General features: G+C 71.6%; 89 protein-coding genes, 1 pseudogene and 2 riboswitches (1 of these 92 only partly in view). Of the genes and pseudogenes, 45 read left to right on the top strand and 45 right to left on the bottom strand.

Features of this window, described 5'->3' with window-relative positions:
* The 3 genes from pdhA to FB476_RS14700 all read right to left on the bottom strand — a co-directional run.
* Positions 1 to 522, bottom strand: partial view of a pyruvate dehydrogenase (acetyl-transferring) E1 component subunit alpha gene (pdhA, locus tag FB476_RS14690; protein WP_420359369.1) — the start only. The gene continues 708 nt to the left of window position 1, outside the view; 522 of the gene's 1,230 nt are visible here — the first part of the coding sequence; its start codon is at positions 520 to 522; its stop codon lies off the left edge, out of view.
* A 129-nt stretch (positions 523 to 651) separates the two neighbouring features.
* Positions 652 to 1,395 (bottom strand): dienelactone hydrolase family protein, encoded by a 744-nt coding sequence (locus FB476_RS14695; protein WP_141820710.1) that lies wholly within the window; start codon positions 1,393 to 1,395, stop codon positions 652 to 654.
* A gap of 1 nt (position 1,396) precedes the next feature.
* Positions 1,397 to 1,777 carry a phage holin family protein gene (locus tag FB476_RS14700; protein WP_141820712.1) on the bottom strand — a complete coding sequence of 127 codons (381 nt, stop codon included), beginning with the start codon at positions 1,775 to 1,777 and terminating at the stop codon, positions 1,397 to 1,399.
* Between the two features lie 44 nt (positions 1,778 to 1,821).
* Between FB476_RS14700 and hisC the strand changes: the two genes are divergently transcribed.
* Entirely contained in the window at positions 1,822 to 2,919 is a 1,098-nt protein-coding gene (gene hisC, locus FB476_RS14705; protein ID WP_141820714.1) for a histidinol-phosphate transaminase, read from the top strand.
* A 31-nt stretch (positions 2,920 to 2,950) separates the two neighbouring features.
* Here the strand turns inward: hisC and FB476_RS14710 are convergent, their stop codons facing one another.
* The 7 genes from FB476_RS14710 to FB476_RS16545 form a co-directional block, all read right to left on the bottom strand.
* Complete coding sequence (locus tag FB476_RS14710) at positions 2,951 to 3,358, bottom strand: hypothetical protein (protein ID WP_141820716.1); 408 nt, start codon at positions 3,356 to 3,358, stop codon at positions 2,951 to 2,953.
* 2 nt (positions 3,359 to 3,360) lie between these two features.
* Positions 3,361 to 4,170, bottom strand: a complete 810-nt coding sequence (locus FB476_RS14715; protein WP_141820718.1) for a hydroxymethylpyrimidine/phosphomethylpyrimidine kinase — start codon at positions 4,168 to 4,170, stop codon at positions 3,361 to 3,363.
* Between the two features lie 31 nt (positions 4,171 to 4,201).
* The gene (locus FB476_RS14720) at positions 4,202 to 4,429 is read right to left on the bottom strand and encodes an RNA-binding S4 domain-containing protein (protein ID WP_141820720.1); all 228 of its coding nucleotides are present in this window, start codon (positions 4,427 to 4,429) and stop codon (positions 4,202 to 4,204) included.
* A 17-nt stretch (positions 4,430 to 4,446) separates the two neighbouring features.
* The gene (locus FB476_RS14725) at positions 4,447 to 4,758 is read right to left on the bottom strand and encodes a GNAT family N-acetyltransferase (protein WP_141820722.1); all 312 of its coding nucleotides are present in this window, start codon (positions 4,756 to 4,758) and stop codon (positions 4,447 to 4,449) included.
* A gap of 42 nt (positions 4,759 to 4,800) precedes the next feature.
* Positions 4,801 to 5,610, bottom strand: coding sequence for a CPBP family intramembrane glutamic endopeptidase (locus FB476_RS14730; RefSeq protein WP_420359370.1), 810 nt, complete (start codon positions 5,608 to 5,610; stop codon positions 4,801 to 4,803).
* Between the two features lie 59 nt (positions 5,611 to 5,669).
* A complete protein-coding gene (locus FB476_RS14735) occupies positions 5,670 to 6,209 on the bottom strand; it encodes a hypothetical protein (RefSeq protein ID WP_141820724.1) in 540 nt (179 codons plus the stop codon).
* 84 nt (positions 6,210 to 6,293) lie between these two features.
* Entirely contained in the window at positions 6,294 to 6,890 is a 597-nt protein-coding gene (locus tag FB476_RS16545; protein WP_170233672.1) for a DUF2231 domain-containing protein, read from the bottom strand.
* A 96-nt stretch (positions 6,891 to 6,986) separates the two neighbouring features.
* Here FB476_RS16545 and FB476_RS14745 point away from each other — a divergent pair, with 96 nt between their 5' ends.
* Positions 6,987 to 7,790 (top strand): SDR family oxidoreductase, encoded by an 804-nt coding sequence (locus FB476_RS14745; RefSeq protein ID WP_141820726.1) that lies wholly within the window; start codon positions 6,987 to 6,989, stop codon positions 7,788 to 7,790.
* Here FB476_RS14745 and FB476_RS14750 read toward each other — a convergent pair.
* Together FB476_RS14750 and FB476_RS14755 are read right to left on the bottom strand one after the other, a co-directional pair.
* A complete protein-coding gene (locus FB476_RS14750; RefSeq protein ID WP_141820728.1) occupies positions 7,787 to 8,224 on the bottom strand; it encodes an SRPBCC family protein in 438 nt (145 codons plus the stop codon). The two genes, FB476_RS14745 and FB476_RS14750, sit on opposite strands and share 4 nt — an antisense overlap.
* A 23-nt stretch (positions 8,225 to 8,247) precedes the next feature.
* Entirely contained in the window at positions 8,248 to 9,711 is a 1,464-nt protein-coding gene (locus tag FB476_RS14755) for a phytoene desaturase family protein (protein ID WP_141820730.1), read from the bottom strand.
* A 102-nt stretch (positions 9,712 to 9,813) separates the two neighbouring features.
* Between FB476_RS14755 and FB476_RS14760 the strand changes: the two genes are divergently transcribed.
* Positions 9,814 to 10,737: a hypothetical protein gene (locus tag FB476_RS14760; RefSeq protein WP_141820732.1), complete on the top strand. Its 924-nt coding sequence runs from the start codon at positions 9,814 to 9,816 to the stop codon at positions 10,735 to 10,737.
* Between the two features lie 259 nt (positions 10,738 to 10,996).
* Positions 10,997 to 11,356 carry a TraR/DksA family transcriptional regulator gene (locus FB476_RS14765; RefSeq protein WP_141820734.1) on the top strand — a complete coding sequence of 120 codons (360 nt, stop codon included), beginning with the start codon at positions 10,997 to 10,999 and terminating at the stop codon, positions 11,354 to 11,356.
* A gap of 42 nt (positions 11,357 to 11,398) precedes the next feature.
* Here the strand turns inward: FB476_RS14765 and FB476_RS14770 are convergent, their stop codons facing one another.
* The 6 genes from FB476_RS14770 to FB476_RS14795 form a co-directional block, all read right to left on the bottom strand.
* A complete protein-coding gene (locus FB476_RS14770) occupies positions 11,399 to 12,508 on the bottom strand; it encodes an aminoglycoside phosphotransferase family protein (protein ID WP_170233673.1) in 1,110 nt (369 codons plus the stop codon).
* 17 nt (positions 12,509 to 12,525) lie between these two features.
* Positions 12,526 to 13,737, bottom strand: coding sequence for a phosphotransferase (locus tag FB476_RS14775; RefSeq protein ID WP_141820738.1), 1,212 nt, complete (start codon positions 13,735 to 13,737; stop codon positions 12,526 to 12,528).
* A complete protein-coding gene (locus FB476_RS14780) occupies positions 13,734 to 15,581 on the bottom strand; it encodes an ABC transporter ATP-binding protein (RefSeq protein WP_141820740.1) in 1,848 nt (615 codons plus the stop codon). The genes FB476_RS14775 and FB476_RS14780 overlap by 4 nt, the downstream gene beginning before the upstream one ends.
* Positions 15,582 to 15,695: 114 nt before the next feature.
* Positions 15,696 to 16,895 carry a glycosyltransferase family 4 protein gene (locus FB476_RS14785; RefSeq protein ID WP_141820742.1) on the bottom strand — a complete coding sequence of 400 codons (1,200 nt, stop codon included), beginning with the start codon at positions 16,893 to 16,895 and terminating at the stop codon, positions 15,696 to 15,698.
* Positions 16,892 to 18,193: a glycosyltransferase gene (locus tag FB476_RS14790; RefSeq protein ID WP_141820744.1), complete on the bottom strand. Its 1,302-nt coding sequence runs from the start codon at positions 18,191 to 18,193 to the stop codon at positions 16,892 to 16,894. Before FB476_RS14790 ends, FB476_RS14785 begins: the two co-directional genes overlap by 4 nt.
* On the bottom strand, positions 18,177 to 19,379 hold the full coding sequence (locus tag FB476_RS14795) for a glycosyltransferase family protein (RefSeq protein ID WP_141820746.1): 1,203 nt from the start codon (positions 19,377 to 19,379) through the stop codon (positions 18,177 to 18,179). Before FB476_RS14795 ends, FB476_RS14790 begins: the two co-directional genes overlap by 17 nt.
* A gap of 147 nt (positions 19,380 to 19,526) precedes the next feature.
* Between FB476_RS14795 and FB476_RS14800 the strand changes: the two genes are divergently transcribed.
* The gene (locus FB476_RS14800; protein WP_141820748.1) at positions 19,527 to 19,832 is read left to right on the top strand and encodes a UBP-type zinc finger domain-containing protein; all 306 of its coding nucleotides are present in this window, start codon (positions 19,527 to 19,529) and stop codon (positions 19,830 to 19,832) included.
* On the opposite strand, the gene FB476_RS14805 is transcribed toward FB476_RS14800, so the two are convergent.
* Both FB476_RS14805 and nhaA read right to left on the bottom strand, forming a co-directional pair.
* A complete protein-coding gene (locus FB476_RS14805; RefSeq protein WP_141820750.1) occupies positions 19,814 to 20,479 on the bottom strand; it encodes a response regulator transcription factor in 666 nt (221 codons plus the stop codon). The genes FB476_RS14800 and FB476_RS14805 overlap by 19 nt on opposite strands.
* Before the next feature lie 31 nt (positions 20,480 to 20,510).
* The gene (nhaA, locus tag FB476_RS14810; RefSeq protein ID WP_141820752.1) at positions 20,511 to 21,854 is read right to left on the bottom strand and encodes a Na+/H+ antiporter NhaA; all 1,344 of its coding nucleotides are present in this window, start codon (positions 21,852 to 21,854) and stop codon (positions 20,511 to 20,513) included.
* Positions 21,855 to 22,114: 260 nt separating this feature from the next.
* On the opposite strand from nhaA, the gene FB476_RS14815 reads away from it, so the two are divergent.
* Genes FB476_RS14815 through FB476_RS14835 form a run of 5 tightly spaced genes read left to right on the top strand, consistent with a single transcriptional unit; the run spans position 22,115 to position 27,228 of the window.
* A complete protein-coding gene (locus FB476_RS14815) occupies positions 22,115 to 23,227 on the top strand; it encodes an iron-siderophore ABC transporter substrate-binding protein (protein WP_141820754.1) in 1,113 nt (370 codons plus the stop codon).
* 44 nt (positions 23,228 to 23,271) lie between these two features.
* Entirely contained in the window at positions 23,272 to 24,351 is a 1,080-nt protein-coding gene (locus tag FB476_RS14820; protein WP_238329817.1) for a FecCD family ABC transporter permease, read from the top strand.
* Positions 24,348 to 25,475 (top strand): FecCD family ABC transporter permease, encoded by a 1,128-nt coding sequence (locus FB476_RS14825; RefSeq protein ID WP_141820757.1) that lies wholly within the window; start codon positions 24,348 to 24,350, stop codon positions 25,473 to 25,475. Before FB476_RS14820 ends, FB476_RS14825 begins: the two co-directional genes overlap by 4 nt.
* Positions 25,472 to 26,344 (top strand): ABC transporter ATP-binding protein, encoded by an 873-nt coding sequence (locus FB476_RS14830; protein ID WP_420359371.1) that lies wholly within the window; start codon positions 25,472 to 25,474, stop codon positions 26,342 to 26,344. The genes FB476_RS14825 and FB476_RS14830 overlap by 4 nt, the downstream gene beginning before the upstream one ends.
* Complete coding sequence (locus tag FB476_RS14835) at positions 26,341 to 27,228, top strand: siderophore-interacting protein (protein ID WP_141820761.1); 888 nt, start codon at positions 26,341 to 26,343, stop codon at positions 27,226 to 27,228. Before FB476_RS14830 ends, FB476_RS14835 begins: the two co-directional genes overlap by 4 nt.
* Positions 27,229 to 27,231: 3 nt before the next feature.
* Here FB476_RS14835 and FB476_RS14840 read toward each other — a convergent pair whose 3' ends face one another.
* From FB476_RS14840 to FB476_RS14855, 4 genes are read right to left on the bottom strand one after another with little or no spacing between them, the layout of a single operon-like run.
* Positions 27,232 to 28,392, bottom strand: coding sequence for an amidohydrolase (locus FB476_RS14840; RefSeq protein ID WP_141820763.1), 1,161 nt, complete (start codon positions 28,390 to 28,392; stop codon positions 27,232 to 27,234).
* Complete coding sequence (locus tag FB476_RS14845) at positions 28,389 to 29,444, bottom strand: pyridoxal-phosphate dependent enzyme (protein ID WP_141820765.1); 1,056 nt, start codon at positions 29,442 to 29,444, stop codon at positions 28,389 to 28,391. The genes FB476_RS14840 and FB476_RS14845 overlap by 4 nt, the downstream gene beginning before the upstream one ends.
* A 45-nt stretch (positions 29,445 to 29,489) precedes the next feature.
* The gene (locus FB476_RS14850; protein ID WP_141820767.1) at positions 29,490 to 31,046 is read right to left on the bottom strand and encodes a sensor histidine kinase; all 1,557 of its coding nucleotides are present in this window, start codon (positions 31,044 to 31,046) and stop codon (positions 29,490 to 29,492) included.
* Positions 31,030 to 32,079 carry a DUF2891 family protein gene (locus FB476_RS14855; protein ID WP_141820769.1) on the bottom strand — a complete coding sequence of 350 codons (1,050 nt, stop codon included), beginning with the start codon at positions 32,077 to 32,079 and terminating at the stop codon, positions 31,030 to 31,032. The genes FB476_RS14850 and FB476_RS14855 overlap by 17 nt, the downstream gene beginning before the upstream one ends.
* A gap of 304 nt (positions 32,080 to 32,383) precedes the next feature.
* Between FB476_RS14855 and FB476_RS14860 the strand changes: the two genes are divergently transcribed.
* The 7 genes from FB476_RS14860 (at position 32,384) to FB476_RS14890 (ending at position 40,003) form a co-directional block, all read left to right on the top strand.
* Positions 32,384 to 33,169, top strand: coding sequence for a thioesterase family protein (locus FB476_RS14860; RefSeq protein ID WP_141820771.1), 786 nt, complete (start codon positions 32,384 to 32,386; stop codon positions 33,167 to 33,169).
* Between the two features lie 477 nt (positions 33,170 to 33,646).
* Positions 33,647 to 34,165: a hypothetical protein gene (locus tag FB476_RS14865; RefSeq protein ID WP_141820773.1), complete on the top strand. Its 519-nt coding sequence runs from the start codon at positions 33,647 to 33,649 to the stop codon at positions 34,163 to 34,165.
* Positions 34,166 to 34,475: 310 nt separating this feature from the next.
* Entirely contained in the window at positions 34,476 to 35,798 is a 1,323-nt protein-coding gene (locus FB476_RS14870; protein ID WP_141820775.1) for a hypothetical protein, read from the top strand.
* Positions 35,799 to 35,876: 78 nt separating this feature from the next.
* Positions 35,877 to 37,904: a hypothetical protein gene (locus FB476_RS17015; RefSeq protein WP_238329818.1), complete on the top strand. Its 2,028-nt coding sequence runs from the start codon at positions 35,877 to 35,879 to the stop codon at positions 37,902 to 37,904.
* A gap of 65 nt (positions 37,905 to 37,969) precedes the next feature.
* Positions 37,970 to 38,683, top strand: coding sequence for a class E sortase (locus FB476_RS14880; RefSeq protein ID WP_141820777.1), 714 nt, complete (start codon positions 37,970 to 37,972; stop codon positions 38,681 to 38,683).
* A gap of 378 nt (positions 38,684 to 39,061) precedes the next feature.
* Positions 39,062 to 39,316: a hypothetical protein gene (locus tag FB476_RS14885; protein WP_141820779.1), complete on the top strand. Its 255-nt coding sequence runs from the start codon at positions 39,062 to 39,064 to the stop codon at positions 39,314 to 39,316.
* Positions 39,317 to 39,325: 9 nt separating this feature from the next.
* Complete coding sequence (locus tag FB476_RS14890; protein ID WP_141820781.1) at positions 39,326 to 40,003, top strand: RDD family protein; 678 nt, start codon at positions 39,326 to 39,328, stop codon at positions 40,001 to 40,003.
* A 10-nt stretch (positions 40,004 to 40,013) separates the two neighbouring features.
* Here the strand turns inward: FB476_RS14890 and FB476_RS14895 are convergent, their stop codons facing one another.
* From FB476_RS14895 to FB476_RS14920, 6 genes are all read right to left on the bottom strand, one after another.
* Positions 40,014 to 40,883, bottom strand: coding sequence for an RNA polymerase sigma-70 factor (locus tag FB476_RS14895; protein ID WP_238329819.1), 870 nt, complete (start codon positions 40,881 to 40,883; stop codon positions 40,014 to 40,016).
* The gene (locus FB476_RS14900) at positions 40,876 to 41,454 is read right to left on the bottom strand and encodes a carboxymuconolactone decarboxylase family protein (protein WP_141820783.1); all 579 of its coding nucleotides are present in this window, start codon (positions 41,452 to 41,454) and stop codon (positions 40,876 to 40,878) included. Before FB476_RS14900 ends, FB476_RS14895 begins: the two co-directional genes overlap by 8 nt.
* A 136-nt stretch (positions 41,455 to 41,590) precedes the next feature.
* Positions 41,591 to 42,220 (bottom strand): RDD family protein, encoded by a 630-nt coding sequence (locus FB476_RS14905; protein WP_170233674.1) that lies wholly within the window; start codon positions 42,218 to 42,220, stop codon positions 41,591 to 41,593.
* A 145-nt stretch (positions 42,221 to 42,365) separates the two neighbouring features.
* The gene (locus FB476_RS14910) at positions 42,366 to 43,358 is read right to left on the bottom strand and encodes an ABC transporter ATP-binding protein (RefSeq protein ID WP_141820787.1); all 993 of its coding nucleotides are present in this window, start codon (positions 43,356 to 43,358) and stop codon (positions 42,366 to 42,368) included.
* Between the two features lie 10 nt (positions 43,359 to 43,368).
* The gene (locus FB476_RS14915; protein WP_141820789.1) at positions 43,369 to 45,078 is read right to left on the bottom strand and encodes an ABC transporter permease; all 1,710 of its coding nucleotides are present in this window, start codon (positions 45,076 to 45,078) and stop codon (positions 43,369 to 43,371) included.
* Positions 45,069 to 45,173: riboswitch (TPP riboswitch) on the bottom strand. (Overlaps the previous gene by 10 nt.)
* A 262-nt stretch (positions 45,174 to 45,435) precedes the next feature.
* Positions 45,436 to 46,596 (bottom strand): thiamine ABC transporter substrate-binding protein, encoded by a 1,161-nt coding sequence (locus FB476_RS14920; RefSeq protein WP_141820791.1) that lies wholly within the window; start codon positions 46,594 to 46,596, stop codon positions 45,436 to 45,438.
* Positions 46,597 to 46,703, bottom strand: a riboswitch (TPP riboswitch).
* A 37-nt stretch (positions 46,704 to 46,740) separates the two neighbouring features.
* Here FB476_RS14920 and FB476_RS14925 point away from each other — a divergent pair.
* From FB476_RS14925 to FB476_RS14990, 15 genes and pseudogenes are all read left to right on the top strand, one after another.
* Positions 46,741 to 47,025: a DUF4235 domain-containing protein gene (locus FB476_RS14925; RefSeq protein WP_141820793.1), complete on the top strand. Its 285-nt coding sequence runs from the start codon at positions 46,741 to 46,743 to the stop codon at positions 47,023 to 47,025.
* 77 nt (positions 47,026 to 47,102) lie between these two features.
* Positions 47,103 to 48,950, top strand: coding sequence for a polysaccharide biosynthesis protein (locus tag FB476_RS14930; RefSeq protein WP_238329820.1), 1,848 nt, complete (start codon positions 47,103 to 47,105; stop codon positions 48,948 to 48,950).
* On the top strand, positions 48,947 to 49,921 hold the full coding sequence (locus tag FB476_RS17245) for an MraY family glycosyltransferase (protein WP_141820795.1): 975 nt from the start codon (positions 48,947 to 48,949) through the stop codon (positions 49,919 to 49,921). The genes FB476_RS14930 and FB476_RS17245 overlap by 4 nt, the downstream gene beginning before the upstream one ends.
* Before the next feature lie 5 nt (positions 49,922 to 49,926).
* The gene (locus FB476_RS17250) at positions 49,927 to 50,892 is read left to right on the top strand and encodes an NAD-dependent epimerase/dehydratase family protein (RefSeq protein ID WP_141820798.1); all 966 of its coding nucleotides are present in this window, start codon (positions 49,927 to 49,929) and stop codon (positions 50,890 to 50,892) included.
* Positions 50,889 to 51,863 carry an NAD-dependent epimerase/dehydratase family protein gene (locus FB476_RS14945; protein ID WP_141820800.1) on the top strand — a complete coding sequence of 325 codons (975 nt, stop codon included), beginning with the start codon at positions 50,889 to 50,891 and terminating at the stop codon, positions 51,861 to 51,863. Before FB476_RS17250 ends, FB476_RS14945 begins: the two co-directional genes overlap by 4 nt.
* Positions 51,860 to 53,035 (top strand): glycosyltransferase family 4 protein, encoded by a 1,176-nt coding sequence (locus tag FB476_RS14950; protein ID WP_170233676.1) that lies wholly within the window; start codon positions 51,860 to 51,862, stop codon positions 53,033 to 53,035. Before FB476_RS14945 ends, FB476_RS14950 begins: the two co-directional genes overlap by 4 nt.
* A 435-nt stretch (positions 53,036 to 53,470) precedes the next feature.
* Positions 53,471 to 54,361, top strand: a complete 891-nt coding sequence (locus FB476_RS14955) for a lipopolysaccharide biosynthesis protein (protein WP_141820804.1) — start codon at positions 53,471 to 53,473, stop codon at positions 54,359 to 54,361.
* Positions 54,361 to 55,722 carry a phenylacetate--CoA ligase family protein gene (locus tag FB476_RS14960; RefSeq protein ID WP_170233677.1) on the top strand — a complete coding sequence of 454 codons (1,362 nt, stop codon included), beginning with the start codon at positions 54,361 to 54,363 and terminating at the stop codon, positions 55,720 to 55,722. The genes FB476_RS14955 and FB476_RS14960 overlap by 1 nt, the downstream gene beginning before the upstream one ends.
* A 431-nt stretch (positions 55,723 to 56,153) precedes the next feature.
* The gene (locus tag FB476_RS14965; RefSeq protein WP_141820808.1) at positions 56,154 to 56,882 is read left to right on the top strand and encodes an O-antigen ligase family protein; all 729 of its coding nucleotides are present in this window, start codon (positions 56,154 to 56,156) and stop codon (positions 56,880 to 56,882) included.
* Positions 56,883 to 56,935: 53 nt separating this feature from the next.
* On the top strand, positions 56,936 to 58,102 hold the full coding sequence (locus tag FB476_RS14970) for a nucleotide sugar dehydrogenase (RefSeq protein WP_141820811.1): 1,167 nt from the start codon (positions 56,936 to 56,938) through the stop codon (positions 58,100 to 58,102).
* A gap of 54 nt (positions 58,103 to 58,156) precedes the next feature.
* A pseudogene (locus tag FB476_RS17255) lies at positions 58,157 to 58,408 on the top strand (Wzz/FepE/Etk N-terminal domain-containing protein); the annotation flags it as partial.
* A 291-nt stretch (positions 58,409 to 58,699) separates the two neighbouring features.
* Positions 58,700 to 59,569: a CpsD/CapB family tyrosine-protein kinase gene (locus FB476_RS17020; RefSeq protein WP_238329821.1), complete on the top strand. Its 870-nt coding sequence runs from the start codon at positions 58,700 to 58,702 to the stop codon at positions 59,567 to 59,569.
* A 4-nt stretch (positions 59,570 to 59,573) separates the two neighbouring features.
* The gene (locus FB476_RS14980; protein ID WP_141820815.1) at positions 59,574 to 60,416 is read left to right on the top strand and encodes a hypothetical protein; all 843 of its coding nucleotides are present in this window, start codon (positions 59,574 to 59,576) and stop codon (positions 60,414 to 60,416) included.
* A gap of 207 nt (positions 60,417 to 60,623) precedes the next feature.
* Complete coding sequence (locus FB476_RS14985; RefSeq protein WP_170233678.1) at positions 60,624 to 61,310, top strand: polysaccharide biosynthesis protein; 687 nt, start codon at positions 60,624 to 60,626, stop codon at positions 61,308 to 61,310.
* Positions 61,311 to 61,537: 227 nt separating this feature from the next.
* The gene (locus FB476_RS14990) at positions 61,538 to 62,443 is read left to right on the top strand and encodes an NAD-dependent epimerase/dehydratase family protein (protein WP_141820819.1); all 906 of its coding nucleotides are present in this window, start codon (positions 61,538 to 61,540) and stop codon (positions 62,441 to 62,443) included.
* Here FB476_RS14990 and FB476_RS14995 read toward each other — a convergent pair.
* From FB476_RS14995 to FB476_RS15060, 14 genes are all read right to left on the bottom strand, one after another.
* On the bottom strand, positions 62,440 to 63,702 hold the full coding sequence (locus FB476_RS14995) for an ATP-grasp domain-containing protein (RefSeq protein ID WP_141820822.1): 1,263 nt from the start codon (positions 63,700 to 63,702) through the stop codon (positions 62,440 to 62,442). The genes FB476_RS14990 and FB476_RS14995 overlap by 4 nt on opposite strands.
* Positions 63,703 to 63,978: 276 nt before the next feature.
* Entirely contained in the window at positions 63,979 to 65,382 is a 1,404-nt protein-coding gene (locus FB476_RS15000) for a S8/S53 family peptidase (protein ID WP_141820824.1), read from the bottom strand.
* A gap of 4 nt (positions 65,383 to 65,386) precedes the next feature.
* Positions 65,387 to 66,415, bottom strand: a complete 1,029-nt coding sequence (locus FB476_RS15005) for a hypothetical protein (protein WP_141820826.1) — start codon at positions 66,413 to 66,415, stop codon at positions 65,387 to 65,389.
* 94 nt (positions 66,416 to 66,509) lie between these two features.
* Positions 66,510 to 68,396 carry a penicillin-binding transpeptidase domain-containing protein gene (locus FB476_RS15010; RefSeq protein WP_141820828.1) on the bottom strand — a complete coding sequence of 629 codons (1,887 nt, stop codon included), beginning with the start codon at positions 68,394 to 68,396 and terminating at the stop codon, positions 66,510 to 66,512.
* A gap of 242 nt (positions 68,397 to 68,638) precedes the next feature.
* Positions 68,639 to 70,651, bottom strand: coding sequence for a choline BCCT transporter BetT (gene betT, locus FB476_RS15015; protein WP_141820830.1), 2,013 nt, complete (start codon positions 70,649 to 70,651; stop codon positions 68,639 to 68,641).
* 1 nt (position 70,652) lies between these two features.
* Positions 70,653 to 72,407: a choline dehydrogenase gene (gene betA / locus FB476_RS15020; protein ID WP_202877046.1), complete on the bottom strand. Its 1,755-nt coding sequence runs from the start codon at positions 72,405 to 72,407 to the stop codon at positions 70,653 to 70,655.
* A 17-nt stretch (positions 72,408 to 72,424) separates the two neighbouring features.
* The gene (locus FB476_RS15025; RefSeq protein WP_141820834.1) at positions 72,425 to 73,918 is read right to left on the bottom strand and encodes an aldehyde dehydrogenase family protein; all 1,494 of its coding nucleotides are present in this window, start codon (positions 73,916 to 73,918) and stop codon (positions 72,425 to 72,427) included.
* 453 nt (positions 73,919 to 74,371) lie between these two features.
* Complete coding sequence (locus tag FB476_RS15030; RefSeq protein WP_141820836.1) at positions 74,372 to 75,589, bottom strand: phenylacetate--CoA ligase family protein; 1,218 nt, start codon at positions 75,587 to 75,589, stop codon at positions 74,372 to 74,374.
* Between the two features lie 42 nt (positions 75,590 to 75,631).
* On the bottom strand, positions 75,632 to 76,483 hold the full coding sequence (locus FB476_RS15035) for an ABC transporter ATP-binding protein (RefSeq protein ID WP_141820838.1): 852 nt from the start codon (positions 76,481 to 76,483) through the stop codon (positions 75,632 to 75,634).
* A complete protein-coding gene (locus tag FB476_RS15040) occupies positions 76,480 to 77,688 on the bottom strand; it encodes an ABC transporter substrate-binding protein (protein WP_141820840.1) in 1,209 nt (402 codons plus the stop codon). Before FB476_RS15040 ends, FB476_RS15035 begins: the two co-directional genes overlap by 4 nt.
* A 48-nt stretch (positions 77,689 to 77,736) precedes the next feature.
* Complete coding sequence (locus tag FB476_RS15045) at positions 77,737 to 78,807, bottom strand: branched-chain amino acid ABC transporter permease (protein WP_141820842.1); 1,071 nt, start codon at positions 78,805 to 78,807, stop codon at positions 77,737 to 77,739.
* 7 nt (positions 78,808 to 78,814) lie between these two features.
* Positions 78,815 to 79,687, bottom strand: coding sequence for a branched-chain amino acid ABC transporter permease (locus tag FB476_RS15050; RefSeq protein ID WP_141820844.1), 873 nt, complete (start codon positions 79,685 to 79,687; stop codon positions 78,815 to 78,817).
* Positions 79,684 to 81,708 carry an AMP-binding protein gene (locus FB476_RS15055; protein WP_141820846.1) on the bottom strand — a complete coding sequence of 675 codons (2,025 nt, stop codon included), beginning with the start codon at positions 81,706 to 81,708 and terminating at the stop codon, positions 79,684 to 79,686. Before FB476_RS15055 ends, FB476_RS15050 begins: the two co-directional genes overlap by 4 nt.
* The gene (locus FB476_RS15060) at positions 81,701 to 82,633 is read right to left on the bottom strand and encodes an ABC transporter ATP-binding protein (RefSeq protein ID WP_141820848.1); all 933 of its coding nucleotides are present in this window, start codon (positions 82,631 to 82,633) and stop codon (positions 81,701 to 81,703) included. The genes FB476_RS15055 and FB476_RS15060 overlap by 8 nt, the downstream gene beginning before the upstream one ends.
* 141 nt (positions 82,634 to 82,774) lie before the next feature.
* Between FB476_RS15060 and FB476_RS15065 the strand changes: the two genes are divergently transcribed.
* The 4 genes from FB476_RS15065 to FB476_RS15080 all read left to right on the top strand — a co-directional run bounded on the left by FB476_RS15065 (position 82,775) and on the right by FB476_RS15080 (position 86,800).
* A complete protein-coding gene (locus FB476_RS15065; RefSeq protein ID WP_170233679.1) occupies positions 82,775 to 83,548 on the top strand; it encodes an IclR family transcriptional regulator in 774 nt (257 codons plus the stop codon).
* On the top strand, positions 83,541 to 85,406 hold the full coding sequence (locus FB476_RS15070) for an acetate--CoA ligase (protein ID WP_141820852.1): 1,866 nt from the start codon (positions 83,541 to 83,543) through the stop codon (positions 85,404 to 85,406). Before FB476_RS15065 ends, FB476_RS15070 begins: the two co-directional genes overlap by 8 nt.
* A 381-nt stretch (positions 85,407 to 85,787) precedes the next feature.
* On the top strand, positions 85,788 to 86,168 hold the full coding sequence (locus FB476_RS15075; protein WP_141820854.1) for an ArsR/SmtB family transcription factor: 381 nt from the start codon (positions 85,788 to 85,790) through the stop codon (positions 86,166 to 86,168).
* On the top strand, positions 86,165 to 86,800 hold the full coding sequence (locus FB476_RS15080) for an SRPBCC family protein (RefSeq protein WP_141820856.1): 636 nt from the start codon (positions 86,165 to 86,167) through the stop codon (positions 86,798 to 86,800). The genes FB476_RS15075 and FB476_RS15080 overlap by 4 nt, the downstream gene beginning before the upstream one ends.
* On the opposite strand, the gene FB476_RS15085 is transcribed toward FB476_RS15080, so the two are convergent.
* On the bottom strand, positions 86,797 to 87,540 hold the full coding sequence (locus FB476_RS15085; protein ID WP_141820858.1) for an esterase family protein: 744 nt from the start codon (positions 87,538 to 87,540) through the stop codon (positions 86,797 to 86,799). The two genes, FB476_RS15080 and FB476_RS15085, sit on opposite strands and share 4 nt — an antisense overlap.
* Positions 87,541 to 87,966: 426 nt before the next feature.
* Here FB476_RS15085 and FB476_RS15090 point away from each other — a divergent pair, with 426 nt between their 5' ends.
* The 9 genes from FB476_RS15090 to ligD form a co-directional block, all read left to right on the top strand.
* Positions 87,967 to 89,451 (top strand): sensor histidine kinase, encoded by a 1,485-nt coding sequence (locus FB476_RS15090; RefSeq protein ID WP_170233680.1) that lies wholly within the window; start codon positions 87,967 to 87,969, stop codon positions 89,449 to 89,451.
* Positions 89,448 to 90,113, top strand: a complete 666-nt coding sequence (locus tag FB476_RS15095; RefSeq protein ID WP_141820863.1) for a response regulator transcription factor — start codon at positions 89,448 to 89,450, stop codon at positions 90,111 to 90,113. Before FB476_RS15090 ends, FB476_RS15095 begins: the two co-directional genes overlap by 4 nt.
* Positions 90,114 to 90,375: 262 nt before the next feature.
* Positions 90,376 to 91,155, top strand: a complete 780-nt coding sequence (locus tag FB476_RS15100) for a 4-hydroxy-tetrahydrodipicolinate reductase (RefSeq protein WP_170233681.1) — start codon at positions 90,376 to 90,378, stop codon at positions 91,153 to 91,155.
* Positions 91,156 to 91,232: 77 nt separating this feature from the next.
* Positions 91,233 to 92,222 carry a 4-hydroxy-tetrahydrodipicolinate synthase gene (gene dapA / locus FB476_RS15105; protein ID WP_141820867.1) on the top strand — a complete coding sequence of 330 codons (990 nt, stop codon included), beginning with the start codon at positions 91,233 to 91,235 and terminating at the stop codon, positions 92,220 to 92,222.
* A complete protein-coding gene (locus FB476_RS15110; RefSeq protein WP_238329822.1) occupies positions 92,219 to 93,037 on the top strand; it encodes a 2,3,4,5-tetrahydropyridine-2,6-dicarboxylate N-succinyltransferase in 819 nt (272 codons plus the stop codon). Before dapA ends, FB476_RS15110 begins: the two co-directional genes overlap by 4 nt.
* A gap of 101 nt (positions 93,038 to 93,138) precedes the next feature.
* Positions 93,139 to 94,338 carry a pyridoxal phosphate-dependent aminotransferase gene (locus tag FB476_RS15115; RefSeq protein WP_141820869.1) on the top strand — a complete coding sequence of 400 codons (1,200 nt, stop codon included), beginning with the start codon at positions 93,139 to 93,141 and terminating at the stop codon, positions 94,336 to 94,338.
* Positions 94,335 to 95,594: an alanine racemase gene (locus FB476_RS15120; RefSeq protein WP_141820871.1), complete on the top strand. Its 1,260-nt coding sequence runs from the start codon at positions 94,335 to 94,337 to the stop codon at positions 95,592 to 95,594. Before FB476_RS15115 ends, FB476_RS15120 begins: the two co-directional genes overlap by 4 nt.
* A 166-nt stretch (positions 95,595 to 95,760) precedes the next feature.
* A complete protein-coding gene (locus tag FB476_RS15125; RefSeq protein WP_141820873.1) occupies positions 95,761 to 96,426 on the top strand; it encodes a class I SAM-dependent methyltransferase in 666 nt (221 codons plus the stop codon).
* Positions 96,427 to 96,467: 41 nt separating this feature from the next.
* A partial coding sequence (gene ligD / locus FB476_RS15130) for a non-homologous end-joining DNA ligase LigD (protein WP_141820937.1) occupies positions 96,468 to 97,795 on the top strand: 1,328 nt, incomplete at its 3' end.

Genomic DNA, 97,795 nt, shown 5'->3' on the forward strand with positions numbered 1-97,795 from the left:
GATCGTGTAGAGGTGGAAGTTGTTCTCGTTGGAGTCCCAGCCGCCGTGGTTGACACCGCGGAACATGCCGAGGAGGTTCTCCGGCGGGACGCCCTTGCACCAGGCGACGCCGTGCTCGCGGTAGCCCGGGAAGGCGTAGTCCTGGGTGCGCATCGCGCGGCCGGGGCCGACCTGGGCGGCCTCCTGGCCGAGCAGGCTGGGCCACAGGCCGAGCTCGCCCTGGCGCTGCAGCGCGAAGCCCTCGGAGTCGACGCGGCGGACCAGGATCAGGTCGCGCAGCATGCCGCGCAGGTCGTCGGGGCCGAGCTCGTCGAGGAAGGAGGCGTAGGGGCTGTTGACGTCGGTCAGCGGCACCCGCCGGCCCTCGGAGTCGAGGAACTGGACCATGTCCGGGCCGCCGTCGGTGATGTCACGCTCCGGAGGCTCGTGCAGACCGCGCGCCGGAGCCGCCGCGGAACCGCCGGGCAGGTCCCCGGCCGGGGTGGTGGGCGCGGCGGACCGCGCGACTTCCTCGTCGCTCAACGCAGGGCTCCTTCATCTCACGGCGTGGTGCCGTCGGGGGACGGGAACGGCTTCAGGCGTCAGGTTAACGCACTCGGAAAGCGGCCCCGCACCGCCCGCGGTGACCTGCGACGGAGGGGTCGGAACCCCTCACCGGACCGGCAGCACGCTCCCGAGGAAGTCGACCGTCTGCGCCCAGGCGTCGCGGCTGGCGCGCGCGTGGTGGAACATCGGGTTGGGGTTGTCGAAGGCGTGACCGCCGCCCTCGTGCAGCTCGACGCGCACGTCCTCGCGGGTGCCGCCGGCGGTCACGGCCTCGCGGATCTGCTCGACGACCGGCATCGGGAGGTAGGCGTCCTCGGTGCCGAAGACGTGCAGGCTCGGGCACCGCACGTCGTCGGCGCGGTCGAGCAGGTTCGGCAGCGCCGAGCCGTAGTAGCTGACCAGCGCCGCGGGCGGCGTCCCCGCCCGCGAGGCCGCGGCCGCGACGTCGAAGGCCAGCCCGCCGCCGAAGCAGAAGCCGAGCAGCCCGACCGCCGACCCGTCGACCTCCGGCAGCTCGGCCAGCGCGTCGCGGACGCCGACGACGTCGGCCACCGCACCGCCCCAGTCGAGCGCGCCGAGCAGCCCCATGGCCGTCGGGAGCAGGTCCTCGGTGTCGTCCTCGAGCGCCTCCACCGGCGGGTCGAGGCGGGCGTAGACCTGGGGCGCGACGACGGCATACCCCAGGGCCGCGAGGTCGGCGCACCGCCCCCGGATGTATGCCGTGAGCCCGAAGATCTCCTGCAGCACCACCAGGGCGGGGGCCGGGCTCTCGGCGGACGCGCCCTCGGGCAGCCAGAGCAGCCCGGGGAGCGGGCCGACGGTCGTGCGCACCGCGGCGCCGGCGCTCATGTCAGGCCCGCTGCGGGTCGGGGAGGAGCATGTCCACGACGACCGAGACCGCGGAGATGATGATCGCGCCGATGATGGCGTCCCAGAAGAAGCTCTGCACCACGAAGTCGAGCCCGAAGAGGCCGGCCAGCCACGAGGTGAGCGTCAGCATGAGCGCGTTGAGGACGAGGAGGAAGAGCCCCAGCGTCAGCACGATGAGCGGGAGCGACAGCAGCTTCAGCACCGGCTTCACCAGCGCGTTGACCACGCCGAAGAGCACCGCGACGCCGAGCAGCGTCAACCAGAAGTTCGCACCGTCGCCGCCGATCTCGATGCCGTCGAGCAGAAAGGCCGCGACCCAGATCGCGACGGCGTTGGCGATGATCGTCATCAGCATCTTCATGAGCCCATCGTGGCACGTTTGGCGCCTTCACTACGCTGATCCGCATGACCGCGACCCCGCCTCCCTCCTCCGTCCGTCTGCGCTCGGTGCTCGGCTCGGTGCCCGCCTACACCCCGGGCAAGCCCCCGGAGCCGGTCGAGGGCCTGACGGCATACAAGATCTCGTCCAACGAGAACCCCTTCCCGCCGCTGCCCTCGGTGCTCGAGGCGATCGCCGACGCGGCCGCCTCGGTGAACCGCTACCCCGACATGGGCGTCACCGCGCTGACCGCCGCGCTGTCCGAGCGTCTCGGCGTCCCGACGACCCACCTGGCCACCGGCACCGGCAGCGTCGCCGTCCTCGGCCACCTCATCGACATCACCTGCGACCCGGGCGACGAGGTCGTCTACGCCTGGCGCTCGTTCGAGGCCTACCCGATCGTCGTCGCCCTCTCCGGCGCCACCTCCGTCCAGGTCCCGCTCGACGCCGAGGCCCGTCACGACCTCGACGCGATGGCCGCGGCGATCACCGACCGCACCCGCCTGGTCCTCGTCTGCACGCCCAACAACCCGACCGGCCCGGCGGTGCGCGAGGACGAGCTGCGCGCGTTCCTCGACAAGGTGCCCTCGGACGTTCTGGTCGTCATCGACGAGGCCTACCTGGAGTTCACCACCGACGAGACCGTCCCGGACGCCCTCGCGCTCTACCGCGACTACCCCAACGTCGCGGTGCTCCGCACGTTCTCCAAGGCCTACGGCCTCGCCGGTCTCCGCGTCGGGTATGCCGTGGCCCAGGAGGAGGTCGCCACCGCGCTGCGCAAGGCGGCCACGCCGTTCGGCGTCACCGACCTGGCCCAGAAGGCCGCGGTCGCCAGCCTGGCCGCCTACGACGAGCTCGAGGTGCGGGTCAAGGAGATCGTGGCCGAGCGCGAGCGGGTCGTCGCCGCGCTGCGCGAGCAGGGCTGGGACGTCCCGGAGACCCAGGGCAACTTCTTCTGGCTGCCGCTCGGCGACGACGCGCTGCCGTTCGCGCAGGCCTGCCAGGCGCGGGCGATCACCGTCCGCCCGTTCGCCGGTGACGGCGTGCGCGTCTCGGTCGGTGAGACCGAGGCCAACGACCGGTTCGTCGAGATCGCTGGGGAGTGGCTGCGCAGCCGCGGCTGACGGCACGGCGTCCGCCGCCCTCAGCCGCTCGTCACAACCCGTGCCGGTCGGCGTAGCGGACCAGCGCCCGGGTCGCCCACGACGCGGCCGCGGTGACCACCCAGCTGGTGACGAGGATGACCAGCGAGGTGACCCAGATGCCCCGGCCCCCGAACTCCACCGCCAGGTCGAAGAACCACGGCAGCGTCATGCCCAGCATCCCGGCGACGCCGAGGAGGGCAGGTCGGCTCGTCCGGCCGGCGACCATCGTGGCCGGCACCGCGATGGCCACCAGCGTGCCGTAGGCCATGAGCAGCGAGAAGGCCTCGCCGAAGCCCCGGCCGGTGCTCCACGACTGGCCGGAGATCCAGGCGAGCACCCCGCCGACCAGCATGATCGTCCACCCCTTGCCGGGGCTGCCGTGGACGACCGCGCTGGCGCCGCGCGGGGAGAGCGACACGGTCAGGCGCCCTGCCAGACGACGTCGAACGGCGCGCCGCTCGACAAGCGGTGCTCGATGCCGCGGGTGACGAAGTCCTTGGCGGCCTGCGCGGCCTCCCACGGGCTGTCGCCGAGGGCCAGGCGGGCTGCGACGGCGGCCGCGAGCGTGCAGCCGGCCCCGGCGACCTGGGCGCCGTCGCCGAGCTTGGGGGCGCGCAGCACCTCGGTGCGCTCGCCGTCGACGTAGACGTCGATCGCCTCGTCGCCGGGCAGGTGGACGCCGCCCTTGGCGAGCACGGCCGCGCCGGAGCGCTCGTGGATGATCCGGGCGGCCTCGGTGAGCTGCTCGACGGTCTCGATCGCGCCGAGCCCGGACAGCGACATCGTCTCGAAGTGGTTGGGGGTGACGAAGGTGGCCAGCGGCAGCACCTTGGCCTTGAGGGCCTCGTCGGTGTCGAGCGCGGCGCCGGGCTCCTGGCCCTTGCAGATGAGGACCGGGTCGAGCACGACGTGGCCGAAGGAGCGCGCCTCGAGCGCCTCGGCCACGGTCTGGATCGTGATCGGCGTGCCGAGCATGCCGATCTTGACGACGTCGAGCTGCTCCGCCGGGTAGGCGGTGGTGATCACCTCGAGCTGGTCGGCGATGACCTGCGGGTCGACCGGGACGAAGCGGTGGTTCCAGTCGTTCTTCGGGTCGAAGGAGACGATGCACGTCAGGGCGACGCAGCCGAAGACGCCGTGCTGCTGGAAGGTCTTGAGGTCAACCTGGGCGCCGGCGCCGCCGGTCGCCTCGGAGCCCGCGATCGTGAGGGCGACGGGAGTAGAGGTCATCCCCCAAGCGTGCCACGCCGCCGCGGACGACTCAGTCGGAGGTGACCAGGAGCCGCTGCCCGGCGTACTCGACGACCTGGCCGGGGCGGATCTGCACGCCGCGGCGCATGACGGTCTCGCCGTCGACGGTCACCTCGCCGTTCTCGACGACCATGCGGGCCATGGCGCCGTCCTGGACGACGCCGGCGAGCTTGAGCAGCTGGCCGAGACGGATCGACTCGTCACGGATGGGGACGGGCTGGGGATCGGGCTGGGTCACGGCATACCTCGCGAGGCTCAGGCCCCGCGGTCCTCCTCGGTCAGCGAGGGCTCGAGGAGCGCCTGGTGCTCGGGGTGCTGCTCGATGTAGTCCGCGACGTAGGGGCAGCTGGGACGCACGTGCAGCTTCTGCACCCCGACCTCGCGCAGCGCCTCGCCGACCAGCTCGCCGGCGACGCCGTGGCCGCGCATCTCGGGCTCGACCCAGGTGTGGTGCATGTCGACGGTGCTCCCGTGGAGCGTGTAGTCGAGGTGGCCCACGACATCCTCCCCGCTCATCGCCTCGAAGCGGGACTCGGCGGGACGGTGCACGATCGCGACGTTCGTCATGACCGGCAGCCTAGCGGCGCCCTCGTGATCCCGCGCTGCGGTTCAGAGCCAGTCGACGCGGCCCGCGAGCACCGTGTAGCCGACGAACGCGACGACGTCGAGCAGGGTGTGGGCGATCACGAGCGGCAGCACCCGGCGGGTCCGGGTGTAGACCCAGCCCAGCAGCAGCCCCATCGCGACGTTGCCGACGAAGCCACCGAAGCCCTGGTAGAGGTGGTAGCCGCCGCGGATCAGCGCCGAGGTGACGATGATCGTCCAGGTGCCCCACCCGGCCTGCGTCCACCGCCGGAAGAGGTAGCCGATCATGAGCACCTCCTCGAGCACGGCGTTCTGCGCCGCCGCGAGGACGAGCACCGGCACCGCCCACCAGACGTCGGTGAGGTTGGCCGCCGAGACCGTGGTGTTGAGCCCCGCCGCCCGGGCGCCGAGGTAGAGCACCAGACCGGGGATCCCGATGACCGCGGCGAGGACGACGCCGCCGAGCAGGTCACGGCCGGGACGCCGCAGGTCAAGCCCCATGAGGCGGGCCGGCCCGAGCGGGCCCCCGTCGCGGGCGAGCAGGTGCAGCGCCAGCAGCACGGGCACGAGGGCCAGGCCGATGCCGACGAGCTGGTGGGCCAGGTCCAGCCACGGCCGGTCCGGGGTGACGCTGGTGTTCATCGAGGTCGTCTGCGAGGCCAGCGGCGCCTCGGCGGTGATCTTGCGCAGGATCGACAGCACCGACCAGAGCACGGACGCGCCCAGGCTGACCCCGAGCACGAGGACCGTCTCGGTGACGAGCGCGCGGGGCGCGAGCGGGGTATGCGGTGCCGCCCGGGTCAGGGGCGCGTCACCGGCTGCGGGAGCGGGCACGGGACCACGGTAGCCAGCGCGGGCAGCACGCGGCGGGACGTGCTCAGGCGGTCGTCGACCTAGTCGTCGTCATCGTCATCGTCATCGTCATCGTCGTCGTCGTCGCAGTCCCACTCGTAGTCGTCGTCGTCCCACTCGCAGGTGCCGGACGGCACGATCGGCGCCGGCTGGACGGGGACGGGCTGCGTGGCGCGCCGCTCGGCGTCCTTGCGGGCCTGCTCGGCGGCCTTCTCGGCCTCCTGGGCAGCCTTCGCGGCGGCCTCCTTGGCCTCCTTCTCGGCCTTGGCCTTGGCCGCCTGCTCCTTGCGGATCTCGTCGGCGCGGGCCACGAGCCGGTCGGACGATGCGCCCAGCACGGCCACGACCGAGTCGAGGGCCTCCTGGCGGGTCGCCTGTGCCTGCTCGCCCGGCGAGGTCGAGGTGCCGCCGGCGCTCCCGGTCGGGTCGGTGAGGAGGGCGGTCGCGGTCGCGGGGTCGACCGGTCCGGTGATGACGACGCCCTCGGCGTCCTGCCGGCCGTTGGCGGTCGCGTCCATCCACAGCCATCCGCCGGTCAGGCCCATGAGGACCAGAGCGACGACCGAGGCGAACATCTTCATGGGACCAAGGATGGCCCAGGGCGAGGAGAACGGCATGAGACCGGCATGAGAGTTCTCTCATGCCGGTCGCCCGGGCGCTCCCGGTCAGCTCGGGACGACGACCGCCTCGGCGCGGTGGGCCTCCGGGATCCGGTGGTCGCGGGTGCCGGCCTTCATGCCGATCGCCAGGTGGCCACCGAGGTAGGCCCCCAGGCCGCCGATGGTCATCGCGCCGAGCGTCAGCACGCGACCGAGGTCGTGCCGCCCGGACCGGCGCGCGGCCCAGGAGGCGGTGTTGAGGACGAGCGAGACGTTGTTGGCGACGGCGTGCACGGTGGCGACCCGCTGCGTCTTCTGGTCGAGCCCGGCGAACTCCGCCAGCCCGGTCACCGCGGTCGGGAGGTAGGCGAGGTTGCCGATCCCCAGCAGCCGCTGGCTGGCCGGGCGCATGTCGGCGCCGCCCACCCAGTCGAGGACGGTGGCGCTCACCCAGGCGCCGAGCGGCACGTCGGTGAGGACGGGGTGCAGCGCGTGGCCGAGCGGGGCGGCGCGCAGGGCCGCCGACCGGCCGTCGTCGGCGACGAGGCGGTCGGCCACCGAGCGGATGATGCCGACGACACCGTCGAGGGCCGAGGCCGACTCGATCGCAGCGGTGACGCCGGTGAGGGGCGAGGTACCGGAAGGGCTGGGGCGCGACGTCATACCCCCGAGGCTAGGTCGGCCTCCCCGGCCCCGCGCCCCGGAACGCCCCTGCCGCTCCGGCCCGACGGGACGCCCGTGACGGCCTACCGTCGAGGGATGGCGGGCGACGTGGTGCTGGTGAGCGGAGGCGCGCGGGGCATCGGCGCCGCGCTGGTGCGGGCGCACCGCGAGCGCGGCGACACCGTGGTGGTCGCCGATGCCGATCCGACGGAGCCGGGGCAGCGGCTGCTGGACGTGCGCGACCGCGAGGGCTACCGCCGCCTGGCCGAGGACGTCGTCGCCGAGCACGGTCGGATCGACGTCTTCCACAACAACGCCGGCATCGCGGTCGCCGGGACGCAGCCGGAGATGACGGCCCGGCACTGGGACGACCTCATCGACGTCGACCTGCGCGGGGTGGTGCACGGGATCGACGCCGTCTACCCGATCCTGCGACGGCAGCGTTCGGGGCACGTCGTCGTCATGGGGTCGTTGGCCGGGCTGCTGCCGGTGCCGGCGATGGTGCCCTACTCCTCGGTCAAGGCCGCGGTCGTGACGCTGGCACGGGCGCTGCGCGTGGAGGCGAGGCAGCACGGCGTGCGGGTGACCGTCGTGTGCCCGGCGTTCGTGGACACCCCGCTCCTGGACTCCTTCAACCCGGGGATGCGGCCCACCCTCGCCAACCGGGTCGGCGAGCGCCTGGTGCGCCAGCTGCAGGGCCCACCGATGGACCCCGACGTGCTGGCCGCACGGGTGCTGCGGCTGCTGCCGCGCAACCCCGAGACGATCCTCGCGCCCGCACCGCTGGCACAGGTGGCCGCGCTCGGCGAGCGTCTGGCGCCGTGGGCGGTCCGACGGGTGAGCGCGCTGGCGCTGCGCCGCTACCTGGCGATGCCGGTGGAGGAGGACGCCACGGGCTAGCTGGCGTGGCCCTCCGAGAGGTAGCGCAGCCGCTTCAGCGTCTCGACGTTGCGCACCTTGACGGAGGGGTCGACGAGCGGGCGCGGCGCCAGCGCGAAGGGGCCGCTCGTCGGGATCTCGACCATCGTCACGCGGCTGCCGCCGTCCGTCGGCTCGACGTCGAGCTCCACCCGGGCCTCGCCGATCGGCCAGAGCCGCGCACGCATGACGGCCCGCCGGGGCGGGTCCCACTCGAGCAGCTCGGTGTAGTCGTTGATCAGCGCCGGCCAGGCGCCGACCGAGTGGTGGATGCGGGCCCCCACCGCCGGCCAGGACGCGTCGACGTCGCGCATCCGGGAGGCGCCCACCACCCACACGGGGAACAGCCAGCCGTTGGCCAGGACACGGAAGACGTCCTCGGGGGACGCCGCGATCTCGGTGCGGTTGACTGCCATGGGCTCTCCTCGGGTGGTGCAGGTCAGGGGCGGGCGGTGCCGCGCGGGGACAGGTCGGGCTCCTCGTCGATCCCGAACTCGTGGCGCAGGGCCGACAGCGCTGCGCGCCATCCGGGTATGCCGTGCACGCCGGGCCCGGGGGGCGTCGCCGAGGAGCACAGGTAGATGCCGCGCCCCGGTGTCCGCCAGGGATCGGTCGAGAGCACGGGGCGCCCGGCGAGCTGCCGGATGCCGACGTCGCCGACGGCGATGTCGCCGCCGACGTAGTTGGGGTTGTAGGCCGCCAGGTCGCTGGCCGAGCGGGCGGTCGAGTGCAGCACGAGGTCGCGGAGGCCGGGGGCGAACTGCTCGAGGCGCTGCAGGATCGCCTCGGTCGGGTCGAGCGTCGAGTAGGCCGGGACGTGCGTGTAGGCCCACAGGACGTGGGAGCCCGCCGGCGCCCGGGTCGGATCGAAGACCGAGGGCTGCGAGACCAGCACGTAGGGGGTGCTCGGGTGCTCGCCACGGGCGATGGCAGCCTCGGCCTCCGCCATCTGCGCACGCGTCCCCCCGAGGTGGACGGTGCCGGCCTCCCGGAGCCGCGGGTCGGTCCACGGGACGGGGCCCGAGAGCGCGAGGTCGACCTTGGCCGCGGCGCCGCCGTAGCGGTAGCGCCGCAGCGCCCGCACGTAGCGGTCGGGCAGCCGGTCGCCGGCGATGTCGGCCAGCGCCCGGGGGCTGACGTCGAGGATCACCGCGGCGTCGCCGAGGTCGTCCAGGCCGGTCACCTCGGTGCCGGTGACGAACTCGGCGCCGTGGGCCCGCGCGTCGTCGACCATCGCGTCGGCCATCGCCTGGCTGCCACCGACCGGGATCGGCCAGCCGCCGATGTGCGCCGAGGCGGCGAGCATCATGCCCGCGGCGGCCCAGCCGAGCCCGGGCATGGGCTGGATGGGGTGGGCCATGGCGCCGGTGAGCAGCGCCGGGGCCTCCTCGGTGCGCCAGCGTCGGTCCCACAGCGGCGAGCCCTGCTCGAGGACGGACAGGCCGATGCGCAGCAGCCCGAGGGGTGCGATCGGCGGCTTCAACGGGGTGTCGGCGACGAGGCGCGCGACGAGCTCGGGCTGGTCGACGAAGGGCCGCAGCAGGGACCGGAAGGCGTCGGCGTCGGAGCCCAGGCCCGCGGCGGTGCGGTCGAGGTCGCGGTGGGCGACCGCGACGCGCCCCGGGGCCACGCCGTGGGCGTAGGGGATCTCGGGGTCGACGAAGTCCACGCGCTCCCGCAGCCCGAAGCGGGTGAAGAAGGTCGACAGGTAGGCCATCGGGTGCACGGCCGAGCACAGGTCGTGCCGGAAGCCGGGCAGCGTGACCTCGGCGGTCCGCGCCCCTCCCCCGAGGCCGTCCATGCGCTCCAGGACCGTGACCTTCACACCGGCCCGGGCCAGCGTGACGGCCGCCGCCAGACCGTTGGGCCCGGCGCCGACGACGACTGCACCGCGTTCGGTCACGCAACCGAGTATGGCAACCGCCGCCCCTGGCGTCCCGGTGAAGAGCGGAGGCGAGGGCAGGTGTGCAGCGGGGCCGGCCCGCGCGGTGGCACGCTGGTCGGCGTGAGGTCTGCCCGGTCCGGACGCGTGGCGCTGGCGGCGCTCCTGCTCGCCGCGTGCTCGACGACGGGCGACGCGGCACCGGACGGCTCGACCGCGACCGACGTGGCCACCTCCCCCGGCGCCCTCGCCCTCACGGCCCGGGTCTACCAGTCCCGCATGGACGTCGACGACCGCCAGGTCCAGGTCCGGCTGGTCAACGACGGCCCCGATGACGTCACCGTCGAGCGGCTGGCGCTGACCTCGACGGGCTTCGCCGGGGAGATGGTCTACCGCAAGAGCGGGAGCGTGGTGGGCGCCGGCCGGACCGTCGACATGCCGGTGGTGCTCGGCGAGCCGGTGTGCGACGACGGCTCCGCCGCGATCACCCACACCGCGCTCGTCGACTACCGCCTGCCCGACGGCACGACCGGGCGGGCCGAATTGCCGGCGACGGACGAGCACGGCCAGATCGCCCACCTCCACGAGGGCGAGTGCTTCGCGCAGGACGTGGCGGCTGTGGCGACGCTCGAGGTCGACGACGCCCCGAGGGCGGTGCAGGTGGGCGAGCTCGTGGCGATCGAGCTCGACCTCGTGGTGGCGGGGACCGGGGGCGCCGACCACGACCTGCGGCTGCGGCACGTGGCCGGCACGACCCTGCTCACCCACGCCGACCCGGGCGACCTCGAGCCGATCCCACCGGGACGGGAGCTCGACGTCGAGGTCCCGCGGACCGGGTCGACGACCGTGACGCTGACCCTCCTGCCCTCCCGCTGCGACGCGCACGCGATCGCCGACGACAAGCAGGGCACCCGCTTCCGGGTGTCCGCGGAGCTCGACGGGCGACAGGGCGTGGTCGCCGTCGCCTCTCCCCCGGCCGTGCAGACCGCGCTCTACGACCTCGTACGGGCCTCCTGCGCCACGCTGCCCAACGACTTCCGCCCCTGAACCTGCAGGTCAGCCGCACGACCCGACGCCCCGACGAAAAAAGTTGGTTCGAGGTCTTTTGTGCAGCCAAACTGCACGCTAGAGTGCCTCCTGCGACCCGGTGCCGTGGACCGAACCGCCGTGTCGTGCGCGGCAGCGAGAGCTCGAATTCCCTGTGCCGAGCTCTCGCTGGGAGACGCCCCCTTCCGGTCGGGGAGGGGGCGTCTCCTTCTCTCCGGCCCTCTTCCCTTTGTCAGGGACCCGGGCTAGGTTCCGGACCATGCCGGACGACCCGCTCGCCCACGTCGTCGCCGCGCTCGAGGCCGAGCGCGACGCCCTGCACGCCCGGCTCGCGGGCCTCGCGGAGGACATGGCGGGCTTCTTCGAGGCCTCGCGCGACTCCAACGCCGACGACGAGCACGACCCGGAGGGGCAGACGATCGCCTTCGAGCGTGCGCAGCTGTCGGCCGTCACCGAGCAGACCCGCCGGCACCTGGCCGAGGTCGAGGAGGCGCTGGCGCGGGTCGCGGACGGCAGCTATGGGCGGTGCGAGGTGTGCGGGCGGCCGATCCCGCCGGCCCGTCTGGAGGTGCGGCCGATGGCGCGGACCTGCGTCGAGCACGCGCCGGGGCGGCGCTGAGGCACGAGTGCGTGCACCGGTGCACGCACGACTGCGCCCCCCTCAGGCCGTCGCGTGCCCGCCGCCGAGCGCGACCCAGCGGTCGGACGCCCAGTCGAGCACGAGCTCGCGCCAGGTCGGGCGGAAGGCGTAGACGCACGCCAGCCGGGCCACGGTCGCGAGGCGGGCGGCCTGCCAGCGCTCCCCGTCGACGCCCGCCACCCGGGCGACGAGCTGCGCGGTGACCTCGACGGTGCGGGCGGCGGCGTGCGACCACTCCCCCTGCGCCCGGCGCAGGTCGGCGTGGACGGCGAGGTTGGCCGGGTCGACGACGGGGTCGGCGAGGCACGCGGTGTCGAGGTCGAGCACCCCGAGGCGCTCGCCGTCCCAGAGCAGCTGCTTGTCATGAAGGTCGCGATGCGTGGGGACAAGCCGCTCGGCCTCGCCCGCGGCCGCGAGCCGTGCCTGCGCGTGCTCGGCACGCCGCACCCAGACGTCCGGCAGCACGCCCGCGGCGGAGGCGCGCCCGGCCCAGCGGCCCACGACCTCCGCCTCGTCGGCACTGGTGTGCGGTGCCAGCCCGGGCGCGTGGCGCGCCGGGTCGAGCTCCTGCAGCCGGGTCCACGCGGTGGCCCAGGTGGCCCAGATGCGCTGCCAGTCGGCCCCGGCCGAGAGGTCGGAGACGGGCCGGCCGGGCAGCACGGTCATCGTCACCGCGGCGTCCTCGGGCTGGTGCCGGACCACGTCCGGCGCGTCCAGCCCGGCGGCGAGCGCCAGCCGGCGACCCGCGCGCGCGGCCTCGGCCACGCCCTCGGAGCGGCCCGGGCGGACGATCTTGGTGTAGCCGCCGGTGTGCCGGAGCACGGCGCGACGACCCGCGCGGTGCACGACGAGCTCGGCCTCGGGGGCGAGGCGCGCGAGCGCGGGCAGCCTGGGGTCGGCGCCGGTCGGCAGCAGGTCGACGGAGCCGTCGGGCCCGACCGTGCCGGCGCGCAGCCGGCCGTGCGGGTCGCGGCCCTCGACCGTCACCCGGACCGCGCCGTGCTTGTCCGAGCCGGGCCAGGCGCGCGAGATGGTCACGAGGTCGTCGCCGCTGCCGATGCGGTGCGGGACCGCCCAGGCCGTGCTGCTCGCGACCGACGCCCCGGCAGCTCCGGCCGCCCACGTCCTCACGTCTCCTCCGACCCCGCTCACGGCGTGACCGCCAGCTCGCGGATCGGCCGCGCCCACACGTCCTCGACCTCCAGGGCGTTGCCGGCGAGCAGCGCCCGGCGCACGGTCTCGCCCGCCCAGCCGGTGGTCTGGGCGCGCCAGGGCTCGACGACCCGGGCGAGCAGCACGGCGGCGACCCACGGTCCTGGGGCCGTCGGGCGGGCGCCGGTGACCGTCGCGTAGCCCTCCCCCGCGGGGCCGAGCGAGTCGCGGCTCTCGATGAGGTCGACGGCGGCGAAGGTCGCGTGGTCGATCACCGCCGGGGCGGCGACCGCACGGTCGAAGTCGGTCAGGAGCGGGCCGACGTGCGGGTGCAGCAGCACCTGGTCGAGCGACATGTCGCCGTGGCAGACCACCGTCCACGGCATGCCGGCCGGGGCCGAGGGCACGGGGGCGTGCTCGGGCAGCAGGTTGAGCACCCGCCGGGCGCCCGCCGCGGTCCCCGGCGAGACGGCCTCGAGCAGCTCCACCGACGACGTCGCGGCGGCGCGCAGCTCCTTCCAGCCCCGGGTCGGCAGGTGCGCGACGGTGGTGCCGTCCACGGAGTGCAGCCGACCCACGGTGCGACCGATGGCGTGCAGGGCCACGTCGGCACCGGGGCGGTCGGGGTCCACCGTGGCACCGTCGGAGCCCTCGACCCAGGGCCACCAGGTCACGCCCCGGCCCTGCGGCAGGTCGGCCGCCAGCGGCCCGGCGGGCAGCACGACGGCCACCCCCCGGTCGGCCAGGTCGGTGACGACGGAGGTCAGCCAGTCGCGGTGGTGGTGCGCGGTGACGCGGACGACGAGGTCGCGCCCGGGCAGCCGGCCGACCAGGCGGCGCAGCGGGTTGTGGCGCAGCACCTGCACCTGCGACAGGTCGAGCCGGGACAGCGCCTTGACCAGGCGGGGGTCGCTGGCCAGCGTGCCCCACTGCACGAGCGTCTCGCCGCCGCCGAGCGTGGCCTCGCCGAACTCCTCGGCCAGCCCCAGCTCCTCGGCCCGCTGACGGGCCTTGCCCGCCTTCGCGACGGTCTCGCCGGTGAGCGTGCGGACCCAGCCCCACGGCATACCGTCCTCGTCCACGAGGGAGGCGACGGTGGAGACGCCGAGCTTGGGACGGATCCGGGTGGCCGTGGCCTCGCGGCCCACGAGCTCGCTCAGGCGGCGCGGGTCGAGGACGAGCGAGAGCCCGCGGTCGGCGAGGCTCACGACGCGCTCCGCAGCGGCTCGGTGGCGTCCTGACGAGCGTCACGGCCGGCGTCCTGGCGCACGTCCCCGGCCGGCTGCCCGTCCTCGTCGAGCACCCGCTCGAGCGGGGCCTCGGCGGCGGGACCCTGCCAGGTGACGCAGCCGTGCTCGACGACGATCACCCGCTCGGCCTGTCGCGCGGTCTCGACGTCGTGGGTGATCACGACGGTGGTACGGCCGCGGGCGAGGTCGCGGATGGCGTCGGTGACCAGCAGGACGTTGTCGGGGTCGAGACCGGTCGTGGGCTCGTCGAGGACGAGGACCGGGGCGGCGCGCAGGAAGGCCCTGGCCAGCGAGACCCGCTGGCGCTGCCCGCCGGAGAGGCTGCCGCCGCGCTCGCTGACCACCGTCCGCAGGCCGTCGGGCAGCAGGTCGGTGAACTGCGTGACGCGGGCGAGCCGGGCGGCCTCCTCGACCTCCTCGTCGCACGCGTCGGGGCGGCCGTGACGGATGTTCTCCTCGATCGTGCCGGTGAAGAGCACGGCCTCCTGCTGCACCAGCGCGACCTGCGAGCGCAGCCAGCCGAGGTCGACGCGACGCACGTCGACGCCGTCGACCGCGACCACGCCCTCGTCGGGGTCGAGCAGGCGCAGCAGCAGCGCCCCGACGGTGGACTTGCCCGAGCCGGAGGGCCCGACGACGGCGACGTGCTCGCCGGGGCGGATCGTCAGGTCGAGGCCGCGCAGCACCGGCACGCCGGGCTCGTAGGCGAGCCGGACGCCGGAGAGCGAGACGTGGCCGTGGACGGGCCACTTCGCGACCGGGTCGGCCGGGGAGACGATCTCGGGCTCGATGTCGAGCAGGTCGGCGACGCGCTCGCCGGAGGCGGTGGCGCGGGCGATGCGGCCGGTGTACTTGGCGAGGTCGCGCAGCGGCTTCATCGCGGTCTTGAGGTAGGTCAGCACGATGACGAGGTCGCCGGGGGTCATCGCCCCGTCGAGCACCCGCCAGCCGCCGAGGAAGAGGACGGCCGCGGTGGAGACGCCGACGAGCACGTCGGTGCGACGCTCGAGGCCGGCGGCGAGGCGGCGGGCCTTGACCCCGTCCTTGAGCGACTTGAGGTTGGAGCCGCCGAACTGGCGCGAGCGCTCGCGCTCCATGCCGTAGGCCTGCACGAGCGTCATCCCCGCCAGGGTCTCCTGGGCGATGCTCGCCAGGTCGCCCTCGCTGCGGCGGGTCTTGCGCGAGGCCGCCGTGATCTTGCCCGTCGAGGTGCGCGAGAAGAGCAGGAAGACGACCACCGCGATCGCGGCCACGACCGCCATGACCGGGTCGATCCAGGCCAGCACGCCGATCATCGCCAGCAGCGTGACGACGTTGACGAGCAACGGCATACCGGCGGTGATCGCCACCTCCTGGAGGCGGCCGATGTCGGAGACGAGCCGCTGCACGACGTCGCCCGAGCGGGAGGCGCCGTGCTGGGTGCGGGAGAGGGTCTGGACGTGGGCGAAGAGCCGGGCGCGCAGCTGGGTCGCGACGCGCGAGCCGCCGTTGGCGAAGAGCACCGTGGCGCCGAAGTTGCAGATGGCCCGGAAGCCGATGATCGTGATCGTCGCCAGCGCGCACGCCAGCAGCAGCTGCAGCGAGGCGGGCGGCCCCGAGTCCTGCAGGTCGGCGCCCAGGCTGCGGCTCACGGCGTCGACGACCAGCTTGGTCGGCCACGGCTCCAGCACGCGCCAGACCACCTCGAGCAGGAGCAGCCCGGCCCCGCCGGCGAGCAGCAGCCGCTGCCCGCGCAGGTGGGGGCGCACGAGTCCCAGGGTGCGCCGCAGGGCGGAGGCGCGGAGACGGTCGGAGGATGCCAAGGCCGACTCCTTTCGGGGGGTATGTCGTGCTGGTCGAGGAAGGGGGGTGGCCGGCCTGCCGGGGGTGCAGGGGGACTTGGGGTGACGACAGGCCGGCCTGCCTGTGGGCGTGCGCTACGGCACGGCGGTGAGCTCGGGACGACCCGCGAGCCCTGCGGGGTCGGGCCGGTCGAGGACACCGATCGGCGCGAGGGTGGCCGCGAGGACGTGCGACCAGGAGTGGCGCTCGGTCATCCGCTCCCGGGCCGCGGCACCCATCCGCCGGGCGGCGGCGGGGTCGGCGGCGAGCCGGTCGATGGCGGCGGCGAGCGCGGCGGGGTCGGACGGGGGCACCAGCAGGCCGGTGACGCCGTCCGCGACGACCTCGGGGATCTCGCCGATGCGGGAGGCGACGACCGGCAGCGCGGCGGCGCCGTACTCGTAGACCTTCAGCGGCGAGAAGTAGTGGTCGGCCGAGGCGGGGTAGGGGGCGACGGCGACGAGGGCGCCCTCGAGCGCGGCCGGGACCTGCTCCGGTGGCACCGCGCCGACCATCTCGAGCTCGACGCCGTGCTCGGCGGCGAGCTCCTCGAGGCGGGCGCGCACCGGACCGTCGCCGACCAGGCGCAGCCGCCACGGGACCTGCGCCAGGGCGGCGGCGCGGACGAGGTCCGCGACACCGTGCCAGGGCTTGAGGGTGCCGACGAAGACGACGACCGGGTCGCCGGAGAGGTCGGGGGTGACCGCGCGGATGCGGTCGGTGTTGACGCCGTTGGGGGTGACGAGGACCGTCGGGGCGGCGTCGGGCGCGAGCACGGCGGCCCGGTCGCGCACCCAGGCGGCGACCGGCTCGGAGACGCAGGCCACGACGTCGGCGGCCGTCAGCTGCGCGGCCAGGGCCTTCTCCGCGCCCCCCTCGTCGACGAGCACACGGTGGGTGCGCTGCTCGTCGACGAGGGGGGCGTTGACCTCCAGCACGGTGGTGCAGGGGTGCGTGCGACGCACCTGCCGGAGGATGGGGGAGAAGAGCGAGTAGCGCTCGTGGACGACGTCGGGGGCGGCGGCAGTCACCATCGCGGCCAGCTGCGCGGCGGCCTCCTGCTGGGCGACCTCGCGGGCGGCGGGGTCGGAGCCCTTGGCGACCGGCACCACGTGCACGGGCAGGTCGGCCAGGTCGGCGGGGACGTCGTCGCCGCGGCGCACGGCATACACCTCGACCTCGGCGCCGCGGGCGCGCCAGGCGCGGACGAGCTCCTGGATGTGGACGCTGGCGCCCTTGGTGCCGAAGACGGGGATGCCGGGGTCGGCGCAGACGTAGGCGACGCGGGTGGTCATCGGGTCACCTCCGCGAGGACGTCGACGGTCCCGGTCACGTCGGCGGCGCCCTCGAGCTCGGCGAGCAGGCGGCTCTGGCGCACGGTGTCGAAGTCGCGCTCGACCGCGGCGCGGGCGGCGCGGGCGACCTCGGCCCGCGGCCAGGTGGGGTCGGCGACCTCGCGCAGGGCGGCGGCGAGGCGGTCGGTGAGCCACTCCTCCTCGGCGCGGAGCAAGATGCCGGTCTGCTCGACGGGCTCGCCCGTCTCGGTCACGCCGGCGGGGTGCACGGCCTCGGGGATGCCGGTGACGTCGGTGGCGACCACGGGCAGGCCGCTGGCCATCGCCTCGAGGATCACGGTGGGCAGGCCGTCGGCGTTGCCGTCGGCGCCCACGACGCAGGGGGCGGCGAGGACGTCGGCCCAGGCCAGCTCCTCCACCAGCTCGGCCTGGCTGCGCGGGCCCACGAGGGAGACCGTGCCGGCGAGGCCGCGGTCCGCGATCTGGGCCGCGAGCCGGTCGCCGAGCTCGCCGTCGCCGACGATGCGGACGGCCACGGGGGTGCCCGTCGCGACCAGCTCGGCGGCGGCGTCGACGAGGTGGGTGAAGCCCTTCTTCTCGACGAGGCGACCGACGCCCAGCACCCGCAGCGGCGTGCGCGGGGCACCCGGCTCGCGGAACGGGAAGCGGGTCAGGTCCAGGCCGTTGCGCACCAGACGCACGGTCGGCTCCAGCGCCGGGTCGATGCCGAGCAGGAAGCGGCGGTTGTAGTCGCTGATCGCGATGACGTTGGCCGCGCGGCCGAGCACCGCGCGCAGCAGCACCTGGTCGACGTCCTCGTGGAAGAGGTCCTTGGCGTGGGTGGTCACCGTGTAGGGGATGCCGGTCAGCGCGGAGGCGACCATCGCGGTGCGGGCCGCGAGCGAGGCGAAGTGCGCGTGGACGTGCGTGATGCCGTCGCGGCGCAGGCGGACGGCCAGGTCGACGGCCTGGGCGACGTCGGAGGGGTCCATCCGCACCAGCAGCGGCATGAGCTCGCCCAGGGCGGGCCCGAAGCCGGGCAGCTCGGCCTGGGCGCGGCCGAAGACCTCCCACTCGCCGACGAGCCGGTGCGCGCGGGGCAGGTGGGTGACGGGCGCCTGGACGGCCGCGATCTGGGGGTGGAAGCGGGCGTCGGTGGTGGGCCGCAGGGCGTAGATCGCCAGGTCCTCCCCCGCCGCCTCGCGGGCGAGGATCTCGGTGACGACGAAGGTCTCGGAGAAGCGCGGGTAGACCTTGACGACGTAGGCCACCCGGGAGCGGTCAGACGGCGAGGGCATGGTGCGGCTCCTTGGTGGCGGGGTAGGCGGTCAGCGCGGCGGCCGCGCGCGCGACCGAGCTCAGGCCGGCGAGGTCGAGGTGGGAGCGGTCGACACGGCGGCCGACGGCGGCGGCCATCCAGGAGCCGATCGCGTCCGGGGTCGCGACGCCCACGCGCAGCACCTCGGCGGCGCCGACGCGGGCCAGGCCCTCCGCGCGGATGAGCTGCTCGCGGCGCGGCCACTCCCGCGGGACGAGCAGGGCGGGCACGTCGGTGGCCATCGTCTCGGTGACGGTGTTGTAGCCGGCCATCGAGATCGTGGCGGCGGACCGGCGGATGAGGCCGGCGGCGTCCGGCACCGAACGCACGACCTGGGTGCGCCGGGTGGCGGCCCGCTCGACCGAGCGGTGGTCGGCCTCGCTCATCTGCGGGCCGGTGACGACGACGTGGCGGTGACCGGCGGGGACCGGCGCGGCGGCCGCGGCCAGGCACAGCGGGGTGCCGTCGGAGCCGCCACCGGCGCTGGTGAGCACGTAGGGCTGCTCGGGGTCGAGGCCGTCGGGGTCCTCGGCGCGGCCGTGACCCAGGTAGCCCTGGTAGCGGACGAGGTCGTGCAGGGCCCGGGGCAGCTCGCCGGTGAGGCGCAGGTCGTGGACGGCGGAGTCGCCGTAGACCCAGATCTCGTCGAAGAGGGCGCGGACGACGTCGGCAGGGGTGCGCTGCCACTCGGCCTGCACGGCCTCGGGCTCGTCGAGCACCTCGCGCAGGCCCAGCACGACCTTGGTGCCGGGGGCGGAGGAGCGCAGGTCGGCGAGTGCCGGGGCCAGCTCGCCGTGGACGCCGAGGGCGTGGCGGTCGACGACGACGAGGTCGGGCACGAAGGTCGCCAGGGTGGCGCGGACGATCTCGCCGCGCAGCGAGGTGACGGCGTTCATGCCGATGTCGAGGCGGCGGGGGCCGTAGGTGCGCCCGCGCTTGCCGACCGAGGGGAGGGTGACGACGTCGAATCCCTGCGGGACCGAGGCGGTCGGGATGCCGGCGACGCCGTTGACGAGGAGGCCGGTCACGGGGCGGCCGGTGAGCCGCGGCAGACGCTGCGCGAGGGAGTGGGCCAGCGCGCGGTTGCGCCGGAAGTGGCCCAGGCCCTGGGAGTCGTGCGAGTAGAACACCACCCGCAGCGCCTCCTGCACCGTCTGCTCCGTCATGGCTCCCTTTCTCCCCTCGGCTCCCCCCACCGGGACCGGTGGCGTGGGAACCAGTGAAGCGGTCGGTCATGAGCCCCGGATGACATGTCGATGAGAGTTGTCTCATCTGGGGGCTACGCTCGGCCGGAGAGCGCGAAGGAGCCCGTCATGAGCCAGCCCTGCGGTCATGTGGCCGACGTCGGCGAGGTCAGCCCGTCCGCCCAGGGGTGCGAGGAGTGCCTGCGGACCGGCGGCACCTGGGTCCACCTGCGGGTCTGCCAGACCTGCGGGCACGTCGGCTGCTGCGACAGCTCGCCGTCGAGGCACGCCACGGCCCACCACCGCGAGCACCCCGACCACCCGCTGGTCCGCTCCTACGAGCCGGGCGAGGACTGGTGGTGGTGCTTCGTCGACGCGGTCGCCTTCACCGTGCCCGGCGCGCCGCCGGCGCCGTCCTACGACTCGAAGCGGTAGCCGACGCCGCGCACGGTCGTGATCCGCGACGACCCGAGCTTGGTGCGCAGGTAGCGGACGTAGACGTCGACGACGTTGGAGGCCCCGGTGACCTCGAAGCCCCACACCCGGTCGAGCAGCTGGTCGCGGCTCAGCGCCTGGCCGGCGTGCTCCATGAGGGTGCGGGCCAGCGCGAACTCGCGGGCCGACAGCTCCACCGGCCGGCCCTCGACGGCGGCGGTGTGGGCCACGAGGTCGAGGGTGACGCCGCCGGCCGAGATCTGCTGGGCCTCGGTGGTCGCGCTGGCGGGCTTGCGCAGCCGGGCGCGCACCCGGGCGAGCAGCTCCTCGACCCGGAACGGCTTGGCGAGGTAGTCGTCCGCGCCGCTCTCGAGCCCGGAGACGGTGTCCTCGACGGAGTCGCGGGCGGTGCACATGATCACCGGCACGGGGTCCTCCATCGTGCGCAGCATCCGCAGCACGGTGAAGCCGTCCATGCGGGGCAGGCCGACGTCGAGCACGACGAGGTCGACGTCGGCCTCGGCGACCGCCTCGAGCGCGGCCAGCCCGTCCCCGACGACGGTGGTGCGGTAGCCCGCGGCCTTCAGGCCGCGGTCGATGACCCGCGCGATCCCCGCCTCGTCCTCCACGACCAGGATGTGGTGCACCGCCCCAGGCTAACCCGCGGGGCCGCTCCGCTCAGGGGTGGTGGGAGCCGTCGGCCTGGTAGACGTCGGGGATGCCGTCCTCGTCGGCGTCGACCGTCTCCTCCTCCGCGATCGCCCGGTAGTGCCGGTTGCGGGCGGTGAGGATCGCGGCCCCCAGCAGGGCGGCGAGCAGCGAGGCGACGAAGATGCCGACCTTGGCCTCGTCGCCCAGCTCGGTGCCGACGCCGAAGCTCAGCTCGGCCACCAGCAGCGAGACCGTGAAGCCGATGCCGGCGAGCACCGAGACGCCCGCCACGTCGATCCAGCGCAGCGAGGGGTCGAGGTTGGCTCCGCGCAGCCGCGTGACGAGCCACGTCGTGCCCGTGATGCCGATGATCTTGCCGACGACCAGGCCGAGGACGATGCCGATGGTGACCGGGGCCATCAGCGCGGAGGTGAGCCCGTCGAGCCCGCCGACCGCGACGCCGGCGGAGAAGAACGCGAAGACGGGCACCGCCACGCCGGCCGAGAGCGGGCGCAGCCGGTGCTCGAAGACCTCGGCGAGGCCGTGCGCGCCCTCGTGGGTGGGCTCGCCGCGCTCGGCCTTGAGCCGCACCGGCACCGTGAAGCCGAGGATGACGCCGGCGATCGTGGCGTGGATGCCCGAGGCGTGCACCAGGGCCCAGAAGACGATGCCGATCGGCAGCAGGATGAGCCAGGCGGGCAGCATCGAGCCGCGGAAGAGTGGGCGCCTCCGGCGGGCGATGAGCGCGTAGAGCGCGAGGGGGATCAGCGACCACGCGAGCATGGGCAGCTCAAGGTCGGAGGTGTAGACGATGGCGATGACGAGGATGGCGATGAGGTCGTCGACGACGGCCAGCGTGAGCAGGAAGATCCGCAGGGCCGGCGGCAGATGCGACCCGATGATCGCCAGCACGGCGACGGCGAAGGCGATGTCCGTCGCGGTCGGCACCGCCCAGCCGGTGAGCACGTCGCTGTCGCCCCAGTTGACGGCCACGTAGATGAGCGCCGGGACGACCACGCCGCCGACGGCCGCGGCGACCGGCACGACCGCCCGGTCCCACCGGCGCAGGTCGCCGATGACGATCTCCTTCTTCAGCTCCAGGCCGACCATGAAGAAGAAGATCGCGAGGAGCCCGTCGGCGGCCCAGGAGCCGATGCTCAGGCGCAGGTGCCAGGGCTCGTAGCCGAGCTCGGTGTCGCGGATCGAGAAGTAGGTCTCCGCCCAGGGAGAGTTGGCCCAGACGATCGCGAGCAGGGCCGCGGCGACGAGCAGCATGCCGCCCACCGTCTCCTTGCGGAGCACGTCGCCGACGCGGACGACCTCCTCGTAGCTGCCGCGGCCGAGGGTCGTGCGGTGCTGCTGATCTGACATCGGTGTCCTTCGGGCAGGGGTCGCTGACAATGTCGCCGACCAGACTTCCCGGCACACCAGGGGTTCACGTTAGTCGCAGCGCCCCGGACCCGCGACCGCCGGGCGCACGCGGGCCGGTCGGAACCGCATACCGCGAGGCTTGGCAGACCTGTGACCAATTTGGCAATCGGGCGATGTTGATATTCGAGGTTAGGTGGACCTAAGGTTCTCTCGTCGTGCCGGGATCCCCCCGGCCCCGTCGCACCAGGAGACCCCCGACCGTGACCGCTCTCCCCCGCCGCACCGCGCGCCTCGGCGCGCTCGTGCTCACCGCCTCCCTGGCCCTCACGGCCTGCTCGACCGGCCCCTCGGGCTCGGCCAGCTCCGACGACACCGCGGACGGTGGCACGACGGAGGACTCGGGTGCGACCAGCGACGACACGGCCGCGGCCGACGGTGACACCGGCACCTTCCCGACGACCGTCGAGCACGCCTTCGGCGAGACCACCATCGAGTCCGACCCGCAGCGCGTGGTGACGGTCGGCTGGACCGACCACGAGATCATGGCCGCCCTCGGCGAGGTGCCGATCGCCGCCGTGAAGATCAACTGGGGCGGCAACGACGCCGGCTCGACCGACTGGTTCGACGAGGCCGTCACCGAGCTGGGCGCCGACCCGGCCGACATCACCCGCTACGACGACTCCGACGGCATCCCCGTCGACGAGATCGCGGCGCTCGAGCCCGACCTCATCATCGGCAGCAACTCCGGCATGAGCCAGGAGGACTACGACCGGCTCTCCAAGATCGCGCCGACCGTGGCCTACCCCGAGCAGCCGTGGAGCACCCCGTGGCGCGAGTCGGTCGAGCTCGTCGGCCAGGCCATCGGCCGCCCCGACCAGGCCGAGCAGGCCATCGCCGACACCGAGGCGGCCTTCGAGGCGACCCAGGAGAAGTACCCCCAGCTCGAGGGCACGTCCTTCGCGTGGGGCTGGTTCACCCCGACCGACACCTCCACGATCGGTCTCTACACCGTCACCGACCTGCGCCCGCAGTTCCTCACCGAGCTCGGCATGGTCAACTCCCCGGTCGTCGAGGAGCTGAGCACCGCCGGCACCTTCAGCGCCAACCTCTCCGCCGAGCAGGCCGACACCCTCGACGCCGACGTCTTCGTCTTCTACGTCGACGGCGAGTTCGGCGCCGAGCAGGTGCTCGCCGACCCGCTGCTGTCGCAGATCCCGGCGATGGCCAACGGCGCCTACGTCGCCTCCGCCGACCAGCAGGCCGCGCTCGGCATGAGCTCGCCGACCCCGCTGTCGATCCCGGTCGCGCTCGAGACCTTCATCCCCGACGTCGCCGAGGCCGCCGCGAAGGCCGCCGAGGCCAGCCCGCGCTGAGTCGAGGCCCGCTCATCGCGCCCGACCTGACCACCGCCGCCGACGTGTCTCCCGACGCGCCGGCGGCGGGGCCTGCCCCGGCCCGGACCACCGGTCCGGGGCGGTCGGGCCGGCGCAGCGCGATCGTCAGCCGCCGCCGCACCTGGGGGCCGCTGACCCTCGGGGTCGGCGCCGTGCTGCTCGCCGCCGCGGTGTCGATCGCGGTCGGCTCGCGCACCCTCTCCCCCGCCGACGTGCTGGCCGGGCTGCAGGCGGTGCTCGGCGACGGGGACCACCCGGCCGCGGCCGTGGTCGCCGCCCGCATCGACCGCACGATCATCGGCGCGGTGGTCGGGATGGCGGTCGCGCTCTCGGGTGCGGCCATGCAGGGCCTGACCCGCAACCCCCTCGCCGACCCCGGCATCATCGGCGTCAACGCCGGCGCCGCCCTCGCGGTGGTCCTCGGCATCCAGCTGCTGGGCATCGGCTCGGCCGGCACCTTCGTCTGGCTCGCGCTGCTGGGCGGCATCGCCGCCGCCGTGATCGTGTATGCCGTGGCCGCCGCCGCGCCGGGCGGCGCCGCCCCGCTGACCATGGCGCTCGCGGGAGCCGCGCTGACGGCAGGAGCCGTGAGCGTCACGGCCGGAGTGCTCGTCAGTGACCGGGGCGCGCTCGACACCTTCCGCTTCTGGCAGGTCGGCAGCGTCGCCGGGCGCTCCGCCTCGCTCGTGCTCGACGTGGCGCCGCTGCTGGTCGTCTCGCTGGTGATCGTGGCGTTCGCCGGCCCGATCCTCAACGCCACCGCCCTCGGCGACGACCTCGAGCGGGCGCTCGGCCAGCGCGTCCACCTGGCGCGCGGCGTCGTCGCCCTCGGGGCCGTCGGGCTAGCCGCCTCCGCCGTCGCCCTGGCGGGCCCGGTCGGCTTCGTCGGCCTGGTCGTGCCGCACCTGGTGCGTCTGGTCACCGGTCCGGACTACCGCCGCATCCTGCTCGGCAGCGCCCTCGTCGGGCCCGTGCTGGTCATGCTCACCGACACCCTGGGGCGCGTCGTCATGCCGCCCTCGGAGGTGCAGGTCGGCATCATGACCGCCGTGCTGGGCGCCCCCGGCCTCATCTGGCTCGTGCGCAGGACGGCCGTGCGATGAGCGTCGACACCCGCGTGAGCGGTCCGGGCGCCGGTGGCCCGGGCTCGGGCTCCGGCGCACCCGACCCCGCCCTCGAGGGCGTCGCCGCGCCCGACCTGGCCGACCGCGCGGACACGGTCCGGCGCGCCCGCCACCACGCGCGGCGCCGCACCCACCTCGTGGTGGCCGGGCTGATCGTCGCCTGGCTGCTCGCGATGGTCGTCCGCACCCTCCTGGGCGACTACACGATCACCGTCCCCGACTTCTTCCGGATCGTCCTGGGCACCGGCGACGTCTCCGGTGGCGCGGAGTTCATCCTGATGGACTCCAAGCTCCCCCGCGCGGTCGTCGGCACCCTGGCCGGGCTGGCCCTGGGCAGCAGCGGCGCGACCTTCCAGCTCATGGCCCGCAACCCGCTGGCCAGCCCCGACGTGCTCGGGCTGACGATGGGCGCCAGCGCCGCCGCGGTCTTCACGCTCGTGGCGCTCGACGGCTCCGGCCCCGCGGTCACCCTGGCGGCCCTCGTCGGCGCCGGCCTCGTCGCGGTCGCGCTGCTCACGCTGTCGGGCTCGAACCCCGGCGCCGGCCCGACCCGGATGATCCTCGTCGGCATCGCGCTCTCGGCGATGCTCACCTCCGTCGTGCACTGGATCCTGCTGCGGGCCGACGTCTACCGGGCGCACGAGGCGATGGTCTGGCTGACGGGCAGCCTCGCCTCGGTCACCTGGCGCCAGATCAGCCTGCTGCTCGTCGTCGTCGCGCTGGCGCTGCCGCTGCTGCTGGGCGCGGCGCGCGAGCTGCACCTCGTCGAGCTCGGCGACGACCTGGCCGCCGGCGTCGGGGCCCCGCCCCGCGCGGTCCGTGCCCGCGCCCTGCTCCTCGTCGTGCTGCTCGTGGCGGCGACCACCTCGGTCTGCGGGCCGATCTCGTTCGTCGCCTTCCTCTCCGGGCCGATCGCCCGGCGGCTGCTCGGCGGCCGCGCCTCGATCGGCACCGCCGCGCTCGTCGGCGCGGTCATCGTGGTGCTCGCCGACTTCGCCGGTGCCTACGCCCTCCCCGACGTGAACCTGCCGGTCGGGGTCGTCACCGGCCTCATCGGCGCCCCCTTCCTCCTCTGGCTCCTCACCCGCGAAAGGTCTGCCTGATGAGCTCCCCCGTGCTCCGCGCCGAACGCCTCACCCTCGGCTACGGCGAGCGGACCATCGTCTCCGACCTCGACCTCGAGATCCCCTCGGGCAAGGTGACCGCGATCGTCGGTCCCAACGGCTGCGGCAAGTCGACGCTGCTGCGCGGGCTCTCGCGGCTGCTGAGGCCCAAGGACGGCCGGGTCCTGCTCGGCGACCAGGACGTGCACCGGATGCCGACCAAGCAGGTCGCCCGGGCGATGGCGCTGCTGCCGCAGAGCCCCGTCGTGCCCGAGGGCATCACCGTCGGCGAGCTGGTCGCCCGCGGCCGCCACCCCCACCACGGCCTGCTGCGCCAGTGGACGCGGGAGGACGACGAGGTCGTCGCCGAGGCGCTGGACCTGACCGGCACCACCCACCTCGTCAGCCGCGAGGTCGCCGAGCTCTCCGGCGGCCAGCGCCAGCGGGTGTGGATCGCGATGGTCCTGGCCCAGCGCACCGACCTGCTGCTCCTCGACGAGCCGACGAGCTTCCTCGACATCGCCCACCAGGTGGAGGTCCTCGACCTGGCGCGCGACCTGTCCGTCGACCGCGGCACCACCGTCGTCATGGTGCTGCACGACCTGGCGATGGCCGCCCGCTACGCCGACCACCTCGTCGCGATGCGCGGCGGCCGGGTCATCGCCCAGGGCGCGCCCCGCGAGGTCGTCACCGCCGAGACCGTCTGCGACGTCTTCGGCATCACCTGCCGGGTCCTGTGGCAGGAGGCCACCGGCGACCTGTCCGTCATCCCGCTCGGCCGGCACCGTCCGGTCGGGCACGTCCTGGGCACCGCGGGCACGCCGCGGATCGCCCCCGAGATCGCTCCCGAGCTGGAGGTCCTGCGATGAACGCACCCCTGACCGACACCCTGACCCGCGGTGCCCGCCAGGTGGCCGAGCGCGTGGCCTCCGAGGTCTACGCCCGCACGATGGCGATGCCCCTGGAGCGCTCCGAGCACGCCTGCGTGCCCGCCACCGTGCTGCGCGTCGAGTGGGTCGCGCCGCAGCTGCGCCGCCTCACCGTGCACGCCCCCGGGCTGGCCGGCTGGTATGCCCCGCTCGGCCCGGACGAGTACGTCGGTCTCGTCATGCCCCGCCCGGGCACGACGCTGCCGGACCTCTCGGGCATCAGCGGGCCCAACCCCCGCCCGGTCATCGGCGAGATGCCGGAGGAGACCCGCCCCGACGTGCGGTGGTACACCGTCCGCGCCTGGCGCCCCGAGCTCGCCGAGCTGGACGTCGAGGTCGTGCTGCACCCCGAGGGCGAGGTCGAGGAGGGCCCCGGCGGGCGCTGGGTGCGCGACGCGGCCCCCGGCGACGAGCTGGCCGTGCAGACCGGCACCACCTGCTACCACCCGCCGGCCGACGCCCGGGTGCAGGTGATCGCCGGCGACGAGACGGCATACCCCTCGATCGTGCAGATCGTCGAGGGCGCCCGCGGCACCGGCACCGAGCTGCACGTGCTGCTCGAGACCGCGCCCGGCGCGGTGCCCGACCTGCCCGAGCCCGAGCTCGGCACGCTGACCGTGGTGCACCGCGGCGAGCGCCGTCCGGGCGAGGCCCTGGTCGAGGCGGTCCGCGCGGCCGACCTGCCGCAGCCTGACTACGGCTGGGTCTCGGGCGAGCAGGAGCTGGCCGCGCAGGTGCGCCGCCACCTCGTGCGCGACCGTGGCGTGGCCAAGACGTCGGTCTACTTCTGCGCCTACTGGATCCTGGGCCGCCCGCGCGGCTGAGGTCTAGCCCGCAGGCAGCTCCGCCCGCACCGCCGCGACGTAGAAGGCCACCCCGGCGGGGAGGATCTCGTCGTTGAGGTCGTAGTCGGCGCTGTGCAGCGGCGTGCCGCCGCGGCCGGGCTCGGTGCCGTTGCCGAGGAGGGCGAAGCACGCGGGCACGTGCCGGGCGAACACACCGAAGTCCTCGCTCGGCAGGATCGGGTCGCAGTCGCCCACGACGCGGTCGGCGCCCAGCGCGGCGGTCGCGGCCGCGACGGCCCGCGCCGTCACCTCGGGGTCGTTGACCGTGGGCGCGAACTCGTGCGTGTAGGTCACCTCCGCCGTCGCCCCGTGCGCCGCCGCGACCCCGGTCGCGATCTCGCGGATCCGGCGCTCGAGCAGCTCCTGCACCTGCGGGTCGAAGCTGCGGGTGTCGCCGGTGATCCGCACCGTGGAGGGTATGGCGTTGCGCGCCCCGTCGGTCTCGAAGCCGGTGCACGAGACGACGGCCGGGCGGACCGGGTCGACGTTGCGGGCGACGACGGTCTGGAGCGCCAGGACGATCTCGGCCCCGGCGACGAGCGGGTCGACGACCGCCTCGGGCCGGGCGGCGTGCCCGCCGCGGCCGTGCACGACGATCGTGAAGTTGTCCTCGCTGGCCATGATCCCGCCGGGCCGCACGTGCAGGTGCCCGGCGGGCAGGCCGGGCAGGTTGTGCAGGCCGTAGAGGACGTCGAGCGGGAAGCGCTCGAGCAGCCCGTCGTCGAGCATCGCCTGCGCGCCGCGACCGGGCTCCTCGGCCGGCTGGCCGACGATCCGGACGGTGCCGTCGAAGCCGCCCTCCTCGGCGAGCACGGCGGCGGCCCCGAGGGCCATCGCCATGTGCCCGTCGTGGCCGCAGGCGTGCATGGCGCCGCGGTTGACCGAGCCGTGCTCGCGTCCGGGCACCTCGGTGATCGGCAGCCCGTCCAGGTCGGTGCGCAGCCCGACGGCGCGGTCGCCGGTCCCGCGGGTGAGGGAGGCGACGAGACCGGTGCCGCCGAGGCCCCGGGCGACGTCGAAGCCGAGCGCCTCCAGCTCGCCGGCCAGGTAGTCGGCCGTGGCGTGCTCGGCGAAGGCGGTCTCGGGGTGGCGGTGCAGGTGGTGGCGCCATGCGCGCAGCCGGGCGGACAGGTCGGCGGTCATGCGGAGTCGAGCCCTTCGGTGGAGAGGAGGACGAGGACGGCGTCGGCCGGCAGCGCGAGGTCGGCGCACCGGGCGGGGTCGGACAGGGCGGCGCGGACGCCGGCGAGGGTCGCGGCGCCGCACGGGCCGGAGGAGACGCCGAGCCCCTCGAGGTCGCGGGAGGCGGCGAGCGCCTCGTCGTCGGTCACGGCGACGGCGGCGTCGCAGCCGGCGGAGAGCACCGGCCAGGCGAGCGAGGAGACCGTGCCGCAGTTGAGCCCCGCCATCACGGTGGCACCGGTCGGGACCGCGACCGGGGAGCCGGCCGCGAGGCTCGCCAGCAGGCAGGCGGCCGTGTCCGGCTCGACGGAGAGGACCCGGGTCGGGTGGTCGGCCTCGTTGTGGTCGGTGGAGTCGTCGCTCCCCCGGCGGTAGTGCGCGACGACCGCCTGCGCCAGCGACCCGACGCCGACGGGGACGGCCACCAGGTCGGGCTGTCGCCCGAGCTCCTCGTCGACCTCGGCCAGCAGGGTGGCGTAGCCGTCGACGATGTCCTGCGGCACCTGCTCGTAGCCCTCCCAGGCGGTGTCCTGCACCAGCGCGCGTCCCGGGTCGGCCTCTGCGTGCGCCGCCGCGGCCCGCACCGCGTCGTCGTAGTCGCCGTCGACCCGCACGACCTCCGCACCCTCGGAGGCGATGAGGCCGGCCGTGCTCTCCGGCATGACGCGGGGCACGAAGACCGTGGCCGTCGTGCCGAGCTGCTTCGCCACCCGCGCGACCGCCCGGCCGTGGTTGCCGTCGGTGGCCGTGACGAGGACCGCGCCCGGCTGCCGGTCGAGCACGCGCCGGCACGCCCACGAGGCGCCGAGGATCTTGAAGGCCGGCAGCCCGAGCCGTGACGACTCGTCCTTGACGAGCACCCGACCGACGCCGAGCTCCTCGGCGAGCGCGGGCAGGTCGACCAGGGGCGTGGGGGCGTAGCCGGGCAGCGTGCGGTGGAAGTCGCGCACGGCGGGGGCCTCCCCCACCACGGACCACCGCCGGGCCGCGGGGTTGGCGAACCAGGACGTCATACCCGGAGTGTGGCGGATGCCTCCGGTCGACGGGCGGAGGGTCCCTCAGGCGTCCTCGGCCACCGGGATCCACAGCGCGAAGGTCGACCCCTCGCCCTCCTCGGAGTCGAGCAGCACGGCGCCGGCGTGCGAGTCGGCGATCGCCTTGACGATGGGCAGCCCCAGGCCGGACCCCTCGGCGGTGCCGATGTTGTCGGCCCGCCCGAAGCGGTCGAAGATCCGCCCCCGCTGGCCCTCGGGTATGCCGATCCCCTTGTCGGCGAGCGCCAGCACGAGGTAGCGCGGGGCCGGGTCGGCCCCCGCCTCGACGGCGCGCGCCGCCTCCGGGGCGTCCCCGGCGACCCACGTCGTCGACAGCTCCACCGCCGAGCCCCGGTCGCTGAACTTCACCGCGTTGGCCGCCAGCTGGACGATCGCCTGGAGGATCCGCTGCCGGTCCAGCTCGGCGGTGCCCTCGGCCCCGGCGTGCAGCCGCCAGGCACGGTGACCCAGCGAGGTGATGCGCTCCATCGCCTCCAGGGCCAGCTCGGTGACGTCGGTGCGGGCGGGCTGGTAGAAGTCGGGCCGCTGCGAGCGCGCGAGCATGAGCAGGTCGTCGACCAGCCGCTGCATCCGGTCGACCTCGTCGAGGATGAGCGCCCGCGACGACTCGACGTCGGCCGGGTCGTCGGCGCGGAGCAGCTCGGCGTTGCCGCGCACGATCGTCAGGGGCGTGCGCAGCTCGTGGGCGGCGTCGTCGAGGAACTGCCGCTGCTCGCGCACGCCCGCCTCGATGCGGTCGAGCATCGAGTTGAAGTGCACCGCGAGCTCGCCCACCTCGTTGTCGGGCGCGTCCACCTCGACCCGCCGGGACAGGTCGTCGGTCGAGGTGAGCGCCGTCGCCTCGCGCAGCTCGGTCAGCGGGCGCAGCAGCCGACCGAGCAGGAGGTGGGAGAAGGCCGCGACCGCGGCGAGCACGAGCACCGAGAGGCCGACGTAGGTCAGCGCCCGGTTGCGCACCTCGACGACCTGGCTGCCGAGGTCGAGGGCGACGACGAACTTGGTGTCCCGGTCGTCGCCCGGCAGCTGCACGTCGGTGACCATGAGCCGGAGCACCGTGCCCTGCGTGCGCAGCTCGGTGGCCACCGCCCGGCCGTCTGGCACCGGCAGCTCGGCGACCGCCCGCTGGACGTCGGGATGGTCGATCTCGAAGCTGCGGTCACCACCGGTCAGGTAGCCCATCGTGCCGTCGACGATCCCGGCCATCGCCTCGTCCTGGCTGGCGACGGTCGAGGTGAGGAAGGCGAAGAAGAGCTCCTCGGCGTCGGTGTAGGGCTGTCCGTCCTGCAGCGGCCCGGCCTGCGCCAGCTTGCGCAGCTCGCTGACCTCCTGGGTCAGCTCGTCGTCGACCCGTTCGTGCACCGCCCGGTAGGCGAGGCCGTAGCTGATGACACCCGTCAGGGTCAGCCCCACCGTCATCACCGCGACGATCATCGCGAGCAGCCGCTGGCGGACCGACAGCGTCCGCGGCGGCCGCGAGCGCCGTCCGTCCTCGCTCGCCTCCGGGCGGGGCTCGTCCCGGTGCCGGCCGCCGGTCTCCTCGTCGTCAGCGGTCAGGACCATCGCCGACCTCCAGCACGCCGTGCGCGAGCAGCGCGAACGACACCAGCCAGTGGGTCGCCATGAAGTTGCCCTCGGTGATCTGGCGCAGCACGGCCGCCTCCTGCTCGTCGGCGGCCGCACGGAGCCGGTCGGCCACGTGCGGCAGGGACCGAGCCAGCTCGCGCAGCTGCCAGGCCCGGCTCAGCGCCAGGCCGAGCAGGTGGGCGTACTGCCCGTCGGTCGGGTCGACGACGTCCGGGACGGCGAGCAGGTGCTCGTGCCGCCCCTCGCCCAGGCCGGGGAGGAAGCGGTCCAGCCACACGGCATACGCCCCGGGGCCGAGGACGCGCGAGAGGAGCACGGCCTCGGTGAGGGCGGGCGAGAGGAAGTCGGTGCCGCCGGGCTCCCAGCCGGTGGGCGCCTCGCCGTCGGTGCCGAACCAGTCGATCGCGCGGGTGCGGCAGGCCGCGGCCACGTCGTCGCGCCCGAGCCGCTCGGCGGCGTCGAGCAGGAGGGTGAGGGCGAAGGCGTCGTTCTGGTGCTTGCCGTGGCGCACGGGATAGGTCTGCCGGGGCAGCCAGCCGAGCACCAGGTCGAGGACGGTCTCGCCCAGCGGCGCGACCGCCTCGGCCCACGCCCGGACCGGGTTATGCGGTGCCGCACCGTCCGCGGCCCCGGCCAGGGCGGCGGCGAGCTGGGCGGCCCAGGCCCAGCCGTAGGGGCGTTCGAAGGAGGGCCGCTCGCGCAGGTAGGCGACCTCGACCGCCACGTGCTCCGGCCGGAGCCGCTCGGAGAGCAGCTCGACGACCGCGGCCCGCTCGTCCTCGGGCAGCGCGTCGCCGTGGCGGGTGAGCAGGACGACGAGGGACCACTGCATGTGCACGCAGGAGTGCCAGTCGAGGCTGCCCCAGAAGGCCGGGTGCAGCTCCTCGGGCACGAGCGAGCCGTCGTCGGGGCCGAGCACGGTGTGGCCCGGCGACCACGGGTAGGGCGTGCGGACGACCGTGCGGGCGACGCGGGACCAGGCGGCGGCGTCGGCGGGAGCGGCGGTCATGGCTCCATTGAACACGCGCGGGGCCGACACGCGCCGAGACACCACAGATCCGGCCTCCTCGAGGAAGCAGCGGCGTGCCCCCGCACGACCGTCGTCGACGGGCCCTTGTCAGTGAAGTCCCCCGACTGCCACGCTGCTCAGCTCGGGCGCCGTCGTCGTGTTCGCGCGAGGGCGCGCCGTTGCCCATCTGCGCCCTCCATCGTGACAGGACGACGCAGGGTGGCGGCACACCCGAAGGGATGAGTTCGCGCGGCGGAGAGCACGCCCCCAGGGATGAGATCTGCCCCCACCTAGACTCGCGACCATGCCCACCGACGAGGACCACTACTACGTCGCGCTCGGCGACGGCCGCTACCAGCCGACCCGCCACACCCAGGGCGCGTGGAGCGAGCACGAGCAGCACATGGCGGCGATCACCGGCCTCCTCGTGCACGCCCTCGAGCGCCACGACCCGCGCCCGGACCTGCAGTGGGCCCGCCTGACCTTCGACATCCTCGGCGTCATCCACCTGTCCGAGACGACGATCCGCACGACGACCATCCGGCCGGGGCGGACCATCGAGCTCGTAGAGGCGGTGGCGAGCGCCGGCGGCCGCGACGTCGTGCGGCTCAGCGCCTGGCGACTGACGCGCACCGACACCAGCTCGGTCGCCGTGGCCGAGGCCCCGCTCCTGCCCGACCCCGAGTCGGTGCCGGTGTGGGACGGCATGGACCACTGGGGCGGCAACTTCCTGCAGACCCTGGAGTTCCGCGCCGAGCCCGGGCACCTGCGTCCGGGCCGCGGCCAGGTGTGGGTACGCTCGGGACGGCCGCTCGTCGCGGGCGAGGAGAGCACCGACCTGGCCCGCTGGTGCGGCCTGCTCGACGTGGCCAACGGCATCGTCGGCCGGCAGTCGCCGAGCGAGTGGCTCTTCCCCAACGTGGACCTCACCCTGCACCTGCACCGCGCCCCGACCGGGCCGTGGGCGGGCTTCGACACCCAGGTCTCCTGGGGGCCGACCGGCATCGGCCAGTCGTCCTCGGCGGTGCACGACGTCGAGGGCCCCGTGGGCACGGTCGAGCAGTCGCTCACGGTCCGCCCTCGTCCATAACGATTCGTTCAAGACCCTTTTCCCAGGGTGGTCACAGGTTGCAGGATGAGGGCGGCTCCCTGGCCTGGGCAACGGCGCCCGCAGGGGGTCACCTTCCCCGGATCCGCACCGTCCTTGGCCCCTCTTCCGACGCCTGTCTCGGCAACCCTGAGCAGCGCCTTCCCAGATGTGACACAGATCACAGATGAGACAGGCAACAAAAAGCCGAGCTGCGACGTCTACGTATATGTCAGGACGGGACACCTGACGCTGCTGGGAAGGGACACCCGGCAGATCCGCCCTTGAGACTGAACTTCACTCGGGCGGATGTATGGGGCGCAGTGGGTGGGGCGCGCAGGTTCAGGGGACCTGACGCCCCGCCCCCTGCCGAAGGATCTCGGCAGGGCGGCGGCCCCGTTCCTACCACGAGATCATTCGGAACTCGATCCGTCCTGCCTCCGTCGGACCTACACTTGCAGGCCCATCCGAGGAGGATCCATGCTGACCCAGCGACAGCGCCTGGTGGCGCTCGCCGCAGCAGTCACGTTCGCGCTCGGCGCGTGCGGGCAGGCGACCGACGACACGACTCCCGGGGGGACTCCGAGCGCGAGCCCCTCCGACGACGCGACGACCAGCTCCCCCTCCGAGGAGGACACGATGAAGCCCAGCCCCATCGAGCCCGACAACCCCGACGCCGGCGCGCTGCCGACCGGTCCGGTCCCCGAGTCCGTCACCTCCCGCCCGGAGGTCGTCGCGGCGGTCGAGGACTACGCCAAGCGCCGGGACGTCGCGGTCGAGGACGTCACGATCGCCGGCTTCGCCGAGGTCACCTGGTCCGACGGCAGCATCGGCTGCCCCGAGCCCGGGATGATGTACACCCAGGCCCTCGTCCCCGGCCTCCAGCTGGTGCTGGAGGTCGACGGCGAGCTCGCGAGCTATCACGCCGCGGACGGCCAGCCGTTCTTCTACTGCGCCAGCCCGATCGCCCCGGCCGAGGGCGGCAACCCGGCCAACTAGGGCTGGTCGAGGAGCGGCGGGTCGGGTCGCTCCGGCCCGGCCCCGCCCCCTGGTCCCTCTTGGTGCCGACGACACGCCCGACCTGACCGGCTCCAGCGCGCACGTGCGCGCTCAGGCCGCTCCCGTCGGGCGTGTCCACGGGACGGATCTGCGCCGTCCTGCTCCACCCGCACCCTCGGGTATGCGGTGGGGCCGGCCTTCCCCTCAGCCCCCTGACCTGCGTAAAGACTTGGCAAAGTCTCTGCGCGACCGGCCGAAGCCTGTCTATGGTGGGGACAACGACGGTTCCGCCGGCGCGAGGGGAGGGCAGATGACCTGGCTACGACCAGCATCGCTCTCCCGAGCCTGCCGTCGGGTCGTGGCGGCCGCGGGGCTCGGCCTCGCCGGCGTCGCGCTGACCGCCGGAGCCGCCTCCGCCGACGACGGATCGACCACTTCTCCGCTCGGCTCCCTCACCTCGACGCTCGGCTCGACCGTGGGCTCCGTCACCGACGGGCTCGCTCCCGTCACGGACGGGCTCGGCTCGATCACCGACGGCCTGAGCGACCTCACCGACCCCCTCCTCGCCCCGGTGGGCGAGCTGACGGGGTCGCTGTCGCCGGTCCTCGACCCGGTCACGGGCGTGGTCGGCGGCGTCACCGGCTCGCTGTCACCGGTCCTCGACCCGGTCACCGGCGTCGTGGGCGAGGTGGGTGGTGCGGTCGTCGAGCCGGTCGCCGGCATCGCCCAGCCGGCGGTCGGGGCCCTCGAGCCCGTGACCGGGGCGCTCGACCCGGTGCTCGCTCCGGTCACCACCCCCGTGCTGGGCACCGTCGGCGACGTCGTCGACGTGACCCGGCCGGTCACCGACCCGATCCTGGAGCCGCTGACCCCGATCACCGCGCCGGTCCTCGAGACCCTCGAGCCCGTCGTGGACCTCACCGACGACCTCGGTCCGGTCGACGACGTGGTTGACGTGGTCGAGGACGTCGTGGTCCCCGGTGGTGGCTCCGGCTCGGGCCCCGGCATCCAACCGCCCTCGCAGACCATCCCCGACCCGCGGCCCGGCGGAGAGCACCCGGCCCCGCCGGTCGAGGACGAGCCGGTCGACGGCTCCGACCCGGCGCAGTCGCCGGGGTCGCCGACCGAGCCGGTCGCCGCACCGGGCACCTCCGAGAGCCCTGCCGCTCCCGAGCCGCAGTCAGGCTCGATCGAGGCCGGCACCGAGGGCACGACCCTCGACCTGGCTGCCGCTCGCGCGGTCCACGAGACGGTCGACATCCCGACCAGCAGCGAGCCCGCCGGGTTCGGTGTCTGGGCGACCCCGTCCGCCCTCACCGCGGCCGCGGCCGGGCTCGCCGACCTGAGCGTCGCCGACCTCGGCACCGCCGGCTCACCCACGGACTCCGACCCCGACGCCGACCGTCGCGTCGTCCCCGCCGACCGCGGCCAGGGCCAGGCGCCCATCGAGCTGCCGGCCACCTCGACCGCGTCGTCCTCGGCCAGCGGCGGCAGCTCCGCCCGTCCGGCCCTCGACGGCGACGCGGCAGACCTCTTCGCGATGACGCCTTCCACGGCGGGCATCGCGGTGCACCACGGCGACACGTCGCCCCCGCGCGATCCCTATCGCGACATCCCCACCTCTCCTGCCTGACGGAGGACGGCCGGCCCTGACGCCGGCACGTCCCTCGGCGCACTCGTGCGCCCCCATCCGTCAAGCAAGGAGAAAGCCATGCAACACCCATTCCGGCGTGCGCTCACACTGGCGCTCGCGACCGGTGGCCTCGCGCTGATCGGCAGCACCGCCGCGCAGGCCACGGAGGACACGATGCAGACCCAGGGTCTGGTCGGCGACCTCGTCAACGACATCGTGGTCGACGTCCCCGCCCAGCTGGGGGTCGACCTGTCGTGCAACAACATCTCGATCCTCGGGACAGGGACGGGCACGTCCTGCACCGGGGACGGCACCAGCGGGACCAGCACCGGAGACACCACGACGGGGTCGTCGGACGGCAGCGGCGGCACGATCGTCGGCGTCGTCGTCGAGGACGTCGTGGCCACGGTGCCGGTCGACCTGTCCATCGACCTGTCGTGCAACAACCTCAGCATCATCGGGCGCGGCCACGCCGTAACCTGCGGCGGGGACGACACGTCGACGGCGACCACCGGCGAGGTCGCGACCCAGGCGCCCCCGCCGGCACCCGAGGCCCCCGCTGAGGCACCCGCCGCCGAGGCACCGACCGCGGCCCCTGTGGACGTGGTCGAGGCCCCGTCCGAGGCCGCCGAAGCCACGCTCGAGGCGGTCGAGCCCGCCGCCCGACCCGGCGGTTACCCGACCGGCAACCTGGTCGGCGACGGTCTGGTCGGCGGCATCGTCGACGGCGTCGTCGGGGACGACGGCCTGGTCGGCGGCATCGTCGGCGACGTGGTGGGTGACGGCCTCGTCGGCGACATCGTCGGTGACGTGGTCGCCAACGTGCCGGTCAACGTCCCGGTCGACCTGTCCTGCAACAACGTCAACGTCCTCGGACAGGGCGCGGGCGTCAGCTGCACGGGCGACGACACCAGCTCCGCCGGCACCGGCGGCACCACGACCGGCGGCATCGTCGACGACGTGGTGGGTGACGGGCTGGTCGGTGACATCGTCGGTGACGTGGTCGCCAACGTGCCGGTCAACGTCCCCGTCGACCTGTCCTGCAACAACGTCAACGTCCTCGGACAGGGCGCGGGCGTGAGCTGCTCCGGCGACGACACCAGCACCGCCGGCACCGGCGGCACCACCACCGGCGGCGACAACGGCACCGAGGGCGGCAACGGCCTCGTCGGTGACATCGTCGGCGACGTGGTCGCCACCGTGCCGGTCAACGTCCCCGTCGACCTGTCGTGCAACAACGTCAACGTCCTCGGACAGGGCTCGAGCGTGAGCTGCTCCGGCGACGACACCAACACCGCCGGCACCGGTGACACCACCACCGGCGGCGACAACGGCACCGAGGGCGGCAACGGCCTCGTCGGTGACATCGTCGGCGACGTCGTGGCCACCGTGCCGGTCAACGTCCCGGTGGACGTGACCTGCAACAACCTCACCCTCATCGGTCAGGGCTCGAGCACGGAGTGCTCCGGTGACGACTCGAGCTCGGCCGTCCCGGGTGACGTCAGCGCCGGCGGCGGCAACGGCGGCGGCCTGATCGGCGACATCATCGGCGACGTGGTCGTCACGCTGCCGGTCACCGTCCCGGTCGACGTCTCGTGCAACAACCTCGTGATCATCGGCCGCGGCTCCGACACGGAGTGCACCGTCGCCGTCCCCGGAGACCCGGGCGACCCCGGCGACCCGGGCGACCCGGGTGACCCGGGCGACCCCGGCGACCCGGGCGACCCGGGTGACCCGGGCGACCCCGGCGACCCTGGTGACCCGGGCGACCCCGGCGACCCCGGCGACCCCGGCGAGCCCGGTGACCCGGGCACTCCTGGTGAGCCCGGTGAGCCCGGTGACCCCGGCACTCCTGGTGAGCCCGGCACCCCCGGCACCCCCGGCACGCCCGGCACCCCCGGTGACAACGGCACCCCCGGCACCGACAACGGCGCCGGCAACGGCAACGGCACCGACACCGGCGACCGCGACGCCCGCTACGCCGGCCCGCCCGTCGAGCGGCTCGCCATGACCGGCTCGGAGCAGATGCCGCTGGCGCTGCTGGCGTTCGGCCTGGTGGCGCTGGGTGGTCTGCTGCTGCGGACCGCACGCCGCACCCAGGTCTGATCGGCACCATCCGCCCCGGCGCCGGCACCTCGCCGGCGCCGGGGCAAAGCCCCGAGGAGGCTCCGATGCGCACGCTCCTGCTCCGCGCCCTGGGCGGGCTCGCCCTGGCCGCAGGCCTGGTCGGCGCCGGCGTCCTGACCTACCAGCTGTGGTGGGCCGACGTCCGCGCCGCCGAGCACGGCGAGCAGCTCGTCTCGGCCGCGCGCGCCGAGTTCGAGGCGACGCCGGCCAGCGCCCAGGTGCTCACCGCACCGGGTGACGCGCCCACCGCGGCGGGCGACGGCATACCCGCTCCCGAGCAGGCGGCGGCGCCAGATCCTGGGCCGGCGATCGTCCACCTGCCCACGATCGGTGAGGAGTTGCCCGTCCTCGAGGGCGTGGGTGCCGACGTGCTCGACCAGGGCGTGCTGGGCCGCTATCCCGGCTCGGGCGCCCCGGGCGAGGTCGGCAACTACGCCGTGGCGGGCCACCGCACCACCTACGGCCGGCCGCTGTGGGCGCTCGGCGACCTCGAGCCCGGCGAGCCTGTCGTCGTCGAGACGGCGCAAGGCTGGCACGTCTACCGGTTCGAGGGGACGCGCGTCACCGTGCCCGAGGACGTCACCCCTCTGGCACCCACCCCCGACTCCCCCGGCGTCGAGCCGGAAGAGGCGCGGATGGTGCTCACCACATGTCACCCGCGGTTCAGCGCACGGCAGCGCCTCATCGGGTATGCCGTGCTCGACCGCACCGTCCCGCGCGAGTCCGGTCCACCCCCAGAGCTCGCTCCGACCCGCTGAAGGAGGTCGACCCGCACAACTGCATACCGCTCGCTCGGCTGCCGCCGACCGGGCGCGCCGACGTGATCTCCGCCACAGCGACGCCACGCTCGAAAGGGTGAAGCGCTGCTTGCCTCCACCTGGCAGTACCAGACAGGTCGTGTCACGTTCAACCACACACCCAAGCAACAGTGCGGAAAGCCGACCTCCGCTATGGCCCGGCGACCCCGTCCAACCCCGTCGCTGCAGTCAGACCAACGCTGACATACCCCGGACGCGTGTAAAGAGAACGTAAAGATGCCCTAAAAGAATGGCCATGCCCGTGTCATACTTCAGCCCTCGACGCGACCATGGGGTGGCCGCGTCCTCGGGTGAAGGAATGCCATGAAAAATCTCGTGGTGCAGCAGGATTTCGCGGGCGGCTGGAACGTCCACGAGGTGGGGGCTGAGCTGGCGCTGCTCTTCCGCAGCGACCGGCTGCGTGCCGAGGGATACGCGCGGCGACTGTGCTCGCCCGAGGGGGGCACGGTCAAGGTGGTGTCCAACGACGGCACCGTCCTGAGCACCTACTCGGCGAAGGGCGCCGGACGCTCCCTCATCGCGGGAGACCGCCGCGGCGGGCGCGCCAACCGGCGCCTCGCCGGTCCCCGCTAGCCTGTCGTCATGACCTGGCCCCCGCCGCAGGACCCGTACTCCGGCGCGCCCTCGGGCCGCCCTGCGCAGCCGCCGCCGATGACGGGTCCGACCGAGCCGCCGCCGTGGCAGGCCGCGTCGCCGATCCCGTCCTACGTGCCGCCGCCTCCGGGCGCCGCGCAGCCGGGTCCGCAGGACGGCGTCATGCCGCACTATGCCGTGCAGCAACCGGTGCAGGAGCAGCCCGCTCCCGCGCCGGCACCGGCGTCGAACCTGAGCCCGCAGATCCGCTACGCCGACTGGGGCGAGCGCGTGGCCGCGACCTTCGTCGACTGGCTGATCGCGTTCATCCCGGCGATGGTCGTCATGGGGATCGACGACGACCTGGGTGGCCTGGTCTTCCTGGCCGCCACGGCCTGGATCGCCTGGCTCAACGGCAGCAAGGGCCAGTCGCCGGGCAAGGCGCTCATGGGCCTGCGGGTGGTGCGCGACAGCGACGGCTCGACCCTCGGCGGCCCGGTGGGCCTGCTCCGGGCGTTCGTGCTCTTCATGATGTTCGGCATCACCGGTGGCGTGCTCGGCATCGTCGCGGTGCTGTGCCCGTTCTGGACCCAGAAGAAGCAGGCGCTGCACGACAAGATCGTCAGCTCGAGCGTGGTCGCCGGCTACCCGAAGGCCAAGTTCGGCAAGGACCTCTTCAAGCCCTGAGGCCCAGCCCTCACCGCCGCAGCCGCACCGGCTCGCCCACCCTCTCCAGCTTGGCGGGGTTGCGCACGAGGTAGAGCTCGGTGACGACGCCGTCCTCGATCCGTGCGCTGACGGTGAGCGTCACCTCGCCGGACTGCCGGACGAGCAGGCCCGGCAGCCCGTTGACGAGCACCAGGTCGCCGGCCATCGTCGGGTCGTCGGGGGTCACGGCCTGGAGGAAGCGCAGCACCTTCTCGATGCCGCGGATCGGCTGGAGCGCAGCCTTGACCGCGCCGCCGCCGTCGGTGAGGAGCACGACGTCGGGCGAGATGACGTCGAGCAGGTCCTGCAGCTCGGCCCGCCCGCTGGTCACGGCCTGGAAGCGCCGCATCACGTCGGCGGTCTCGGCAGCGCGAGCCGCCGGCGGCGGACGCTCCTCCTGCAGCCGCCGCCGGGCCCGGATCAGCACCTGACGCACCGCCTCCGGGGAGCGGTCCACGGCGGCCGCGATCTCGGCATACTCCAGACCGAAGACCTCCCGCAGCACGAAGACCGCGCGCTCGACCGGGGCGAGCCGGTCGAGGACGAAGAGCATCGCGAGCGAGACCGCGTCGGCGAGCTCGGCGTCCTCGGCGACGTCGGGGGTGGTGACGAGCGGCTCGGGCAGCCACGGCCCGACATAGCTCTCCCTGCGCCGCGCGAGGGTGCGCAGCTGGTTGAGCGCGAGGCGGGTGGTGATGCGCACGAGGTAGGCCCGCGGGTCGCGCACCTCGGCACGGTCCACCTCCCGCCAGCGCACCCACGTCTCCTGCACGACGTCCTCGGCGTCGGCGGCGGAGCCGAGCATCTCGTAGGCCACCGTGAAGAGCAGGTCGCGGTGCTCGACCCAGGGGTCAGTCACCGGGCAGCTCGCAGCGGTCGGAGAAGCCCTGGCTGGTCAGGCCCAGGGCGTGGTTGAAGCGGGAGCGCTCGTTCTCCACGGCCACCATCTTGGCAAGTTCGACGACGCCAGACACGCCCACGGCGTCGGTGAGCCGTGCGACGAGCTCGTCGGTGACGTTCGGCGGGGTGGCCGTCGCGGCGTCGGTGAACTCCAGCACCAGCCGCTCGGTCTCGTCGAAGACGTCCGACTCCTCCCAGCGGACCACCTCGCGCAGGTGCTCCAGGTCGAGGCCGCGGCCGTGCGCGAGCCAGGAGCCGAAGTCGACGCACCACGAGCAGCCGATGAGCGTCGCCGCCCGCAGCTCGGCCAGCGTGCGCAGCCCCGGCGGCAGCGCGTCGAAACGCTCGATCTGCTTCTCGTGCAGCAGCGTCGCGACCAGCGCGCGCTTGTGGTGCCACAGGACCAGGCCGTTGTCGAGGACGTCGCCGTAGGTGCGGCGGGAGTACCACCGCATCAACCGGCCCAGGACGCCCCGCGGCTCCTCGACCGGCACGCGGATCGCGGCACGGCGCTCGGTGGTGGTCGTCATCGTCGGTTCTCCTTCTCGCCGGGCGGGGCCGGACGACCCCGCTGACATGGAGACACCGGCGGAGCCGGATCTGTGACACACGGACGGCCCGGGCCGCGCGGGCCCGGGCCGTCACCCTCTGTCACGGGACGTGCGGTCAGCCGACCTTGACGACCTGCGTGCCGGCGAGATTGTCGTGCCAGCCCTTGCGGCCGGCGGTGTCGGAGTTGATGCCGAGGGCGATCGTGACGACCGCGGCGATCTGGGCCAGCGAGGCGATCACCGGGCCGATGAACGGCACGACCGAGATGAGGCTGGCGGCGAGGTAGACGTTGCGCTTCACGGCCTGCTCCATCGAGGGCCGACCGCCGGCGGCGTCGCGGGTCTCCAGCTTCATGATCATCTTGCCGATGGTCTGCCCGCGGGTGGACTCGAGATAGGCGAAGTAGCCCAGCGAGATCGCGACGGAGAGCACCGCGCTGATCAGGCTCTGGAAGAACGTCAGCCCGTTGCCGAAGAGGCCGCCGCCCCCGCCCAGGACCGACCCGATGATGATCGTCGTCACCAGCACCATGTTGACGGCGCCGATGATCACGTGATCGATGAGTCGGGCCAGGAAGCGGTCCATCAGCTCGGCGGGGCGGCCGACGCCCGGCGCCGGGGAGAACTGCGAGCCGGTCGGCGGTGCGGGTGCCGGCTGCCAGCCGCTGGGAGGCGGCGGCGTCGGTGCGCCGTAGCCCGGCGTCGGATCGCCGGGAGTCGACTGCGGCGTGGTCGGTTCGGTCATCGGACATACCCCTTGTGCTCGGTGCGTCGGCCCGCCGCGGCGTCCACGGTGACGCCCCCGGCCCCGGCGCCCCCATCGACGCAGGTCAGGCCACCGGCACCCTAGCGAGGTTCGGCCGGGCTGGGAAGGGCCCGGGCGGCCGCCCTCACACCGGCAGGTATGCCGTGCCGCGCGCATCCGCGCTCAGCCGCACCCGCTCCCCCGCCTCGTGGGACGGGTCGTCGCCGAGAGCACCGACCGGCCCGACCCCGTCGACATCGACCGTCAGCAGCACCGAGTCGGAGGTCGTCACGGCCCGCGACACCGTCCCCGAGAGGGCACCGGAGGGGTCGACCCGCAGGGCGCTGCGCCGCAGCGCCACCGTCCCGTCGCGAGGCCCGGCCCCACCCGCCGCCGACATCACCCGGTCGGCCGACGCCCCCTCGAGGAACGTGCCATAGCCGATGAAAGAGGCGACCTCGCGGGAGACCGGCGCACGCCATACCTGCGCGGTGTCGCCCTCCTGGGCGATGCGGCCGTCGAGCATGACCGCCATCCGGTCGGCGACGGTGAAGGCCTCGTCGTGGTCGTGGGTGACCATGACCGCGGTGGTGCCGGTCTCGACGAGGATCTCGCGCAGGTCGCCGGCGAGCCGGTCGCGCAGCGAGCGGTCGAGCGCCGAGAGCGGCTCGTCGAGCAGGAGCAGGGCGGGGTCGGCCGCGAGCGAACGGGCGAGCGCGACGCGCTGCTGCTCGCCGCCGGAGAGGGTGGGGGTGCGGCGCGGGCCGTAGCCGGGCAGTCCGACGAGCTCGAGCAGCTCGGCGACCCGGCGCTCCCGCTCGGCCCGGCCGACGCGGCGCAGGCGCAGCGGGTAGGCGATGTTGTCGGCGACCGTCGCGTGGGCGAAGAGCTGGCCGTCCTGGAACATCAGCGCGAAGCCGCGCTCGTGGGTGGGCACGCCGGCGAGGTCGCGCCCGCCCCAGGTGAGGGTGCCGGCGGCGAGCGGCTCGAGGCCGGCGATCGCGCGCAGCAGGGTCGACTTGCCGCACCCGGAGGGCCCGAGCACCGCGAGCACCGAGCCCTCCTCCAGGGTCAGCGAGACGCGGTCGACCGCGGTCTTGGCGCCGAAGCGCACCGTCACGTCCGTCAGTTGCAGCATCTGGTCCTCCTCAGAACGTCCCGACCGAGCCCACGCGCAGGCGTTCGACGACGCCCATGACCGTGACGGTCACGAGCGCGAGGATGACGCTGGCGGCGAGGGCCATGCCCAGGTGCTCGGCACCGGGGCGGGAGATGAGCTGGTAGATCACGACCGGCACGGTGGGCCGGTCGGGGCGGGCCAGGAAGGCGGTCGCCCCGAACTCGCCCAGCGCCACCGCGAAGGCGAAGCCGGTGGCGGCCAGCAGCGGCCGCGCCAGCACCGGCGCCTCGGCGGTCCACGCCGCCCGCCACGGGCCGGCGCCGAGGGCGGAGGCGGCCTCGCGCTGGCGGGGGTCGACCGAGCGCAGCACCGGGGCGAGGGTGCGCACCACGAGCGGTAGCGCGACCATCGCCTGCGCGATCGGCACCAGGATCGGCGAGGAGCGCAGGTCCAGCGGCGGCCGGTCGAGGGTGATGAGGAAGCCGAAGCCGACGGTCACCGCCGAGATGCCCAGCGGCAGCATGAACGCCCCGTCCAGCGTCGAGACCACTCCCGACCACCAGCGGGAGCGCGGCCGGCGGGAGACGACGAGGGCGACGATCACCCCGAGCACCATCGCGAGCACGGTGGCGTCGACGGCGGCGCGCAGCGAGTTGGCGACCGCCTCGGTCACGCTGACCCGCAGCACCGGGGTCGAGTCGGGGTCGGCGAGGGCGCGGTAGTTGGCCAGCGTCCAGGCCCCGCCCCGCCGCAGCGAGCGGACGACGAGGGTGCCGACCGGCAGCAGCACGAAGACGACCGCGACACCCGTCATGACCAGGGCGGGTATGTCGTGCCGCCGGGGGCGGCGGGCGGCCGCGCGGGCGCCGACCCGTTTGAGGCTCTGCTCGCGGGAGCGGCGGGTGCGGGCCGCCAGCGTCAGCAGCACGACGACCGCGACGAGCTGGAGCACCGAGAGCACCGCGGCACCCTGCAGGTCGAGGAACTGCGTGGTCAGCAGGTAGATCTCGGTCTCGACGGTGCCGTAGCGCAGGCCGCCGAGGGTGAGCACCACCCCGAACGCCGTGGAGCAGAAGAGGAAGACGAGGGTGGCCGCCGACACCACGGCCGGCGCGAGGGCCGGGAGGGTGACGGTGCGCCATACCTGCCAGGGCGAGGCGCCCAGGGCGGCGGCGGACTCCTCGGCCCGCCGGTCCAGCCCCTCCCACAGCCCGCCGACGGTGCGCACGACGACGGCGAGGTTGAAGAAGACGAAGGCGAGCAGGATCGGCACCCAGGTGCCGTCCCAGCCGAGGGCGCCGAGCGGGCCGCCCTTGGACAGCAGCGAGCGGAACATCACGCCGACGACGACGGTCGGCAGCACGAACGGCATGACGACGACCGCACGCAGCAGCCCGCGGCCGGGGAAGCGCAGCCGGTAGAGCGCGAAGGCGACCGGCAGCCCCAGCACGAGGGTGAGGACGGTGCCGGCGGCGGCGCTCCACAGCGTGAACCACAGCACCCGCAGCGTGCGGGCGCGGCCGAGCACGTCGGGGACGCCGGAGAGGTCGAGGCTGCCGTCGGGCAGGAACCCGCGGGCGAGCATGCCGCCGACGGGCAGCACGAAGAAGACCGCCAGGAAGGCCAGCGGCACCAGGGCCGCCGCGCCCAGCGCGAGGCCGGGCCCGGTCAGGTATGCCGTCCGCCGGGGGCGGGTGGTGGGTGCAGGCGTCGGGTGCGACGCCGCGGGCAGTGTCATGCGCGACTTCCTTCGCCGGTGCTAGCCGGAGCAGGTTCGGAGGGTCTGCGGTCGAGCCGCACTCTCAGCGCCGGAGCGCTCCCCTGTCGTTGGTCACGACCACCCTACGTCGCGCGGGCGCCTCAGCCGAACTCGGCGTCGACCTCCACCGCATGGGTCGGGCACAGCAAGCTGCCGCCGTACTGCACGACGGCATCGCCGTCGCAGCCGTGAACGATGCACCGTTGCATTGGTCGCCTCTCCTGGTCCTCCCCCGAGCACCTCGACCGTAGGATCGAAGTTAGAGGGCGCCTAGGGCCTTTGGACCTAGGACAGGGCCCAAATCGGCGAAGTTGGGACCGGAGTGGCTGGAGGGGCTCAGCCGGTGGCGATGTCCGCCCATTCGCGCAGCCAGTTCTCCCGCTCGGCCTCGATCTGGCGGGGCGGCACGCTGATCGGCTGCTCGGCCAGCGGCGCCCACTGGGCCCACAGCTCGGGGAGGACAACCTGGTCGTCCACGGGATACATGAACATGTTGTCCGGTATGGCGGCCTGGACCTCGGGGCTGACCAGCCAGTCGACGACGGCTTCGGCGCCTGCCGGGTTGGCGGCACCCTCGAGGACCCCGGCGTATTCGACCTGGCGGAAGCAGGTGTCGAGCAGGGCACTCGTCGTCGGCTGCCAGTAACCCTCGGGGATCGTGAAGGGCGGGCTGGAGGCGTAGGAAAGGACGATCGGCCGGTCACCGTCGCCGCCACCGGCGGTGAAGTCGACGGTGTAGGCGTCGGTCCATCCGCTGGTCACCTTGGCCCCGTTGGCCATGAGGTCCTCCCAGTAGCCCTGCCACTCACCTGGACCGAACTCACCGATGGTGGCGAGGAGGAAGGCCATGCCGGGGCTGGAGGTGGTTGCCCCCGGGGTGACGAAGAGGTCCTTGTATTCCGGCTTCGTGAGGTCGAAGAGCGAGGTGGGCGGGGCGATGCCGTTGTTGGCGAACCAGACGTTGTCGACGTTGACGCAGACGTCGCCGTAGTCCACCGGGGTCAGCCGGTCCCACGCACCCTCGACTAGATGCTCCTCCGCGGACTCAGGCAGGCCGTCCGAGGTGTAGGAGGCGAGGACGCCCTCACTGACGGCACGGCTGGCGAATGTGGTGTCGATGCCGAAGACGGCGTCAGCGACCGGGTTGCCCGCCGTCAGCACGAGCTGGTTGGTGAGCTCGCCGGCGTCACCGGACTGCTGGATCTGCAGGTCGTAGCCGGACTCGGCCTCGAACTGAGCGACCAGCTCGTCCGGCAGGTTGAAGGAGTCGTGCGTGACGAGCACGACGGTGCCGGGGTCGCTCGGCGGCTCGGCCGGCTCGCTGGTCTCCTCGGTGTCGTCCGGCACCGAGCTCGGCTCCGCGCTGTCCTCGCCCTGAGTGGCCGTGACGCTGGGCGAGGGGGTCTCGTCATCGCCTCCACCGGTGAGGGAGCAGGCACTCAGCGGCAGCGCGAGAACGGCTACCGCGGCAAGGGCACGGGTGGTGGATCGGGGCATGTCGTCTCCTCGTTGACTTCCTTCGCCGGTGCTAACCGGAGCAGGTTCAAGGGTCTGCGGCACCGCCGCACTCTCAGCGCCCTTGCGGCGCTCCCCTGTCGTTTCCGCTCTCGACGCTAGCACTGCTGTGGCAGGATCGAAGCCATGGGTACTCTCGCCGCCAAGCTCCTGACCGCCGGCGCCGCCGTGCTGGCGGGCATCGTCGCCAAGAAGACCACGGACACCACGTGGAAGTTCGTGACCGGGAGCGCCTCCCCCGAGAACCCTGACGACCCGGACATCGACATCAAGGAGGCCGTCGCCTTCGCCGTGCTGTCTGGTGTCATCGTCGGACTGGCCCGCATGGTGGCCAACCGGCAGGCCACCAGGCTGGTCGCCAAGGGGAGCGGCAGGTCGCCGCAGCGTGTGGCAAACGCCACAAACGACTAGGAGCACTTTGTTCTGCTACAGCCCATAAGGCATCATGGGGACGTCCCATAAGTCGTGCCACTCGAGGGGATTTTGGCATGCCGCAAAATGGTCTGGACCCGTCCACACCCGTTTCCGAATCCAAGTTTGGCCGACGCAGCCCTGCCCGTGAGGCAGTTGTCCGAGGTCTGTGGATTGCCACCGACAGCGCCTGCTGGGCGGTTGCAGTACTCGTCAGCCTCTTCACCCGCCTGGCCGTCAACCCAGATCTCTTCGCCCAGGCGAATGCCTGGCTTTCTGCCCTGATCGCGGCAGCCCTGCATGCCGCCGTTGGCATCCTGACGGGGCCGTACATGGTCCGACACATGCGCGGCAGCTTCGACGAGGTCACCTCCGTCGTGAAGACAGCCGTGATCGCAGGCGCCCTGTTTGTAGCGGTCGCTTGGGCCACGCCGGCGGACATGCTGTTGCCCCGGTCCGTTGCGGTTCTCGCACCCGCGCTGGCGATCGTCCTGATGCTGGCCGTCCGGTTCACGGTTCGGACCTACCGCGCACAGCGGATGGCGAAGAACCCGAGTGGCGAGAAGGTCATCGTGCTCGGTGCCGGCCTGGCCGGTCGGCGACTCGTGCACAACATGCTGCACGACGACCAGGCGCAATTCACTCCCGTAGCGCTCCTGGACGACGACCGGTCGAAGCGCCGCCTCAAGATCGAGGGCGTCCGCGTCATGGGAACCCGTCGTGACCTCGCGAGCATCGCGGAAGCCACCAAGGCACGTTACGTCGCCGTCGCGATCCCGCGCGCCAAGCCCGAACTTCTGCGAGAGATCCAGCAGCAAGCACGCAACCTGGGCCTCCAGATCAAGATGCTCCCCCCGATCGAGGAGTGGATGCGCCAGAGCGACCCGAGCTCCACGGACCTCCGCGACCTGAACCTCGAGGACCTGCTCGGCCGGCGGGCCGTCCAGCTCGACCAGCACGCCATCTCGGAGCACATCACGGGCAAGGTCGTCCTGGTCACCGGCGCGGGCGGCTCGATCGGCTCCGAGCTCTGCAGGCAGATCTCCGCATTCCACCCTGCCCGGCTCGTCATGCTCGACCGAGATGAATCTGCACTGCACGCAGCCCAGCTCAGCCTCACGGGGCGAGCGCTCCTCCATGGGGAGGACCTCCTGCTGGCCGACATCCGGAACGATGACACCCTGCTCGAGCACTTCACCGAAATCAAGCCTGACGTCGTCTTCCATGCCGCCGCACTCAAGCACCTGAGCCTTCTAGAGCGCTACCCCGCAGAAGCGTGGAAGACGAACGTCCTTGGCACCCTCAACGTCCTCGACGCGGCGGCTCGCGCGGGAGTGGGGACCTTCGTCAACATCTCGACCGACAAAGCCGCCAGCCCTACCTCGGTTCTCGGCTACTCCAAGCGAGTTGCCGAAAGACTCACCGCGCACTACGCAGCCACCCAGCCTGGCCGATATGTCTCAGTGCGCTTCGGCAATGTTCTCGGGTCTCGTGGATCTGTCATTCCCGCTTTCACCGAACAGATCCGGCAGGGTGGCCCAGTCACCGTGACGCACCCAGACGTGGAGCGCTACTTCATGCTCATTCCGGAAGCCTGTCAGCTCGTGCTACAGGCTGGCGCCATCGGTCGCGACGGCCAAGTGATGGTCCTCGACATGGGTACCCCAGTCAAGATCGTCGACGTTGCCCGTGAACTAATCGCCCTGTCCGGTAAGCAGATCGAAATTCAGTTCACCGGCCTCCGCCCCGGCGAAAAGCTCACTGAAGTTCTTTTCACAGACGGCGAGAACCACTTGGAGACTGGGCACCCGCTCATGACCGCGGTGGCTGTCCCTGCAACGAACCCGGGGCACCTGCCCGCATTGCATCAAGCACGATCCGCCGAGGTTACTCATGCTCTTCGCGCCCACTGTCTAACGTCATGACTTCCGCTCCTCTCCAACGGAATAAGAACGGACGAAGCACGATTGCGCGGGCAGCGCTTGCGACCACGGCCCTTACTTACCCTCTTCGATATATACTCGAGCGCCGGGGCAGATTGGATGTACCGAACCACCGCTCATCACACACCACACCAATCCCGCGAGGGGGCGGACTAGCAGCCTTGGTGGGTGCTGCAGCGGTCGCTGGGTTGACTCGGGTAGCACCGCGCTCTGCTCGCTGTGTGGGCATAGCCGCTCTTGGAATCGTCGGTTGGATTGACGATGCTACGGGGCACGTCCCCCAAGCAGTTCGCCTGGCGACCCAAGCAACCACTGGGGCCCTCACGTTCAGCACTGGCACGTGGGACCGCATTGTGGGAGCTGTAACAACAACCGGCGTCGTCAATGTAGTTAACTTCATGGACGGAATCAACGGAATATCTTCGTTGACGGCCATAACCTGGGGCTTGAATGCTCTGACCTTGGAGGACGAGAGCGAAGACTTGGGAAGGATCGGGGCTCTAGTCGCCGGCTCGGGCTTGGGCTTCCTCCCCCACAATGCTCCTAGGGCCCGAATCTTCTTGGGGGACGCGGGCAGTTACGCCCTTGGTGCAGCCATGACAGCCGGCATCCTGAGCTGCGACACGTGGCCGGCACGTTACCGAGCCGCTGCCCCCCTCATGCTGTATGGGGTCGATGCGGCGCAGGCCATTGTACGTCGCGCCGCCGCCGGAGAACCACTCATGGAGCCGCACCGTGAGCACATTTACCAAAAGCTCGTAGATGCCGGGTATCCCCACATCGTGGTGGCCGCCCTTCACGCCGCCGGTTCGGCCGGCATCGCGCACGCATCCACCAAGAGCGTTAGGACCGCCGCTCTGGGCACCACGCTGTATGTTGGTTGCTATTTAGGCTTAGGCGCTCTCGTTCGCCCAAGGCGCAAAGATTCATCTGTGAGGGCGGGAGTGCGGTGAGTTCCATGACTGTCTCAGTAGTTGGCGCCTCGGGCTTCGTTGGCAGCCACGTAGCGGCACGCTTGGAAGCTTCGGGTCACAGGGTGATCCGACTTCCAGCCCCAAGGATCACCTCAACTCGAGAAGGTGCCTCAACCGCTTGGCGCAACTCACCCGCCCTTGTCGAAGCTCTTGCTGACGCGGTGGCAGGCTCGGGCGCCCTCGTAAACTGCGCAGGACTACCCGACGCCTCCGCGGGGGAGAGCCCGATGCTCTTCGGGGCTAACGCAGCCCTTCCAGGCATTCTTGTCGCCGCTGCGGAGGTAGCCCATATACCGCGCTTCGTCCACGTCAGCAGCGCAGTTGTCCAGGGTGGCAAGGCCGTGTTGGACACCAGTGCACCCTCGGCGGCACATTCTCCATACGCACTCAGTAAGTCTTTGGGTGAGCGCACCGTGCATGCTCCGCCGCAACACAACACGCTACGGGTCTGCTACCGCCCGCCATCTGTACACGCCCCAAGCCGCCGCATCACACGGTCCCTGTTCTGGATTGCCAATTCGCCGCTCTCCACCGTCGTGGCGCCGGGAGACCGGCCGACCCCGCAAGCACATATCGAAAATGTGGCGGACGCCATTGCGTTCTTATCAACTACTACAACTCCGCCGCCCAGCACTGTGGTCCACCCCTACGAAGGCTGGACGACTGCGAGTTTTCTAACCATGCTTGCCTCCGGGCGCCCGCCTCGACGCATTCCCGAGGTCTTAGCCACTCCCATCGATCGAATGCTCCGTCTTGCCGCACGATCCCCGAGCCTCGCTCCTAATGCCCGCCGGCTACACATGCTGTGGTTCGGTCAGAAGCAGGCACCGAGTTGGTTGACTGAGCATTCTTGGAAACCTCCTGCCGGGCCCGACGCATGGACGCAGATGGTGGTTGCCCTTGCAACCACACGACCCACCTCACCTCCGAAAAATAAGGACTCCTCATGACTTCGGCGAACATTCTAGTTACCGGCGCTGCTGGCTTCATTGGATCGACCCTATGCCAGCGACTACTTGATGACGGGTATTCGGTGACGGGCGTTGACTCATTCACTGACTACTACTCTCCGGAACTCAAGCAGGCCAATGCCAGGGAACTACTGAGGAATCCGGCCTTCAAGTTCCTTGAAGAGGACGTGAATGTTCTGACGAGGGATGTCTCTAAGTTCGAGGGGCTTGACCATATCGTCCACTTGGCGGGACAGCCCGGCGTACGGGCCTCGTGGGGTAGTGAGTTTGACCTTTACACGCACGCCAATGTCAGCGCAACACAGCGACTCCTCGAAGTTGCACGAGCCCTGCCCGATCTGAAGTCTTTTGTTTACGCGTCTTCCTCCTCCGTATATGGGAACGCGGCCACGTTCCCCTCCAGCGAGGCCGGGACAACCCAACCTTTCAGTCCCTACGGAGTCACCAAGCTTGCTGGAGAGCATCTCGCGTCGCTTTACGCGAGCAACTTCGGCGTACCGACTCGCAGCCTGCGCTTCTTCACGGTCTACGGTCCCCGTCAACGGCCTGACATGGCCTTCACGAAGTTCTTCAGGCACATTCTGGACGGAACGCCGATCCCCGTATACGGCGACGGTACCCAACTTCGTGAGTTCACGTTCGTCGATGACGTCGTTGACGCAGTGCACCGCGCAACCGTGCTACCGCTGACACCGGGAACCGTTATGAACGTTTCGGGTGGATCCACTGTCAGCCTCAAGGACGTGATATCCCTGTTGAAGACGGACTTGAGCTTGGACTTCGACGTACGAACTCTCCCGAGCATCGCGGGGGACGTCCGTCGCACCGGCGGGACCACAGATGTTATCCGCAACCTCACGGGATGGCGGCCGTTGGTCCCGCTCGCCGACGGATTGGCGAAGCAGTGGTGTTGGGCTCAGCAAACGCACAAGGATGGGATCCACGCGTGACGACCCGCATTGTCTTCTTTGTCACGGAAGACTGGTACTTCGCCTCCCACCGCCTCCCTTTGGCCCTCGAAGCGCAGCGTCGGGGGTGGGAGGTGCACGTCCTCACGCGGCTAAACACCGGTTCGCCCCCTCTGGCGGAAATGGGATTCCACGTTCATAACATTCACATCGCGCGCAGCGGTCTTAACCCCTTAGAGGATCTTAGGACACTCCGCGACATCCTTCGGATCTATAGGGAGGTCCGACCCCACATTGTCCACCATGTCGCAATGAAGCCAGTTCTCTACGGTTCGCTCGCGGCCCGCGTGATGCGACCTCAGCCTGCCGTAGTTAACGCCCTTGCTGGCTTAGGTTTCGTCTTTTCTTCGCAGAGTCCGAAGGCACGGACGCTCAAGCCACTAGTCAAAGCACTCCTGCGCAAGAGCCTCAGTGGCTCCCGCTCTCGGACCATCGTGCAGAATCCAGACGACGCAAGAACCCTCACCCAGATTCAAGGGACGGGTCAGTTCATCCGTCTCATTCGGGGCTCGGGTGTCGACACTTCCCAGTTCATCCCCAAACACTCAGACGCCGGCACCGACACCGACACAATGAATAAACCTGTCGTCTTCGGACTCTCAGCTCGTCTGAACGAGGATAAAGGCGTGTCCCGCTTCGTCGAAGCCGCCGGAATAGTGCGTGGCATTGTGGAACCAGCCCCGAGGTTTGTCCTCATCGGACAGCCAGATGAGCACAATCCCTCAGCCGTCCCCCAAGAGGCGCTGGACGCATGGGCACAAGAGGGTCTGGTGGAACTCTGGGGCCACCGAACGAACATGCCGGAAACCCTGCAGGGTATCGATGTTGCCGTGCTCCCCTCAACATACGGAGAAGGGCTCCCAAAGGCTCTTCTAGAAGCAGGCTCGTGCGGCCTGCCGATCATTACAACGGACACGCCCGGATGCCGAGAGACGGTGGTAGATGGAGTCACGGGCTTCATCGTCCCACCGGGCGACTCGGAGGCCCTAGCGACCGCAGTGCGACGCCTCGCCGAGGACCACGCACTACGCCAGACGATGGGCGCCGCAAGCCGACGCCACGTCGCTGCCAACTTTGCCGTGGAGCGCGTCGTGTCTGACACGTTCTCAGTCTATGCGGAAGTAATTCCATCCCGACCCCACCCCGGCCTCTGATGGAATCTCTGAAGAGCAATCGATCAAGCAGATCTCAATGGCCCACGACAGTAATGCCACCCATCAGGAAACCAGTTAGCCGTGCGACTCGCCTCCTTTAGGCCCGCCCTCCCTGCCCTACGCGATCCTGCACTGCTTATGTCGGGAAGTGTGGCGCGGTCTGCTTCGCAATGGCTCCTTCTTCTCGCTTTCACGCTGACCGCTGGGCCGGCAGGAAGCGGCATGTTCGCAGTTGCGCTCGGTGCCACCGCGCCTGCGGTCGCACTTTTGGAACTGGCGCTAAGGCCCCTGATGCAATCCTTGCACTATCGGCCAGCCTTCCGAGTCTTCCTCGGACTCCGACTTGTGGCGATGGGAATCTTTCTTAGCGGCTGCGTCGCTGCTGGCTTGCTCCTCGAAGGGCCTTGGCGTCGGGTGTTGGTCAGCGTAGCGCTAATGAAGGTGGCGGACTCCGTCCTCGACATCTATACCGCACGGGCACTGGTCGAGTGCCGCATCAATCTCGCGGCTGGGAGCGCCTGGATCAATGCGCTCCTGAGCTCTGCGGGTTCCCTGACCGTCATCGCCCTGGGTTATCCAGCAGAACTCGCTGTCATAGCCTCAGCCGCCACATCTCTTGTGGTGGCAGTCTATATGGCGACACGCGGTTCTGTGGACGCTCTTCAACATGATAAGCAAGGCCAAGTGCGCGCCGCCCGCACGCTCGTCATGCATGGGTTCCCGCTTGCGGCAGCGCAAGCAGTCGTGTCTTTAGTCGCCTACGCTCCAGTGCTCATTCTCTCCGCGAATGACCATCTCGAAGCGGCGGGCATCTATGCGACGGTGCAGTATTTCGTGACTTTTGCCAACTTGTATTTCATGGCGAGCCAGCAGGCTGTGCTTGGTAAAGTCCGCCATCGGGTCCTAGCAGCAATTTCCTCGGGCGCCACACCCAATTTCATGCCGTATTGGTTGACGATGCTCGCCCCTGCGCTCGCTGCTTTCCCTGTGCTTGGTATCAGTCTCCAACCCCTCGTTGCACTCATATACGGACCATCGTTCGATACGGGCGCACTGGTGCCGTGGATCGTCGCCTGCACAATTGTTGGCTTAGCGATCGAGAATTGCATCATTTTGGCCCTGCTCGCGATGAACCGCTACTCCACCCAGTGGATATCTGCGGTCGCGTGTCTGCCGGCAATGGCACTAGTTGCCATCTGCCTAGTTCCCATAAACGCGCTGGTCGGCGCATCGGCAATGACCGCAGCAGCCATCTTAACTAGATGTCTCGTGCTTGTTGCGATATTGATCCCCAACCTGCGAGAGAACGAAAAGAGAGTGTCGTGATGAAGCCCCAGGATCTGTACTTCTCACTACCCCCCAGACTTCAGTCTGTTGCAGTCACGGCTGCCGGGTGGAGGAACCACCCGTCCAGATACGGCCGCGTGTACAGATCGGCCAGGGCGGCACTTCCTGAACTGGACCTGTACCCTTGGCCAGAACTAGAGCGGGTCCAGTGGGCGCTTCTCGACGGACTTTTTCAGCACGCTCGCAGCTCAGCGAAGTTTTACGCCCACAAGTATCGCCACTTGCCTGACAGCTTCCGCCCTACTGGAGCGACGCTTCAGGCCGTTCCGGAGCTCGGCAAGGAAGAGTTGCGCGCCAACGTAGAGGATGCCTACACCCTGAGCGCCCGAGACAGCGTTGAACTGCACACAGGGGGAACAACGGGAAAGTCGCTTGTCGTCCGCATGAGCATGCATGACATGCAATTGCGTATGGCGATTCTCGACCACTTCAAGGCCCGTGTCGGTTTCGAGAACCGACAGATGCGCCGCGTGACTTTCAATGGCAAACACATCGTTCACGCCGACGCTTCTCGGCCGCCATATTGGCGCTACAACGCAGCTGTAAGGCAGCTAATTATGTCTAGCTTCCACGTAACTGAATCCAACCTAGGAAGTTACGTAGATGCACTGAACGATTTTAGGCCGGAGTCTATCGATGGATTCTTCTCGTCCATCGTTGAAGTCGCGAAGTACGTCGAGCGAAGTGGGAAGCGCCTGAACTTCGTTCCCATAGCGATCTTTCCCACTTCGGAGATGGTCGACGAGGATGGGCGTCGCGTCATCGAACGCGTCTTCCGCGCCCCCGTTTTCAACCAGTACTCGTCAAGTGAAGGCGCTCCCTTCATCACGGAGTGCCAAGCTCGGACGCTTCACGTCGAACCTGTCACTGGGGTATTTGAAGCGGGGCCACATGGCGACATGCTAGTCACCAGCATCCAAACGAGCGGGACCCCCCTGATTCGGTACGCAATAGGTGACTCAATAGAGTTTGGTGAGACTGCGAGCTGCGAGTGCGGTCGGTGGACTCCTATTATCCGTACTATCCACGGCCGCGGTAATGACTTTCTGTACAGGTCTGATGGTGCGAAGATTCAGGCGGGCAACGTGGCCAACATCTTCAAGAATGTTCCGAACAGCGTTATAGAAGCCCAGTTGCGCCAAGTAAGAATCGGTGCCGTACATATCCTCATTGTCGTGGACAAGAGCCGTTTTGAGGAGTCGCACCTTCAGATCCTGCGCAACGAATTTGCTTCGAAGTTCGATCGGGGGACGACTCTAGAGATATCCGTTGTGCCCGCCATCGAGCGGGCAAAGAGCGGCAAGAAGCGATTGATCCTCAACGAGGTCGAGCCGAAGTGAAGACGGTGAGCCTTCGGCTCCCCGCCGACCGCACGCCCCGGAGCGAGTGGCTTCTTATTCTTGCTCTGGCCTGTGCTCCTATGACGAGTCTGCGCATAGGGCTAGTTGGGCCAGGTGAGATAGCGGCCCTATTGTGGGTGGCCTTCCGGTTCCTGTCGGGGACGAAGGGTAGCCTGCCGCGAGGTCTACTTTTGGCTTGGTGCGGACTCCTTCTCGGAGTACTTCTAGCCGGATATTTCGCGGATGCCGATTTTGGGGCCGTTGCAAGATCAAGCATTACTTGGCTCTACCTGGGCTTCGTCTTCCTCGGTGTCGTGGCCTATCCACCATCTTCGCCAATGTTTTTTCTGCGTCGCGCTGTTGTCTGGGCCACAATACTCCAAGGGGCCATATTCGCCTATTCCCTCACCTTCTCGGACACACTTCTGGGGGTGAAGCTCTGGTATTCAGAAGACCGCTACAGCGGTTTGGCGGACAACCCACACCAGTTGAGTCTGTTGATGGGCGGCACTCTGATCTTTTCCGGCGCTTCAGCCTTCGCAGCCAAAGAGGGCAGGGCTAGGTTCGCATGGGCTGCTGTGTGCGGACTCAGCTTGATCGTTGGCTTTGCCACGGGTTCGAGCACGATGCTGGCTGCTGTCGCAATAGGCGCTGGCGCGACCGTCGCCGCGCAAGTATTGCGCACATCCGACAAGGGGCCGTTTCTCGTGCTGCTTGGTGCCCTCGTCTGCGTGGCCGCCTTTGACTGGGTCTTGGATGGGATCGATTCCTTCTTGGCTGCGGATGCTAACGGCTATGGACGACTTGAGTTGTGGCTTACCTTCGATGTTGTTCTCGATACAAGCCCCATCGTGGGTTTGGGGCCGGGATATCACGCCGGTGGAGGCACGGAAGAGTTCCACAACATGTACTTGGATATCTGGGCTGTGGGTGGCATGCTGGGCCTGTTCTCGCTCGTTTCCATCCTCGTCCTGATAGCGTGGCGTGCCCGTTCTTCGCCCATGTTGTTCGCCTGTGTTATGTACTTGGCTGGATACGGCCTGGCGGGGTTCTCGGCGCGAAGATTAGTATTCTGGCTGTTTCTGGCCTGCGTTATTGCAGCTGCCGCAGATCCTGCGCGCGTCGGACCGAGCCCCGTTAAGGGACTCGGCGCTAGATAGTCGCGTCGTCATCGCAATTTATTTCGAGACTCGGGGAGTTTGCTGTGCATAAATTGAAGATCGCCGTCGCCGGGACCGGTTACGTGGGACTGTCCAACGCCGTGGTGCTGGCGCAGCACCACGAGGTGGTGGCGCTGGACATCGACCCGACCAAGGTGGAGCTGATCAACGCGCGGCGCTCGCCGATCGTGGACCCCGAGCTGGAGGACTACCTGGCCAACAACGGCCTGGACCTGACCGCCACGACCGACCCGGGCCAGGCCTACGAGGGCGCGCAGGTCGTGTTCATCGCGACCCCGACCGACTACGACACCGAGACCAACTTCTTCGACACCTCCAGCGTGGAGAAGGTCCTGGTCGACGTCCTGGCCCACGCCCCCGAGGCGGTCGTGGTCATCAAGTCCACGATCCCGGTCGGGTTCACCGAGCGGGTCCGCGCCGAGCACCCCGGCGCCACGATCCTGTTCTCCCCCGAGTTCCTGCGCGAGGGCCGGGCGCTGTACGACAACCTGCACCCCTCGCGCATCATCGTCGGCGACACCGGCCGGGCCGGGCGGATGTTCGCCGACCTGCTCGTGCAGGGCGCGCTGGACAAGGACGTGCCGGTGCTGCTGACCGGGTCCACCGAGGCCGAGGCGATCAAGCTGTTCGCCAACACCTACCTGGCGATGCGGGTGGCCTACTTCAACGAGCTCGATACCTACGCCGCGACCCGCGGCCTGGACACCAGGCAGATCATCGAGGGCGTGGGCCTGGACCCCCGCATCGGGGACCACTACAACAACCCCTCCTTCGGCTACGGCGGCTACTGCCTGCCCAAGGACACCCGCCAGCTGCTGGCCAACTACGGCGACGTGCCGCAGACGCTGATCACCGCGATCGTGGAGGCCAACACCACCCGCATGGACTTCATCGCCGCCGACATCGCCGAGCGCCACCCCCGCACCGTGGGGATCTACCGCCTCATCATGAAGGCCGGCTCGGACAACTTCCGCGCCTCCTCCGTCCAGGGCGTCATGTCCCGCCTGCAGGCCCGCGGCATCGAGATCGTCATCCACGAACCCACCCTGGACACCGACACCTTCCAGGGCGCCCGCGTTCTCGCCGACCTGGCCGAGTTCACCACCGCCAGCGACGTCATCATCGCCAACCGCCTCGACGACACCGCCCGCGGCTTCGGCCCCAAGCTCTACACCCGCGACCTCTACAGCCGCGACTAGGCCCAACTAGATGTAACGTGAGAGTTGGAAATATCTACCTCCTAAGGATTTGTCATGGATCTGAATGACTATTGGCGCGTCTTGAGAAGAGCATGGCGGACATTTGTGGCGACCATTCTCGTGATTGTCGCTGCGGCTGCTGTGTTGACTGCCGTGAGCCCGCGCGAATACCTAGCTACTTCCCAACTCTATATATCGACTGGCGGCGGAGATAGCGTCTCTGACCTGGCTCAGGGAGGATCGTTCACCCAACGCCAAGTGACCACCTACGCAGACATCATCTCCACTCCACTAGTTCTTGACGAAGTGGTTGCGTCGCTTGGCCTTAGCGAGTCCTCCCACAGCCTCGCCCAGCGCGTGACAGCCACGGTTCCGCCCGAGACAGTACTAATCGACGTCTCTGTGACCGATCGCGATCCCGTTCAGGCGGCAACGATCGCTAACGCCGTCACTGCCGAGTTCTCGTCCGCAGTGGAGGATCTAGAACGAGTTGGGACCGGAACAAGCGCTGTCAAGGCCACGGTTACGCGACCGGCGACAGCCCCTACCACGCCCGCAAGTCCCAATCTCGTTCGCAACTTCTCCTTGGCCCTTGCGTTGGGTGTTCTCGCCGGCGGGTGCCTTAGTCTAGTCCGTGACCTGTTCGACGCTCGGGTCAAGGGAGAGGCCGACGTCCAGCGCGTCACCGACGAGCCCGTCATCGGCGCCATCGCCTTCGACAAGGACGCCCCGGACCACCCGCTCGTCCTCGAGATCGACCCGCACAGCCCACGCTCCGAGGCGTTCCGCGCGCTTCGGACGAACCTCCTCTACGTCAACCCTGACGACCCGGCGCGCACGCTGCTGGTGACCTCGACCGTCCCCGGTGAGGGCAAGAGCACGACGTCCGTCAACCTCGCGCTGACCATGGCCGAGACCGGAGCCACCGTCTGCCTCATCGAGGGCGATCTGCGCCGTCCGCGGATGCTCGAATACATGGGGCTCGAGAGCGCCGCCGGCCTAACCGACATCCTCGTCGGTCGCGTCGAGCCGGAGGACGTGCTGCAGCCCTACGTCGGCGGGCTCCAGGTGCTCGGCTGCGGCGCCATCCCGCCCAACCCGAGCGAGCTGCTCGGCTCGGCGGCCATGGAGCGTCTCCTCGAGCGCCTGGCGCGGGACTTCGACTACGTCATCATCGACGCCCCGCCGGTCCTGGCGGTCACCGACGCCGCCGTGCTGTCGACCGTCGTCGACGGCACGATGATCGTCGTGGGCGCGGGCGTGGTGAACCGCGACCCGCTGGGCCGCGCGATCACCACCCTCGAGCGCGTGGATGCCAATATCCTCGGTCTCGTGCTCAACCGTCTTCCGATCAAGGGGCCGGACGCCTACTCGTACTCCTACGAGAGCTATCGCCCCGAGACCCCCGCCGAGAACCGCCGGCGGTCCAGGTCCTCGCGCCGCCAGCGGTCTCGCGCCAAGGGCTGAGGTCGTGGCGCTCAGCGCCCGGATCCAGAACGCGGTGATCGCCGGGCTCGCCGCGCTGGCCCTCGGCATGTCCGCCTTCGCCGTGTGGAGCGTCGGTCGACCCCATCCCTCGCTCCAGGGGGGCACCGGTGTGACCGGCACACCTGCGGCGGCGGGCGACGACGACGCGGCGACGAGCTCGGCCCCGCCGGACAGCGACGTCGCCACCGAGACGGGCGGCGACTCCGACCAGGAGACGGTCGAGCCCACCGAGACCGCCGAGCCGCTGGACGCCAGCGTCGGCGGCTGGGTGCGTGCCTGGCAGGGCGAGGCCGACCTGCTCGTCATCGGTGACGGCTACAGCCACCTGCCCTCCCAGTGGGTGCAGCTGTGGGCCGCCGGCCTCGGCGGCCAACGCCCGGTGCAGATCCACCACTGGGGCGAGGCGGCCGACGTCGCCTTCAACGACCCGATCGTGCTCTCCGACACCGGCGACGCCCCCCTGACGGTCTGGAGCGCCAGCCGCGCCGGCTCGACCATCGCCGCCGCGGCGCAGCGCTACGACCGCTTCGTCTCCGCCTCGACCGAGCCCGACGCGGTCCTCGTCAGCATGGGTCTGAGCAGCGCCAACGAGGACATCCCCGCGGGCCTCGACGCCCTGGTCGCCGAGGTCGACGACGAGGTGCCCGTCCTCGTCATGGTCGGTCCCGAGGCCCTCTACCAGCCCGGTGTCGGCGACGCGATCCTGTCGTGGGCGCAGGACAACAACGACCGCGTCGCGGTCGTCGACCTGCGGATCGTCGCCCCGGCCAACCCCACCGCCGAGCAGTGGGCCCGGGCCTTCCAGCAGGCCGTCGACCAGGGCTGAGCGCGCACCACATACCTCATCTGCCACTCCCATCCCGGAGGGGTGGCGGAGTTCTTGCTGGCCGTGCGAATATCCTGTCCTCAAGGCGCCGAACCGTGACTCGGCGCCAATGCAGGAAGGCTGACCGTGCGATATCTGCGACGGTGGCGTCAGCATCGACGGGGCGATGGATCTGGCGGTCAACAGGCTCGACTGACCGAACACGTCGTGGACGGCGTGCGCGAGCAGATCGAGGGCAAGGTGGTGCTCGTCACCGGTGCCGGCGGCAGCGTCGGCGCCGAGCTGTGTCGGCAGATCGCCCTGCACAACCCGGCGAGGCTGGTCATGCTCGACCACGACGACAGCCGGCTCATGGAGTCCTGGCTGTCGCTGCCCGCTCCCTCCCCCGCCCGCTGGCACGACCTGCTGCTCGGCGACATCCGTGACCTGGGTGCCCTCTGCCAGCTCGTCGGCCCGGTGCACCCCGACGTGGTCTTCCACGCCGCGATGCTCTCCGACCGGGGGCTGCTCGAGCACTTCCCGCGCGAGGGCTTCCTGACCAACGTCAACGGCACCCGCAACGTCCTCGAGGCCTCCACCCTCGCCGGCGTCGGGCTCTTCGTCCACGTCTCCTCCAGCGCCGCCGCCGACAACGGCAGCGTGCTCGGGCAGACGCTGCAGATGGCCGAGGAGATGACGGCACGGTGGGCGCGCGACGGGATGGGTCGCTACCTGTCGGTCCGGCTCGGCGAGCGCCCCTCGGGACGCCGCACGGCCGCCGCGGGACTGGCCGAGGTGTGCCGCCAGCTGCTCTCCGTCACCGCGAGCGGGTTCGACGGCGTCGTCGTCGACGCCACGGCCGACAGCCCGTCACCGCAGGGGCTCTTCGCCCCAGGTTTCCCAGCCGTCCCGTGACTCGCGGCTCTGTCCGACAAATCGTCCTCGGGACGGATTGCCGCCGGGCGGGATCGCAGCAGACTGACGCCACAGGTTGCGCCTTGTAGGGGGGCGCATCCCTGGACAAGAGAGGCCATGAGCATGGTCATTTCGTCATGCCCTGACGCGGACGGGGTCGGCAAGACCCATCCGCACGGGGGCGCACCGCAGACCGTCCGGCGACGACCTCCGGGGCGGACGGGACGATGAAGGTCGTGGTCACCGGGGCGGCCGGGTTGCTCGGCAGGTATGCCGTGTCCCGGCTCCGCGCCTCGGGCCACCAGGTGCTCGGCCTGACGCGCGGGGGCGTCGGCGGGCACACCGCCACCGACTACTCCGTGGAGTCGCTGGCCGTCCTCCTCCGCGGGGCCGACGCCGTCGTCGACCTTGCCTACAGCCGGCCGGTGACCAGCCACCACGCCGACGTGACCCGCACGATCGTCGTGGGCACCAACGTGCTCGAGGCCGCCGCCCGGGCGTGGGTGCGCACCGTCGTGCAGGCCTCCTCCGTCGAGGTCTACGACCCGGACGCCACCCGGCCGTTCCGGGAGGACTCACCGACCACGCCGCGCAGCCCCTACGGGATGGCCAAGCTCACCGTCGAGCGGTGGGCGCAGCTGGACGCCTACCTCGAGATCCGCACGGTCAGCCTTCGGCTGTCGTCCCTGATCGGCAGCGGTGAGTGCACCGGGTGGCCGGTGGCGGCATACCTGAGGGACGAGGCGAGTGCACGGCCGCCGCACGAGCCGCCGGGCACCGTGCACGACCTGCTCCATGTCGCCGACGCGGCGCGGGCCATCGAGCTGGCGCTGCTCACCGAGACCGCGGTGGGGCCGGTCAACATCGTGGGCCCACACCTCTACTCCCCCGCCCAGCTCGCCCAGGTGGTCGACGAGGAGCTGCACGGCACGCACGCTCCCCCGGGCACCTGGACCGAGCCGCCGTGGCGGCTGGCCGAGGAGGCGGTCGACTGCTCGCTGGCGCGCCGGGTGCTCGGCTTCGTGCCGGAGCACGACGTCCGCAGCGCGCTGCGCGAGCGGCGCGCCGCGCACGCGAGCGGCGGTGGGTGCCTGCCGGCCCGGGACCGGGCCGTGGCGCGGACGGTGTCCTAGGCCCCCGGAGCGGCCAGGATGTTGCGCTGGTCCTTGACCCACAGGCCGGTGAGGCCGCGGAAGTGGGCGACGAACTGGTCGTGCTCGTGCGCGGGGTAGGTCGCGCGGACCGTCTCGACCAGCAACTTGTCGAACTCCGGCGAGGCGACCCACTCCAGCACCCGCTCGGGCAGGTGCGGGAGGTGCTGCTCGCACCACTCCCAGTAGCGGGCGGAGTCGAACTCGGAGTCCGCGAGCTCGCGGTAGGCCCGCATCTTCTCCATGTAGGTGCGGTCGGGGTCGTCGGCGATGTCGAAGTAGGCCCGCGGGCTGCGCACGCCGATGAACGACCGCCGCCCGGTCACCAGGCAGTAGGTCGACCAGCGCACGAGCGCGGTGATCGCCCACGGGAAGTAGTAGTGCAGCGAGGTCAGCGCGACGTCGGGGCAGGCGTTGGCGTAGTCGATCGGGTGCACGTCGTCACCCCTGACGAGCATCTCGCAGCTGTTGAACTCCCAGCCGAAGAAGGCGTTGACGACCTTGCTGACCGTCTCGGCCTCCCACCCGGCCTGGGCGCTCAGGAAGTTGTGGGTGACGGCATACCTGGAGTGCATGGGCTCGCCGGGGCGGAAGTCCATGACCATCGTCTCGGGACCGATCGACAGCGCCCGCGCGAAGTGGTCGTAGTCGATGGTCGCCTGCAGGTGCATGAGCATGTTGCCGGACTCGTCGTAGGACGTGTGCAGCTGCTCGACGTTGTCGACCCGGGAGACGCCGCGCCAGCCGCCGCCGTCGAAGGGCTTCATGTAGAGCGGGTAGCCGACCTCCTCGGCGATCGCCTCGAGGTCGAAGGGGTCGTTGTAGCGGGCCGAGGTGTAGGCCCAGCGCACGTTGTCGACGGGGTTCTTGTAGGGCACGAGGACCGTCTTGGGGATCTTCATGCCCAGGCGCAGCATCGCGACGTAGGCGCTGTGCTTCTCCATCGCCTGGAAGGTGAAGGGGCTGTTGAGCAGGTAGGTGTCGTTCATCAGCGACGCCTTCTTGAGCCACTCGCGCGGGTGGTAGTACCAGTAGGCGAGGCGGTCGATGACCAGCCCGTGGCGCACCGGGTCGGTGAGGTCGAACGGGTGGATGCGCACGCGCTCGCTGCTCAGCGAGTGGGTCTCACCCCCGTGCTGGATCGGCCCGACCATCCGCAGGATCGACTCGAAGGCGCGTGGCCAGTCCTCCTCCGCCCCCAGGAGCAGGCCGATGAGGTGGGCGCGAACGTCACTGCTCATGCCAAGCGACATTAGCGGGTCCGGGCCCTCCCGTCAGGGTCAGCGAACTTCTTTGTCCGGAGATGTATCTGGGCAGGTCCCAGGTGCTCTGAGTGGTCGGGACGGGGGATCCGTCCAGGCGGGAGCAGGGGCCCGCCTGGCCGAGATCCCTTGCGGTCCGGCCGGGCGCGGGTTGGGGAGCCCGGGCGGACCGAAAGGCTCGTCCGGATGAGGAATTCAGGGGCCTCATCCGGACGAGCCTGAGGGGTGTCCGAGGGCTACGGACCTTCGAGACCGTCAGCGTCGATAGTTGCCCAGACCCACGGGGATCCCCTCGGGATGGGTGACCGGAATCTGGTCATCCAGCACCGGAAGGGCCGCCCAACGGCCGGCCCGGTAGTCGAACTTGACCGTCGGGCCAGTCACAGCAACCACTGACGCCAGATGATGGAGCCCGGTTCGGTCGAACGGCTGCTGGGATAGCAGAGCCTCCGGCAGCGCTGACGCAGAGGGGCCGAACCACTGCCAGAGATCATGCAACGTGACGGTGGCGAGCCTCTCGATGACGGCGTCTACGTCGACGAAGCCCGCTCCGGCGGTGGAGCTCGAGGCGCCCGGAACTGGTCGAGCAGCCGACAGCAGGAACTGCCTCAGCAACTCCGGCGATGAACGAACCGACATCGCATCTCCCGTCTGCCGCACGAGTTCCTCCACGATGCTGCGACGCACCCCGATCAGCGGGAGGGCAAGCAGCGCCGTGGCGTCCTCTCCCTCCCACCAGATTTCCCGGCCGAAGGAGTCGATGATGCCTCTGCCTACCGCCGGTACACCGATCTGTCTCCCCGTCTGCGCCACGACGATCTCTCGCCCCAACTGGCAAAAGGCCGCAGTGACGAGCCTCGCGAGGAAGGTGACCTTGGGTGCGGCGAAGGAGGTGCCCCGCTGCGCCGGATTGAGATCAGATGCCCCGTGCGCGACCAGGTCTGGTCCGGGCCCGCCGCGGCTGGAGTATGCCGCGATCCGCGTCCCGTCCGCATCCTCGGTGGCGCCCACACTGAGGACCCACTCAGGACGGGCCCATGCGGAGAGTGTGTCCTCACCCTGATCCCCGCAGTTGCCTGCCGCAACCACGACCAGGACCTCCCCCGAGGCAGCGGCCGTCGCCATATTCACTGCGTCGCTGGTGGTCGTAGGGAAGCCCACCGCGAGCGTGCCCAGACTGAGATTGACGACTGGGACGATTGCGGGCGGGGTCGGGAGCTCAAGGTCGGGACCCCAATCCAACTGGGCTTCGATCCCGTTCTCCCGCAGAACGGGATAACCCGAACCTGGCGGGTGTCGGTAGAGCGCACCGTCGTCGTTCGCCTGTCGAGCGGCGAAAGCAGCCAATGCGTCCAGACCTACAACGACGCCACGGGTGCGATCCACGGTGGCCAGGGCGGGCACGCAGCCAACCACCCCCAAGACTGCGCGAACCGGTTCTGGATCGTCGCAGTCGATCTCGAGGATGCCGAGCTGCTCGTAAACCCAACGGACGGCGCCCAGCCCAGCGAGTTCTCTCTGCACCTCCTCGGTGAGGCCCTGTTCGACAGCAAGAAGATGGCGGCCAGGGCGAACGTTCAGGGTCGAGGCGTCGAACGTGTCACACCGGGACGAGCTGAGAAGGTCCAACCTGCCGTAATACTCCTCCGGCACGGCCATGGCTCTAGCTCACGAGGGCATGCACGTCATCAAAGGCATCAGCTACTTGCCACGCCACGAAGGCCAGGACGGCGACCACCAGGGCCACGAAGGCCAGCCTCGCTGCGTCGCCAACCCCAACAAGCGCCGCAAGCAGGGCGTCGAACTGCTCTACCGCCTTGCGACCTTTCGTCACCCAGGCGATGCGAGCGATGTGCTCCTTGGTGATCGTTGGCAGTTTCTTCGTGGCGGTCTCCACACGGTCCTGCGAGGCAGTCCTCCACGCCGCCTCCACCGAGCCTCGTCCGAGAGCTTTTCCGTAGAGATCGCCGGCAAACGATGACGCACCTTTCTCTACCTGCTCTTGCAGTGACTTCATCAGATCATCGAGTTGCTTCTGGGCAGACTTCGGCAGCATCTTCTTGACCTTGGAGACAACCCATTTGGCTATCCGTGCGGCCGAGCGCTTCAGAGCATCGCGCCAGCGCTTGAGGTGCTCGATGACCGTGTCAAAGGCCTCTGCGGCCCCTCCCTTGAGCACTCCACGCAAGCCCTCCAGAAGGGCGGTGCCCGCGAGCTTGCCGACGCTCCCCTTGACGACCCCCCAGGACTCCGTAGCTCCGGCGGACTGGACCTTGTCCAACGTGTCTGTCAGTGAATCGGGCAACGTGGCGACCGCCTCGGCCTCCACGAGTGCAGCGCGTGCGTCGGCGAACGCCACGGCTTGGGCATTGCCGACGCTGAGCTCTCCAAAACCGTCCGGCTGATCGGCCAAGGTGAGCGCCTCGCTCATTGCCAGTGTGCCTGTCACCAAGGCGATGCTCCCCAGCACGTCACCAGCGGCGTCGAGCTCAGCCAGAGCGCGGTCAGCGTCTGCAAGGACATCGTCGGTCCTGTCCTGGATGCGTGCCGCGACCTCCTCACCCTCGCTATCCGTGGCGAGTTCACCGAAGGCTCCTTCAGTGAGTGGTGCGATTAGCTCGGCTTCCGAGAGCAGAGCCTCTGCTGATGCTCGCCACTCCGCGGTTGCCGTCCTGATGGCCTGCGTGGACATGATTGATCAACCCCTTTGTTGGTCCGGCCCCTGCTGCCGGATGGCTCGGACGCTACTCCCGTTCGTCGCGGGCGCCTAGGGGTCTGCAAACGCGTCAGTCACCCGCCGCGCGTGTCAGGAACGCGTCGACGATCGGGCCGGCCGTGGTCGAGCCGAACTCACCCACCTCCACGAAGACCGCCACCGCCAGGTCGCCCTGGATCGCGATCATCCACACGTGCGTCAGCGGCGGGTCCTCGGAGCCGAACTCCGCCGTGCCGCTCTTGGCCAGCACCGGCTCGCCGGGGTTGTCCTTGAGCATGGAGGCGCCGCCCTCGGTGACGACCGCGCGCATGAGCGTGCGCAGCTGCGCGGCCTCCTCCTCGGTGAGGTCGCTCTGGGGCTCGGGCGCATCCTGGTCGGCGATCACCCGTGGCACGACCGGGTGCCCCTCGGCGATGGCCGCGGCGACCGCCGCCATCGCGGTCGGCGAGGCCAGCACCCGGCCCTGACCGAGGAGACTGGCGGCGTGCTCGGTCTCCGAGCCAGCCTCGTCGGCGACGGCGCCGCTGAAGGCGGTGACCGGCATCTCCCACACCGCACCCATGCCCAGGTCGCGCGCGGCCTTGGCCAGCTGGTCCATCGGTATGCGGTCGCGCTCGGCGATCAGCGCGGTGTTGCACGAGTGCGCGATGGCGGTGGAGAGGGGCACCTCGCCCAGCGCCGACTCGGGATAGCCCGTGACGTTCTTGAACTCGTAGCCGTCGACCACGAGCGTCTCCTCGCAGGTGACCTTCGACTCCGGCGTCATGCCGTCGCGCAGCAGCACCAGGGACGAGGCGAGCTTGAAGGTCGAGCCGGGCGGATACTGCGCCGCCAGCGCCGTGTCGACGCCGCCCGATCCGGGGCCGTTGGCCATGGCGAGCACGTCACCGGTGCTCGGCTGGATCGCGACGAGGGCGCTGGCCGGCTCGACGTCGGCGAGCACCTCCTCGGCGAACTGCTGCAGGTCGAGGTCGAGGGTGGTCTGCAGGGGCTGGGGCTGCTGGGCGCCGCGCTCGAGCAGCAGCTCCTCGCGGCCGGTGTCGGGGTCGAGCGCGGTGACCTTGAGGCCGGCGATGCCCTGCAGCTGCTCGTCGAAGGCGGCCTGCAGACCCGACAGACCGGCGACGTCCCCGGGCGCGTAGCGGTCGGGGTCCTGCTCGACCATCTCGGCGGTCACCTCGCCGACCGTGCCCAGCAGCGGCTGGGCGAAGGTGCGGGTCGGGCCGAGCACCTGCGTGGCGTCGATCGCGACGGCCCCCTCGATGCCCGCGACCTGCTCCACCAGGAGGTGGCCGTCGCCGTCGGTCTGCCGGTAGGTGATGAGCCGGACGAAGGCCTCCGGCCCTGCCGCGGCGACGGAGGCGGCATACGCCTCCGGGTCGAGGCCGGCGGCCTCGGCGAGCGCACGGGCCGCCGACTCGGCCTGCTCCGGCTCGACGAGGGTCTTGTCGATGCCGATGTGCCAGACCGGGCGGTGGGTGGCGATCGGCTCGCCGTCGCGGTCGACGATCTCGCCGCGGGCGGCCGAGGTCTCGTTGACGGCGAGCACCTGACCCGCGGGCACGCCGAGCAGCGCGTGCTCCCAGGCCGCGACCCACTCCCCCTCGGTGACCTGCATCCGCAGCGGCACCTGGCGCACGAGATCGTCGCCCTCGCCGGGCAGGTCGAAGGTCAGCTCGAGCTTGGCGGTCGCGGTCTTGTCGTCCGGCGACTCGACCGAGAGCACCTCGACGTCGACCGGCACCTCGCCCAGCCGCTCGTAGGCCTCGGTCCGCTGCGCCTCGGCATCAGCAGGTATGCCGTCCACCATCGGGACGCCGTCGAACTCCCCCGTCTCCAGGGCGACGGCGAGGGTCTCCGCCACCTGCTGCGGAGACCCCTCGACCGCGGGCTGGCACGCCGTCAGGCTGAGAGCACCGACGAGAGCCAGACCGAGCGCGGGACGCAAGTGACGCATGTGACCCACGATAAGCACGTCCGGGCAGTCCAACCCAACCCGTTCCCGGCTGGCAACCCGGCGCGCCCGCTCCCCTGTCACGCCAGCTCGGCACGGGGGTCCGCCTCTACCGCCTCTCCAGTCCACTCAACCACCTGTCTTGTAGGTGGCTCGGGATATATCCCGAGCCACCTACAAGATGGGTACGCAAGTGGGCATCGACGCGCCGGACCCGCGCCTGGGGCCAGGCGTCTCTCGCGGGATCACAGCGTCTCGACCGGCTCCAGCCCGTCGGCCCACCGCACGTACTGGTCCAGCACCGCGCTGCAGACCTGGTCCTGGTCGTAGGCCATGAGGTCGTAGCTGGCACCGGTCGGCAGGTCGACGACGAGCGCGGTCGTCAGGTCGTCGGCCTCGCGCACCCGGGCACCGAAGCTCGGTGCGGGCTGGCGGCGCAGGCGCACGGCATACCTGAACTCCTCGCCGGCGTGCGTGGCGACGAGCTCGGCGGTCCGCCGGACGGCCCCCCGCTCCTGCAGCTCGTCGACGTGCACCTCGGCCTCGACGCCCTGCTGGGCGAGCTCGCCGCGGACGGCCTCGAGCGCCGGCAGCACGACGTCGCGCAGGTGCTGGTCGGCCTGACGCACCGAGACCGTGCCGAAGGCGCGGGCCAGGCGGCGGCGCCACAGCTGGGGCGAAGGGATGGCGGTGATCTGCGAGGGCAGCCCGACCGGCACCGTCTCGCTCCGCAGGCGGTCGTGCTCGAGCGCCTTCGGCAGCCCGACCATCACCGCGATCATGACGAAGGCGAAGGGCAGGCCCATGATGATCGTGGCGTTCTGCAGCGCCGGGATGCCGTCGACGACGAGCATCGCCATCGTCAGCAGACCGGTCGCGGCGGCCCAGACGACCCGCAGCCACGGCTTGGCGTCCACCTCGCCGCCCGGCAGGTCCGAGGACAGGTTGGCCATGACCAGCGAGCCGGAGTCGGCCGAGGTCACGTAGAAGAGCAGCCCGACGAAGGTCGACAGGCCGACGAGGAAGAACGCGCCGGGGTATTGCTGCAGGAGGGAGTAGAAGCCCTGCTCCGGCAGGTCGACCGCGAGCTGGCCGAACTCCGCGTCGCCCTGGCGGATCTGGTTGACGGCGCTGTTGCCGAAGATCGAGACCCACATGACGATGTAGCTGAACGGGATCGTCAGCGTGCCGAGCACGAACTGGCCGATGGTCCGGCCCTTGGAGATCCGCGCCAGGAAGAGCCCGACGAAGCTCGCCCAGGCGATCCACCAGGCCCAGAAGAAGAGCGTCCAGCCGGCCATCCACTCGTCCGGGTGGTCGTAGGCCATCGTGTCCATCGTCATGCCGGGGAACATCGAGACGAAGTCGCCGACGTTCATGACGATCGCGCGCAGCAGGAAGGCGGTCTCGCCGGTGATGAGCACCCACAGCGCGAGGAAGATCGCCAGCAGCACGTTGAGCTGGGACAGGATCCGGATGCCGCGGTCGACACCGGTGACGGCCGACACCGTCGCCGCGCCGACGGCCAGCACGACGAGCGCGGCCTGGACGGGCACGCCCTGGGAGATGCCGAACATGATGTCGAGGCCGACGTTGAGCATGACGACGCCGATGCCCAGCGTGGTCGCGACGCCGAAGATGGTGCCGAGCACCGTGGCGATGTCGACCGCGTCGCCGACCGGACCCTTGATGCGCCTGCCGATGAGCGGGTAGAGCGTCGAGCGGATCGCCAGCGGCAGCCCGACCCGGTGCACGTAGAAGCCCAGGGCCAGACCCATGAGGGCGTACATCCCCCAGCCGGTGATGCCGTAGTGGAAGATCGCCCAGACCGTCGACTCCCGCGCGGCGTCGAGCGTCTCGGCCTCGCCGACCGGCGGGAAGAGGTACTGGCTCGCCGGCTCGGCCACCGCGAAGAACATCAGGTCGGTGCCGATGCCGGCGGCGAAGAGCATCGCCGCCCACGCGAAGAGCGAGAACTCGGGCCGGTCGTCGTCCTTGCCCATCCGCACGTGGCGGTAGCGCGCCCCGATGATCACGACGAACAGCAGGACGACGGTGGCCAGGGCGATGTAGAACCAGCCGAACCAGTTCGACGCCCAGCCCACGACGTTGCCGAGCGTGGTGTTGGCCTGCTCGGGCGCGACCAGGGCCCACGTCGCCACCACGAGGATGAAGGCGACCGAGACCACGAGGACGGGCCACTTGGTGCGGGGTTCGTCCGGAGCCTCCAGGACCTCGGGCGGCGGCGTGCTCGTCATCTCAGGCCTGCCCCTTCTGGGCCGCGGCCATGGCCGCGGCAGCACTGGGTATGTCGTGGCGCGCGTTCCACGCCTCGTTGCGGGGGTCGCCCTCGGGGAAGAGCGGCATACCCGCGTTGGCCCGGTAGACCGGCGCCGGGTCCGGCGCGAGCGGGGTGTTGCCCGCGATGAGGTCGGCGGCCTTCTCGGCCACCATCATCACCGGCGCGTAGATGTTGCCGTTGGTGATCGAGGGGAAGACCGAGGCGTCGACCACGCGCAGGCCCGGGACCCCGTGGACGCCCATCGTGGTGGGGTCGACGACGGACATCTCGTCGGTGCCCATCTTGGCCGAGCACGAGGGGTGCAGCGCGGTCTCGGCGTCCTTGGCGACCCAGTCGAGGATCTGCTCGTCGCTCTGCGCCTCGATCCCGGGCGAGCTCTCGCCGCCGTCGAAGGGCCAGAAGGCGGGCTGGGCCAGGATGTGCCGCGCGGCACGGACGACCTCGACCCACTCCTTGCGGTCGCGCTCGGTCGACAGGTAGTTGAAGAGGATCGAGGGGTGCTGGAAGGGGTCGGCGCTGCGGATCTTCAGGCGGCCGACGACGTCGGAGTTCATCGGGCCGATGTGCACCTGGTAGCCGTGGTCGCCCGCGGAGGCGGTGCCGTCGTAGCGGACCGCGATCGGCAGGAAGTGGAACATCAGGTTGGGGTAGGCGACCTCGTCGTTGGTGCGGATGAAGCCGCCCGCCTCGAAGTGGTTTGTCGCCCCGACGCCCTTGTTGGCGAAGAGCCACTCGGCGCCGATGTAGGGCGCCTTCCACATCTTCAGCCACGGCTGGATCGACACCGGCTGCAGGCTGACGTGCTGGAGGTAGACCTCGAGGTGGTCCTGGAGGTTCTGGCCCACGCCCGGCAGGTCGACGCGCGGGGTGACCCCGGCGGCGCGCAGCGTCTCGGGGTCGCCGATGCCCGAGAGCTGGAGCAGCTGCGGGGTGTTGAAGGCGCCGCCGCAGAGGATGACCTCGCCGGCCTCGACGGAGTGGTGGCGACGACGGGCGCGCACGAAGTCGACGCCGGTGACGCGGTCGCCCTGCCAGCGCAGGCCGGTGACCATCGCCAGCGTGACGATGTCGAGGTTCTTGCGGTCGCGGATCGGGCGCAGGTAGGCGCGGGAGGCCGACCAGCGGCTGCCCCTGTAGACGTTGCGGTCGAAGGGCGCGAAGCCCTCCTGGCGGTAGCCGTTGACGTCGTCGGTGCGGGTGTAGCCGGCCTGCTCGGTGGCCTCGAGGAAGGCCTGGAAGAGCGGGCTCGTGGCCGGGCCGCGCTCCAGCTTGAGGGGGCCCGAGCCGCCGCGCCAGGCGTCCGCCCCGGCGATGGTGGTCTCCATGCGTTTGAAGTAGGGGAGGCAGTGGGCGTAGTCCCAGTGCTCCATACCCGGGTTGGAGGCCCACTTCTCGTAGTCGCCGGGGTTGCCGCGCTGGAAGATCATCCCGTTGATCGAGGAGGAGCCGCCGAGCACCTTGCCGCGGGCGTGGGCGACGCGGCGCCCGCCCATGTGCGGCTCGGGGTCGGTCTGGTAGGCCCAGTCGTAGAGCGGGTTGCCCGAGGGGAACATCAGCGCGCCCGGCATGTGGATCAGCGGGTCGATGATGAAGTCGGAGCGGCCGGCCTCCAGCACCAGGACGGTGCTGGTGCCGTCGGCCGAGAGCCGGTTGGCCAGGGCGGAGCCGGCCGAGCCGCCTCCGACGATCACGTAGTCGTAGCGCTTCTTCATCACGGGGGGTCCTTGCGTCAGTCGTGCATGGCGAACCAGCCGGCCTCGGCGGGCCGGGTGTTGTGCCAGATGTGCTTGGTCTCGAGGTATTCGTCCAGGCCGGCGGTGCCGAGCTCCCTGCCGATGCCGGACTGCTTCATCCCGCCCCACTCGGCCTGCGGCACGTAGGGGTGGTAGTCGTTGATCCAGATGGTCCCGTGGCGCAGCCGCTGGGCGACGCGCTCGGCGCGCCCCGCGTCCTGCGTCCACACCGCGCCGGCCAGGCCGTAGACGGTGTCGTTGGCGATGGCGACCGCCGCGTCCTCGGCCTCGTCGCGGGTGTCCCCGCGGAAGGTCTCGACCGTGAGCACGGGGCCGAACGACTCGTCCTGCACGCAGCTCATGTCGCTGGTGCACCCGTCGAGGATGGTCGGCGGGTAGTAGAAGCCGTCGGCGAGCGGGCCGTCCTGCGGGATGGTGCCGCCGGTGCGCAGCACCGCGCCCTCCGCGACGCCCTTCTCGACGTAGGCGGCGACCTTCTGCCGGTGCTCGTCGCTGATGAGCGGGCCGGTCTCGGCGTCGTCGTCGAAGGGGCCACCCATGCGGATCTTCTCGGCGCGGCGGACCAGCTCGTCGACGACCTGGTCGTGGATCTCCTCCTCGACGACGAGGCGGGCGCCGGCGGAGCACACCTGCCCGGAGTCGAGGAAGATCGCGGTGAGGGCGTTGTCGATCGCGGCGGGCAGGTCGGCGTCGGCGAAGATCACGTTGGGGTTTTTGCCGCCGAGCTCGAGGGCGATCTTCTTCACCGTCGGGGCGGCGGCCGCCATGATCGTGCGGCCGGTCTGGACACCGCCCGTGAAGGACACGAGGTCGACGTCGAGGTGCTCGGTCATCCGCGAGCCGACCTCCTTGCCGCTGCCGAGCACGAGGTTGGCGACGCCGGCGGGCAGGCCGGCGCGCTCGAGGGTGTCCATGAGCCACATCGCGGACTGCGGCGTGAGCTCGCTGGGCTTGAGCACGAAGGTGTTGCCGGCGGCGAGCGCCGGGGCGACCTTCCACGAGGTCTGAAGCAACGGGTAGTTCCACGGCGTGATCAGGGCGCAGACGCCAACCGGCTCGTGCACGACCTTGGAGGAGACGTGCGGCATGCCGGTGTCGACGACGCGGCCCGCGTGGCTCTGGACCAGCGCGGCGAAGTGCCGGAAGACGCTGATGACGTCCTCCATGTCGATCCTGGACTCGACGTACCGCTTGCCGGTGTCGAGCGACTCGAGGCGGGCGACGTCGTCGATCTCGGCCTCGAGGAGGTCGGCGAGCGTGGTCAGGACGGCGGCGCGGTCGGGCGTCGGGGTGGTGCGCCACGGGCCGTCGTCGAACGCGCGGCGGGCGGCGGCGACCGCACGGTCGACGTCCTCCTTGCCGCCGTCGGCGACGGTCGCGACGACTGATCGGTCGGCGGGACAGATGATGTCGACCGTCCTGCCGGAGGTGGCTTCGCACCACCGGCCATCGATGTAGAGGGTGGGCACGGCGCGGCTCCTCCCTGCACTGCTGCAAGGTGCTTTGCGGACGTGGGACAACCCGAGTGCTCACGGGACGCTCTCGGGATGGCACACCACCTTGGCAGCGGTCTCGTGGCCTCGCACGCCGAAAGCTCACCCGTAGGGGTGGAGCGGACCGTGCTCTCGTGAGTGCTCCAGCCTCTGGGGTCGACCGTCGAGGGCCCACAACGCGCCTCCCCCGGCGTGTCGTGCACATGCGCAAGGTGCTCTGTGGCGCGTTGGTCGCCAGGGCGAACATCCTGCACATTGGCCGAGGCACCTCGGACGCCCCCACTGCAGAGGAATATCGCGGACCGTCGATCAGGAGCCGATCGACGATCCGCGATCTTCGTTCCGAAGAGGGGGTCCGCCAAGCGCCCGACCTGCGGTCCCTCTCGGTGCAACGCAACTGGGTGATCACCCCGTCCCTGTGCGGGGCGTTCAGCTCCAGTCGCGCCGGTCCACGAGCGGCCCGTCGCCGGGAGTGAGCTCCTCGACGACGTCCACCTTGACCGCGAAGCGCAGGCCCTCCCGCACCTTCGCGGCCACGAGTTCCTGCAGCTGCGAGGCCGTGACGTCCCCGTTCTGCGACACGACCTCGCAGCGCAAGAGGTCGACGTGGTCGACCCGATCGATGACGAACCGATACCCCGCAACCTCGGGCACCTGCTCCATCACCGAGCTCACCTGGCGCGGGTGCAGGAACATCCCGCGCACCTTCACCGCCTGCCCCACCCGGCCGAGCACGCCGCGCAGCCGCAGCGAGCCGTCGGGGCCGAGCATCCAGCCCGACAGGTCCCCTGTGCCGAACCTGATCAGAGGGTAGTCCGCCCGCAGCAGCGTCACCACGACCTCGCCCTCGGTCTCGTCGGTGATCGGCACACCGGTGCCGATCTCGCAGACCGAGACGTGGACGCCGTCGGCGAGGACCAGGCCGTTGCCCGGCTCCTCCCCCGCCGGCTCCCACGCGAGCAGCCCCGTCTCACCGGTGCCGTACGCCATCCGCACGTGCGGCACCCGCTCCACCAGGACCTCGCGCAGCGAGTCCGGCAGCGGCTCGGCCGTGACGAGCGCCCGCGTCAGCCGCCAGCGCTCGGCCGGCAGCCCGGCCTCGTCGTACCGCTCGACGAGCGCCTTGAGATAGGACGGCAGACCCAGGTATGCCGTCACCCCCAGGTCGGCGATGGCCCGCACCTGCAGGTCCTGGGCACCGATGCCGCCGGGGAGCACCGCCGCGCCCACCGAGCGGGCGCCCTGCTCGAGCATCGCCCCGGCCGGCGAGAGGTGGTAGCCGAAGCAGTTGATCACGATGTCGGAGGAGCCGACGCCGAGGTCGCCCAACGCCTGGCCCCAGCGCCAGTCCGCGCCCTCGAGCTGGGGCTCGTAGAGCGGTCCGGGCGACTGGAACCATCGGGCGACCTCGGCGTCCGGGTCGAGCAGCCCCCCGTGCGGCGGCTCGACCCGCTGGCGCTCCACCAGCTCGTCCTTGGACAGGAGCGGCAGGAGAGCGAGGTCCCGGCATACCTGGTCCGCGGTCGCACCCGCCTCGGCGAGCCGGGCGGCAAAACCCGGCACGCGCTCGGCGGCGCGCGTGACCACCTCGGCCAGCGCGGGGGCGAGCGCCTCCTCGCGGCGTGTCAGGGCAGCCTCGATCGACATCGGTCCATCTCCCTCGAAAGTTCGTCGTGCGATGTGGCGCCGTCAGAGCCAGCGCTTGCGGCGCTTGTAGTGCTTGACGTCGCGATAGCTCTTGCGGCCGCCCTCCTCGCCGAGGCCCAGGTAGAACTCCTTGACGTCGGGGTTCTCCCGGAGCTCGGCCGCCGGACCCTCGAGCACGATCCGCCCCTGCTCCATGATGTAGCCGTGGTCGGCCACCTCCAGGGCGCGCCGGGCGTTCTGCTCGATGACGAGCACGGTCAGCCCGCGCTCCTCGTTGAGCCGCTTGATGTAACCGAAGATCTCCTGCACCAGCAGCGGCGCCAGGCCCAGGCTGGGCTCGTCGAGCATGAGCAGCTTGGGCCGCGCCATGAGCGCCCGCCCGATGGCGAGCATCTGCTGCTCGCCGCCGGAGAGGTAGCCCGCGATCCGGTTGCGCATGTCGCCCAGCTTGGGGAAGAAGGAGTAGACCTCGTCGAGGTCGGCTCCGACGTTCTTCTGCGTGTAGGCGCCGGCGACAAGGTTCTCCGAGATCGTCAGGTGCTCGAAGACGTGGCGGCCCTCCATGCACAGGCTCATCCCGCGGGTGACGCGGTCGGCGGCGTCGACCTTGGTGATGTCCTCGCCGGCGAAGATGATCGTGCCGTCGGTGACCTCGCCGTGCTCGCTGGGCAGCAGCCCGGAGACCGCCTTGAGCGTCGTCGATTTGCCGGCGCCGTTGGAGCCGAGCAGGGCGACGATCTTGCCCTCGGGCACCTGCAGCGACAGGCCGCGGAGCACCAGGATCACGTCGTCGTAGATGACCTCGACGTTGTTGAGGTTGAGCAGGGCGGGACCGGCCCCGGCGGGGGCACCCCCTGCCAGGACTGTCCCCGCCGGGACCGGTTCGGTGCTCATGGCGTGGCGCCCGCCTCGACCTCGACCATCTCGCCGCCCTGGGCGGTGTAGATGCCGGTGCCCGTCGAGCCGCGGTGGCTGTCCGCGGAGAACTCGACGACGCCGTCACCGACGACGCCGCCGGTGTCGATGCCGCCCATGGTCTCCAGCGCCTCGCGGATCGCCGGGCCGTCGAGCTCCTCGGCGCCGTCGGCGATCGCCTGGCGCATGCCCTCGGCCATCACGTGCATGACGTACCAGCCCTGCACCCAGGAGGTGCCGACCTCGGCGGCGTTGATGCCCTTCTCCTCGATGTAGTCGTTGATGACGTCGTGGCCGGGCTTGCCCACGTTGAGCGGCGCGAACGGCTGGACCAGCATGTGGCCTTCGGCCGCGTCGGCGCCGGCGGTGGTGATGAAGAGCTCGTTGGCGCACCAGTTGAGGCACACGATCTTCATGTCGAGGCCCTGGTCCTTGATGTCCTTGGCGACCAGCGCCGCCGGGGAGGCGACGTTCTGGATCACGATGTACTTCGCGCCCTGGCTCTGGGCCTGGTTGAGCAGGCCGACGTAGTTCTGCTGGCCGCCGGGCATCGCGTAGGCCTTGTAGCCCAGGTCGTAGCCCTTCTCCTCGACCCACGCCTGGCCGTCGGCCACCGGCGCCTGCCCGAACGGGCTGTCGTGGTGGAAGACCGCGACCTCGGCGTCGCCGCCGGAGTCCTCGTTGATCCAGTTGAGCGCCACGCGCATCTGGTCGGAGTAGGTCGGGGCGACGACGAAGTTGAACGGCGCCTCGTTGGGGTCGGTCAGCGACTCGGCGAACGAGCCCGACATGAACGGCAGCTCGTCGCTGGCGACGCGCTTGTGGAGGGCCTCGGTGTCGCCGGTGCCCCAGCCCTGGATCGCCACGACGCCGTCGTTGACGTACTGGCGGTAGAGGTCCTCGGCCTGCGGGACCTCGTAGGCGTAGTCGTTGGAGTTGGCCTCGATGGGGTGACCCTCGATGCCGCCCTCGGCGTTGATGTGGTCGATGTAGGCGAGCATCCCCTTGTTGTAGGGCGTGCCCACGTCGCCGGTGGCGCCGGTGAGGTCGGCGATGATGCCGATCTTGATCGGCTCACCGTCGCCGTCACCGCTGCCGCTGCCGCCGTCGCTGCCGCAGGCCGACAGGCCCAGGGCCAGCGCCGAGCAGGCGGCCACGAACGCCAGGCGTGAGGTGCGAGTCATCTTTGTCTCCTTGGTGTGCACTGGGTATGACGTGAGTTGCGTGGGTGGTCAGTAGCGGAAGGGCCAGAAGCGGAAGTACTCCTTGACCCGTTCCCAGAGCCGGTTGAGCCCCCGCGGCTCGATGATGAGGAAGAGGATGATCACCAGGCCGAAGACGGCGTTCTGCACCGCCGGCAGCTGGCTGCCCAGGAACGGCATGACCGAGTCGAGGGCGTTGGCGAGGTTGCGGATCACGACCGGCAGCAGGGTCATGAAGATCGCGCCGTAGACGGCGCCGGCGATGCTGCCCAGGCCGCCGACGATGATCATCGCCAGGTAGAGGATCGAGACCTCGAGGGTGAACTTCTCCCACGAGACGACCTCGCTGTAGTGCGCGGTGAGCGCGCCGGCCAGCCCGACGAAGCCGGAGGACACCGCGAAGGCGGTGAGCTTGGCCCGCGTGAGGTTGACGCCGATCGCCTCGGCCGCGATGTCCTGGTCGCGGACCGCCATGAACGAGCGACCCAGGCCGGTGCGGAAGAGGTTGCGGGCCGCCATCACGGCCAGCACCGCGAGCACGGCGAGGATGACGTACCACTGCCGCTCGAAGACGGCGCGGCCGCCGATCTCGAAGCCGAGGAAGCTGAACCGGTCGACGTTGATGTAGCCCAGGCCGCCGGTGAGGAAGCCGCCGTAGTCGCGCCGGATGAGGAACTCGATGATCTGCTGGCTGGCCAGCGTCGCGATCGCCAGGTAGAGCCCCTTGAGGCGCAGGCCCGGCAGTCCGAAGAAGGTGCCGACGACCGCCGTGAGGACCACCGCGAAGGCGATCGCCAGCGGTGTCGGGAGCCCGATCCGGTCGGAGAGGATCACCGAGGAGTAGGCGCCGACGGCGAGGAAGCCGCCCTGGCCGAGCGAGATCTGGCCGGTGTAGCCGACGAGGATGTTGAGCCCGACGGCGCCGATGACGGCGATGAGGATCGTGTTGGCGATCGACATCCAGTAGTTGTCGAGCACGAACGGCACGACGATGAGCAGCACGAGCATCAGGCCGAGGCGGAGGTATTCCGCCCTGGTCGCGCGCAGGCGCAGCTCGGAGCTGTAGGACCGGTGGTGGATGCCGGTGGCGGTCTGGGCCATCAGACGTTCACACCCTCTCGATGCGGGTCTCGCCGAACAGGCCGTAGGGCTTGACGAGCAGGATCAGGACGAGGACGACGTAGGGGATGACGGTGGCCAGGCCCGGGTCGAAGTAGGTGCCGGTCGCCTGCTTGAGCAGGCCGATGATCACGCCACCGACGATGGTGCCGGGCACCGAGTCGAGGCCGCCGAGGATCACGACCGGGAAGACCAGGAGGCCGAAGGCGGCGAGGTTCTGGTCGACAGCGGAGATGTCGGCGAGCAGCACGCCGGCGATGAGCGCGCTCACCCCGGCCAGCGCCCAGGCCATCGCGAAGATGCGCCGCACCGAGATGCCCATCGTCATCGCCGCCTGCTGGTCGTCGGCGACGGCCCGCATCGCGATGCCGTGCTTGGACCGTCGGAAGAAGACCGTGAAGGCGGTGAGCACGACGGCCGCGACGAGGATGACGAGCAGCCGGTTGATCGGCACCGTGGCGCCGAGGAGGTTGACCGAGCCGGTCGGCAGCAGCTTGGGCATCGGCTTGGGGCTGGTGCCGTAGAACATCTGGACCAGCGCCCGCAGCAGCGACGAGAGGCCGATCGTCACCATGATGATGCTGATGGGGCTCTCGCCGACCATCGGCCGCAGGATGAGCCGCTCGACGAGGATGCCGATGATCGTCGCGACGACCACGCCGACGACGACCGCGACCGCGAGCGGCAGGCCCATGACGACGAAGGCCGTGTAGAACATGTAGGCGCCGACCAGCAGGAACTCGCCCTGGGCGAAGTTGATGACCGCGGTGGCCTTGTAGATCAGCACGAAGCCGAGCGCGGCGAGCGCCAGGATCGCGCCGTCGGCCAGGCCGTAGGCCAGCACGGCGACGAGCGTGCTCATCGGGCCCTCCTCTGGGTGGTGCGACCGCTCCAGACGGGCCGGCGTCCGCGGCCCTGCGGGATCGAGTAGGTGGTCAGGTCGAAGATCCGCAGCGCCAGCTCGCGGACGACCGAGCTGCCGTCCTGGTAGGTGATGCGGCTGGAGATGCGCGCCTCGTCGTCGCCGCGCCGCAGCGCCGAGATGATGTCGGCGTAGCGCTCGTCGATGACGTTGCGGCGCACCTTGCGGGTGCGGGTGATCTCGTCGTCGTCCGGGTCGAGCTGCTTGTGCAGGAGCACGAAGCGCTGCACCCGGATCGGCTCGGGCAGGTCCTCGTTGGCCCGCGTGATCTCCTCGGCGAGGAGGTCGTAGACCTCCTCCTTCCCCGCCAGGTCGGTGTAGGTCGTGTAGCTGAGCCGCTCGTGCTCGGCCCACGACCCCACGGTGCCGGGGTCGATGGTGATCATCGCGGTCATGCCCTGCCCGGCCTCCTCGGGGCCGAAGGTGACGGCCTCCTCGACGTAGGGGCTGAACTTGAGCTTGTTCTCGATGAAGGCGCTGGAGTAGCGGCTGCCGTCGGGCGCGGTGAGCACGTCCTTCTGGCGGTCGATGACGACCAGGTGGCCCTTCTCGTCGAGATAGCCGGCGTCGCCGGTGTGCAGCCAGCCGTCGGTGTCGACCGTCTTGGCGGTCTCCTCGGGCTGCTTGTGGTAGCCGCGGAAGACCGAGGCCGAGCGCAGCAGGATCTCGCCCTCGTCACTGATCCGCAGGTCGGTGCCGGGGATCGGGGTGCCGACGGTGTTGAAGGCGATGTCGTCGTCGCGGTGCACGACCGCGATGCCGCAGATCTCGGTCTGGCCGTAGATCTGCTTGAGGTTGACGCCGATCGCGTGGAAGAAGCGGAAGACATCGGGCCCGAGCGGGGCGCCGCCGGTGTAGGCGCGCTTGACGCGGGCCAGGCCGAGCTGGTCGCGGACCGGTCGGGTGGAGACGAGGTCGGCGACCTTGGGCAGGACGCCGCCGGAGCCCTTGCCCTGGACCCGGCGCTGCGCGGCCCGGTCGCCCACGTCATACCCCCAGCCGAAGACGGCCCGCTTGAGCCAGCCGGCCTCGTCGATGCGGACCTGCACCTCCGAGAGCATCGACTCCCAGATGCGCGGCGGGGAGAACATGACGTCCGGGCCGATCTCGCGGAGGTCGGCGCGCTGGGTGGAGGCGTCCTCGGGGAAGGAGAGCGTCAGGCCGCGGGAGAGGCCGATCGCCACCGCCAGCATCTGCTCGCCGATCCAGGCGAAGGGCAGGAAGGAGACGTAGCGGAAGTGCTTGTCGACCGGGTCGATGTCGGTGAGGTGGTCGGCCATCGCCAGGAGGTTGGCGTGGGACAGCTCGCCGAGCTTGGGCTTGGAGGTGGTGCCCGAGGTGGTGCAGATGACCGCGACGTCCTCGGGGGTGCCGGCGGCGACCTGCTCGTCGTACCAGCCGGCGTGCTCCTCGCCCCAGGCCCGGCCCTCGCGCTCGACGTCGGTGAAGTCGACCAGCCACGGGTCGGCGTAGCCCTCGAGGCCGTGCGGGTCGTAGAAGACGACGCGCCCGACCTGCTCGCCCAGCCCGCTGCCGGAGTCGCGCAGGCGCAGCAGCTTGTCGACCTGCTCCTGGTCCTCGGCGACGACGACGCGCGCGGCGGAGAGGGTGAGGATGTGCTCGAGCTCCTCGCCGATCGAGGTCGGGTAGATGCCGACGACCGAGGCGCCGATCGACTGCGCGGCCAGCTCGGCGATGAGCCACTCGGGGCGGTTGTCGCCGAGCACCGCGACGATCTCGCCGCGCCGCACGCCCGAGGCGGCCAGGCCGTGGGCGAAGTCGCGCACGCGCTCGGCATACTCCGCCCAGGTCATCGGCTGCCAGATGCCGTAGAGCTTCTCCTGCATCGCGACGTCGTCGGGGCGCGTGGTCGCCAGCTCCTGCAGGAGCCGCGGGAAGGTGGTGCGCGCCGAGGGCGCGTCGGTGTGCTCGGTCGTGATGCTGGTCGCCTGCTCAGGCATCGGTGCCCTCCTCCGTCAGGTGCTCCACGGCCTCGCGGACGGCGGCGGCGTCCGCAGGGTTGTCAGAGTCGGAGCCGAGGTAGGCCTCGATGACCGCGGGGTCGGCCTTGACCTCGTCGGGCGTGCCGTCGGCGATGAGCCTGCCGAAGTCGAGCACGCTGACGCGGTCGGAGATGTCCATGACGACGTTCATGTCGTGCTCGATGAGGACGACCGAGACGCCGGCGAGCTCGTGGACGTCGAGGATGTAGCGGGCCATGTCCTCCTTCTCCTCGGCGTTCATGCCGGCCATCGGCTCGTCGAGCAGCAGCAGCGCGGGCTGGATGCAGAGCGCCCGGCCCAGCTCGACCCGCTTCTGGATGCCGTAGGCGAGCGAGCCGACCGGCTTGTGGCGGAAGGACTGCAGCTGGAGCAGGTCGATGACCTCCTCGACCAGGTGGCGGTGCTCGATCTCCTGCTTGCGGGCGGGGCCGAACCACAGCATCGACGCGAGCACCGAGTGCTTCATGTGGATGTGGCGGCCGAGCATGAGGTTCTCCAGCACCGACAGGTGGGAGAAGAGCTCGATGTTCTGGAAGGAGCGGGCGACGCCGAGGCGGGCGACCTTGAAGGACGGCAGCTGCGTCAGCAGGTGCGAGCGCTCGGCCACCTCGCGGCCCTCGATGTCGGTGCCGCCGCCGGTGTGCAGGCGGATCTGGCCCTCCTGCGGGTGGTAGATGCCGCTGATGCAGTTGAGCAGCGAGCTCTTGCCGGCGCCGTTGGGGCCGATGATCGCGTGGACGTGGCCCTGGGTGACGGTGAACGAGACGCTCGTCAGCGCCCTCACGCCGCCGAAGCGCAGCGAGATGTCGTCCACCTCGAGCAGCGGCAGGCCCTGGGGGCGGCTGCTGCCGTTGAGCGAATGCTGGTAGGCCCTGGTGAGCACGGGCGCTCTCCTCGCGGTCGACGTTGACGGAAGGTTGCTGGGGATGACACTACGTTTTCACTATCTGAAAGACAAGACCCTTTGACCGGAATGTTGCACCGCATGTTGGTATGCGGTGCAGGCATGGTGGAAGATGCGCTCATGAAGCAGGCAGAAGCGTCCGGGACCCCGGACGGCACGGCGGCCCGGGGCGGGCTCGGCACCGTGCGCAACGCGGTGCAGCTCCTCGAGCTGCTCAGCGAGGGTCCCGCCTACCAGCAGCTCACCGACCTGGCGGAGCGGAGCGGGCTCTCCATCCCCACGGTCCACCGGCTGCTGCGCTCCCTCGTGCTGGCCGATCTCGTGGTGCAGGACCCGCGGTCCTCGCGCTACGGCCTCGGGCCCGAGCTGACGCGCCTGTCCAACCACTACCTGTCGCGGCTCCCGCTGCTCGGGGCGCTCGCGCCCTACCTCTCCCAGCTCCGCGACCAGCTGGGCGCGACGATCCACGTCCAGACGCTGGTGCGCGGCGAGGTCGTCTACGTCGACCGTGTCGACGGGCATGACCGCGGGCCCTACCGTGACACCCACCGGGTCCACCCGGCGCTGGAGTCGGCCGGTGGCCGGCTGCTCGTGGCGCGGGCTGATGACGAGCAGTGGCGGCGGGCCGTCGCCGCGGCGGTCGAGCCGGAGGTGGCCGAGGAGGCGGAGGCGTCGCGCGCGGCCTGGGCGGTCGCGGACCACCTGGCCCTGACCCCCGCCGACCCGACGCTCCCGGCCGAGGTCGCCGTGCCCGTCGTCGACGGCGCCGGCGTCACGGTCGCGGCGCTGTCGGCCAACGAGGACAGCGTCGACGACGCCGCCCGGGTCAAGGTGGTGGCCGCCCACCTGGGCCGGGCCGCCCGCGCCGCGGGAAGGACGCTCGGACATGCCTGAGGACTCGACCGTGCCCGAGAACTCGCCCGGGACGCCCGGGCTGACCGCTCCCCCGCCCGCCGAGGCCTGGACCCCGGTCGTGGACCGCCTGGGCCTGCTCACGCCATACCGGAGCCTGTGGGAGCCGGGCGAGCGCTCGGGCACCTGGCTGCCCGGGGCCGAGCTCAACCTGTCGGTGTCGTGCGTCGAGCGGCACCTGCCCGAGCGCGGCGACCGGGTGGCGCTGCACTGGGAGGGCGAGCCGGGCGACACGCGGAGCCTGACCTACGCGCAGCTGCACGAGCAGGTCGTGGCGCTGGCGCGCTCGCTGCGCTCGATGGGCGTCGGCGTGGGCGACCGCGTCGGGCTGCACCTGGGGTGGCTGCCCGAGACGGTCGTCGCGATGCTCGCCTGCGCGCGGATCGGCGCGATCCACACCGTGCTGCCGGCGCCGCTGCCGGCCGAGCCGCTCGCCGACCGGCTGGCGCTGCTCGACCTCAAGGTGCTCTTCACCCAGGACGGTGCCTGGCGCCACGGGGCAGTGCTGCCGCTCAAGGCGCGCGCCGACGAGGCGATGGCCGCGGTCGGCGGCATCGAGCACACGGTCGTGGTGCGGCGGACCGGCATGGACGTGCAGTGGTTCGAGGGCGACCGGTGGCTGCACGACCTGCTCGCGGCGGCGCGTCCCGGCGTCGAGGCGGAGGCCGGCGGCGAGGCGGTGCCGCTGCCGGTCGACCACCCGATCGCGACCGTGCCGCTGGCCAACCGCGGCGGACAACCGGTCTCGATCGTCCACGGGACGGGCACGATGCTCGCCGGGGCGATCGCGGTGCACGAGCACGTGTCGACGGGCGGGCCGTTCTGGGTCGCCGGCGACATCTCGTGGGCGGTGACGCAGTTCCACGCGATCTACGGGCCGCTCGCCTGCGGCGACACCTCGGTCATGTACGAGGGGACCCTCGACGTCCCCACCCACCAGCGGGCGTGGGACATCATCCGGAAGTACGGCGTCGAGGTGCTCATGACCTCGCCGTCGGTGATGCGGACGATCCGGGGCTGGGCGCGGGAGATGCCGCAGGTCTCGGCGGTGCCCGCGCTGCGACGCGTGGTGACCGCGGGCGAGCCGGTCGAGGAGGACCTCGCCGCGTGGATGCGCGAGGCGCTCGGCGACGAGGGCCTCGAGGTCGGCGACGCCTGGGGCCAGCTCGAGCTCGGCGGGATCGTGCGGGTGACGGGGCTGTCCGGCGGGTCTGGCCTGCCGGACTGCGGGCTGCAGATCGTGGACGCGGACGGGTCGCCGGTCGCCGACGGGGAGTCGGGTGAGGTCGTGCTGACGCGGCCGTGGGCCGGGACGATGGTCGGGGTCGAGGGCGACGTCGCCGAGGTGGCGATGGCGCACTGGACGCGGCACCCCGGCGTCTACGCCACGGGCGACCTGGCTCGGATCGGGTCGGACGGTCGGGTCGAGTTCCTGGGCCGGACCGACGACGTGGTGTCGATCAGCGGCCAGCTGGTGTCGCTGCGCGAGGTGCGGGAGGTGCTCGAGGACCACCCGTTCGTGCGGCGCGCCGAGGTGACCTGGCGCAAGGACCCCGAGCTCGGGCGCTCGCTCGTCGCGGCGGTGGCGTTGTCGGACGAGGTCGGACCCGCTCCCGACCTGGACGCGGTGGCCGTGGAGCTCATGGACGCCGTGCGCGAGCTGCTGGGCGGCCTCGCCCGCCCCCGGGCGCTGCTCGTGCTCGACCGCTTCGGCGACGAGCTCGGCCGGCGCGAGCGCGCGCAGGCGATCGCGACGCTGGCGACGCCGGACCGGGCCGGGGCTCCCCGGTCGGTGGCGTGGGAGCAGATCCTCGCCGCGGCGGGTCACCCGATCACCTGACGTCGGCGCGCCGGCGGCGCGCGCGCCCGAACGCGCCCACCCCCGCGCGCCTTGGCCCGCCCTGGCGCCTTCCCGCCCCGACCCGTCCCGGCGACACGCCCGACCTGACCGGCTCGAGCGCGCACATGCTCGCTCAGGCCGGTGTCGGCGGGCGCGTCGTCGGGACGAAATCGTGCTGCGGCATACCCGACCCGGTCGACCTGGAGCGCGCACGTGCACCCTCGAGGTCGGCGCGGCCGGGCGTGTCGTCGGCGCGGAGGGTCCAGCGCCGGCGCGACCCACCTGCACCCGCGCGCCCCGCCTCCGCCCTCCGCCCTCCCCACCACCCTCCACCCCCATATAAGCCTTGACTTATAGAGCAAGACCGCGCAGGATGGCCCCATGGAGGCCTTCGACGTGCTGGGCGACCCGGTCCGCCGGCGCCTGCTGGAGCACCTGGCCAGCGGCGGCGAGCTGTCCGCCGGCGGGCTGGTGGCGCTGGCGCGCGAGGAGTTCGGCATCAGCCAGCCCGCCGTCTCCCAGCACCTCAAGGTCCTCCGCGACGCCGGCCTGGTCTCCGTCCGGGCCGACGGCACCCGTCGCATCTACGCACTCCGCGAGGAGCCGCTCGTGGCGGCCGAGCGCTGGCTCGCCGACCTGCGCGGCTTCTGGGGCCAGCGGCTCGACTCCCTCGAGACCGAGCTGGCGCGCGGCCGGCGCGAGCGACGGCATACCCGACCCGAGGCGGCACCCGCCGCACGCACGCCCAGGAGGATGGCATGAGGGACCTGATGCAGGAGCTGACCGCGGTGCGGCGCACCGTCGCCGACGGGGAGGTGCCGGCCGGCGAGGCCAGGGTGGTGACGCTCGCGCGCACCTACGCCGCGGACCCGGCCGACGTCTGGGACGCGCTGACCGACCCCGCCCGGATCGCCCGGTGGTTCCTGCCGGTGAGCGGCGACCTGCGGCTGGGCGGGCGCTACCAGTTCGAGGGCAACGCCGGCGGCGTCGTGCGCGAGTGCGACGAGCCGCGCCGGCTGCTCGTCACGTGGGAGATGGGTCCGGCGGGTCCGGAGGACAGCTCGCTCGTCGAGGTGAGCCTGACGCCGGACGGCGACGGCACGCGGCTCGTGCTCGAGCACCGGGCGCAGGTGCCGGCGGAGATGTGGGACCAGTTCGGGCCGGGCGCCGTCGGCGTCGGCTGGGACGGCGCGCTGCTCGGTCTCGCGCTGCACCTGGCGGGCGACCAGATGACGGGCTCGCCCGACGAGATCGCCTCGGACCCGGCGGTGAAGGAGTTCAACCGCGAGTCGGCGCAGCTGTGGGGCGCCGCTCACCAGGCGGCCGGGGCCGACCCGGCGCTCGTCGCGGCCAACGTCGGGGCGACGACGCAGTTCTACGTGCCGGCGGACTAGACGAAGCGCGGCAGGTGGTGCGCCAGCTGCTGGCGCCACCACGGCCAGTCGTGGGCGCTGTCGTGGCCCCAGACGTCGAGCTCGTGGCGGATGCCCTTCTGCCGCAGCAGGTCCGCGAGCTGGTAGGCGCCCGGCAGCGACTTGGTCGGGTGCACCTCGAAGGGGCCCTGGCCGACGACGAGCAGGATCGTGGCGTTGTCACGCACCCACTGCAGGTGCTCGCCCTCCATGCCGGGCACGTAGGCGCAGGGGTTGGCGAAGTAGGTCGCCTCGCCCAGCTCGCCCCAGCAGTGCCAGGAGGTCGGGTCGTAGTTGCCGGACAGGCCGATCGCGACGCGGAAGATGTCCGGGCGCTTCAGGCCGAGGTTGACCGCGTGGTAGGCGCCCATGCTGCAGCCGGTGGTGATGATGCCGCCGTGACCGGGCGAGTCGGCGTCGATGCGCGGCACGACCACGTCGGTGAGCCAGCGCTCGTAGACCGCGTGCCGGCGGGCCCGCTCCTCGGTCGGCAGGCTGTTGTTGGACCACGTGAGGTTGTCCATGGAGTCGACCGCGTAGACCTTGACCCGGCCGTCCTCGATGAGCGGGCGGATCGCGTCGATCATGCCGTTGTTCTCGAAGTCCCAGGAGCGCCCGGCCTCGGACGGGAAGACGAGCAGCGGACGCCCCCAGTGCCCGTAGCGGATGACCGTGCCGCGGCCCACACCCTCGGTGTCGAGATCGACCTGGACCCGATCCATGGTTCCTCCTCTGCGCCGGCCACCCGCGACCGCTCGGTCTGTGGCCCCAGCCTGCCACAGCCGCACAACGGCGCGGGGAAAATCCGCCTGCAGGATGACGCGCTCCGATGGCGGCCTCACGAAGGATGTGCGTGTGCAGGTCAGGGCCTAGGCCTGGTAGTGGAGAACCACAGAGACATGACGGTAGGGCGTCCCAGTCGCGACGGTTCGCAGACCCAGGGGCAGGCCGTGACACAGGTGGTGCACGGGGTTCACCCTGTGTCGGCCCGACCGGCACGATGTGCTCGTCCCTGTCGCAGCAGGGGGCGACAGGGACGAGCACATCGGACGACCACCCCCTACCCCTCGCGCCCGCGCCCTGCCGTCGGCGCACCGCGTCTGCTAGAGATGGGACACGGACGACGGCGACCGCGGAAGGAGGGCCTGTTGCGCACCTGGTTCTCCGGCGACGTGCGACCGCTTCCCGCGGGACGCCGCGTGGGCTTCTTCCTCGTGACGGTGGCGGCCCTCGTCCTGGACCTGCTCACGATCATCCCGCCGGCGCAGGGACGCGACGGCTCCCGCTTCACGCTGTGGGGCTCGTGGTCGTTGGACATCGCGGTCTTCGGACCGCTCATGGCGTTCGTCTACGCCGGCCTGCTCCTCCGCCGCCGGGCACCCGTCCCCGCGCTGATCGCCATCAGCCTGCTCTCGCTCTCCTTCGCGCTGGCCGCGACGCCGAGCGTGCCGATGGCCGGCATGCTCATCACGCTCTTCAGCGCCGCCGCCCTCGTCAAGCAGCGCTGGCTGGCCGTGGCCGCCCTGCTGCTGACGATCACCGTCCAGCTCGTGGGGCTGACGGTCTACGAGGCGGTGCACGACAACGAGTACTGGCTCGGCCTGGTGCTGCTCAGCGGCATCTCCTACTCCGTGTGGGTGTTCGGCCGCCGCGACCGGCTCGCCACCCTGGCCGCCATCGGCCTGCCCGACCAGCTCGCCGAGCACGGCCAGCTGGCCGCCGCCAACGAGCGGCGACGCATCGCCCGCGAGCTGCACGACATCCTGGCCCACTCGGTCAGCGCGATGATGATGCAGGCCGCCGGCGCCAAGGCCGTGACCGCGGGTATGCGGCAGGATGTCGACGACGTGCGCCTCGCCACCGTGGAGCGCGCCCTGGCGACCATCGAGAACACCGGCTCGCAGAGCATGCGCGAGCTGCACCGCCTCCTCAGCGTGCTGCGCGGCGGCGAGGAGCCCGTCCCCGAGCAGCGGCCCGACGCCGAGTCGAGCGCCCAGCCCGGCGTCGACGACATCGAGCCGCTGGTCGACATCACCCGCCAGAGCGGGCTGGTCGTCGACGTCCACCGTGCCGGCTCCCCGGTCCGTCTCGACCCGTCGGTGGGTCTCGCCGCATACCGTGTCGTGCAGGAGTCCCTCACGAACGCGATGAAGCACGGAGGACGAGGAGCCATCGTCGACATCTTCCAGAACTGGCAGCCCGACCACCTCCAGCTGCAGGTCCGCAGCCGCAGCGGCCTCGAGGGACCACAGCCCGGCGCGTCCCACGGGGGCGGTGGCCTGGTCGGCCTGCGCGAGCGCGTCGAGCTCATCGGTGGCACCTTCGAGTCCGGCTGGGTGGGTGACGAGTTCGTCGCGACCGCCGTGCTCCCGCTGACGCCGGTGAGCACGCGTCGGACCGTGCAGCCGGGCGCGAACGGTGCCCGCGGAGCGACGTCGGGTGCCGTGCCCGCGCAGACGCCCGGGACCTCGTCCGCCGCGCCCCCCGGGGCCTCGTCAGCGCAGGCGTCCGCGCCGCGCGTCGAGCAGGCGTCCGCGCCGCGCGTCGAGCAGGCGTCCGCGCCGCGCGTCGAGCACGGGTCGCGGCTGTCCGGTCCTGCCGCCACCTCCCCCGACGGTGGGAGGCCCCGGTGATCCGCGTCGTCGTGGCGGACGATCAGCAGGAGGTGCGGGACGGGTTGGCGATGATGATCTCCGCCGAGTCCGACATGCACCTCCTCGGGCTGGCCGCGGACGGGGCGGAGGCCGTCGACCTGGCCCGACGCGACCGGCCCGACGTCATCGTCATGGACGTGCGGATGCCGGGGGTCGACGGGATCGAGGCGACCCGCCGCATCACCGAGGACCACCAGGACGACCCCGACTCGGTGACCGCGGTGCTCGTCATCACGACCTTCGACAACGACGAGGCGCTCTACGGCGCGCTGCAGGCCGGGGCGTCGGGCTACATGCTCAAGCAGGCGGCGCCGTCCGGCCTGGCCGAGGCGGTGCGCGCGGTCGCCGACGGCGGGGCCTGGATCGACCCCATGGTCGCGCCGAAGGTCATCGACCGGCTCCGCGACAGGACACCCGTCGACAGCACCGGCCGCCCCACGCTGGAGAACCTCTCGCGCCGCGAGATCGAGGTGCTCAAGCTCATGGCCGACGCCCCGACCAACACCGACCTGGCCCGCATCCTCTTCGTGTCCGAGTCGACGGTCAAGACCCACATCTCCCGGCTGCTCATGAAGACCGGCTCGCACGACCGGGCGCAGCTCGTCGCGCTGGCGTACCGGTCGGGGCTGGTGCGTCCCTAGGCGCTCGGGCGGTTTCGTCCCGGCGACACGCCCGGCCGGACCGGCCTGAGCGAGCATGTGCTCGCCTGGGCCGGTGCGCTCGGGCGTGTCCTCGGGACCGATCCGGCGTTACCGACTTTTCGCCACTTCGCGGGACGTCCCGCAGCGCTGGCCGGGCTCCCCGCAGGAGATCGTCCGGCGGCGGCACGATTTCACCGCATACCCTCTCTGACCTGCACAAACGTGATCCTGCGAAGGTCCGGAAGGGCTGCATACTCGTCGGGTGCCCATCTCTCTCGGACTCCTCGGCACCGGACGCCTCGGCTCGGCGATCCGGGACGCCGCCGACGCCACCGACGACCTGGTCGTCGAGTGGGCGGTCGGCCGCGGCGAGGTGCCCGCGACCCCCGTGGACGTCGCGATCGACGTCAGCACCGGCGCCGCGGTGCCCGCCCACCTCGACTGGGCCGTGCGCACCGGCACCCCGCTCGTCATCGGCACCACCGGCTGGGACACCGCCCTCCTCGACGGGCTGCCGTCGGGTGCACGGGTCCTGGTCGCCCCCAACTTCTCGGTCGGCGTCGCCCTGGTGCGGCGGCTGGCTCGCGTCCTCGGCGGGTATGCCGCGCACGCGCCGGTCCCCGTCGACCTCGCCGTCACCGACGTGCACCACCGCGCCAAGGTCGACGCCCCCAGCGGGACGGCCCTGACGCTACGCGACGCGGTCGCCGAGGGCGCCGGCCTGCCCGCCCAGCAGGTGCAGACCACGAGCCTGCGCATCGGCTCGGTGGTCGGCGACCACGAGGTCGTCGCCTCCTCCGAGCTCGAGACCATCACGCTGCGTCACACCGCCCACAGCCGCGAGCTCTTCGCGGCCGGCGCGCTCACCGCCGCCCGCTGGCTGCTCTCGCGCCCCGGGCCCGGGGTCTTCACGCTCGACGACCTCGCCGAGGACCACCTGCGCGGCCTGCTCGACGCCGCACCGACCGACGCCGGCCGAAAGCCCGGGCCGGGCTCCGCGCCCGGCGACACCCGGCACACGCCCGGCGACGCGGCCGCCTGACCGGCCCACGCCATACCCCTTCTTTCCGCACCACCTGCGGGTCCCGCACCGCGGGGCCCCCGACCGAGAGGCACCCGATGTCCACCAGCCCCAGCTCCTCCCCGTTCACCGGTCTCGGTGTCGCCCTGGCGACGCCGTTCGTCACCGGTCTCGACGCGGTGGGCCAGGGGCGAAAGCCCGAGGTCGACCACGCGGCCTTCGGGCGGCTCGTCGAGCACGTGCTCGCCGGCGGCCTCGGCGCCGACTACCTGGTGGTGCTCGGCTCCACGGGCGAGGCGGCGACGGTGACCGACCTCGAGCGGCACGCACTGGTGCGCCAGGCCGTCGAGGCGGCGCGGGCGAGCGGCCACGACGTGCCCGTCGTCGTGGGCGTCGGGCACAACGACACCGAGCGGGCCTGCGAGCTCGCGGCGCAGGCGGCCGCGGCGGGTGCCGACGGGCTGCTCGTCGTGACGCCCTACTACAACAAGCCGCAGGTCACGGGCATCGTCGCGCACTTCCGCGCGGTGGCCGAGGCCGCCCCGGGCCTGCCGATCATCGCCTACAACGTGCCGAGCCGGACCGGCCTGAACCTCACCCCGGCGGCGATGCGCGCGCTCTGGCAGGTCGAGCAGGTCGTGGCGCTCAAGGAGTCGTCCGGCGACGTCCGGCAGATCGCCCGGCTGTGCCAGCAGGCCCCGGCCGGCCGGTCCGTGCTGGCTGGTGACGACGACATGGCGCTCGCCTCGATCGCCGTCGGCGCCCGTGGCCTGGTGTCGGTCGTCGGCAACGTGGCGCCGGTCGAGACCGCCCGCCTCGTGCACGCGGCGATGGCCGACGACCTGCCCGCCGCCCGCGAGACCGCGGCCCTGCTGGCCGAGCTCGTCGAGGCGATGTTCGTCGAGACCAACCCGGTGCCGGTCAAGGCCGCACTGGCCTGCCTCGGGCTGACGACCGCGCAGGTCCGCCTGCCGCTGTCGCCCGCCGAGCCGGTCACCTGGACCACCGTGCAGCAGGCCCTCGCCGGCCTGCAGGCGCACCGCCGCACCGTGCTCCTGGGCGAGCGCCTCCTCGGGGTGGCCTCGTGAGCACCGCCGTGGCGACCACCCTGGAGGAGTTCTTCACCGACCGGCTCGACCGGGCGGGCGAGGACGAGGCGCGCGAGCGCGTCGAGGAGCTGCTCGGGGCGCTGGAGGACGGCACCGTCCGTGCTGCCACCCGCGGCGAGCACGGTGACTGGCAGGCCCACGCGTGGGTGAAGCGCGGCATCCTCGCGGCCTTCCGGCTCAGCGAGACCGTCGAGCTCGACTGGCCCGGTGGCGCGGTCGACCGCTCGCTCGTGCCCGCTCGCCGGCTCGGCCTCGGCGACGGCGTGCGGATCGTGCCCGGTGGCACCTCCGTCCGCCGCGGCGCGCACCTGGCGGCCGGCGTCGTCGTCATGCCGCCGAGCTACGTCAACGTCGGGGGCCACGTCGGCGCGGGCTCGATGGTCGACAGCCACGTGCTCGTCGGATCCTGCGCCCAGGTCGGCGAGGGCGTGCACCTCTCGACCGGCGTCCAGCTGGGCGGCGTGCTCGAGCCGGTGGGCGCGCGGCCGGTCGTCGTCGAGGACGGCGCCTTCGTCGGGGCCCAGTGCGGGCTCTACGAGGGCGTGGTCGTGCGGGCGGGCGCGGTCCTGGCCCCGGGCGTCTCGCTGACGTCCGGGACCACCATCTACGACCTGGTGACCGAGACCGAGCTGCGCGGCGAGCTGCCGGCGGGTGCGGTCGTGGTGCCGGGTTCGCGGCCGGCGCGGGGAGCCTGGGCGGAGGCACAGGGGCTCTCGCTCTACGCACCGGTCGTCGTCAAGTACCGCGACGGTTCCACGGACGCCGCCACGGTGCTCGAGGACGCCCTCCGGTGAGCACGCCGACGTCCGCCGCAGCAGGGGAACGGGGCCCGGCAGCGGCGAGCACGGCGGCGTCTCGGGGACCCGCTCCGGCGGGCACGGAGGGCGCAGGCCCGGTGGCGGGCGGCGGAGCACGGACCGCCGCCCGCGTCACCGGCCTCGCCCCCTCCGCCATCCGACGGATGGCGGTGGGGGCGCCCGAGGACGCGATCGACCTCGCGCTCGGCGAGCCCGGCTGGCCCCTGCCCGCGGTCGCCCGCGAGGCGCTCGCCACGGTCAGCGCCGAGCACGGGACGCTCCCCTACGGCCCCAACGCCTCGAGGCCCGAGCTGGTCGCGGCGGTCGCCGAGGTCCACGGGCAGCTGAACGGCATACCGACCCCGGGAGCGGACCGGGTGATGGTGACCTCGGGCAGCCAGGCGGCGCTCTTCGCGCTCTTCTCCGCCCACGTCGAGGTCGGGAGCACGGTGCTGGTGCCCGACCCCGGCTTCGTGTCCTACGGCTCGCTCGCGCACCTGTGCCAGGCCCGGGCCGCCGGCTACCCGCTCGGGCCGGGCGGCGTGCTCGACGCCGACGCCCTGGTCGCGACCCTCGACGCCCAGCCCGACGTCTCGCTCGTCGTGCTCAACCACCCGGCCAACCCGACCGGCGGTGTCGCGAGCGCGGCGGCGCTGGCGTCCGTGGCCGAGGCCTGCGCGCGGCGCGGGGCGGTGCTGGTCTCGGACGAGGTCTACCGCGAGCTCTGGGTCGGCGAGCGCCCCGCCGGGCTGCACGAGGCGGCCGGCCCCGACGCCGGGATCGTGCTCGGATCGGTGAGCAAGGCGTATGGCGCGCCCGGCCTTCGGGTCGGGTGGGCGGTCGGCGACCCGGCCCTGCTGGCGCCGGCGCGGGTGGTGCACAACGCGATGACCACCGCCCCCGCGGGCCCGTCGCAGCGGGCGGCGACGGCGCTGCTGCGCGCGTCAGCCAGCGTGCTGGAGGAGGCGCGCGAGCACGTGCAGGTGCGGTGGGAGACGGCCGGGCGGGCGGCCCCGGGGCTGCTGGCGCGGGCGGACACGGCACGAGGGAGCGCGGGGCGGGCCGGCGCATCAGCCGCCCGCGCCGGCTTCTACCTCTGGCTGCCCGTCCCCGACGACGTGGCACCTGCCGACACCACCGACTTCGCGCTCCGCGTGCGCGACACCAGCCGCGTGACGACGGTGCCGGGCGACGCCTTCGGCCCGGCCGGCGCCGGCTTCCTGCGGGTCAGCCTCGGCGGCCCGCTCGACGACCTGACGGAAGGACTGGGGCGGTTGGCGCCCTGGTGTGAGGCATGATCTTGGCACCCTCGACGCTCGACCTCTTCGCCTTCGGCGAGGATCGGCTGCTGGAGCTCACCGAGCAGCACCCGACGGCGTTCTTCGCCTACGACCTCGACGCGGCGCGCCGCCGGTTCCGCCGGCTGCGGGCCCTGCTGCCCGGTCGAGTGCGGCTGGCCTACGCCGTGAAGTCCAACCCCGGCCTGCCGCTGCTGGAGACCTTCGCGGCGGAGGGCGCGTGGTTCGACTGCGCCTCCGCCGGGGAGGTGTCGGCGGTGCTCGCGGCGGGCGGCACCGGCTCGGGCATGGTCGTCGCGGGTCCGGCGAAGTCGGAGCGCGACCTGCAGGCCGCCCTCTTCGCCGGCGCCCGGATCCAGGTGGACGGGATCGAGGACGTCGAGCGGCTGCATACCCTGCACTCCGGCGCGCAGCCGCTGCGCGTGAGCGTCCGCGTCAACCCCGCCTCCGGCATCACGGAGACCGCGACCATCATCGGCGGCGGCGGACCGAGCGCCTTCGGGGTGGACGAGGAGGAGCTCGACGCCTTCCTCGCCGAGGCCGCGCGCTACGACCGGGTGCGGGTGACCGGGCTGCAGGTCTTCGCCGCGAGCAACGAGCTCGACGCCGGGCGGTTGCTCGACAACCACCGGACCGCGCTGCGCATCGGCCGGCACCTGCACGAGGCGCACGGCATCGACCTCGACCTGATCGACGTCGGCGGCGGCCTCGGTGTCCGGTATGCCGCGGCCCAGCCCAACCTCGACCTGCGCGCCCTGGGCGCGGGGCTGGAGCGGGTGCTGGCGGAGAACCCGTGGTTCGGTGGAGAGCTGCTGCTGGAGCCGGGGCGCTGGCTCTCGGCACCGACCGGGGTCTACTGCGCCCGCGTGGTGCGCACCAAGGTGTCCCGCGGCGAGCGCTTCGTCATGCTCGAGGGCGGGATCAACCACCTGCTGCGGCCCCTGATGACCGGGCAGTCCTTCCCGACCCTGGCGGTGCGCCCCGGCGTGGGCGTGATCGGCGGCCGGTCGGCCAGCGGCCAGGGTGGCGAGCTCGTGCCCACCACCCTCGCCGGGCCGCTGTGCACCTCGCTGGACCGCGTCGGCAACGGCGACCTGCCGGAGGACCTGCGCCCCGGTGACGTCGTGGTCTTCGGCCAGGCCGGCGCCTACGCCTCGACCCAGGCGATGACGCACTTCCTCTCCCACCGCCCGCCGGAGCAGGTGTGGGTGCAGGACCGGGCGGTCGTGTCGGTCGCCCCGGTCGTCAGCGCCTGAGCAGGAGCCCACTGCGGGGGACGTGACACTGGTGCGGGAGAGGCACCACGGTCCTGGTTGGTGCAGGTGACGCCCCGAGGGTCGGCCGGTGCGCCAGGAGCACCGATGTCACGTGTCCGGTGCTCTAGGGTGCCGGCAGACCGAGGACACGGCCCGGAGGGGAGCCATGCACGAGGACCGGAACGACGAGCGATGGGCCGGCCACGTCCGGCAGGCCTACGACACGATCGCCGACGACTACGCCCGTGCGCTGCCCGACACCCGGGCGGAGAGCCCGCTGGAGCTGGCGATGGTCGAGGTCTTCGCCGACCGCGTGCGCGACGCCGGGACCGTCCTCGACGGAGGCTGCGGCACCGGCCGCATGGCCCGCCACCTGACCGGGCTGGGGTGCCAGGTCGTCGGCGTCGACCTCTCCCCCGGCATGGTGGAGCAGGCGCGCAGGCTCTCGCCAGGGGTCGACCTCACGGTGGCCTCGCTGCTGGACCTGCCGTTCGGCGACGCGACCTTCGCGGGCGTGCTGCTCTGGTACTCCACGATCCACGTCCCGGACGACCAGCTGCCCGGCCTGCTCGCCGAGGCGGTCCGGGTCGTCCGACCGGGCGGCTCGCTGCTGCTCGGGCTGCAGGCGGGCGAGGGCTCCGTCGACCTCTCGGCGAAGTACGCCGAGCAGGGTCACGACGTCACCCTCACCCGTTGGCGCCGGACCGCCGACGAGATCGCCGCGGCCCTGGGTGCCGTCGGGGCCGAGGAGGTCGCCCGGCTGGTGCGCGCGCCCGCCTTCGAGTGGGAGGGCGAGGACCAGGCCTTCGTGCTCGCCCGGCGCTCCGACTGACCGACCTGCGGGGCCCGTCCCCGCGTGGCACCGTGAGCACCATGGCGCGCGGGCGGCATACCCCGGACGAGGACGAGCAGCCGCTGGAGACCTATCGGCGGATGCGCGACTTCACGCGCACGCCCGAGCCCGCCGGGACCATCCCGGTCCCCGGCGACGGCGAGCGCGTCTTCGTCGTGCAGCGGCACCGCGCGACCCGGCTGCACTACGACTTCCGGCTCGAGGTCGACGGCGTGCTCGCGAGCTGGGCGGTGCCCAAGGGCCCGACGCTCGACCCCGAGGTGCGCCGGCTGGCGATCCACGTCGAGGACCACCCGATGGAGTACCTGCACTTCGAGGGCGTCATCCCGGCCAAGGAGTACGGCGGCGGAGACGTCATCGTCTGGGACACCGGCACCTGGGAGCCGCACGACGACGAGGACCCGGCCACGGCGATCAGGAACGGGACGCTCCACGTCGTGCTCCACGGCCAACGGCTGCGCGGCGTCTTCATGCTCGTGCGCACCGCGCGGCAGGAGGGCGACAAGGAGCAGTGGCTGCTCTTCCACAAGCACGACGAGCACGCGGTCGAGGGCTGGGACGCCGAGGACCACCCGACCTCGGTGCTCAGCGGCCGCACCAACGACGAGGTCCTCGCCGATCCCGACCGCGAGTGGCACAGCGACCTGCCCGCCGCCCAGGCCTCGGTCGAGCTCAAGGTCGCCGTGCCCGACCCGCCGACCGACGACGAGCTCGCCGCGCTGGACGCGCTCGGGGAGTCGGGCAGCTGGGAGATCTTCGGCCGCACCCTCAAGGTGACCAACCTCGACAAGGTGCTCTTCCCCGCCCGGGAGGGCGAGGAGCCGGTCACCAAGCGCGACCTGCTCCGGTATGCCGCACAGGTCGCCCCGGTCTCGCTCCCCCACCTGGCCGGGCGGGCGCTCAACCTGCACCGAAATCCCGACGGCGCCGACGCGAAAGGCTTCTGGCACAAGGAGCTGCCCCGGCACGCGCCGAGCTGGCTGCCGCGCTGGGACAACCCCGACGCCGACAAGGGCGAGACGCAGACCTATCTCGTCGTCGACGAGGCGGCGGCGCTGGTCTGGGCCGCCAACTTCGGCGCCCTGGAGTGGCATCCGTGGACCTCGCGGACCGACGCACCGGACCTGCCGACCTTCGTGATGTTCGACCTTGACCCCGGCGACCGCACGACCTGGGAGGAGCTGCTCGACCTGGCGCGGCTGCACCGCACGGCCTTCGAGGCGCTGCAGCTGCGCGCCTACCCGAAGGTGACCGGGAAGCGGGGCATCCAGATCTGGGTGCCGGTCCGACGCGGACCCAGCTTCGCCGACACCCGCGCCTGGGCCGAGAAGGTCTCGCGCAGCGTCGG

Source organism: Ornithinimicrobium humiphilum (assembly GCF_006716885.1).
In the GTDB taxonomy this organism is placed as follows: Bacteria; Actinomycetota; Actinomycetes; order Actinomycetales; family Dermatophilaceae; genus Ornithinicoccus; species Ornithinicoccus humiphilus.

What these genes read in the sequence shown, in the direction of transcription:
- FB476_RS14715 (WP_141820718.1), bottom strand. Translation starts at nt 4,170, where the DNA reads ATGACCTCTACTCCCGTCGCCCTCACGATCGCGGGCTCCGAGGCGACC.
- FB476_RS14855 (WP_141820769.1), bottom strand. Translation starts at nt 32,079, where the DNA reads ATGACCGCCGCTCCCGCCGACGCCGCCGCCTGGTCCCGCGTCGCCCGC.
- FB476_RS14990 (WP_141820819.1), top strand. Translation starts at nt 61,538, where the DNA reads ATGAAGGTCGTGGTCACCGGGGCGGCCGGGTTGCTCGGCAGGTATGCC.
- FB476_RS15000 (WP_141820824.1), bottom strand. Translation starts at nt 65,382, where the DNA reads ATGGCCGTGCCGGAGGAGTATTACGGCAGGTTGGACCTTCTCAGCTCG.
- FB476_RS15070 (WP_141820852.1), top strand. Translation starts at nt 83,541, where the DNA reads ATGCCTGAGGACTCGACCGTGCCCGAGAACTCGCCCGGGACGCCCGGG.
- FB476_RS14840 (WP_141820763.1), bottom strand. Translation starts at nt 28,392, where the DNA reads ATGACCGCCGACCTGTCCGCCCGGCTGCGCGCATGGCGCCACCACCTG.
- FB476_RS14845 (WP_141820765.1), bottom strand. Translation starts at nt 29,444, where the DNA reads ATGACGTCCTGGTTCGCCAACCCCGCGGCCCGGCGGTGGTCCGTGGTG.
- FB476_RS17250 (WP_141820798.1), top strand. Translation starts at nt 49,927, where the DNA reads ATGACTGTCTCAGTAGTTGGCGCCTCGGGCTTCGTTGGCAGCCACGTA.
- FB476_RS14915 (WP_141820789.1), bottom strand. Translation starts at nt 45,078, where the DNA reads ATGACACTGCCCGCGGCGTCGCACCCGACGCCTGCACCCACCACCCGC.
- FB476_RS15075 (WP_141820854.1), top strand. Translation starts at nt 85,788, where the DNA reads ATGGAGGCCTTCGACGTGCTGGGCGACCCGGTCCGCCGGCGCCTGCTG.
- FB476_RS14865 (WP_141820773.1), top strand. Translation starts at nt 33,647, where the DNA reads ATGCTGACCCAGCGACAGCGCCTGGTGGCGCTCGCCGCAGCAGTCACG.
- nhaA (WP_141820752.1), bottom strand. Translation starts at nt 21,854, where the DNA reads ATGTCAGATCAGCAGCACCGCACGACCCTCGGCCGCGGCAGCTACGAG.
- FB476_RS14930 (WP_238329820.1), top strand. Translation starts at nt 47,103, where the DNA reads ATGCCGCAAAATGGTCTGGACCCGTCCACACCCGTTTCCGAATCCAAG.
- FB476_RS14945 (WP_141820800.1), top strand. Translation starts at nt 50,889, where the DNA reads ATGACTTCGGCGAACATTCTAGTTACCGGCGCTGCTGGCTTCATTGGA.
- FB476_RS14795 (WP_141820746.1), bottom strand. Translation starts at nt 19,379, where the DNA reads ATGACGGAGCAGACGGTGCAGGAGGCGCTGCGGGTGGTGTTCTACTCG.
- FB476_RS14800 (WP_141820748.1), top strand. Translation starts at nt 19,527, where the DNA reads ATGAGCCAGCCCTGCGGTCATGTGGCCGACGTCGGCGAGGTCAGCCCG.
- FB476_RS14750 (WP_141820728.1), bottom strand. Translation starts at nt 8,224, where the DNA reads ATGGCAGTCAACCGCACCGAGATCGCGGCGTCCCCCGAGGACGTCTTC.
- FB476_RS14745 (WP_141820726.1), top strand. Translation starts at nt 6,987, where the DNA reads ATGGCGGGCGACGTGGTGCTGGTGAGCGGAGGCGCGCGGGGCATCGGC.
- FB476_RS14905 (WP_170233674.1), bottom strand. Translation starts at nt 42,220, where the DNA reads ATGACCGAACCGACCACGCCGCAGTCGACTCCCGGCGATCCGACGCCG.
- FB476_RS15055 (WP_141820846.1), bottom strand. Translation starts at nt 81,708, where the DNA reads ATGCCTGAGCAGGCGACCAGCATCACGACCGAGCACACCGACGCGCCC.
- FB476_RS14955 (WP_141820804.1), top strand. Translation starts at nt 53,471, where the DNA reads ATGAAGGTGGCGGACTCCGTCCTCGACATCTATACCGCACGGGCACTG.
- FB476_RS14790 (WP_141820744.1), bottom strand. Translation starts at nt 18,193, where the DNA reads ATGCCCTCGCCGTCTGACCGCTCCCGGGTGGCCTACGTCGTCAAGGTC.
- FB476_RS15125 (WP_141820873.1), top strand. Translation starts at nt 95,761, where the DNA reads ATGCACGAGGACCGGAACGACGAGCGATGGGCCGGCCACGTCCGGCAG.
- FB476_RS14825 (WP_141820757.1), top strand. Translation starts at nt 24,348, where the DNA reads ATGAGCGTCGACACCCGCGTGAGCGGTCCGGGCGCCGGTGGCCCGGGC.
- FB476_RS14835 (WP_141820761.1), top strand. Translation starts at nt 26,341, where the DNA reads ATGAACGCACCCCTGACCGACACCCTGACCCGCGGTGCCCGCCAGGTG.
- FB476_RS15030 (WP_141820836.1), bottom strand. Translation starts at nt 75,589, where the DNA reads ATGTCGATCGAGGCTGCCCTGACACGCCGCGAGGAGGCGCTCGCCCCC.
- FB476_RS14860 (WP_141820771.1), top strand. Translation starts at nt 32,384, where the DNA reads ATGCCCACCGACGAGGACCACTACTACGTCGCGCTCGGCGACGGCCGC.
- FB476_RS15045 (WP_141820842.1), bottom strand. Translation starts at nt 78,807, where the DNA reads ATGGCCCAGACCGCCACCGGCATCCACCACCGGTCCTACAGCTCCGAG.
- FB476_RS14850 (WP_141820767.1), bottom strand. Translation starts at nt 31,046, where the DNA reads ATGGTCCTGACCGCTGACGACGAGGAGACCGGCGGCCGGCACCGGGAC.
- FB476_RS14870 (WP_141820775.1), top strand. Translation starts at nt 34,476, where the DNA reads ATGACCTGGCTACGACCAGCATCGCTCTCCCGAGCCTGCCGTCGGGTC.
- FB476_RS15050 (WP_141820844.1), bottom strand. Translation starts at nt 79,687, where the DNA reads ATGAGCACGCTCGTCGCCGTGCTGGCCTACGGCCTGGCCGACGGCGCG.
- FB476_RS16545 (WP_170233672.1), bottom strand. Translation starts at nt 6,890, where the DNA reads ATGACGTCGCGCCCCAGCCCTTCCGGTACCTCGCCCCTCACCGGCGTC.
- dapA (WP_141820867.1), top strand. Translation starts at nt 91,233, where the DNA reads ATGTCCACCAGCCCCAGCTCCTCCCCGTTCACCGGTCTCGGTGTCGCC.
- FB476_RS14925 (WP_141820793.1), top strand. Translation starts at nt 46,741, where the DNA reads ATGGGTACTCTCGCCGCCAAGCTCCTGACCGCCGGCGCCGCCGTGCTG.
- FB476_RS15005 (WP_141820826.1), bottom strand. Translation starts at nt 66,415, where the DNA reads ATGTCCACGCAGGCCATCAGGACGGCAACCGCGGAGTGGCGAGCATCA.
- FB476_RS15035 (WP_141820838.1), bottom strand. Translation starts at nt 76,483, where the DNA reads ATGAGCACCGAACCGGTCCCGGCGGGGACAGTCCTGGCAGGGGGTGCC.
- FB476_RS14785 (WP_141820742.1), bottom strand. Translation starts at nt 16,895, where the DNA reads ATGACCACCCGCGTCGCCTACGTCTGCGCCGACCCCGGCATCCCCGTC.
- betA (WP_202877046.1), bottom strand. Translation starts at nt 72,407, where the DNA reads ATGAAGAAGCGCTACGACTACGTGATCGTCGGAGGCGGCTCGGCCGGC.
- FB476_RS15065 (WP_170233679.1), top strand. Translation starts at nt 82,775, where the DNA reads ATGAAGCAGGCAGAAGCGTCCGGGACCCCGGACGGCACGGCGGCCCGG.
- FB476_RS17245 (WP_141820795.1), top strand. Translation starts at nt 48,947, where the DNA reads ATGACTTCCGCTCCTCTCCAACGGAATAAGAACGGACGAAGCACGATT.
- FB476_RS14880 (WP_141820777.1), top strand. Translation starts at nt 37,970, where the DNA reads ATGCGCACGCTCCTGCTCCGCGCCCTGGGCGGGCTCGCCCTGGCCGCA.
- FB476_RS14735 (WP_141820724.1), bottom strand. Translation starts at nt 6,209, where the DNA reads ATGAAGATGTTCGCCTCGGTCGTCGCTCTGGTCCTCATGGGCCTGACC.
- FB476_RS14910 (WP_141820787.1), bottom strand. Translation starts at nt 43,358, where the DNA reads ATGCTGCAACTGACGGACGTGACGGTGCGCTTCGGCGCCAAGACCGCG.
- FB476_RS14765 (WP_141820734.1), top strand. Translation starts at nt 10,997, where the DNA reads ATGCCGGACGACCCGCTCGCCCACGTCGTCGCCGCGCTCGAGGCCGAG.
- FB476_RS15010 (WP_141820828.1), bottom strand. Translation starts at nt 68,396, where the DNA reads ATGCGTCACTTGCGTCCCGCGCTCGGTCTGGCTCTCGTCGGTGCTCTC.
- FB476_RS17015 (WP_238329818.1), top strand. Translation starts at nt 35,877, where the DNA reads ATGCAACACCCATTCCGGCGTGCGCTCACACTGGCGCTCGCGACCGGT.
- betT (WP_141820830.1), bottom strand. Translation starts at nt 70,651, where the DNA reads ATGACGAGCACGCCGCCGCCCGAGGTCCTGGAGGCTCCGGACGAACCC.
- FB476_RS14995 (WP_141820822.1), bottom strand. Translation starts at nt 63,702, where the DNA reads ATGAGCAGTGACGTTCGCGCCCACCTCATCGGCCTGCTCCTGGGGGCG.
- FB476_RS14700 (WP_141820712.1), bottom strand. Translation starts at nt 1,777, where the DNA reads ATGAAGATGCTGATGACGATCATCGCCAACGCCGTCGCGATCTGGGTC.
- FB476_RS14960 (WP_170233677.1), top strand. Translation starts at nt 54,361, where the DNA reads ATGAAGCCCCAGGATCTGTACTTCTCACTACCCCCCAGACTTCAGTCT.
- FB476_RS15080 (WP_141820856.1), top strand. Translation starts at nt 86,165, where the DNA reads ATGAGGGACCTGATGCAGGAGCTGACCGCGGTGCGGCGCACCGTCGCC.
- FB476_RS14920 (WP_141820791.1), bottom strand. Translation starts at nt 46,596, where the DNA reads ATGCCCCGATCCACCACCCGTGCCCTTGCCGCGGTAGCCGTTCTCGCG.
- FB476_RS14900 (WP_141820783.1), bottom strand. Translation starts at nt 41,454, where the DNA reads ATGACGACCACCACCGAGCGCCGTGCCGCGATCCGCGTGCCGGTCGAG.
- FB476_RS14695 (WP_141820710.1), bottom strand. Translation starts at nt 1,395, where the DNA reads ATGAGCGCCGGCGCCGCGGTGCGCACGACCGTCGGCCCGCTCCCCGGG.
- FB476_RS14890 (WP_141820781.1), top strand. Translation starts at nt 39,326, where the DNA reads ATGACCTGGCCCCCGCCGCAGGACCCGTACTCCGGCGCGCCCTCGGGC.
- FB476_RS15120 (WP_141820871.1), top strand. Translation starts at nt 94,335, where the DNA reads ATGATCTTGGCACCCTCGACGCTCGACCTCTTCGCCTTCGGCGAGGAT.
- FB476_RS15040 (WP_141820840.1), bottom strand. Translation starts at nt 77,688, where the DNA reads ATGACTCGCACCTCACGCCTGGCGTTCGTGGCCGCCTGCTCGGCGCTG.
- FB476_RS15085 (WP_141820858.1), bottom strand. Translation starts at nt 87,540, where the DNA reads ATGGATCGGGTCCAGGTCGATCTCGACACCGAGGGTGTGGGCCGCGGC.
- FB476_RS14725 (WP_141820722.1), bottom strand. Translation starts at nt 4,758, where the DNA reads ATGACGAACGTCGCGATCGTGCACCGTCCCGCCGAGTCCCGCTTCGAG.
- hisC (WP_141820714.1), top strand. Translation starts at nt 1,822, where the DNA reads ATGACCGCGACCCCGCCTCCCTCCTCCGTCCGTCTGCGCTCGGTGCTC.